This window comes from Lelliottia sp. SL45 (assembly GCF_026672535.1).
GTDB classification, from domain to species: Bacteria; Pseudomonadota; Gammaproteobacteria; order Enterobacterales; family Enterobacteriaceae; genus Enterobacter; species Enterobacter nimipressuralis.
On the sequence record NZ_JAPPRH010000003.1, the window covers coordinates 171,489 to 286,831 of the forward strand.

The window sequence follows — 115,343 nt, forward strand, 5'->3', positions numbered from 1 at the left end:
TTGTTCAGTTTGTTAACTTCAATGCTTTTGCCTTTACCGCGCAGGGATTTGATCACCATACCGTTAAAGCCTTCACGTGCGCCAAGGTAGTGGCCGAGGAAGGATTTGGTGATAGCGATAATCGCGATAATTGGCGCCATCCAGGCAATCAGCGGTGCGTTAAAGTGGTTAGCCAGGTAAGACAGAATCGAGATATTCTGTGCTTTCGCTGCTGCCAGATCCGCCGGGGAGAGGCTAAGTACGCAGCTGAATACGAAGAACATTACGGTAATAACCATCATGATGTGAGCGCGAGCCAGGATGCTGGAGCACTTCTTCTCTGCGCCCTGACCGTACTCTTCACGTTTCGCCACAGCGAAAGAGGAGATGATCGGGGAGTGGTTGAAGGAGAAGACCATCACCGGAATCGCCAGCCACAGAGTCATCAACAGGCCGTTACCGGTTGCCGATGCGCTGCTCAGGGAGAGGGTTTCCAGCGCTGCACCGTTCCACTGTGGAACCAGGTAGAAAGCCAGCACCATCAGGGCAATCACGAACGGGAACACCAGAACGCTCATCGCTTTAACGATCATCTGCTCGCCGAAACGAACGATGGTCATCATACCCACGATCAGGATCAGCGACAGAATAGCGCGCGGTGGCGGCGTCATGTGCAGCTGGTGCGTCATGAAGCTTTCAACGGTGTTGGTAATCGCCACGCTGTAAACCAGCAGAATCGGGTAAATCGCGAAGAAGTAAAGCAGGGTAATCAGTTTACCTGCGCCAACACCGAAGTGCTCTTCAACAACTTCAGTGATGTCTTCGCCTGGGTTTTTACCGGACAGCACAAAACGGGTCAGGCCGCGGTGTGCAAAGTAAGTCATCGGGAAGGCAATGATAGCCATGATGATCAGCGGAATCAGACCGCCAACGCCTGCGTTGATCGGCAGGAACAGGACACCTGCGCCGATTGCTGTACCGTACAGGCCCAGCATCCACATGGTGTCCGTTTTGCGCCATCCACTTCGGGATTCTGTCGAAGCAATGGTGCTGGTTTGAGTGGTTTCCATCTATTTCTCCTGGAGGAAGCAATTAGTCAGGCTTTTTAGTCAATTCCGATGAAAAAGGGCCCGACGGTAATATGAAATTCGTTCAATGACGGTTTTTTTATAATTTTTGCCCGTAACTATTGGCGGGCGGAAAGATACATTTAAGTAATGAATGTATCAGTGATCCTGATCCCAAATGCAATAATCCACTTTTGAAGTGGGCATATTTAGACCAAAAAACTGTTAATAAAACGTCAAAGCGGATTTACGGGCGCGAAGGCTACCATTAACGACATACGGCGTGAAAGATCGGACAGCGAGATACGTGGCTTCCGCTGTAAAGATGGCGATTTTTAGTTTTTTCTTGCAGGTAATTTGGATTAAGGCTGATAAATCACGGTTTGAAAATCAAGGTAATCGTTTGCGTTCGGGTCGGAAATGTAAATAAGATAAGTAATGCCTATGTTTTATCAGAAGAAATGAAAAAGCCGGGCAGTGCCCGGCTTAAATTGAGTGAAAGCAACTGACGGTCAGGCGCAAATCTCGTAACAGGGGATATAGGCCGAGCCGGGCAGCTTCATACGGTGCTGGGCGACAAAGCCCTGCAGCAGATCGTCCATGCGGCGCATCATCTGGCTGTCGCCGTGGATTTTGTACGGACCGAACTCTTCGATGGCGCGAATGCCTACCTCTTTCACGTTACCGGCCACGATGCCGGAGAACGCACGACGCAGATCCGCGGCCAGCACTTCAACGGGCTGATCCGGATACAGTTTCAGGTTTGCCATATTCTCGTGGGACGGTTCGAACGGCTTCTGAAGGTCTGGCGCGATACGAATCGACCAGTTAAAGCTGTACGCATCGCCCGTATCACGGCGGTTCTCTTTGACCAGCGGCATGGCCTTTTTCATCTGACGCGCCACTTCTGCCGCATCGTCAATGATAATGCGGTAGTGGCTGCGCGCCGCTTCGCCCAGGGTGTGCACGATAAACTCGTCCAGCACGCGGAAGTAATCGGCACTCTCTTTTGGCCCGGTCAGGATAAGCGGCAAGACCTGATTTTTATTCGCCGGGTTCATCAGAATACCCAGCAGATAAAGCAGCTCTTCCGCCGTTCCGACGCCGCCCGGGAAGATAATGATCCCGTGTGCGATACGCACGAAGGCTTCGAGACGTTTCTCGATATCCGGCATGATGATCAGCTCATTCACCAGCGGGTTCGGTGGCTCGGCCGCGATAATGGAAGGCTCCGTCATACCAATGAAACGGCCTTCTTTATAGCGCTGCTGCGCGTGGCCGACCGCTGCGCCTTTCATTGGCGCTTCCATCGCGCCAGGACCACAACCGGTGCAGATATTCAGTTCGCGCAGGCCGAGCTGGGTGCCTACGCGGCGTGCGTAGAGGTATTCAGTTTCGTTAATGGAGTGGCCGCCCCAGCAGACAACCATGTTAGGTGCCTCGCCAACGTGCAGGGCGCGAGCATTACGCAGAATGGAAAAGACCAGGTTGGTCATGTGTGCCGAGCTTTCCAGATTAAGGTGCTGGAAGCGCCCGGCATTGTGAATTTGTCCGTTAACAAACAGGATGTCGCGCAACACGGCGAACAGGTTGGCCTGCAGAGAGCGAATGATCCGCCCATCGACAAAGGCCTCTTCCGGCGGATTTATCACTTCAAGCTTCACGCCACGCTCGCGGCGCAACACGTTGATATCAAAGCTTTCAAAGCGAGACAGCAACTCTTTACTGTTATCTGTCAGACTTCCGGAGTTCAGAACGGCAAGTGAACAGTTGCGAAACAGTTGATACAGGTCACTGCTGGCCGTGCGTTTAAGCATGTCCACTTCCAGCTGCGACAACATATCCATTGAGCCAAGCGGGCTAATATGTGTAATCAAGTGAGCTCCTTACGGGATAAAGATCTTCTTTCCCTGTTGATTACAATAGCCCTGGCTTATGACGTTTCACAACCTTAGACGCGGAATACAGCCCGCATATTTCACAAATTTACTGACGAACCAGGCGTCCGGTGGCCGGAACAAAGTCGGTATTGGTGCGCCACGGGTTAATGTCCAGCCCGCCGCGACGGGTATAACGGGCGTACACGCTCAGTTTCTCCGGCTGGCAGAAGCGCTGGATATCATTGAAGATGCGCTCGACGCACTGCTCGTGAAACTCGTTGTGATGGCGGAACGACACCAGATAACGCAGCAGTTTTTCACGGTCAATTTTCGGGCCGCGATACTGAATTTGCACTGAGCCCCAGTCAGGCTGGTGGGTGATCAGACAGTTGGATTTCAGCAGATGGCTGACCAGCGTCTCTTCAACGACTTTTTCGCCCGCCGCGTCTTGCAGATAATCGGTGCTGAATTCGTAGCTCTCAATTTCGATTTCCTGATCGTCAATGCAGGTGCCGTGGAAATGCGCCACTGGCTGACCTTCAAGCTCACTCAGACGATACAGCGCCACGGTCACGTCACCCTGCGCGCAGGCACTCAGATCGCGCGCCAGCGTGCGCTGCACCTCTTCCCAGGAGTCAAAACGTGTCTGGTTAAAGCTGTTGAGATAGAGCTTAAAGCTTTTGGACTCCACCAGATTCACGCTGGCGTAATCCAGCTCAACGTGGCCCACGGCGACCTGCGGCAAACCGCGCGCGTTGAGCCAGGAGAGTTCGTAAAGCGTCCAGATATCACCGCCGACAAACGGCAGTGCATCCGCGGACAGGCCAAGCGGATCGCGGTTCAGGCTGCGTGGAACGCCCTGCAGCAGAGTGGCGTCGTAGGTATCGCGGTAATCAGTGGTTTTGCCCAGCGTTAAGCCTGATAACGCCTGATGATTTTCGTAAGACATGTTTCATTGTCACTTTGCAGGTAAACTATAGGCACAAGTTTATCCTGTCTTACGTGAAGAGAGAAATCGGTGGATATTGAGACTGCAAATGCCCTGACAGCGTTCACTGCGCGCTACTGCGATGCATGGCATCAACAGCATGACACATGGCCGCAAAGTGAAGAGTTATACGGCGTGCCGTCCCCGTGCATTATTACGACGCTCGACGATAAAATCATCTGGCAGCCACAGCCCTTCACAGAACAGCAGAATGTAAATGCGGTTGAGCGCGCCATGGACATTGTGGTACAACCAGCCGTTCATGCGTTTTACACCACACAGTTTGCCGGGGATATGCGCGCACGTTTCGGCAATCAAACGATGACGCTGCTACAGACCTGGAGCGAAGAGGATTTCCAGCGAGTTCAGGAGAACTTGATTGGACATCTGGTGACGCAAAAACGCCTGAAGCTTGCACCGACGCTGTTTATCGCGACGCTCGACAGCGAACTGGATGTGATCGCTGTTGCTAACCTGAACGGCGAAGTGATCAAAGAGACGCTCGGCACCCGCAAACGCGATGTTCTCGCCCCCTCACTTGCGGAATTCCTTAATCAGCTCGACCCCGTTTTGTAATCCGTTATGCTACAGACTTTGTGAGAGATCTCTTACAAGGCTTGTGAGAGATCGCCGTCATATAACCGCATGACGTAATCAGTTGTTCATTTAATAACGATTTATTTCATATGGTTAGATTGTAAATGCCGCGTTGTCATCGCAACAGTGATAATTGTAAGCCTGATTAGGTGGGTTGTAAGACGAAGCGTAATAGGGGATTCTATATCCCGTCGACAGGATGACGACACGAGAAACGAACATCAGGATGATGACGTTACTCACACAGGACACGTCAGGATGGCGCGGCAGGAAGGCTTCAGGACTGAAGCAAAAGGATCACGCAGGATGCGTAAGGGACACCTCCAGGACGGAGAATGAGAACCGGACATGATGCCCGGTGGGTCAGGAAGGCCAGGACGTTTCATGATGAAACATTCACATCAGGATGATGTGAGCAGGATGCGCGGTTACGGACGATCAGGCCTCACGGCCACTGGAAAAGTTGTCACGGACGAGCAGGGAGCACAAATTGTAGCTGGAATGCTGCGAAACGAACCGGGAGCACTGTTTATACAGTGCTCCCTTTTTTTATTTCTGCGCCCCGGAATGCTATGCTGCGCGCCGTTCAGTTTTTCAGTTGAGGTTTTTATGACGCATAACGACAGCGTTCGTGCGCAGTTGCACGCTATCGAAGCTCTGATGCGCCTCCATCAGCTGTGGCAGGAAACGGCGCCGCAGCAAGAGGCTTTCGCCAGCACCCAGCCATTCTGTCTGGACACCCTTGAGCCGTTTGAATGGCTGCAGTGGGTGCTCATCCCGCGCCTGCACGCCCTGCTGGATGGCGGTCATCCGCTGCCCCACGACTTTGCCATCTGCCCCTACTATGAAATGGCGCTTGATGCGCAGCACCCGGCGCGCGATATCGTGCTGATTGAACTACAACGCCTGGACACGCTGTTTTCCGGCGGCCAGGCATGACCATTGAGATCCTCTACCAGGACGAGTGGCTGGTCGCGGTCAATAAACCGTCTGGCTGGCTGGTTCACCGTAGCTGGCTGGATCGCGATGAGAAAGTGGTGGTGATGCAAACCGTGCGTGACCAGATTGGTCAGCACGTGTTTACCGTCCACCGTCTTGATAGGCCTACTTCAGGCGTCCTGTTGATGGGGCTTTCCAGCGAAGCCGGACGCCTTTTATCTCAGCAGTTCGAACAGCATCAGATTCAAAAACGTTATCACGCCATCGTGCGCGGCTGGCTGATGGACGAAGCGACGCTTGATTATCCGCTGGTCGAAGAGCTGGATAAAATCGCCGATAAATTTGCCCGTGACGATAAAGAGCCGCAGCCAGCAGTGACAGATTATCGCGGTCTGGCGACGGTCGAAATGCCCGTTGCCACGGGTAAATTCCCGACCACGCGCTACGGGCTGGTGGAGCTTGAGCCTCATACCGGGCGCAAGCACCAGCTGCGTCGCCATCTCTCCCATCTGCGTCATCCGATCATTGGCGACAGCAAGCACGGCGATTTGCGCCAGAACCGCAGCGCCGCCGAACATTTTGGCTGCAACCGCCTGATGCTGCACGCCAGCCAGCTCAGCCTGACCCACCCCTTTACCGGCGAGCCGCTGGTGATCCGTGCGGGGCTGGATGACGTCTGGATGCAGGCGCTGTCACAGTTTGGCTGGATGGGACAACTCCCCGAAAATGAAAGGGTTGAGTTTGTGACGAGCAACGTTCAGGATGAACAGCAATAGCGATAATGAAGGGAGTGAAGCATGGCTGAAGTAGGCATTTTTGTCGGCACAATGTACGGTAACTCGCTGCTGGTGGCCGAAGAGGCCGAGGCGATTCTGTTAAGTCAGGGTCACAAAGCGACGGTCTATGAAGATCCGACTCTTTCCGACTGGGAAAAATATAAAGATCAGTACGTGCTGGTAGTGACATCAACAACCGGGCAGGGCGATCTGCCAGACAGCATTGTGCCGCTCTTCCAGGCAATCAAAGACACGCTGGGCTATCAGCCCGATACGCGCTACGGCATTATCGCCCTCGGTGACAGCAGCTACACCCATTTCTGCGGTGGCGGTAAGCAGTTTGACGCTCTGCTGCAGGAGCAAAGTGCGCAGCGCGTGGGTGAGATGCTGCTGATCGACGCCGGTGAACACCCGGAGCCAGAAAGCGAATCTAATCCATGGGTTGAACAGTGGGGCGCGTTGCTCAAATAACCCTTCGCCGGGGGGCTGTTATGCCTTACCCGGCCTCAAACCTCGGCCTACAATGTAGGCTCGTGCAAGCGCAGCGCCGCCAGGTAATCTGGCTCACATTCTTCCCCATTTTCGTGAACCATCTTCCACTCCCCTGGGCTTTTGCCACAAACAACCTCCAACTCGTGCGCCAATGTTGTGTTGATGCACGGTGAGGCTGCTGCCTCCTCTTACATATACTTTTCCCGTCAGTTACCAAAAAAAGCAGTTAGAAACCATAAAACGGCTCTTATCCGTACCAGAAATGCCGTACCAAAACTGCAAAACACTAACCTCTCATTCTGATTACCCTACAGGTTATGTCGTACAGAATGAACCTGGCGCAAGCCAAGATTCAGGAGTGCAACAATGAGTACATTAAGCCAAGCGGCGAGCAGCGCTGAGAAGCGCACCAATGCTCGCTACTGGATAGTGGTGATGCTGTTTATCGTCACGTCCTTCAACTATGGCGACCGCGCCACGCTGTCGATTGCCGGCTCTGAAATGGCAAAAGACATCGGGCTTGACCCGGTCGGCATGGGGTATGTCTTCTCCGCATTTTCTTGGGCCTATGTGATTGGCCAAATCCCCGGCGGCTGGCTGCTTGACCGCTTCGGTTCCAAACGCGTTTACTTCTGGTCCATCTTTATCTGGTCGATGTTTACCCTGCTGCAGGGCTTTGTCGATATTTTCAGCGGCTTCGGCATTATCGTTGCCCTCTTTACCTTACGTTTCCTGGTCGGGCTGGCAGAAGCGCCCTCCTTCCCTGGCAACAGCCGCATCGTCGCGGCCTGGTTCCCGGCGCAGGAGAGGGGCACGGCGGTGGCGATTTTTAACTCCGCCCAGTATTTCGCGACGGTCATTTTCGCGCCGATTATGGGCTGGCTGACCCACGAAGTGGGCTGGTCACACGTCTTCTTCTTTATGGGCGGACTGGGGATCATCATCAGCTTTGTCTGGCTAAAAGTGATCCACGAACCGAATCAACATCCGGGCGTGAACAAGAAAGAGCTGGAGTACATCGCTGAAGGCGGTGCGCTGATCAACATGGATCAGAAAAACGACAAAGCCAAAGTGCCGTTCAGCCAGAAGTGGGGCCAGATCAAACAGCTGATTGGCTCACGGATGATGATTGGCATCTACCTTGGGCAATATTGCATCAACGCCTTAACCTACTTTTTCATCACCTGGTTCCCGGTCTATCTGGTGCAGGCGCGCGGAATGTCGATTCTGAAAGCGGGCTTTGTGGCCTCGGTTCCGGCGGTGTGCGGCTTTATCGGTGGCGTGCTGGGCGGGGTGATTTCCGACTGGCTGATGCGCCGCACCGGTTCGCTGAATATCGCGCGTAAAACCCCGATTGTACTGGGCATGCTGCTCTCCATGACGATGGTGTTCTGCAACTATGTGAGTGCCGAATGGATGATTATCGGCTTTATGGCGATGGCCTTCTTTGGCAAAGGAATTGGTGCGCTGGGCTGGGCGGTGATGGCAGATACCGCGCCGAAAGAGATCAGCGGCCTGAGTGGCGGTCTGTTCAATATGTTCGGTAACATTTCCGGCATCGTTACCCCTATCGCCATCGGCTATATCGTCGGGACCACCGGCTCCTTCAATGGCGCACTGATTTACGTAGGCGTTCATGCGCTGGTGGCGGTTCTCAGCTATCTGGTGCTGGTGGGCGATATCAAACGCGTTGAGCTGAAACCGGTCGCGGGGCGTGCATGATGAATACACAATCAAGTCCAGTCATTACCGACATGCAGGTCATTCCCGTGGCCGGTTACGACAGCATGCTGCTCAACATCGGGGGTGCCCATAACGCGTACTTTACGCGCAATATTGTGGTGCTCACGGACAACGCCGGGAATACCGGCGTCGGTGAAGCGCCTGGCGGTGAGGTGATTCTCCAGACGTTGCTGGACGCCGTTCCGATGGTTGTCGGCCAGCAAATCGCGCGTCTGAACAAGGTGGTGCAGCAGGTACACAAAGGCAATCAGGCCGCCGATTTTGATACCTTCGGCAAAGGGGCCTGGACGTTCGAGCTGCGGGTGAATGCGGTGGCTGCGCTCGAAGCGGCGCTACTCGATCTGCTCGGTAAAGCGCTGAACGTGCCGGTGTGCGAACTGCTGGGGCCGGGCAAACAGCGTGATGCCGTCACTGTGCTCGGGTATCTGTTCTACGTGGGCGATCGCAAGAAAACCGATCTGCCCTATCTCTCCAGCACGCCGGGCAATCATGACTGGTATCACCTGCGTCATCAGGAAGCGCTCACCAGCGAGGCGGTGGTTCGCTTAGCCGAGGCGGCACAGGATCGCTACGGCTTTAAGGATTTCAAACTCAAGGGCGGCGTCCTGCCTGGCGAGCAGGAGATCGACAGCGCCCGAGCCCTGAAAAAACGTTTCCCGGATGCGCGAATCACCGTTGATCCTAACGGCGCCTGGCGACTGGACGAGGCGATTTCGTTCTGCAAAGGGCTTAACGACGTGCTCACTTACGCGGAAGATCCGTGCGGGGCCGAGCAGGGTTTCTCCGGTCGCGAAGTGATGGCGGAATTTCGCCGCGCGACAGGGCTGCCGGTGGCAACCAATATGATCGCCACGAACTGGCGCGAAATGGGCCACGCGGTGATGCTCAATTCCGTGGACATTCCGCTGGCAGACCCGCACTTTTGGACGCTCTCCGGCGCGGTGCGTGTCGCGCAGCTGTGCGACGACTGGGGCCTGACCTGGGGCTGTCACTCGAATAACCATTTCGATATCTCACTGGCGATGTTTACGCATGTGGGGGCCGCGGCTCCCGGCACACCAACGGCTATCGATACGCACTGGATCTGGCAGGAGGGCGACGCGCGCCTGACCAAAAATCCGCTGGAGATAAAAGACGGCAAGATTGCCGTCCCGGATGCGCCGGGGCTGGGCGTGGAGCTGGACTGGGATCAGATCCACAAGGCCCACGCGCTGTACAAGACGCTGCCATGTGGCGCGCGCAACGACGCAGGCCCAATGCAGTATCTCGTTCCCGGCTGGACATTTGACCGCAAACGCCCGGCGTTTGGTCGTCACTAATTAAAAGGATTGCACCATGACCACTTTCTCTACACCTGTCGTCACTGCCATGCAGATTGTTCCCGTCGCGGGCCACGACAGCATGCTGATGAACCTGAGCGGCGCCCATGCTCCGTTCTTTACCCGCAACATTGTGATTATCAAAGATAACTCCGGCCACACGGGCGTGGGTGAAATTCCTGGCGGCGAGAAAATCCGCAAAACCCTGGAAGAGGCGATCCCGCTGGTGGTGGGCAAAACCCTGGGCGAGTACAAAAATGTTTTAAACGCCGTGCGCGCTACTTTTGCTGACCGCGATGCGGGAGGCCGTGGGCTGCAAACCTTCGATCTGCGTACTACCATTCACGTGGTGACGGGGATCGAAGCCGCGATGCTGGATCTGCTGGGGCAGCATTTAGGGGTTAACGTGGCGTCGCTGCTGGGGGAAGGCCAGCAGCGCAGTGAAGTCGAAATGCTAGGCTATCTGTTCTTCGTCGGCGATCGCAAACTCACGCCTTTGGCGTACCAGAGCCAGCCGGACGAAAAATGCGACTGGTATCGCCTTCGTCACGATGAAGCCATGACGCCGGATGCGGTGGTACGCCTGGCGGAAGCCGCTTACGAAAAATACGGCTTTAACGATTTCAAACTGAAAGGCGGCGTGCTGGCGGGCGAAGAAGAGGCCGAGTCGATTGTCGCGCTGGCGAAACGCTTCCCGCAGGCGCGCGTAACGCTGGATCCGAACGGGGCCTGGTCGCTTAATGAAGCGATCGGTATCGGCAAACAGCTGAAAGGCGTACTGGCGTATGCAGAAGATCCATGCGGTGCGGAGCAGGGCTTCTCCGGACGTGAGGTGATGGCCGAGTTCCGTCGCGCCACCGGACTGCCAACGGCGACCAATATGATCGCCACCGACTGGCGTCAGATGGGCCATACGCTGTCGCTGCAGTCCGTTGATATTCCACTGGCGGACCCGCACTTCTGGACAATGCAAGGCTCCGTGCGCGTGGCGCAGATGTGCCATGAGTTCGGGCTGACCTGGGGCTCGCACTCCAACAACCACTTTGATATTTCACTGGCAATGTTCACCCATGTGGCCGCCGCCGCGCCGGGCAACATTACGGCGATTGATACTCATTGGATCTGGCAGGAGGGCAATCAGCGCCTGACCAAACAGCCGTTCGAAATTAAAGGCGGAATGGTGCAAGTGCCGACCACGCCGGGTCTGGGCGTAGAGCTGGATATGGATCAACTGATGAAAGCGCACGAACTGTATCAGAAGCATGGCCTGGGCGCGCGCGACGACGCGATGGCGATGCAGTATCTCATCCCGGACTGGACGTTTAACAACAAGCGACCGTGCATGGTGCGCTAAGTGTGAATGCCGGTTCCTGCGGGAGTCGGCATTTTTGTTTTCAGCGCGGGTGTATGCTCAATCCAGTCAACAGGCGTAAGGATGGCTTATGAAAATAGTAATCGCACCGGACTCGTACAAGGAGAGTTTGAGTGCTCTTGAGGTGGCGACGGCAATCGAGCAGGGGTTTCGCGAGATTTTCCCCGACGCGCACTACGTCAAACTGCCCGTTGCCGACGGCGGCGAAGGGACGGTGGAGGCGATGGTCGCAGCCACACAGGGCGGTATTATCAAGGTGCGGGTCACGGGCCCCTTAGGCGAAAACGCGGAAGGGTTCTACGGCTTATCCGGCGACGAGCAGAGCGCATTCATTGAAATGGCGGCGGCGAGCGGCCTGGAGATGGTGGCGCCTTCCTTACGCAATCCGTTGAAAACCACCTCCTGGGGGACAGGCGAACTGATTCGCCACGCCCTTGATGCAGGCGTTAAACACATCATCATCGGCATCGGCGGCAGCGCCACCAACGACGGCGGAGCCGGGATGGTGCAGGCACTCGGTGCGAAGCTACTGGATGCCGAAGATAATCCTATTGGCATGGGCGGCGGCGAGCTTGAGAAGCTGGCGCGGATTGATATCAGCGAGCTGGATACCCGCCTGGCCAACTGTCGTATTGAAGTGGCCTGCGACGTAACCAATCCACTGACGGGCAAAGAAGGGGCATCGGCGGTGTTTGGCCCGCAAAAAGGGGCGACGCCGGAGATGATCGCCCGGCTCGATGATTCTCTGGCCCATTACGCGAAAATTATCGCCCGCGACCTGGATATCGACGTCCTCAATCTGGAAGGTGGCGGGGCGGCTGGCGGGATGGGCGCAGCGCTGTATGCGTTTTGCGGCGCAGAGTTGCGTCAGGGCATTGAGATTGTCACCGATGCGCTGCATCTGGATAACCACGTCGCCGATGCTGACCTGGTGATCACCGGCGAAGGACGCATCGACAGCCAGACGATCCATGGCAAAGTTCCCGTCGGCGTGGCGAAAGTCGCCAAACGTTACAACAAGCCGGTTATCGGAATTGCGGGCAGCCTGACGGCGGATGTCGGCGTGGTACATGAGCACGGTATCGACGCGGTATTCAGCGTGATTTACACCGTCTGTACGCTGGAAGAGGCGCTGAAAAATGCAGAAGAGAATGTGCGGATGGCAGCGCGGAATATTGCTGCAGTGTTGAAAATTGGCATGAGCGCGTAGTTTTTCCTGGCCCTCTCTCACACGGAGAGGGCCGGGCAGATGGGCTAAATAAGAAAACTACCCCCCTAATACTTTCCTCGCTTCCCGCGTCACATTATCCATCTCATCCAGCAACTCGAGAAACTCCGGCTCCAGCTCAGATTCCGTTGTGCCCGAGCGCAGCTGCTGTTCCAGCAAATGACAAAGGCTTTTCAGACGCGGAACCCCGCTGTAGCTACAGCTACCGTGCAGTTTATGGATCGCTTCGAGGAGATCGTCCGGGTGTTCCCCGACCAGCTGTTCTTCCACTTTGTTACGAATTTCCGGCAGGAACGCGACCAGCATTTGCAGCATTTCGCGAGCCAGATCGGGTTTCCCGGCCGCCTGACGCAGCGCCAGCTGCCAGTCGAGCGTGGCGTTCGGGTTTACGCTGAACTCTGCCGGTTCTGGCGTCGCTAAAGACACTCCGGTTGCGAAGCCCGGTTTATAGCGCAGCAGCAGGCTGTGCAGCTTCTCTTCATCGATCGGTTTAGCCAGATAATCATTCATCCCGGCACTGAGCAGTTTCTCTTTTTGCCCGGCCATGGCGTGAGCGGTTACCGCGATCACCGGCGTCTGCTGTTGATGCGGCAACTGGCGAATCAGCTCACAGGCGCGGATGCCGTCCATGCCCGGCATCTGAATATCCATCAGGATCAGATCGAACTGCATCTGTTTGGCCTGTTCAACCGCCTGCGGGCCGCTGGTGCACAGCTCAACGTGATGTACCTGATCCTCCAGCAATACGCCGATGAGTTTCAGGTTAGCCGGATTGTCATCCACCGCCATCACGCTCATGGGCAGCTTGTGATCGTCACTCGAGACAGGGATCGCCTGATGATTAATGCGGCAGTATTCCGTCAGCGCAGGCAGCAGGCGCGTGGCGGTAAGGGGCTTTAACAGACAGGCGGCGGCACCGTCATTTTTCAGCTCTTCCGCGTTAAGCTGCGCGTGGCACGGCAAAGCCAGGAGCAGGTAATCGGTCATCGATGCGGCCTTCGCCAGCCGCTCCTGCTGCATGGTCAGCTCACCGGTGAACGTCACGGGAATGCCCATTAGCAGAATATCGTAATGGTCGACTGCCAGCGCCGAGAACGTCGGGCTGTAAATCACCTCCAGCGGCGTGGTGCTGAGCACATCCAACGTGCTCTGCGCGGCTGCGGCGTTGGGTTCGATATAGGCCAGACGTTTACCGCGCAGGCAATCCGTCATTGGTCCGTCCGTCACCACGTTCGGGTTCAGATCGAGATTAATATGGAACCAGAAGGTCGAGCCGCGATTCGGCTGGCTGTGGAAGGAGATATCGCCTCCCATTTCTTTCACCAGTTTCTGGGTGATCACCAGCCCCAGACCTGTTCCGCCGTGGCGACGCGAGATGCTGGCATCAGCCTGCCGGAACGCCTGGAACAGCCGCGACTGATCGCGCTCGGGAATACCAATGCCCGTATCGCGTATCTGCACCTCGATCTGCACTTTGTTATTGCTTATCGCCCTGCGCTCAACCAGCACATCGATGTTGCCGCTCTCGGTAAATTTGATCGCGTTGCCCACCAGGTTAGTGATCACCTGCTGCAGGCGCAGGGGATCGCCGATGACGTTATCCGGCACATCGTTTTTGATGTTCAGCGTTAGCTCAAGGCCTTTGTCATGGGAGGAGTGGGCCAACAGAGTGACCACCTCATCCAGCGTACTGCGCAGCGGGAAGGGAATACTTTCGAGGATGAGCTTGCCCGCCTCCAGCTTGGAGAAGTCGAGAACATCGTTGATGATCGCCAGCAGGTTATTGGCGGAACGCTCAATGGTGTGCAGGTGATCGCGCTGGGTCGGATTAAGCTCCGATTTGAGCGTCAGGCGGGTAAAGCCAATCACCCCGTTCAGCGGCGTACGCAGCTCGTGGGACATATTCGCCAGGAACTCAGATTTAATACGCGCCGCTTCCTGGGCGCGTTTCTTCGCCAGATCCAGCTCGACGTTCTGGATCTCCATCTGCTCTAAGGTTTCGCGCAGATCGGAGGTCGCCTGGTCGACGTTGTGCTGCATCTCTTCGTGATAGGCCGCCAGCGACATTGCCATCGAGTTGATGCCGTTTTTGAGCATATCCAGCTCGCCGAGCATAAACCCTTCGACGCGGCTATCGAGCTGCCCGCGACGTATACGGTCGACGGTGTTCACCATATTGCGAATCGGGCTGGTGACGTCACGCATCAAACGCCAGCCGAAAATCAGCGCAATGCCGATACAGAACAGCATCATGACGCTGGAGATGAAAATTTCTTTGTACTGTTGCAGGCGCACTGACTTGAGATCCAACTCCAGCGCCACATATCCCAGTATATTATTACTGGCCTTGGCATCTGATATGGCCGATTCATCAGGTGAATAGCTTTCCGAGATAATGGGCGTGCGCAGGATCATAATGTCGCCGCGTCGCACCACGCTCAGATGGCGCGGGAAAGGCGTACCGTCGGGGATTTTAAGCTCGCCGGGATCGAGATGAAAATTCGACGTGACAAACAGCCGGTTATTCTCGTCATAGACCGAAATGGCGCGCACGATTTCTGAATGCCGACGATGCAAAACGCTGATTAACTGGCCGAGGGAATCACGGTTTTGCAGGTTCATGCCGTATTCGCTGGAGACGGCCAACGGTTCGATGATGCTGGCTCCCGCATCTTCCAGTTGACGCTGCAAGTCATTGTAACGGTGCACAACGAAGAAGATGCTCAGCAGCAAACCGATTAAAACGGTCGGGGCGAGGATCAAAATCATCATGCGCGCGCGCAGGCTGTAGTTGGTCATGGAGTTCCGTTATGGGACAATTAGAGTCATTATGTTAATTTGAGAAAATTCTCGGCAATGGCGCAATTCTACTCTGCAAAGCGACGCGTGACGACGCGTCAGATCATAACTGTTGATGTCACCGACCTTGACCCCTTCGGCCAGGGCGTTGCGCGTCATAATGGTAAGGCGGTGTTTATCCCCGGATTATTACCCACTGAGCGTGCCGAAGTCACCCTGACGGAAGACAAGAACAAGTTTGCTCGCGGTAAAGTGAAGCGTCGCCTTAATGATAGCGCGGAACGCACAGCGCCCCGCTGCCCGCATTTTGGCGTGTGCGGCGGCTGTCAGCAGCAGCATGCCAGCGTTGCCCTGCAACAGCGCAGCAAAAGCACCGCGCTGGCACGCCTTATCAAGCATGACGTGAACGACATCATCGCCGGCGAGCCGTGGGGCTACCGCCGTCGCGCTCGTCTGAGCCTGAATTACCAGCCAAAAACGCAAAAGCTGGAGATGGGTTTTCGCAAGAGCAGCGCCAGTGACATTGTCGACGTGAATCAATGCCCCGTTTTGGTGCCCCGTCTTGAAGCATTGCTCCCGGACCTGCGCAACTGCCTGTCTGATCTTCAGGGCGTGTGTTCGCTGGGGCATGTGGAACTGGTACTGGCCGATAACGGCCCGCTGATGGTGCTGCGTCACACTGCGCCACTTTCTGCCAAAGACCGCGAAAAACTGGAACGCTTTTCGCATTCTCACGAGCTGGCGCTTTTTCTTGCGCCACAAAGCGAGATACTTGAGCAGGTTACAGGTGAAGCTCCCTGGTATCTGTCGGACGGGCTACGCTTAACGTTCAGTCCGCGCGACTTCATTCAGGTAAACGACGGCGTAAATCAGCAGATGGTCACCACCGCAATCGCGTGGCTGGATGTTCAGCCCGGTGACCGGGTACTGGATCTGTTTTGCGGGATGGGGAATTTCACCCTACCGCTTGCAAAACGGGCGGCCAGCGTTGTCGGCGTAGAAGGCGTCGAGGCGCTGGTGGCAAAAGGGCAGGAAAATGCGCAGCGTAACGCGTTGCACAATGTGACATTTTTTCATGAAAATCTGGAAGAAGATGTCACCCGGCAGCCGTGGGCAAAGCACGGTTTCGATAAAATCCTGCTCGATCCGGCTCGCGCCGGTGCGCCTGGCGTAATGCAGCATATAATTAAACTCGCGCCAAAACGCGTGGTCTATGTTTCCTGTAACCCGGCCACGCTCGCCCGCGACAGCGAGGCTTTATTGGGCGCGGGTTACCAGATTCAGCGTCTGGCAATGCTGGACATGTTCCCGCACACTGGGCATCTGGAATCAATGGTGTTGTTCGAGCAGAACTAACGAATTTCGGCTTGTCGAATTCGACAGGCCCTTGTCCCTAAAGGAGAGGACGATGGTTGCGGTAAGAAGTGCACATCTCAATAAAGCTGGTGAGTTTGACCCACAAAAATGGATCGCAAGTCTGGGGATTTCCAGCCAGCAGTCGTGTGAACGCTTAACCGAAACCTGGGCCTATTGTCTGCGCACAACGCAGGGACATGCCGATGCCGAACTGCTGTTGTGGCGCGGCATTGAGATGGTTGAAATTCTCTCCATGCTGAACATGGATCTCGAAACGCTGCAGGCCGCGCTGCTCTTCCCGCTGGCAGATGCCGAAGTGGTGAGTGAAGACGTGCTGCGTGACAGCGTCGGTAAGCCGGTTGTGGCGCTTATTCACGGCGTGCGCGATATGGCCGCCATCCGCCAGCTGAAAGCCGCCCAGACAGATTCCGTCTCCTCGGAACAGGTAGATAACGTTCGTCGCATGCTGCTCGCGATGGTGGATGATTTCCGCTGCGTGGTGATTAAGCTTGCCGAGCGCATCGCGCACCTGCGTGAAGTAAAAGACGCGCCGGAAGATGAACGCGTGCTGGCAGCGAAAGAGTGTACCAATATCTATGCGCCCCTCGCGAACCGCTTAGGTATCGGCCAGCTGAAATGGGAGCTTGAGGATTACTGCTTCCGTTATCTGCACCCGGCAGAATACAAACGCATTGCCAAACTGCTGCACGAACGCCGTATCGATCGTGAACACTATATCGACGAGTTCGTGGGCGGATTGCGCCAGTCAATGAAAGAAGAGAACGTGCGGGCGGAGGTCTATGGTCGTCCGAAGCACATCTACAGCATCTGGCGCAAAATGCAGAAAAAACATCTCGCCTTTGACGAGTTGTTCGACGTGCGTGCAGTGCGCATCGTTGCCGATCGCCTGCAGGACTGCTACGCCGCGCTGGGGATAGTGCATACTCACTTCCGCCATCTGCCAGATGAGTTCGACGACTACGTGGCGAACCCGAAACCGAACGGTTACCAGTCGATTCATACGGTAGTGCTCGGGCCGGGCGGGAAAACGGTCGAGATTCAGATTCGTACCAAACAGATGCACGAAGACGCCGAGCTGGGCGTCGCGGCGCACTGGAAATACAAAGAAGGCCCATCCAGCGGAACGCGCACCGGCCATGAAGACCGCATTGCGTGGCTACGTAAGCTGATTGCGTGGCAGGAAGAGATGGCCGACTCCGGCGAAATGCTCGACGAAGTGCGCAGCCAGGTCTTCGACGATCGGGTCTACGTCTTTACGCCAAAAGGCGACGTTGTCGATCTGCCTGCCGGGTCTACTCCCCTCGATTTTGCCTACCACATCCACAGCGACGTGGGGCATCGCTGCATCGGCGCGAAGATCGGCGGTCGCATCGTGCCCTTTACCTATCAGCTGCAGATGGGCGATCAGATTGAAATCATCACCCAGAAACAGCCAAACCCGAGCCGCGACTGGCTGAACCCGAACCTGGGGTATGTCACCACCAGCCGTGGGCGCTCCAAAATTCACGCGTGGTTCCGTAAACAGGATCGCGACAAGAATATCCTGGCGGGTCGCCAGATCCTCGATGATGAGCTTGAGCATTTAGGCATTAGCATCAAAGAGGCGGAAAAACACCTGCTGCCGCGCTACAACTTCAATGAGCTTGATGAGCTGCTGGCAGCCATTGGCGGAGGCGATATTCGCCTCAACCAGATGGTGAACTTCCTGCAGTCTCAGTTTAACAAACCGAGCGCGGAGGAGCAGGATGCGGCGGCACTGAAACAGCTTCAGCAGAAAACCTATACTCCGCAGCATCGCAGCAAAGACAATGGCCGCGTGGTAGTGGAGGGCGTCGGCAATCTGATGCACCACATCGCTCGCTGCTGCCAGCCAATACCTGGCGATGATATCGTGGGCTTTATCACCCAGGGGCGTGGGATCTCCATTCACCGCTCTGACTGCGAACAGCTGGCAGAACTGCAATCTCACGCGCCAGAACGTATTGTGGATGCGGTGTGGGGCGAAAGCTATTCCGCTGGCTACTCGCTGGTGGTGCGTGTCACCGCCAACGATCGCAGCGGTTTGCTGCGCGATATCACCACCATCCTCGCCAACGAAAAGGTCAATGTCCTTGGCGTCGCCAGCCGCAGCGATACCCGCGAGCAGCTTGCGACTATCGATATGACTATCGAAATCTACAACCTGCAGGTGCTGGGCCGCGTGCTTGGCAAGCTGAATCAGGTGCCAGATGTGATTGACGCTCGACGTCTGCATGGCGGGTAAATTTACTCTTTGTTGGCCGGGTAACGCTTTGCTGTTACCCGGCTATCTTTACTTATCATGGATGTAAAAATGAACCAACTCGACCGCCTGCTCGGCATTATGAAACGTCTGCGTGACCCGGAAAACGGCTGTCCGTGGGATAAAGAGCAGACCTTCGCCACCATCGCCCCTTATACCCTCGAAGAAACCTACGAAGTGCTGGACGCTATCTCACGCGAAGATTTTGACGATCTGCGCGGTGAACTGGGTGATCTCCTTTTCCAGGTGGTGTTTTATGCGCAGATGGCGCAGGAAGAGGGGCGCTTTGATTTTAATGATATCTGTGCCGCCATCAGCGACAAACTCGAACGTCGCCACCCGCATATTTTTGGCGACGCGACCGCTGGCAACAGCGAAGAAGTGCTGGTCCGTTGGGAGCAGATCAAAAGCGCTGAACGCGCTGAAAAAGCACAACACTCCGCGCTGGACGATATCCCCTTAAGTCTGCCGTCCCTGATGCGAGCGCATAAAATTCAGAAGCGTTGCTCCGCCGTGGGCTTTGACTGGACCTCTCTTGGCCCGGTGCTCGACAAAGTGTACGAAGAGATCGACGAAGTGATGGATGAAGCTAAGCAGGCGGTGGTGGATGAAGCCCGCCTGGAAGAGGAGATGGGCGATCTGCTGTTTGCCACGGTCAACCTTTCGCGCCATTTGGGCGTCAAAGCCGAAACCGCGCTGCAAAAAGCCAACCTCAAATTCGAACGTCGCTTCCGCGAAGTCGAGCGGATTGTTGCGGCACGAGGCCTGGAAATGACCGGCGTGGACCTCGATTTGATGGAAGAGGTGTGGCAGGAAGTAAAACGCCAGGAACATGATCTCTAACGGATTTTTGCGATCAAGCGCAATTTGTGTGATTTTTTAAATGACAAGCGCTTGATTTGCGTCAAAAACATTTACCCAAAAGGGGCTATTTTCTCACTCCCTATGTTTGTCAAAGCCTGAGACAGGAGACGGAGAATGAAAGTTTGTGGCGCTCGCCGTGTTCGGGTATACTACTTTCCCGTCTTGGTTATTCCATCGTTCCAACCTAACTTCTCAGGTTCAGCATGACAACGAACTATATTTTTGTGACCGGCGGGGTTGTATCCTCTCTGGGTAAAGGCATTGCCGCAGCCTCTCTCGCGGCCATTCTTGAAGCCCGTGGCCTCAATGTGACTATGATGAAACTGGATCCGTACATCAACGTCGATCCAGGCACCATGAGCCCAATCCAGCACGGCGAAGTGTTCGTTACCGAAGACGGCGCTGAAACCGATTTGGACTTAGGTCACTACGAGCGCTTCATCCGTACTAAAATGAGTCGCCGCAACAACTTCACCACGGGTCGTATCTACTCTGACGTTCTGCGTAAAGAACGCCGTGGCGATTACTTAGGCGCAACCGTTCAGGTTATCCCGCATATCACCAACGCTATCAAAGAGCGCATCATCGCAGGTGGCGAAGGCCACGACGTTGTGCTGGTTGAAATTGGCGGTACCGTGGGTGATATCGAATCCCTGCCATTCCTGGAAGCGATTCGTCAGCTGGCGGTTGATATTGGCCGTGAACACGCGCTGTTCATGCACCTGACGCTGGTGCCATACATGGCGGCAGCCGGTGAAGTGAAAACCAAACCGACGCAGCACTCCGTGAAAGAACTGCTCTCTATCGGTATCCAGCCGGATATCCTGATCTGCCGCTCCGATCGTGCCGTTCCGGCCAACGAGCGTGCGAAAATTGCATTGTTCTGTAACGTTGCTGAAAAGGCTGTGATTTCTCTGAAAGACGTCGATTCCATTTATAAAATCCCGGGCCTGTTGAAATCACAGGGTCTGGACGATTATATTTGTAAACGATTCAGCTTGAACTGTCCGGAAGCTAATCTGTCAGAATGGGAACAGGTTATCTACGAAGAAGCTAATCCGGCAGGCGAAGTGACTATCGGTATGGTCGGCAAGTACATTGAACTGCCGGATGCCTATAAGTCAGTGATTGAAGCGCTGAAACACGGTGGTCTGAAGAATCGCGTAACCGTTAACATCAAGCTGATTGATTCGCAGGATGTTGAAACGCGCGGTGTCGAAATTCTGAAAGATCTGGATGCTATTCTGATCCCTGGCGGCTTCGGCTACCGCGGTGTTGAAGGCAAGATCGCTACCGCACGCTTTGCGCGTGAAAACAATATTCCTTACCTCGGCATTTGCCTGGGTATGCAGGTTGCGTTGATCGAGTTCGCTCGTAACGTAGTCGGGATGGAAAACGCGAACTCTACGGAATTTGTGCCAGACTGTAAGTACCCTGTTGTGGCGCTTATTACAGAATGGCGTGATGAAGACGGCAACGTCGAAGTCCGTACTGAGAAGAGCGATCTGGGTGGCACGATGCGTCTTGGCGCTCAGGCTTGCCAGGTGTCTGACGATAGTCTGGTTCGCAAAATGTATGGTGCGCCAACCATCACTGAACGCCATCGTCACCGCTACGAAGTCAACAATATGCTGTTGAAACAAATCGAAGCTGCGGGTCTGCGTATCGCGGGCCGCTCCGGGGATGATCAGTTAGTCGAGATCATTGAGGTGCCAAACCATCCGTGGTTCGTCGCCTGTCAATTCCACCCGGAATTTACTTCAACGCCGCGTGACGGACATCCGCTGTTTGCAGGCTTTGTGAAAGCCGCGAGCGAATACCAGAAGCGTCAGGCGAAGTAAAAAAGTTAGAACGGCAACGCGTACCATCGGTACGCGTTGTTTGTCTGGAGTTTTAGTTTAACTTGTACTGAGGAAAATCTAATGTCCAAAATCGTTAAAGTCATCGGTCGTGAAATCATCGACTCCCGTGGTAACCCGACCGTTGAAGCCGAAGTTCACCTGGAAGGTGGTTTCGTCGGTATGGCAGCTGCTCCGTCAGGTGCTTCTACTGGTTCCCGCGAAGCGCTGGAACTGCGCGATGGCGACAAATCCCGTTTCCTGGGTAAAGGCGTAACCAAAGCTGTTGGCGCGGTTAACGGTCCTATCGCTCAGGCAATCCTTGGCAAAGACGCCAAAGACCAGGCTGGCATCGATAAAATCATGATCGACCTGGACGGTACTGAAAACAAATCTAACTTCGGTGCGAACGCAATCCTGGCTGTGTCTCTGGCTAACGCCAAAGCGGCTGCAGCGTCTAAAGGTCAGCCGCTGTATGAGCACATCGCTGAACTGAACGGCACCCCAGGCAAATACTCCATGCCGGTTCCGATGATGAACATCATCAACGGTGGTGAGCACGCGGACAACAACGTTGATATTCAGGAATTCATGATTCAGCCAGTTGGCGCGAAATCCCTGAAAGAAGCGGTTCGTATGGGTTCTGAAGTGTTCCATAACCTGGCTAAAGTTCTGAAAGCTAAAGGCATGAACACTGCTGTTGGTGACGAAGGTGGCTACGCGCCTAACCTGGGTTCTAACGCAGAAGCTCTGGCTGTTATCGCTGAAGCAGTAAAAGCAGCGGGCTACGAGCTGGGCACCGACATCACTCTGGCGATGGACTGTGCAGCATCTGAATTCTACAAAGACGGTAAATACGTTCTGGCTGGCGAAGGCAACAAAGCATTCTCCTCCGAAGAGTTCACTCACTTCCTGGAAGACCTGACCAAACAGTACCCAATCGTCTCTATCGAAGACGGTCTGGACGAATCTGACTGGGACGGTTTCGCATACCAGACTAAAGTTCTGGGCGACAAAATCCAGCTGGTTGGTGACGATCTGTTCGTAACCAACACCAAGATCCTGAAAGAAGGTATCGACAAAGGCATCGTTAACTCCATCCTGATCAAATTCAACCAGATCGGTTCTCTGACCGAAACTCTGGCTGCGATCAAAATGGCGAAAGACGCTGGCTACACTGCCGTTATCTCTCACCGTTCAGGCGAAACTGAAGACGCTACCATCGCTGACCTGGCTGTTGGTACCGCTGCAGGCCAGATCAAAACAGGTTCTATGAGCCGTTCTGATCGCGTAGCGAAATACAACCAGCTGATTCGTATCGAAGAAGCACTGGGCGAAAAAGCTCCGTACAACGGTCGTAAAGAGATCAAAGGTCAGTAATCTACTGAGCTTTCACTCTTAAGAAAAACCCGCTTCGGCGGGTTTTTTTATGTCTGATTTACAGCAGCAAGGGGAGAGTGGCACTGGCCGTCTGCTGACTGACATCGCCATAGTGATCGTCGAGGGTAATCAGACTGGTTGCCAGCAGTTCCACCAGCAGCATCACACCCACTTTGGCATTTAACGCCCCGGCACTCAGCGGCCCTTCCGGTTTCGCTGCCACCAGCAGCATTTCGCTTATCGATGCCAGCGGGCTGCGCGGCGTGTTGCTCAGCGCCAGCACTTTAGCTCCACGTTTACGCGCTAGCTTCACCACATGCAGTAAGTCACGCGTCGAACCAGAACTTGAAATCGCCACCACCAGATCGTCCTGAGTGAGCGTCGTCGCGTTCATTGATGCCCGATGCATATCGCTGAACAGTTGCGCCGATTTCCCCAGCCGCAATAATTTGTAGTGCAGATAGTCCCCGATAATGGCGCTGGCCGCGACGCCATAAATGTAGACTGACCGCGACTGATGCAGCGCCTGCGCCGCCTTCAGCAGCACCTCTCTGTCGAGCAACTGGGCGGTATCGCGCAGCGCCTGCACCGACTCTTCCACCACCTCGTCGATCTCATCGCCTTTTCTGGCAGGTGCCTGGATCCGCTGTACATCCAGCGCCAGCGCCATTTTGAATTCCGTATATCCCTTACAGCCCAGCGCGCGGCATAAGCGCGTCACGCTCGCCTCACTGGTTTCACTTTCGCGCGCCAGTTCGGTGATCGTCAGATAAAGCACTTTCGCGGGATCGTTTAAGACGAACTCTCCCAGTTTTTGCTGAGTGGGGCTGTATCCCGAGACGCTCTGGCGCAGCCTCAGCAGCAGATTTTCATTTTCTGACATGCAAGATCCTTAATGCGTTTCTCTGCGGCTAGTGTGGCGGAAAGCGGGGGAGAGATGCCAGTCATTTTAAAAAAGTATGATCCGCTTCCCGATCTTTGGTGATAATTTTCAGTTTATATAATTTGTATGGTAAAAATTTTCATCATTACTCGGGGGAAGTGAAAATATGATGCAGATGTTTAGTGGTGCCTCTTCAGGGGCGTGGTTTGAAAAGGCGCAGCGGTTCGGTAAATCGTTCATGCTGCCGATAGCGGTATTGCCCGCGGCGGGCTTGCTGCTGGGAATTGGCGGGGCGTTGTCCAACCCCAATACGCTGACGGCATATCCGTTCCTGGATGTCGGCTGGCTTCAGGCCATCTTTACCATCATGAGTAGCGCCGGATCGATTGTCTTTGCCAACCTCTCGGTGCTGTTTGCGGTGGGTGTTGCGGTCGGGCTGGCGAAAACGGATAAAGGCACCGCCGGGCTTGCGGCGCTGCTCGCATTCCTGGTGATGAATGCCACCATCAATGCGCTGCTGATCCTCACCGGTACGTTGGCCCATGAAAATCCCGGCGCGGTGGGACAGGGAATGACGCTCGGGATCCAGACGCTGGAAACCGGCGTCTTTGGCGGCGTGGTGATTGGCCTGGTGACCTGCACGCTACACCATCGCTTTAATAAAATCGCTCTGCCGCAGTTCCTCGGCTTCTTCGGCGGCTCCCGCTTTGTGCCGATTATTAGTTCGCTGGCGGCGATTGTGGTCGGTGCGCTGATGACGGTTGTGTGGCCTCATTTCCAGAAAATGATATTTGGGCTGGGCGGGCTGGTGGACGCGACGGGTTATCTCGGCACGTTTTTGTACGGTTTTATCCTGCGCATGCTCGGCCCGTTTGGTCTACACCATATCTTCTATCTGCCGTTCTGGACAACCGCACTGGGCGGGAGTGAAATCGTCAATGGCCAGCTGGTGGAAGGCACGCAGCGTATCTTCTTTGCGCAGCTCGCCGATCCGAATACCCAGCAGTTTTATATCGGCACCTCGCGCTTCATGTCCGGGCGCTTTATCACCATGATGTTCGGCCTGCTGGGCGCCTGTCTGGCGATGTACCACACGGCTAAACCGGAGAACAAAAAGCGCGTGGCCGGGCTGCTGCTCTCGGCGGCGCTGACCTCCTTCCTGACCGGGATCACCGAGCCGATTGAGTTCTCATTCCTTTTTGTCGCGCCGGTGTTATACGTCATCCATGCGTTCTTTGATGGGCTGGCGTTCATGATCGCCCATATTCTGCACATCACCATCGGGCAGACTTTCTCGGGTGGTTTTATCGATTTCATCCTGTTTGGCGTCCTGCAGGGCGAAGCCAAAACCCACTGGATGTACGTCCCGCTGGTCGGCGTTCCGTGGTTCTTCCTCTACTACTTCACCTTCCGTTACCTGATTAACCGTTTCCGGTTCGCCACGCCGGGCCGTGAGAAAGAGGCCGTGGTTGAGAGTGCGCTTCCACAAAGCGAACGCGCAGCGGCGGTGATTGCAGGATTAGGCGGTCGGGAAAATCTGGAAGAGGTGGACTGCTGCGCCACGCGTCTGCGCGTCACCGTGAAGGATGGCGGCAAGGTCAACGAAGCGGCGCTAAAAGCGACCGGCGCGCGCGGGGTGATTGTGCGCGGGAACGGCGTTCAGGTGATTTACGGTCCACACGTCACCATCATTAAAAACGAAGTCGAAGAGAGTTTAGCGTAATGAAAACGATACTGGATGTATTGAAAGGCAAATTGATCGTCTCCTGTCAGGCACTGGAAAATGAACCGCTGCATAGCCCGTTTATCATGTCACGCATGGCGCTGGCGGCGGCGCAGGGAGGGGCGGTCGCTATTCGCGCCAACAGCGTGGTGGATATCGCGGCTATCCAGGCGAGCGTCTCTTTACCGGTGATAGGCATCATTAAGCGTGATTATCCGGACAGTGAGGTGTTTATCACCGCCACCATGAAAGAAATCGACGAACTGATGACGGTGACACCGGAAATTATCGCCCTCGACGCCACCGCGCGCCCGCGTCCGAACGGAGAGACGCTGGCCGATCTCGTCGCACAGATTCGTGCGCGTTATCCCTCCCTGCTGCTGATGGCGGATATCGCCACCGTTGCCGAGGCCAAAAAGGCGCAGGATTTGGGCTTCGACTGCGTGGGCACCACCCTCCACGGCTACACGGCGCAGACGGCAGGTCAGTCTCTGCCGGATAATGACTGCGCCTTTTTACGCGACGTCCTTGCGGCCGTGACGGTGCCGGTGGTGGCTGAAGGGAATGTCGACACGCCAGAACGGGCCGCACGATGCCTGGCCCTGGGCGCGCATACCGTGGTGGTGGGTGGTGCAATCACCCGTCCTCAGCAGATTACGGCGCGCTTTGTGGCGGCGATTGAGGCGTAAAGCACCGATCGGGCATGATACTTAGGCGGGGATCTGCGATACTTAACGTTTATCCCCTTAACTGAGATGACTATGCAGTACCCGATTAACGAGATGTTCCAGACCCTGCAAGGCGAGGGTTACTTCACCGGCGTTCCTGCTATTTTTATTCGTTTACAGGGATGCCCGGTCGGCTGTGCCTGGTGTGATACCAAACATACGTGGGATAAACTCGCAGATCGGGAAGTGTCGCTGTTTAGTATTCTGGCAAAAACCAAAGAGAGCGATAAATGGGGTGCCGGGAGTGCCGAAGATCTGCTGGCGATCATTGGCCGTCAGGGTTGGACCGCGCGCCACATCGTGATTACCGGTGGTGAACCCTGCATCCACGATTTAATGCCGCTCACGGAGCTGCTGGAGAAGAACGGCTACAGCTGCCAGATCGAAACCAGCGGTACCCATGAAGTCAGATGCTCGCACTCGACCTGGGTGACCGTATCACCAAAAGTGAATATGCGCGGCGGATATGACGTGCTCTCTCAGGCGCTGGAGCGCGCGGATGAGATTAAACACCCGGTAGGGCGCGTGCGTGACATTGAAGCGCTGGATGAACTGCTGGCGACGCTGACGGATGAAAAGCAGCGCATTATCGCCCTGCAGCCAATCAGTCAGAAAGAGGACGCCACCCGGCTATGCATCGAAACCTGTATCGCGCGTAACTGGCGTTTGTCGATGCAGACGCATAAGTATCTGAATATTGCCTGATATAAAAAAGCCCGGATATCCGGGCTTTTTTGTCTTACTCGCCGCGATAAACGCAGCCCGCTGTACAGGTCTCTTTGATCATCACCGAGCTCAGCAGGGGAACCAGTGGCTTCATCTGATCCCAGATCCATTTCGCCAGCACTTCGCTGGTGGGATTTTCAAGCCCCGGAATATCGTTCAGGTAGTAGTGATCCAGACGATCGTAGGTCGGCTTGAAGGCGGCTTTCAGCTCGGAAAAGTCCATGATCCAGCCAGTATGCGGATCGACTTCACCGGTAATTTCAAGACGCACCATGAACGAGTGTCCGTGCAGACGACCGCATTTATGTCCCTCAGGAACGTGCGGCAGGCGATGGGCGGCTTCGAAGATGAAATCTTTAAACAGTGTGGTGGACATCATGTGCTCTCAGTAATACGAATGCGGAAAAAACCGCCGCATAGTACCGGAAAGACCCTTTTTTAGCATTAACTAAAACGGCCCTTGTCCCGGATGAGAGATTTTCTCATCGCTTATACTCATTAAATTTAAGAAATTCAGTGGCTTGCTTTATCGGTTTTAATGTTAAGAACCATGACTAAAAGCGGTTAGTTCTTTTGGTTATTTATTATTTCCATCCCTTCTTTAATTGTTATTATCCCCGCCGTTAACCTTATCTCTAGTTTGGTCTTTTTGCATAAATTCCGCTTTGCTACTGGAACATAACAACGCATGACAACACAGGCCCCACCTTCGAATTTGCTTCCCCTGAACCCGGAGCAACTGGCGCGCCTCCAGGCGGCCACCACCGATTTTTCACCTGTTCAGCTTGCCTGGGTCTCCGGCTATTTCTGGGGGATGCTCAATCAACAACCTGGGGCTGTTGTCACCGCAGCGCCTGCCGCCGTTGAAATCCCGGCGATAACACTTATCTCTGCCTCGCAGACCGGCAACGCCCGGCGCGTGGCGGAAGCACTGCGCGACGATCTGCTGGCCGCCCAACTGAACGTGAACCTGGTCAACGCCGTGGATTATAAATTCAAACAAATCGCGTCAGAAAAACTGTTGGTTGTGGTTGCCTCCACGCAGGGCGAAGGCGAACCGGCCGAAGAAGCGGTCGCGCTGCATAAATTCCTGTTCTCGAAAAAAGCGCCAAAACTCGATGGCACCGCGTTTGCCGTCTTTGGCCTTGGCGATACCTCGTACGAATTCTTCTGCCAGTCCGGCAAAGATTTTGACAATAAGCTCGCGGAACTGGGCGCTGAGCGCCTGCTGGATCGCGTCGACGCTGACGTAGAATACCAGCCTGCCGCCGCTGAATGGCGCGCGCGCATGGTGGAAGTGCTGAAAGCTCGCGTGCCGAAAGACTCCCCCGCGCAGGCCGTTGCAACGGCATCGGGTGTGGTTAACCAGGTACTGACCAGCCCTTACACCAAAGAAGAACCGCTGACGGCGAGCCTGTCTGTGAACCAGAAAATCACCGGCCGCGACTCCGAAAAAGACGTGCGCCACATCGAAATCGATCTGGGTGATTCCGGTTTACGCTACCAGCCCGGCGATGCGCTCGGCGTCTGGTATCAGAACGATCCGCTGCTGGTCAAAGAGCTGGTGGAGCTGCTGTGGCTGAAAGGCACTGAACCTGTCACCGTGGACGGCAAATCCCTGCCGCTCTCCGAGGCGCTGCAGTGGCACTTTGAACTGACGGTCAATACCGCCAATATCGTTGAGAACTACGCCACGCTGACGCGCAGCGAAACCCTGCTGCCTTTGGTGGGTGATAAAGCCAAACTGCAGCAGTACGCCGCGACCACGCCGATTGTGGATATGGTGCGTTTCGCGCCCGCGCAGCTGGATGCAGAGGCGCTCATCGGCTTGCTGCGTCCGTTGACGCCGCGCCTCTACTCGATCGCCTCATCACAGGCCGAAGTGGAAAGCGAAGTGCACATCACCGTCGGCGCGGTGCGTTATGAAATCGAAGGCCGCGCCCGCGCGGGTGGGGCATCCAGCTTCCTCGCCGATCGTGTGGAAGAAGAGGGCGAAGTGCGGGTGTTCATCGAGCACAACGACAACTTCCGCCTCCCGGCCAACCCGGAAACGCCGGTGATCATGATTGGTCCTGGCACCGGCATCGCCCCGTTCCGCGCCTTCCTTCAGCAGCGCGCGGCAGATGAAGCGCCGGGCAAAAACTGGCTGTTCTTCGGCAACCCGCACTTTACCGAAGATTTCCTTTACCAGGTTGAGTGGCAACGTTACGTCAAAGAGGGCGTGCTGAACCGCATCGATCTGGCCTGGTCCCGTGACCAGCAACAAAAAATATACGTACAAGACAAACTGCGCGAACAGGGCGCAGAGCTGTGGCGCTGGATCAATGACGGTGCCCATCTTTATGTCTGTGGCGACGCAAATCGCATGGCGAAAGACGTCGAGCAGGCTTTGCTGGAAGTGATTGCCGAATTCGGTGGTATGGATGCCGAAACGGCGGACGAATTTTTAAGTGAGCTGCGCGTAGAGCGCCGTTATCAGCGAGATGTCTACTAATGAGCGAAAAACACCCTGGCCCACTGGTGGTCGAAGGCAAACTGACGGACGCCGAGCGCATGAAGGTAGAGAGCAACTACCTGCGCGGCACCATTGCCGAAGATTTAAATGACGGTCTGACCGGCGGTTTCAACGGAGACAACTTTCTGCTGATCCGCTTCCACGGCATGTACCAGCAGGACGACCGCGATATTCGCGCCGAGCGTGCCGAGCAAAAGCTGGAGCCGCGTCACGCGATGCTGCTGCGCTGTCGTCTGCCGGGTGGGGTGATCACCACCCAACAGTGGCAGGCGATTGATAAATTTGCTCATGACAACACGATCTACGGCAGCATTCGTCTGACCAACCGTCAGACCTTCCAGTTCCACGGCATTCTGAAGAAGAACGTGAAGCCGGTTCACCAGATGCTGCACTCCGTAGGCCTGGACGCGCTGGCGACGGCCAACGACATGAACCGTAACGTGCTCTGCACCTCGAACCCGTTCGAGTCTGAGCTGCATGCGGAAGCTTACGAATGGGCGAAAAAGATCTCTGAGCATCTGCTGCCGCGCACCCGCGCTTATGCAGAGATCTGGCTCGATCAGGAAAAGGTCGCGACCACCGACGAGGAGCCGATCCTCGGCCAGACCTATCTGCCACGTAAATTCAAAACGACCGTGGTGATCCCGCCGCAGAACGATATCGATCTTCACGCCAACGACATGAACTTCGTGGCGATTGCCGAGAACGGAAAGCTGGTGGGCTTTAACCTGCTGGTGGGCGGGGGTCTGTCGATTGAGCACGGCAACAAGAAAACCTACGCCCGCACGGCGAGCGAGTTTGGTTATCTGCCGCTGGAGCACACCCTGGCGGTGGCGGAAGCGGTAGTCACGACCCAGCGCGACTGGGGCAACCGTACGGATCGTAAAAACGCGAAGACCAAATACACCCTTGAGCGCGTCGGCGTTGAGACGTTTAAAGCGGAAGTGGAGCGTCGCGCAGGGATCAAATTTGAGCCAATCCGACCGTATGAGTTCACCGGTCGCGGCGATCGTATCGGCTGGGTAAAAGGCATCGACAATAAATGGCACCTGACGCTGTTTATCGAGAATGGCCGTATTCTGGATTATCCAGGCCGTCCGCTGAAAACCGGTTTGCTGGAAATTGCTAAGATCCATAAAGGCGAGTTCCGCATCACCGCGAACCAGAACCTGATCATTGCCGGCGTGCCGGAAAGTCAGAAAGCGAAGATCGAGAAGCTGGCGCGTGAGCATACGCTGATGGATGCGGTTAAACCGCAGCGTGAAAACTCTATGGCCTGCGTCTCCTTCCCGACCTGTCCGCTGGCGATGGCTGAGGCCGAACGCTTCCTGCCCTCTTTCACCGACAAAGTGGAAGCGGTGCTGGAGAAACACGGTATCGGCGACGAACACATTGTGATGCGAGTGACGGGCTGCCCGAACGGCTGTGGCCGCGCGATGCTGGCGGAGCTGGGGCTGGTGGGTAAAGCGCCGGGCCGCTACAACGTCCATCTTGGCGGGAATCGCAGCGGGACGCGCATTCCGCGTATGTATCGCGAAAACATTACCGAGCCAGAAATTCTCGATTCCATCGATGAACTGGTCGGACGCTGGGCGAAAGAGCGCGAAGCGGGTGAAGGCTTCGGCGACTTTACCGTACGCGCGGGCATTATTCGCCCGGTGCTCGATCCAGCGCGAGATTTCTGGGAGTAATCCTGATCGCCCGGTGGCGCGAGCCTGATAAGCGAAGCGCCATGAGGCAAGGCAAACAGTGAGGAACTTATGTCCAGACTCGATCTAAACGCCCTAAACGATCTGCCCAAAGTGGAACGTATCCTGGCGCTGGCGGAAACGAACGCCATGCTTGAAAAACGCGATGCGCAGGGCCGCGTCGCGTGGGCGCTGGAAAATTTGCCGGGCGACTATGTGCTCTCGTCGAGCTTTGGCATTCAGGCGGCGGTGAGTTTACATCTGGTGAATCAGATCCGCCCGGACATTCCGGTGATCCTCACCGATACCGGCTATCTGTTTCCGGAAACCTATCAGTTTATTGATGAGCTGACGGATAAGCTCCAGCTGAATCTTAAGGTCTATCGCGCTGAGCAGAGCGCAGCGTGGCAGGAAGCGCGCTACGGCAAACTGTGGGAGCAGGGTGTTGAGGGCATTGAGAAATACAATGAGATCAACAAAGTTGAGCCGATGAACCGGGCGCTCAGCGAGCTGAATGCGAAAACCTGGTTTGCCGGTCTGCGCCGCGAGCAGTCCGGCAGCCGGGCCAGTCTGCCGGTACTTGGGATCCAGCGCGGCGTATTTAAAGTCCTGCCGATTATCGACTGGGATAACCGCACCATTTATCAGTATCTGCAGCAGCACGGGCTGAAATACCATCCCCTGTGGGATCAGGGCTACCTGTCGGTGGGCGACACCCACACCACCCGCAAATGGGAGCCAGGAATGGCGGAAGAAGAGACGCGATTCTTTGGGCTTAAGCGTGAGTGCGGGTTGCACGAAGGCTGATTCACCGGTCCGCTGTCATATGCCTCTGCTTGTCACGAGCAGGGGCTTTTTTTATTGCGAGACGCATTCCGTAAAGGATGACTGCGTACAGAGGAGACGTAAGAATCCTTATAAATAGCTGCTGAGAGGGATTTTTACTGACTTATTTCTCCACGCAGGCGTCTGATATCACGTTGCGGCGACTCACCAAACTCCCTGCTGTACTCGCGGCTGAACTGGGACGCACTCTCATAGCCCACTTTTACCGCCGCGCTCACCGCGTCAAGGTGGCTGTTCAGCATATGCTGTCGTGCCTCCTGAAGTCTGAGCTTCTTGATAAACTGTAGCGGGCTCATCCCTGTCACTGACCTGAAATGGTGACGAAAAGATGACGTGCTCATTGACGAACGGGAAGCCAGTTCATCTATGCTGACAGGCTGTGTGAAATGTTGTTTAAGCCAGGCAACAGCAGCGGAAATTTGTTGCCCAAGTGAACCCGGTGATGCGATGTGACGAAGCGCACTACCATAGGGGCCCGTCAGCAGTCGAATGATGATCTCCTGCTGTATGAGCGGGGCAAGATGCTGAATTAAACGTGGTTCGTCATTCAGTGACAGCAGCCTTCTCAACGTATCAGCGAGGCCCGCATCAAGCTCGTTAACGGCCAGCGGATCAAAGCCCGGCGATTTTGCGGCTGGTCGAAACGGGATCATCGCCGCCGTCTGCATCACAGCAGCGGGTTCGATCGTGACCATCATCCCCAGGAACGGTGCGGATGCTGTCGCCGTCGCAACATGGGACACGACGGGAAGCTCAAGTGTGGTGAGCAGTGTTTGCCCGGCCTGGTAGCCAGTCACTTTTCCTCCCAGCACCAATTCCTTACTGCCCTGAATTACTACACCCAACCCAATGCCATAGATACAGTGAACGGGAGTAGTCGGCGCATTTCGTCGATGTACCGATAACGACGGAACAGCTGTTGTGAAATCGCCATCGTATTGTGCAATCTCGCTAATTTTCTCAGCAAGCATTTTAAGGTTTTGTTCTACCGAAAAGTCCTGCATTTATCAGCCCTGAAACATCAAATGACTCACTGGCAATGTAATAATCAAAATATCACCTATGGATGAAAATAACCTAAAAAAAGAAAAGTAAATCATTTCAGGCAAGGATTGTGGCGAAGTGAGTAAGCCATCTTCCCGCTTTGTAGTGAATAATAGCTCTAATATGTTCCTGCTTATGGAGTGCCTTATGACAGGTTTATTTTCTTCCTTTTCCCTAAAAGATATTACGTTACGTAATCGGATCGCCGTTTCTCCCATGTGTCAGTACCAGGCTGTCGATGGCTTTATCAATGACTGGCACAGTACCCATTATTCTATGCTCGCACGTGGAGGTGCGGGTCTCGTTGTCGTTGAAGCCACGGCGGTAGCACCAGAGGGCCGAATTACGCCGGGTGATGTCGGATTATGGAGTGATGAACACACTGCGGGGCTGTCGTCCATTACTGCAGCAATTAAGACAGGCGGGGCAGTCGCAGGGATTCAGCTCGCCCATGCGGGGCGTAAAGCGGGCTGTACGCCACCATGGCAGGGTGGCGCACCTTTAGATCGTGAAGATGCACAGGCGTGGGTACCCGTCGGACCTTCCGCTGTTCCCTTTGTACCCGGGGATGACTATATTCCCCGTGAAATGACAAAAAACGATATTCGACAAACTCAGCAGGACTTTGCCCGTGCGGCAGAGCGGGCCTGTCAGGCAGGTTTTCAGTGGCTGGAATTGCATTTTGCCCATGGTTTCCTGGCACAAAGTTTTCTTTCCCCACAGTCAAATACCCGTTCAGATGAATATGGCGGTTCTCTTGAGGGGCGTGCCCGCTTCTTACTGGAGACAGTGGCTGAAGTCCGCAAGTTCTGGCCTGATAATTTCCCCTTAACGGTACGCCTCGGAGTGGTGGAATTTGATGATTGTCCTGAACATTCTTTCAGCGAATCACTCACGGTAATCGGCTGGCTGAAGGATGCCGGTGTGGATTTTGTTGATGTGGGTCTTTCTCTGACAACGCCAGGTGAGAACATCCCGTGGGCGGCAAACTTTATGATCCCATGGGCCGCACGTGTTCGCCGGGAGAAAAATATTCCTGTCGGAACAAGCTGGATGATTACGCAGGCTAAAGAAGCGAATGAATTCATACAGGACGGTAAAGTTGATGTGATCTTTTTCGCCCGTACATTGCTGGCTAATCCGCACTGGCCATATCACGCGGCGCGGGAGCTTGAAATAACCGCCCCGCACGCTGTGTTACCTACACCCTATGCGTACTGGTTACAAAACTGGTCCGAATGACCATAGCAGGTGCGTCGTTCCGGCCAGTAGCCTTTCCTCACTAGGGGATTCGCGCTGATATTGAAACCGTAATTAAGCGCAGAATGATATGAGTCAGCCAAACCCCCGTCCTGCATAACGTATTGAAAGCATAAGCACTTTCAGTCGATGAGGGACACGAAATATCAACCGTCTCCGTGAAAACTATGCTGCTTTAGAGATCCAGTTTACCGTTATTGTGGCTACGGCTAATCGGGTTGAAAAAACGTCAGGTGGTATTGAATTCCCGGGTTCCATTTTTCAGGTGGACCCGCTATGCCTGAAACATAAAAAAACCCGCTCAAGGCGGGTTTTTTTATCACGTTAACTTATCTGCTCAGGCTGATGCCGTCATCGCTGTCGTAAGTATTCGTGTCATTATCAGCTATTACAGCGTGATAACGTTGGCAGCTGCAGGGCCTTTGGCACCATTCTCAATTGAGAACTCAACCTTCTGCCCTTCATCTAGTGTTTTGTAATCGTTGCTCTGGATAGCAGAAAAATGTACGAATACATCTTTGCTACCGTCTTCTGGCGAAATGAAGCCGAAGCCTTTTTCAGAGTTAAACCATTTTACTAAACCAGTCATTTTATTAGACATATTTACTTCCTTAAATTTTCTTGAGCCACACGCGGTGGCAAACATGGCCTGCTTGCAGATGAGGACTTATTGGGCACTTAGGAGGAGGCTCATGCAGAAGAGTATCTAAGGAACACGCTTGAAATGAGGACTGCTTTACTAAAACTGCTTTCATAAGGTCTGTATGCCAAACCGATGACGCATAGTGGGCGCATATGACTTGATAAGCAAGATTATTTTTGTCAGTAATCTGTTGGGGAAATTTACAATTCAAAAGGGCAGTCATCTTAAAAGCCCTGACCATTACAGACAGGGCTTTTAAGATACTACAGACTTCTGATTTAACATTAATGGGCTTAATAAAGTGATACTGCTATTTATACTGCTTTTAAATGTACCCGTTCACTTCAGATAATATTTGGCATTATTACTAAAAAGCCTCCCACTATTTATTGTACCAATCTTCTGGAAACGTCCGCTGCACGTCCTGAAACATTCGACACGTTTTATGGCCTAAGTAGGGGCGGTTTTCGCGCTTCGAGCGCCAGCAACTCTTTCTCCTCATCGTAACGGCTTGTGTTCGTCCAGCAGCGGTAAATGACTTTTTTCAGACATAACATCCTCGGGAGAGTGTAGGAAGGGTGTTAATTCATCAAAGTTATTGCTGAGGCAGAAAAGTCAGCAACCATCGGAATGGAAGATACGGTTGCAGAATTGATTATTTAGACAGGCAGGAAACAAAAAAGAGCCCGTATATCACATGGGCTCTTTCTTTAATGCCTCGGCTATTCTGTCCAACTTTTTGGGGGGCGGCACATGACCTCATGCCCCCATTCTTTCGCTTTCCGTTTACGCTTTACCCGCTTTCGTCAACTCTTTCACCAGCGGCAGCATCACTTTCACCACGTCACGGCTGCGGTGCTCAATGCGCTGAGGCAGCACTTTATCAATGTGCTGCTGGTTATCCAGTCTCACATCGTGCCAGCTGGTGCCATCCGGGAAGGCTTTCGATTTAGCGCGCTGCTGATAGCCGTTTTTGTCCCCTAAGTTCCAGTTCGTCGCCTCGACGTACAACACGGGAATACCCGCTTTATCAAACACTTCGCCGTCGCTACAGCAGCCGGTGCCTTTTGGGTAAGCCGGATTACGCCCAGGATTGACTGCCGCCAGAATACCGTGGCTGCGGGCAATGGCCAGCGCGCGGTCGCGCGTCAGTTTGCGAACAGAGTTGGGGGTGCTTTTGCCGCTGTTGAAATAGAGCTTATCGCCGACGATCAGGTTATCGAGATTGATCACCAGCAGGGTATTTTTCTTTTCCGCCGCGCTCATGCGGTTGAGCAGGTTCTCCGCCCCGAGTTTGCCTTCCTCTTCGCCGCTGGTGGCGACAAAGCGGATCCCGTACTGGGTCGGAACATCTTTCATGCGTTCGGCCAGCTCCAGCATCACGCCAAGGCCTGCCGCATTATCGTCGATACCCTGAAGGGTCAGGCCGCCGAGATTATTATCAATGTCCGCATCGCTCTGGGGGGCGAAGGTATCGAGATGCGCCATAATAATAATTTGCTGCGCCGATTTGCCTTCGTGGGCCGCGATAACCGTACTGCCGGTCACGTTATGCCAGTTTTTGCTGTTATTGCGCGACGTAAAAATGTAGCGGCTGTGGAAAGCCCGAATGTCGTTCTGGTAGCCCATCTGTGCAAACTGCTGGCGCAGATAGTCCGCCGACAGCATCTCTGCAGGCGTGCCCGTCATTCGTCCCGGAAATACCGTGGCAATATGGCGCGCCTGAGTGGATGCGATTTCACCCAAAGGTTGAGTGGTGGCCTGAGCCGGGAGGATACAGCAAACGCCGATCGCCAGGGCAGCGATACGGTGGCGCATTGCGCAAAACATAGTGAGTCCTTAAAAAATCGAACAAAATTTTAACCTGCCTAGTATGAAACTGTGACGGCGCTTACACAATTTCATTTGCTCTTAAATGCCCGTTATTTCGCAGGTTAAGCACTTTTTGATATTAGCTTTCTCAACTCGTTATTCCATTGAGTAACTACTCATTCCAATTCGTAATTTCATTCACTCTAAGCCGCCCCCTATAGTCCCACTATTCCTGTTGTTGAGACGAGTTACCGCATCGTGGACTATCTGCCGCTGTTTGCTTTATTGAAAGACCGTCCGGTGCTGGTTGTCGGGACGGGCGAAATCGCCGATCGCAAAATCGCTTTTTTACAGCGGGCCGGCGCGCAGGTGCAGAGTGTTACGGCGTCAGAATTCGATGAGTCACAGCTTGATCAGGTGGTGCTGGCCATCGCGGCGACGGACGATCCGGCGCTGAACCGTCGGGTGTTCGAGGCGGCCAATGCCCGTCATCGGCTGGTGAACGTGGTGGACGATCAGCCCTTGTGCTCGTTTATCTTCCCGTCGATTGTCGACCGTTCCCCGCTGCTGATTGCAATCTCATCCGGCGGCAACGCGCCCGTGCTGGCGCGCATGCTGCGAGAAAAGCTGGAAGCATTATTACCTGTAAGCCTCGGGCGTATGGCTGAAGTGGCGGGGGGCTTTCGGGAACGACTGAAAGCGTACCGTACCACCACCGCCCATCGCCGTCGTTTTTGGGAGAAAGCCTTTCGCGGGCGTTTTGCCAGCCTAATGGCGGCGGGAAACGAACAGGCTGCCAAACGCGAGCTGGAGGACTCCCTTCACGCTTCACATCAGCAACAGGGCGAAATTATTTTAGTCGGTGCCGGGCCGGGTGACGCCGGGCTGCTGACGCTGCGTGGTCTGCAGGTTATCCAGCAGGCCGACGTGGTCTTTTACGATCATCTGGTAAGCGACGAGGTGCGTGAGCTTATCCGTCGCGATGCCGAGCAAATCTGCGTCGGCAAACGCGCGGGCGAACACTCAGTGGCGCAGCATGAGACCAATCAGATGCTGATTGATGCCGCGAAAGCCGGGAAATCCGTGGTACGCCTAAAAGGCGGCGACCCGTTTATTTTCGGGCGCGGCGGTGAAGAGTTGCAGGCAGCCGCGCAGGCGGGCGTGCCGTTTCAGGTGGTCCCTGGGATAACGGCGGCATCGGCGGTCACCGCCTACGCCGGTATCCCGCTCACTCACCGTGATTATGCCCAGAGCGTCACCTTCGTTACCGGACACTACAAAGCAGACAGCGCGCCGTTTGACTGGGCCCAGCTGGCGCAAAGTCGTCAGACGCTGGCGATCTACATGGGCACTCTGAAAGCCGCTGACATCAGCGAACAGTTGATTCGTCATGGGCGCGATAAAGCGACGCCGGTGGCGGTGATTTCACGCGGGACACGCGTCGACCAGCACGTCGCGACCGGAACCTTACAACAACTTGCAAACCTGGCGAAAAATGCCCCCATGCCCGCCCTGATTGTGGTGGGAGAGGTGGTGGAGCTACATCAGACGCTCGCCTGGTTTCAACACAACCAACAGCAGGAGGGATTCAACTCTTCTGTGGTGAATCTGGCTTAAGGAATGGTTATGGACCAAAAACGACTTACCCACCTGCGGCAACTTGAAGCGGAAAGCATCCATATTATCCGCGAGGTGGCTGCCGAATTTTCGAACCCGGTGATGATGTACTCGATCGGGAAAGATTCCAGCGTCATGCTGCATCTGGCGCGTAAAGCGTTTTATCCGGGCACTTTGCCGTTCCCGCTGCTTCACGTGGATACTGGCTGGAAATTCCGCGAAATGTACGAGTTCCGCGACCGCACCGCCAAAGCCTACGGCTGCGAGCTGCTGGTGCACAAAAACCCGGAAGGGGTGGCGATGGGCATCAACCCGTTCGTGCACGGCAGCGCGAAACACACGGATATCATGAAAACCGAAGGGCTGAAGCAGGCTCTGAACAAATACGGTTTTGATGCGGCCTTCGGTGGCGCGCGCCGTGACGAAGAGAAATCCCGCGCCAAAGAGCGTATCTATTCTTTCCGCGACCGCTTCCATCGCTGGGACCCGAAAAACCAGCGCCCGGAGCTGTGGCACAACTACAACGGCCAGATTAATAAAGGCGAAAGCATCCGCGTCTTCCCGCTCTCCAACTGGACCGAGCTGGATATCTGGCAGTATATCTATCTGGAAAATATCGAAATCGTTCCGCTGTATCTGGCGGCAGAGCGTCCGGTGCTGGAACGCGACGGAATGCTGATGATGATCGACGACGATCGTATCGATTTGCAGCCGGGCGAAGTGATCAAAAAACAGATGGTCCGCTTCCGTACGCTGGGCTGCTGGCCGTTGACGGGCGCTGTGGAATCAAACGCACAGACGCTGCCGGAGATCATCGAAGAGATGCTGGTTTCCACCACCAGTGAGCGACAGGGGCGCATGATTGACCGCGACCAGGCAGGCTCAATGGAGCTGAAGAAACGTCAGGGTTATTTCTAAGGAGCCGCCATGAACACCACTATTGCACAACAAATTGCTGATGAAGGCGGCGTGGAAGCTTACCTGCACGCCCAGCAGCACAAAAGCCTGCTGCGCTTTCTGACCTGCGGCAGCGTCGATGACGGGAAAAGCACCCTGATTGGCCGACTGCTGCATGACACGCGACAGATTTACGAAGACCAGCTCTCCTCCCTGCACAATGACAGCAAACGTCACGGCACCCAGGGCGAAAAACTCGATCTGGCGCTGCTGGTGGATGGCCTGCAGGCTGAACGCGAGCAGGGGATTACCATCGACGTGGCGTACCGCTATTTCTCAACCGAGAAGCGCAAATTCATCATCGCCGACACCCCAGGGCATGAGCAGTACACCCGTAACATGGCCACGGGCGCATCGACCTGTGAGCTGGCGATCCTGCTGATGGACGCGCGCAAAGGCGTGCTCGATCAGACCCGCCGCCACAGCTTTATCTCCACGCTGCTCGGCATCAAACACCTGGTGGTGGCAGTCAACAAAATGGATCTGGTGAATTTCAGCGAAGAGAAATTCGAGGAGATCCGCCAGAGCTATCTGACTTTCGCCGCGCAGCTGCCGGGCAATCTGGATATTCGCTTTGTGCCGCTCTCCGCACTGGAGGGCGATAACGTGGCCTCCCAGAGCGTGAACATGCCGTGGTACAGCGGCCCGACGCTGCTGGAAGTGCTGGAAACCGTCGAAATTCAACGCCCCGTGGAAAGCCAGCCGATGCGCTTCCCGGTGCAATATGTCAACCGCCCAAACCTCGATTTCCGCGGCTTCTCCGGGACGATTGCCTCCGGCGTGGTGAAAGTTGGCCAGCGCGTGAAAGCGCTGCCGTCCGGTGTGGAATCGACCATTGCCCGTATTGTCACCTTCGACGGCGATTTGCCGGAAGCGGGCGCGGGCGAAGCGGTGACTCTGGTACTGAAGGACGAGATTGATATTAGCCGCGGTGATTTGCTGCTGGATGCGCAGGAGAGCGTGCCGGCCGTGCAAAGCGCCTCCCTGGACGTGGTGTGGATGGCGGAGCAACCGCTGACGGCGGGCCAAAGCTATGACATCAAAATCGCGGGCAAGAAAACCCGTGCGCGCGTCGATAGCATTCATTATCAGGTGGACATCAACAATCTGGCGCAGCACCAGGTTTCAGAATTGCCGCTGAACGGTATTGGACTGGTGGATCTCACTTTTGATGAGCCACTGGTGCTCGACAAATATCAGCAAAACCCGGTAACGGGCGGTCTGATCTTTATCGACAGGCTGACTAACGTCACCGTGGGTGCCGGGATGGTGCGCGAGCCGCACGAGCAGGCAACCGCAGCGCCTTCTGAATTTAGCGCCTTTGAGCTGGAGCTGAACGCGCTGGTCCGCAAACACTTCCCGCACTGGGGCGCACGCGATTTGCTGGGAGGAAAATAATGGCGCAGCACGATGAGAACGTCGTCTGGCATCCTCATCCGGTAACCGTTGCCGCGCGCGAACAACTCCACGGTCATCGTGGGGTTGTGCTGTGGTTTACCGGGCTGTCTGGCTCCGGTAAATCCACCGTGGCCGGAGCGCTGGAAGAGGCGCTGCATCAGCAGGGGGTCAGTACCTATCTGCTCGATGGCGACAACGTGCGCCACGGCCTGTGCAGCGATTTGGGATTTAGCGATGACGATCGTAAAGAGAACATTCGCCGCGTAGGGGAAGTGGCGAGCCTGATGGCTGATGCAGGGCTGGTCGTATTAACCGCCTTTATCTCGCCGCATCGCGCCGAGCGACAGATGGTGCGCGAGCGCGTGGGTCACGAGCGGTTTATCGAAGTGTTTGTCGATACGCCGCTTGCGGTGTGCGAAGCGCGCGATCCGAAAGGGCTTTACAAAAAGGCCCGTGCGGGCGAGCTGCGTAATTTCACCGGCATTGACTCGGTTTACGAAGCCCCTGAATCACCAGAGATTCACCTGGAAGGTCAACAATTGGTAACAAATTTAGTAGGCCAATTATTAGACCTGCTCAGACAGGGCGATATTATCAGATCCTGAGACGGTATCGAACGGATAGCTCGCTGCCCGTAAGATGTGTCATGGTCACAGGATCTGCTATGCGTAACAGTGAGAATTACATTATCACCACGTCGGACACCGTATCGACTGATGACGACACGACCTGGTCACTTCCTGGGGCCGTGGTCGGCTTCGTCTCGTGGTTGCTGGCGCTCGGCATCCCGTTTCTGATCTATGGCCGCAATACGCTGTTTTTCTTCCTCTACACCTGGCCGTTCTTTCTCGCGCTGATGCCCGTCGCGGTTGTGGTTGGCATTGCGCTGCACTCGCTGCTGAATGGCCGCCTGTTCTACAGCACCATTATCACCATTGCCACCGTGGTCATCATTTTCGGCCTGCTGTTTTTATGGCTGATGGGCTAACTTGCGACATAATTAAAACCCCAGAGTAGAGTCGAACGGAAAGTTATGGGATGATGATGCCGTTTTTCAGGGGGCTGGATGGGTAAATTAACACTGCTGTTGCTGGCTTTGCTGGTCTGGCTACAGTATTCGCTGTGGTTCGGTAAGAACGGTCTTCACGACTACAGTCGCGTCAATGATGACGTCACGGCACAGCAGGCAACAAACGCAAAACTCAAAGCGCGAAACGATCAACTCTTTGCCGAAATTGACGACCTCAATGGCGGGCAAGAAGCGATTGAGGAACGCGCACGCAACGAACTCAGTATGACTAAGCCGGGCGAAACTTTTTATCGTCTGGTGCCGGATGCGTCTAAACGCAGTCAGGGCTCAGCACAAAACAATCGATAATCAGGCCCAGGATTACGACATGGCAGTGACTTTTTCGGATGTATGCGCTGTGGTACCGGCAGCAGGTTTCGGTCGGCGCATGCAAACAGAGTGTCCTAAGCAGTACCTTTCCATTGGCGATAAAACGATCCTTGAACACTCCGTCGCGGCGCTGCTGGCGCACCCACGGGTGACGCGCGTCGTGATCGCCATCAGTCCGGGCGATGCCCGTTTTGCCGATCTACCGCTGGCAAATCACCCACAGATTACCGTCGTTGATGGTGGCACAGAGCGCGCCGACTCCGTTCTTGCAGGCCTTCGCGCGGCGGGTGATGCCGAGTGGGTGCTGGTACACGACGCTGCACGCCCCTGCCTGCATCAGGACGATCTGGCCCGTCTGCTTAAGCTCAGCGAAACCAGCGCCACGGGTGGCATTCTGGCCTCGCCCGTGCGCGACACCATGAAGCGCGCAGAGCCGGGCGTGCAAGCTATCGCTCATACCGTTGAGCGCGTCGATTTATGGCACGCGCTGACCCCCCAGTTTTTCCCCCGCGAACTGCTCAAAAGCTGTTTAACCCGCGCCCTCAATGAAGGCGCCACCATCACCGACGAAGCGTCGGCGCTGGAGTATTGCGGTTTTCACCCTGAGCTGATTGAGGGGCGCGCTGATAATATAAAAGTGACGCGCCCGGAAGACTTACAGCTCGCGGAATTTTATCTTACCCGTACGATCCCTCAGGAGAAGGCATAATGCGAATTGGACACGGTTTTGACGTACACGCCTTTGGCGGCGTTGGCCCGATTATCATTGGCGGCGTACGCATTCCCTTCGAGAAGGGCTTACTCGCACACTCTGATGGCGATGTTGCGCTGCATGCCTTAACCGATGCTTTGCTCGGCGCGGCGGCGCTGGGCGATATCGGTAAACTGTTCCCGGACACCGATCCGGCGTTTAAAGGCGCGGACAGCCGCGAGCTGCTGCGTGAAGCCTGGCGCCGGATTCAGGCGAAGGGCTATACCCTCGGTAATGTCGATGTGACGATCATCGCTCAGGCGCCAAAAATGCTGCCGCACATTCCGCAGATGCGCGTTTTTATCGCGGAAGATCTCGGTTGCCATATGGATGACGTTAACGTCAAAGCGACCACCACCGAGAAGCTCGGCTTTACCGGTCGCGGCGAAGGTATCGCCTGTGAGGCTGTGGCGCTGCTGGTGAAGGCGGCCAAATGATCGACTTTGCTAACCTGACGTATCTGCACGGCAAACCACAGGGAAATGGCCTGCTGAAAGCCAGCCCAGAAGATTTCGTGGTCGTGGAAGATCTCGGCTTTGAGCCGGACGGCGAAGGCGAGCATATTCTGGTGCGTATTCTGAAAAACGGCTGCAACACCCGTTTTGTGGCCGATGCGCTGGCAAAATTCCTCAAGATTCATGCCCGTGAAGTGAGCTTTGCGGGGCAAAAAGACAAACATGCGGTCACAGAACAGTGGCTGTGCGCGCGCGTGCCGGGCAATGCGATGCCTGATTTAAGCAAATTTGAGCTTGAAGGCTGTAAAGTGCTGGAGTACGCCCGCCACAAGCGCAAGCTGCGCCTGGGGGCGCTTCAGGGCAATACGTTTACTCTTGTGCTGCGTGAAGTCACAGACCGTGATGACGTCGAAAAACGTCTGACGGCCATTAACGAGCAGGGCGTGCCGAACTATTTCGGTACCCAGCGTTTCGGGATTGGCGGCAGCAATTTGCAGGGTGCGCTGCGCTGGGCGCAGAGCAATGCCCCGGTTCGCGACAGGAATAAACGCAGTTTTTGGTTGTCGGCAGCCCGCAGTGCGTTGTTTAATCAGATTGTGAGCGAACGACTGAAAAAAACGGACGCGAATCAAGTTGTTGTCGGCGATGCGCTACAATTAGCGGGACGCGGCAGTTGGTTTGTCGCCACAAGCGATGAAATGGCCGATCTGCAGGCACGCGTCGACAATAAAACGCTGCTGATTACCGCCGCGCTGCCCGGCTCGGGAGAGTGGGGAACGCAGGGCGACGCGCTGGTCGCGGAGCAGGCGGCGGTTGCAGAGGCGACAGAATTACAATCATTGCTGGTGCGGGAGAAAGTTGAAGCGGCACGCCGCGCGATGCTGCTCTATCCGCAGCAGCTAAGCTGGAACTGGTGGGATGACGTAACCGTAGAGTTACGTTTCTGGCTGCCGGCAGGGAGCTTTGCCACCAGTGTTGTCAGGGAACTAATCAATACGTCGGGTGACTATGCGAATATTGCTGAGTAACGATGATGGGATCCATGCGCCTGGAATTCAGACGCTGGCTAAACACCTTCGCGAGTTTGCCGAGGTGCAGGTTGTTGCTCCCGATCGTAACCGCAGCGGTGCCTCCAACTCATTAACGCTGGAGTCGTCCCTTCGCACTTTTACCTATGAAAACGGCGATATCGCGGTGCAAATGGGGACGCCAACGGACTGCGTTTTCCTCGGCGTGAACGCACTGATGCGCCCGCGCCCGGACGTGGTGGTCTCAGGCATCAACGCTGGCCCAAACTTGGGCGACGACGTGATCTACTCCGGAACGGTTGCAGCAGCGATGGAGGGGCGTCATCTCGGGTTCCCGGCGCTTGCGGTCTCGCTCAATGGTTACACCCATTACGATACGGCCGCTGCCGTCACCTGTTCGATCCTGCGCGCCCTCAGCCGTGAGCCGCTGCGCACCGGTCGCATTCTGAATATCAACGTGCCGGATCTGCCTCTTGCCGAGATCAAAGGTATTCGCGTGACGCGCTGTGGCAGTCGCCATCCAGCCGATCAGGTGATCCCTCAGCAAGATCCGCGCGGAAATACGCTTTACTGGATTGGTCCTCCTGGCGAGCAGTGCGACGCCGGGCCAGATACGGACTTTGCGGCCGTGGATGCAGGCTATGTGTCCGTTACGCCGCTGCACGTAGATTTAACCGCCTATAACGCGCAAGATGTGGTCTCAGGCTGGCTGGAACGTGCCGGGGTGAACACACAATGGTAAGTAAACGTGTACAAGCTCTTCTGACTCAATTACGCACTCAGGGCATCACCGACGAGCGTGTGCTTGAGGCAATCTCACAGGTTCCGCGTGAGAAATTTGTGGATGAGGCGTTTGAACACAAAGCGTGGGAAAACGTCGCTTTGCCGATCGGGCAAGGGCAGACGATTTCACAGCCGTATATGGTTGCGCGCATGACGGAGCTGCTGGAGCTGACGCCGGAATCCCGGGTGCTGGAAATCGGCACCGGTTCAGGGTATCAGACGGCAATTCTGGCCCATCTCGTCCATCACGTCTGCTCCGTCGAGCGGATTAAAGGCTTGCAGTGGCACGCCCGTCGTCGCCTTAAACAGCTTGATTTACATAACGTTTCCACTCGTCACGGCGATGGCTGGCAGGGCTGGCAGGCCCGCGCGCCGTTTGATGCCATTATCGTGACGGCAGCACCGCTTGAGATCCCGGCCGCGCTTCTGGCGCAGCTGGACGATGGCGGTATTCTCGTTTTGCCGGTGGGCGATGAACAACAGCTTCTGAAGCGTGTTTGTCGACGGGGCGGCGAGTTCATTATCGATACCGTTGAAGCCGTGCGTTTTGTGCCTCTTGTTAAGGGAGAGCTTGCCTGATACTCGGAATTTTCCAGGGTTATTCGGAAAAATTCAGCGTATGGTGTGGCGCAAAAGGTTCAAGCCATCACGGTTAATTTTAAGTCACTGGTAGTTAACACATTCCTGGGGGATAAATGAGCGCGGGAAGCCCGAAATTCACCATCAGCCGTGTCGCGGCATTGTCATTGGTTTCGCTTTGGCTGGCAGGTTGCACGAGTTCTAATAACCCCCCTGCGCCAGTGAGCTCAGTCGGCGGGAGCAGCAATTCGGGGAATACTTCCGGTGGAATGCTGATTACGCCTCCGCCTAAAATGGGTACTGCGGCACCGCAGCAAACTCCGCAGATCCAGCCTGTTCAAACGCCGATCACGCAGCCAACTCAGATTCAGCCAGTGCAACAACCTGTGCAGACTGAGAATGGCCGCATAGTCTATAACCGCAAGTATGGGAACATTCCGAAAGGAAGTTATACGGGCGGCAGCACCTACACCGTAAAACGTGGCGACACGCTGTTCTATATCGCGTGGATCACCGGGAACGATTTCCGTGACCTCGCCCAGCGAAACAACGTACAAGCCCCGTATGGCCTGGAAGTCGGCCAGACGCTGCAGGTCGGTAATGCGACCGGTACGCCGCTGACCCCAGGCAACTCTGTTTCAGCCGCGGATGTCACCGCGCAAAACAATAGTGTGAAACCTGCGCAAAATACCAGCGCGGTGGTTGCTTCACAACCAACAATTACGTATTCTGAAGACTCAGGTGAACAGAGTGCTAACAAAATGTTGCCGAATAATAAGCCGTCTGCGACTGTCGTCACAGCACCGGTTACGGCACCTGTGGTTAGCTCTTCCGTACCGACTGCCAGCAGTCAAACCGCCAGTGCGCCAATTTCAACCTGGCGTTGGCCGACTGATGGCAAGGTTATCGAGAACTTCTCTTCCTCCGAGGGGGGAAACAAAGGGATCGATATCGCAGGAAGTAAGGGACAGGCAATCATCGCGACCGCAGATGGACGCGTTGTATATGCCGGTAACGCTCTGCGCGGTTACGGTAATCTTATTATCATCAAACATAACGATGATTACCTGAGTGCCTACGCCCATAACGATACAATGCTGGTCCGGGAACAACAAGAAATCAAGGCGGGGCAAAAAATCGCTACCATGGGTAGCACCGGCACCAGTTCTACACGCTTGCATTTTGAAATTCGTTACAAGGGGAAATCCGTAAACCCGCTGCAATATTTACCGCAGCGATAATTTGACGGGACATACCACTTCAGGGTGTCTCGTTCAGGGATCACGGGTAGGAGCCACCTTATGAGTCAGAATACGCTGAAAGTTCATGATTTAAATGAAGATGCGGAATTTGATGAGAACGGAGCCGAGTCTTTTGATGAGAAAGCCTTGGTTGAAGAGGAACCCAGTGATAACGATTTAGCTGAAGAAGAGCTGTTATCGCAGGGCGCCACACAGCGTGTGCTTGACGCGACTCAGCTTTACCTTGGGGAGATTGGTTATTCCCCACTGTTAACGGCCGAAGAAGAAGTCTATTTCGCGCGTCGCGCATTGCGTGGAGATGTAGCCTCACGCCGCCGCATGATCGAAAGTAACTTGCGTCTGGTGGTGAAAATTGCTCGTCGTTACAGCAATCGTGGTCTGGCACTGCTGGATCTGATTGAAGAGGGCAACCTGGGCCTGATCCGCGCCGTTGAGAAGTTTGACCCAGAACGTGGGTTCCGTTTCTCTACGTACGCGACCTGGTGGATTCGTCAGACTATCGAACGGGCGATTATGAACCAAACCCGTACGATCCGCCTGCCGATTCACATCGTCAAAGAGTTGAACGTCTATCTGCGTACTGCACGTGAGTTGTCCCATAAACTGGACCACGAGCCAAGTGCGGAAGAGATTGCCGAGCAGCTCGATAAACCGGTTGATGACGTAAGCCGTATGCTGCGTCTTAACGAGCGCATTACCTCCGTCGACACCCCGCTGGGTGGCGATTCCGAAAAAGCGCTGCTGGACATCCTGGCCGATGAAAAAGACAACGGCCCGGAAGACACCACGCAAGACGATGATATGAAACAGAGCATCGTCAAATGGCTGTTCGAACTGAACGCCAAACAGCGTGAAGTGCTGGCACGTCGTTTCGGTCTGCTGGGGTATGAAGCTGCGACACTGGAAGATGTTGGCCGTGAGATTGGCCTGACTCGTGAACGTGTTCGTCAGATTCAGGTAGAAGGTTTGCGTCGCCTGCGTGAAATCCTGCAGGGACAAGGGCTGAATATCGAAGCGCTGTTCCGCGAATAAGCACCTTTTCATCAAAAAAGGCCCGTCGAGAGACGGGCCTTTTTCTTTTCTAACGTTCGACTGTTTCGTGAAGATGGCGCCAGAGCACGCTATCCCCTTGTTGACGTAATACCACGGTTGACCATCGCAGGGTCGTTGGCGCTGAAGGCTGATGTTGCACTTCGCGATAACGTAGCACTGCGCCATTCGGCCACGCCTCCAGCACGTCCACATTGTCGACTAAAATGGAAAGCCCCGGACGGCTGCCGCGCTGTGCCAGAAAGAACGCGCTCAGGGCAGGATAATCCAGGCATGCCCCGGTCGGTGTCACCATGGTAAATCCCTCGCAGAAATGCGCCATTAGCGCGTCGTGATCGCCTTCGCCTTTGCCGAGCCAGTTTTCAATGGCAATGTGCGCGTCGATGATTTCATCTTTAAACAGATTCATGATGGTTCCTTATGAAGGTGGATAAGTACCTGCTGGTTGTTCAGTCGGATCGCGCTAAACAGCGGTACAAGCGTGATGAGGCCTGCAAGAATGAATGTCCCGTGCCAGGCCTGAAGGGGGGTGAAAATCTGTTGCAGAGTGCTCAACATCACGGCCAGCAGCGTAGCCCCCAGAAGGAAACTCAGCTGGCGATTGATATTCCACAGCGCGCTGGCGTCCGGCATTTCGTCAAAGGCCACGTTAAGAAAAGCGGTGGTTTGTGCGGTGCTGCTGCACAGACTGCCACCAGCTCCCATCAGTACGAAGAGGGCGATGATGATGTATTCAGGGGTTGTCGCTGATACTACTGCTAAACCCGCGATTCCCGCCGCCTGCAGCAGACAGCCGGTGATTATCAACGGGCGTGGGCCAAGACGGTTGAAATATTTGCCGGTAGCGGAAATGGCGATAAACGAGGCGAGCGACCAGGGGAGCATCAGCGCACCCGTTGCCGCCGGGGTCATCTTTACCACACTCTGCAGATAAAACAGGCCGACCACGTTCACGCCAATGAAAATCCCCGGTACGCATAAATAGATCAGCATCGCGAAGCGCAGCAGCGGGTCGGACAGCAGCGGCAAATGCAGTAAACGAGCAGGCCCTGATGCCGTGGTGTCGTTTTTGAGCCACAGGCAGGCGAGCAGCAGCGTGACGACCGCAAGCGGCAGCGGTGCAAAAAAGATCCATCGCCAGATAAAGAACTGAATAAGCACTCCCCCCAGCGCCGGCGCACTCGCGGGAGCGAGCAGGGCGACCAGCATCACCGCTGTCGATAATCCGGCCCGCTCGTGGGGTTTAAACTGTTGCCACGCCAGGGCCTGCCCAACCGGGATCAGCAGACCCCCGCCCGCTCCCTGAAGCACCCGCCAGAAGATAAGATGGCTCAGTGACTCCGCCAGCCCGGCGGCGGACGCCGCAGCACAGAACAGGGTCAGGGAGAGAATAAAAAGGCGCTTTGCGCCAATCCTGCGGGTGATAAGGGCGCTAAAAGGGATGACCAGCGTCATGCCAGCGATGTAGCCATTACTGATCCATGCCAGCGCAGGGGCGGATGCGTTTAGCACCACCGCCATCGCCGGGAAGGCGACGCTGGCGATAAACATATTGATGAGGTCGAGAAAAAAGCCCAGCAGAAACACGATGGCGACTTTATGGCGATACGTCATGATTTACCCTCTGTTAAGGAGCGGTAATGTATCTGCCAGAAAGCGTGGGATAAACGGCATCGCTGGCGATATACTGTCAAAATAATTTTGACAGTAATGGCACTCAGCAATGCTCAATCTACAACGAATGACGATTTTCGTGGCGGTGGTGGATACCGGCAGTTTTACCGCGGCGGCCACTACGCTTGGGCAAACCAAAGCCGTTGTTAGTTTTAATATTCGCCAGCTGGAGAATGAGCTGGGCGTAACGTTACTCCTGCGCTCTACGCGCAGAATCACCCTCACGGAAGCGGGCGCGCTCTTTTATCAGCGCGGTGTCGAGCTGTTAAAAGCGGCGGAGAATTTGCAGGATGAAGTCAGGGCCAGCCACGTTGGGCTGAGCGGTGAGCTGCGAATCACCTCGACGCCGGAGTACGGTGCGCAGGTGATTATCCCGGTTCTGGCGGAGTTCAGTCGTCTTCATCCGGATTTACGGATACGCCACGTTGCGTCGTCGCATCATGCCGATTTGATCGCAGAGCGTTTTGACGTCGCCATTCGGCTGGGAACGCTGGCCGACTCTCGCTATCACGCCGCGCAGATTTCCCGTTTCGCGATTTTGCCCGTGGCCGCTCCGGAATGGCTCTCTGCACACCCGGTTGATTCGCTGGACGTACTGGCGCAGGCCGAGTGGCTGATTCATGACCGCCTTCCTGCGCCGCTACGCTGGCAGGTGACCGATGCCTGTGGAAAAAAAGCGCTGTTAGAGATCACGCGTCCTGCACGATTATTTGCCGACAGCGCTCAGGCGCTGATGGCGTTTGCGCTCGCGGGAGCGGGCGTGGCATTGCTGCCAGAATGGCTGGTAAAAAATGCACTGGAAAAGGGGCGGCTGATACACGTCTTACCCGACTACACCTTTGCGCAGCAGGGCATTTATGCGGTCTATCCCGATGCGCAGCATGTCTCGGCTAAGGTGCGCGTGTTTATCGACTATCTGCGCACCCGAGCCGGTTAATGTTGCCTGAGGTAATTTACGCCAGATTTTTCAGGCGATAGATCCACTCCAGCGCCTGACGCGGCGTCAGAGAATCTGGATCGAGATTCTCCAGCGCTTCGAGCGCCGGGGAGGTCTCTTCTGCCAGCGTCAGCAACGACATCTGTGAGCCGTCAATCTGCGTCGCAGCAGCGTTCGGCGACAGGCTTTCCAGCTCGCGGAGTTTCTGGCGCGCGCGTTTAATCACCTCTTTTGGCACGCCCGCCAGCGCGGCAACGGCCAGGCCGTAGCTCTTGCTGGCCGCTCCGTCCTGCACCGTATGCATGAAAGCGATGGTATCGCCGTGCTCAAGCGCATCCAGATGAACGTTGGCGACACCCTCCATTTTCTCTGGCAGTTGCGTCAGTTCAAAATAGTGCGTCGCAAACAGGGTCAGCGCTTTGATCTTATTCGCAAGACTTTCAGCGCAGGCCCATGCGAGGGAAAGACCATCGTAGGTAGAGGTACCACGACCGATCTCATCCATCAGCACCAGGCTGTTTTCCGTCGCGTTGTGCAGAATGTTGGCGGTTTCGGTCATCTCGACCATGAAGGTCGAGCGGCCACTGGCCAGATCGTCCGCCGCCCCCACGCGGGTGAAAATGCGATCAATAGGACCGATCTCCACACTCTGCGCCGGAACATAGCTGCCGATATAAGCCAGCAGGGCGATAAGCGCAGTCTGACGCATATAGGTACTTTTACCGCCCATGTTCGGGCCGGTGATGATCAGCATGCGACGCTGGGCAGAGAGATTCAGCGGGTTGGCGATAAACGGCTCGTTGAGCACCTGCTCAACCACCGGATGACGCCCTTCGGCAATGCGAATACCCGGTTTGTCGCTGAACGTCGGACAGGTGTAATTGAGCGTATCAGCGCGTTCTGCCAGGTTTACCAGCACATCCAGCTCGGCAAGCGCGCTTGCGCTCAACTGCATATCAGCCAGGTGCGGCAGGAGCGTGTCGAACAGCTCTTCATAAAGCTGCTTTTCCAATGCCAGGGCTTTGCCTTTGGAGGTAAGAACTTTGTCTTCGTACTCTTTCAGCTCTGGAATGATGTAGCGTTCGGCGTTCTTCAGCGTCTGGCGACGAACGTAGTGAATCGGCGCCATGTGACTCTGTCCACGACTGATTTGGATGTAATAGCCGTGAATCGCATTGTAGCCGACTTTCAGGGTATCCAGGCCCAGACGCTCGCGCTCGCGGATTTCAAGCTTATCCAGATAATCAGTGGCCCCGTCTGCCAGGGCGCGCCATTCGTCCAGCTCTTCGTTGTAACCCGGGGCAATCACACCACCGTCGCGAACCAGCACCGGCGGTGCTTCCACAACCGCGCGCTCCAGCAGCTCGCGCAGCTCGGTAAATTCACCCATGCTTTCGCGCAGCTTTTGCACCGGCGCGCTGTCGACTTCCGCCAGCTGCGCGCGCAGTTCAGGCAACTGCTGGAAGGCGTGGCGCATACGGGCCAGATCTCGCGGACGCGCAGTGCGCAGTGCGAGACGGGCCAGAATACGCTCCAGATCGCCCACCTGACGCAGCACGGGCTGTAATTCTGTAAAGCGATCCTGCAGCGCGCCAATGGTCTGCTGGCGGCTTTTCAGCACTGCCGTATCGCGCACCGGCATATGCAGCCAGCGTTTAAGCATACGGCTGCCCATCGGCGTGACGGTACTGTCGAGCACCGAAGCGAGCGTGTTTTCAACCCCACCGGCCAGATTCTGAGTGATCTCCAGATTACGGCGCGTAGCGGCATCCATGATGATGCTGTCCTGCTGACGCTCCATGGTAATTGAGCGAATGTGCGGCAGGGTGGTGCGCTGCGTGTCTTTCACGTACTGCAGCAGGCAGCCTGCAGCGCAGAGACCGCGCGGGGCGTTCTCTACACCAAAACCAATCAGGTCGCGGGTGCCAAACTGCAGGTTTAACTGCTGGCGAGCCGTGTCAATTTCGAACTCCCACAGCGGGCGACGGCGCAGACCACGACGCCCTTCAATCAGGGCCATCTCGGCGAAATCTTCGGCGTAAAGCAGTTCCGCCGGATTGGTGCGTTGCAGCTCTGCCGCCATGGTTTCACGGTCGGCGGGTTCGCTCAGGCGAAAACGCCCGGAGCTAATATCCAGCGTGGCGTAACCGTAGCCTTTGCTGTCCTGCCAGATGGCGGCGAGCAGGTTATCCTGACGCTCCTGCAACAGCGCTTCGTCGCTGATGGTACCCGGCGTAACGATGCGCACCACCTTGCGCTCGACGGGGCCTTTGGAGGTCGCCGGATCGCCTATCTGTTCGCAGATGGCAACGGATTCACCCTGATTCACCAGTTTCGCCAGATAGTTTTCCACTGCATGATGCGGGATCCCGGCCATCGGGATCGGTTCACCTGCTGACGCGCCACGTTTGGTCAGAGAGATGTCGAGCAGCTGCGACGCCCGTTTGGCATCGTCATAGAAAAGCTCGTAAAAGTCGCCCATACGATAAAACAGCAGAATTTCCGGATGCTGAGCTTTCAGTTTCAGGTACTGCTGCATCATCGGCGTGTGGCTAGAGAAGTCCTTGTCTATGTCTTCATTCATTTTGATTTTACTCATTTTTTTAATCTTTCAGGTACTCATGTGGCCCCATTTAAATCTATGTTAAACTCACATGGACCCGCAAATTTGTAGCTCACCTGTAGCTCAGAACGTGATAGATTGGTTTTACTCCTTTTCTGGGCTACAAACAGTGGTGGTACTTTGAAAACAACTCTCACTCAGTCTTTTATTATCAACAAGTTAAGTGTCCATGTTAAGCCAGAACTTAGTAGCTCTGGAAAAGTTGTTTTCGAAGCTAACCCTGATCAAAAACCTTACATAGTCTTTGATGATCACAGGGACGCCCCTGTGGGATTCGGGGTAAAGGTAAGTTTGACGAAAAAAACCTATGTAATCCAGCGAAGAGTATCTTCTGGTGATCGTAGTGTGAGTGAAGGTAAGAAACCAAGTTCTGTGCTTAAAGTAAAAGTTTGAAATGTTTCTGATTTTCCGAGTATCGATCAAGCTCGTGAAGCTGCCCGACAGTTGGTTCAGACAATGATCGCAACGAAGAGGAATCCCAATAGAATCAAGCGAGAAACAGAGGCTTCTGAACTCACTATCAGCGAAGTGTTCGCCCAATACCGCCAACACCTTCTTGGAAGGTCTAAACCAGCAAAGCCGAATACACTTAATGTGCTGAACAAAGCAGAAAATCGCCTGAAAGAGTGGGAAGCTTTACGAGTAAAGGATCTCACTGGTAATGAAATCCTTCGTAAGTTCGATGAAATTGCCAGCAGAGCCAGGACAGCAGCAGAACAGACGTTTCGATGGATAAATGTGGCAGTGAAACATGCAATCGAAATCGAAGCTGGGAATGCTCAAACCCAACAAAGGCCACCTACGCTGTCTTACAATCCATTTAACATCCTAAAGGTGCAAAAAAAGTTCAGGACTCGATCAGAGCTTGAGGATAGTTATCGTGCAAAAGGTGTTAGAAATCCACTTTCTCCAAAAGATACTCTTGGCCGATTTTTAACAGCATTACATAAGAAGAGAAGCTTCAACCGTCTTGGCTGTGATTACCTTCTGCTGACTATCCTTCTTGGTGCTCGTAAGGAAGAAACGGCTTCATTATGTTGGAGAGAGCATCTCTCAGTAGAAGAGGCTAAAACTTCAAGTTATGTCGATCTGGAAAAAAGAATTATTCGCTTTTATGACACTAAAAACAGGAACGATCACGAATTGCCAATCTGCGATGCTGTCAAAAGAATTCTGGAAGACAGAAGGGACATTGTTCAGGAAGCAGAAACTCGTCAAGAAAGACTGAAATGGGTTTTCCCTGCCCGTTCCAAAAGAAGCAAAGTAGGGCACTATTCGGACAGTAAAAGTTTACGTGAATACCTTTGCGTAGAAGCAGATATCGTCAAGCTTGGTATGCATGATCTGCGTCGAACGTTTGGTCGCGTTGCAGAAGAACTTACTTCCTATGCTGTTGTTAAGCGATTACTAAATCACCGAAACACAACTGATCCAACAGAAAGATATGCGGAACCAGATCAGGAACGAGTGTTTGAAGCTCTTCAACGGATTGAGTTGCATATGCTGATGACAGCACCTAAGTTGTATAATGCATTATTGGCATCAAAAAATTATCCACCATTGTCTGAATAGTGAATAGAAGGGATTGAGAGATGAGTGTTGTTGAAACATTGAGAGAGCTATCAGAAGTATGGAAACTTTTTGGTGATATGCCTGATGACACAACGTTAAGTGTAGATTTAGCTGCTCTCTACCTTGGTATCAGTGCTAAATCATTAGCCAGATACAGGCAGAACGGTGGTGGACCTCAATACATTCAATATCAGACTGAAGATAGCAAAGCAAGAAATCAGCGCGTTAATTATCTTTTGAAAGACCTCCGTTCCTGGAGAGATAGCCATAGAGTAAGTAGCACAATGCATGCAGCCCAGGTTCGAGGGTTAACTTTTACCTCTCTTTCGGATTTTTGTGAACCTCAACCTTTTTGGTGCATCATTAATGGTAGTGGATCTGCAAGCAAAATCATATCCCATGTACTGACCCTTCCTGATGATGATTTCAAGCAGATACTGTTAGAGTCTAATGCAGAAGTTATTTGGATCTCTGTTGAGGAAGCTCTATTTATATCATGGATAAATAAAGATGAACGTTCTATTTGGCACGGAGTTTTCATCTCAACACTAAATAATATTGTTTTTGCATCGGGTGCTGAACAGGAAAGGTATATTTTGAATGATATTTTGGATAATAAATAATTGAAGTTGTATGAGGCGGGAATATTTAAGTATCTCAAATTTACCAATAATTTCTCTATCTGCCTCAGCAGTATTGGTTTCTCTTTTTGTAAGATGAAAACTATATTTTTCCATGAGGCAATTAATGAATGTAGACAACGAAAGGGTATTGTATGAATTTTTTATAGATTGACATGAGGTTTAATTTTCGCCCTCTAAAAATGTTATATCTTTTATGGCTAAGATGAAAAGTTCTATTCGCATCGAATTTTATACCTTGCATTGTAGGGGGAAAACAAATGTTAAAATGGATACGGACAATATTTTTTTCGGACTATCTACCATCAATTTTATGTCTGCTCTTGCTTGTGAAAATGGATTATGAAATTTTCTATAATTGGCCGATGAATGAATCCGTGGATAGCAGAATAAAATTAATGTTGTTATTCATACATTTTATAATGCTTTTCGCTATCCTTTCTCCATTCATAGGACGGTTTTTAGCAAAAATTAGCAATGAAAATTTTAAGGCTTTTATTGGCTTGCCGGACAAAGATAAAAATATTACCTACATTGACTTATATGATTTTTTAAGTGGACTTGCATTATCTGCTTTTTATTTGTCAGTTTTATTATTCACTTTAAAAGATGTTTATGATATAACAGGCTGGTTTATTTCAGGAGTGTATGCATTTTTAATGTTTGCCTCATCTATATCAATAGCATCGATCTCACTTATGAGATATATCTGGTTGTTTGCTAAATTTAGTAAATATACATATGCATTTGCTGCGTTATTAGCAGGAAGCATGTGTATGGCAATTATTGGTGTTGCTATTAGAATGGCTTCATAGATAATTAAATATAATCTCATCTTATTTTATTTGCTATCTCCTAAAATAAGATGAGGATATTTTAGTGAATCAGATGAAAATAATAACCCCCTTAGAAAGATTGCTGGTATGTAAATCGCGCCATTCAATTAAAAAATATATAACTATCAATCCCAGCCCTATTTCTCTCTTGTTATAATTATGTCAAAGTTGTTCCCAAACGGATTTACTACCTCCAGTAGCTTTTGATTATGACTGTCATTTTTGATGATGTAGGACTGGCTTGTTCCTGGAGCCATTCTTTCCTCGATAGTTGGGAATTTTTTGCGCATGATATTTTCTAATATTTCAAGATCCTGAATATCGAAGTCTTTTCCATCAGAGACAATCCGGTCTGGAATTGATTTCAGGCTGCTAAGTGTGGCTATCAGTTCTTTATCGTGAAGTACCCACTCTCCAGCACCACTAATATAATAGTCAACAAGGGTTGTTTTTGCATTTGCATTATCTATCTTAAAAGACATTCGACCATTCACATTATATTTCCCATTAGAAAAATATGAAGTTCTCACATTCACTCCAGCAAGAACACCCTGTGTGCCATATGAATAATCAGATGTCCATACACCAACTATATCATCTGTCTTTTGAGTATCAGGGTTTCTGGGAAAAATGTAGGAACAAATTCCAACAAGAGCTGCCACAATAAATATAGTATTTTTTGTTGGCTTAGTTATTTTTTTCATAAAAATTCAATTTGGAATGAGTGATAGAGGTTGGTGCATTTTATCATTTTCAATCTATTTCTGAAAATAAATTTGAAATTACTGATTAGGATGTGATTAGATATTTAGAGAAAATTTAGCAAATTTAATTTTGTTCGACAGTGTAATCTTTGCTTTATCTTTTACATTTAAAATGAGCAATGGTTAAAACAGTGGGTTTGACAATGTATTTTTAACTCTCAGGTATATAGAAGAGATTCTCTATCCCCCTATAGGGGGAATGCAAAATTTTTAAAGACAGATTATCCGATATTATCTCTAATCTAAGTCTGGGCTGTATTCAATAATGAAAAAATGATGAAAATGCAAAGTGTAATGTTGTTAAAAATAAATGATTTGCTACACCTAATAAAAATGCAAAAAAAAGGAAATATTATGACAAGTATAGGTATTAATAAGTTTGTTCTAACATCAGGAGAACGATATTGCATCATTATGGATAACGAAAATAAAGCCCCTCTTTTTTACCCTAATTTATACTTAACAATTAAGTTAAGGAATAGGGGGTGTTCTGTGCTAACAATGGAAGCGGCAGCCTTAACATTGTCTCTATTTTATAGATTTTTACGAGAAAATAATATATCGATTGATGAACGTATTTTACATAATAGATTCATATCGAATTCTGAAATTGATCGCTTGTTCATTTTCTTAACAAAAAAACGTTCAAGGCGTATACGTTCACCAAGTATATCAAAATTAACCTTATATCACAGGTTAAATACCATCGCTGGTTATTTATTGTGGTTATCAGAAACGCTGTATAGATATGATACACCAGAAATTAATATATTAAATGCTGAAAAAATGGTTCGTTCTATCAAAGAAAGGAAACCAAGAATACCTAAGAGGCAAGATAGAACTTATGAGAATGATGGTATTCCTGAAAATGTCATAAAAATTATTATGGATGTAATTGATCCTCATTCAAATAGTAACCCATTTGAAATTTACGTAAGACAGAGGAACGAAATATTAGTTCTTATGTTATATGAGCTTGGAGTACGTTGTGGTGAACTTTTAAATATAAAAATTGAAGATATAGATTTCCAAAAAAATAGAATTCGAATTAAAAGGAGAGCAGATGAAGTAAATGATTCAAGGATTAACCAGCCTTTAGTGAAGACATTAAGTAGAACGGTTTCATTAGATAAAACGGTAGCTTTAAAAATCTATAATTATATTGTTTTTGATAGAAGTAAACTTTCCAAAGGAAACGATGGGTTTTTATTCTTATCTTATAAACCTGGTCCAACTCAAGGAAATCCACTTTCTATGTCTGCTTATCACAAAATAATTTCAAAAATATCTTTGTGCGATCCTTTACTTAACAATTTAAGAGGACATCAATTCCGTCATACATGGAATTACAACTTTTCTAAATTAATGGATTCGATGCCAACGAAAGTCAGCGAGAATCAACAGGAAAAAATGAGAGAGAGGCTAATGGGCTGGAAAGAAAACTCTGGTACTGCCAGTATATATAATAAACGCTTTATTAATGAAAAAGCGAATGAAGCCTCATTGAGATTACAGGAACGATTAAATAAAACAATAAGGAGGAAGGATGAAAATAAATAGAGAAAGTAAAGGCCTTTTAAATCCATTTATTACTTCAAACAGTCATTACGAATTCTTTAAAAACGAAGATATATGGATTTTAGATAAGAATATCAAGCTTAATATGTTGAATGTTTTAAATATATTAGATGAACGACATCATGAGTATTTCTTGGATGTTTTAGCCAATTTTGCAATTACAAGATCATCATCCTATACAAAGAAAATGTTTTGGGCATTTTATGACTATATTAAGACAACAGATAAAGGAATAATCACTGATGAGTCTGTTAGAGAGTACCATAGTAAAAATTTATTAAAAAAGCCGGACTATATTAATAGTATAAGAGTTTTTTTCCGTAAGTGGTTTAATTTAGAACTTCCAGGTGTCTCGGAAAATCAAGTGAACTGTCTATATAAAGGCAAACCTAAAAGAATGGAACTTGGTAAAGCGATAAAAATTAAAGATATGAAAAAAGGACCATTTAGTGATAATGAGGTAATTGCCTTTAATGAAGGGGCCATGTGGCTTTATGAAGATGGGGATATAACATTTGAAGAATTAGCTATGGCGTTAATAACCTCATATACAGGTAGGCGACCTATTCAGACATCGCATCTGAAATTAAAAGATGTGGTGGGCATGTTGCATGATACAGGTAATGAGTTTTTCATCAATTATCCAAGAGCAAAACATAGTGGAGTATTTCGTTCTGAATTTACAAAGTTGAAAATAACTGAAGACTTGCACGATATTATCGTGATACTGGGTGAGAGAAGTATTAAAATTGTTGAAAACTATCTTGGCAGGTGTGTGGATAATTATGAATTAAAGGAGGTGCCCTTATTTATTGATGTTGTCGCGCTTGAGAAAAATAAAAATAAAGCTAATCTTTTAGCACTTTTAGAAAAAGATATATTTCATATTAAATCTAATTTAATTACCACTGCCATACAAAAAATATCGAAAAAAACTGGTTTTATAAAGGATGATTCTTCTATTAACGCAAGACGCTTTCGCTATTCACTTGGCACAAGAGCTGCCCAAGAAGGTTATAGTGAGTATATTATAGCGAAGCTTTTAGATCATAGATCAACGAGGCTTGTTAGCTGTTATGTAAAAAATGTTCCAGAGTATGCAGAAAGGATTGATGAGGTTATGACAACGGAAGTTATAAAGTATGTGAATGCATTTAAAGGGCATGTTATATATAAAAATGATGCTCAAAAGAAAATAAAAAATCACGAGGGTATAGATTCAGGAAACTGTTCCAACTGTAAGAGTTGTGCTGCTATGGTGCCTATCCCATGCTATACATGTATTTATTTTAAGCCTTGGGTAGATGCACCGCATCAAGATGTGTATGACTTTCTAATAAGAGAAAGAAAAAGAATGGCTGCGATTACAAAAGATATAAAAATAGCTACATCTCTTGATAGAACGATTTCTGCTGTAAGAGAGGTGGTTATTAAATGCAACGAGATTAGAACAATAGGAGGAATAATATGACAAATGTAGTGAATATGAAGTCAGTATTGAGGAGTGTAGTTTATGAAAATTTAAACGCATTAATCTGTAGAATGAAAAATACTTTAACAAAGAATACGAATGTCAATTGGGATTGCAATTTTTGGATGCTACATAACAAGGAGGTTAGATTTACTAAATTATCTTATAAAAAGGGAACAAGAAGTAAAATCATAATGGATGATAAATTTCTCGGGTTTGCTAAGTCATATATGGTTCATGAGTGTATATATAATGAAAGAAAAATCAAACAGTCCATTTCGGCGCTTAGAATTCTTGAATCTACGCTGATCAAAATTAATGGCGACTGTGATATTTCCAAAATAAATATTAATGTTCTAAATGAATCAATATATGCTTTAAAAAATAGACTCGACCACAATAAAGCTTATGCTATTGGGAATTCTTTAATGCAAGTTGTATCGTTTATTGTAGATAATAATCTTACTACAAAAAATATCTTTTCGTGGCGAAACCCATTAAGGGATGAACGAGATTATTTCGTCTATGACGGTAAAGGTATCCATAAAGGCAAACTTCCAGATGAAATTGCTTTGAATGCATTTGCTGAGGTCTTTAGCAGAGCATTAACTGATAAAAGAGACATTTTCACTACATCTGTTATCGTGCTTTTAATGTCTGCGCCATCAAGAATTTCTGAGGTTTTTTCATTACCAGTAGATTGTGAAATACAGCAGATTACAAGAAACGGAGATGTTAAACATGGCTTAAGGTTCTGGGCAGGGAAAGGTTATGGTGGGGATATTAAATGGATTCCTACAGTGATGGCTCCTATAACTAAAATTGCAATTGAAAGAATATTATCTATTACACATGATGCGCGAGATTTCTCCAAAATGATGGAGTTGGATTTTAACAGTTTCTGTAAATCTAAGGGGCATACCGAAAATCAATTGCTAACGGCAGTTCAAGTTATTAAAATTATTAGTAATCAAAATCACTCAAAAGAAAACTGTGTAAAAATTTTAAATAGATTATCATTAAAATCAGAGGATTATTCATATTCATTACAATCTTTATGGACAAAATTAAGGAAAAGGCTTCCACCTAATTTTCCTTGGTATGACAAACTTAAGAATATAAAGTACAGTAACTTACTTTTCTTATTTTTTAAGGATGCATTTCATCCGAGAAAGTCTGATAATATAATACAGTTATGTTCAGTTAATAGTACGGCATTTTACTCTGGTTTTAGTAATGATGAGAAAAAGTCTAATTTTTTCAAAAGGCATGGGTACAAAAAAACAGATGGAAGTACCATTAGATTTAATTCTCATCAAATAAGGCATCTACTCAATACTCTTGCACAGAGGCAGGGACTAAGTGATGAAGAAATAGCTAAATGGTCTGGAAAAGTGAATGTAAAACAGAACCGAGTTTACAACCATATTAGCGAGGAAGAAATCTTAGAAAAATATGAATCTCTGAAAGAACAGTCAGAAAGCTTCATTATAACTGAAAAGGGTGATTATAAAGATAAGACCTATATTCATGGCGCAATACCAAGCAGTGGAAATTCACTTCATATCACTGAATTCGGTTATTTTACACATGATTATGTAATATCCTCATGCGAAAAATTTAGAGACTGTGTTAATTGCTCTGAGCAGCTTTGTATAAAAGGTAATAGTGAAAATTTAACGAGGCTAAAAAGCAGGCTTGTAGAAATAAGCAAATTTATCGATAAGGTTTCAGATAAAATGAATGGAGATATTCAGCAGATGAAAAATGATCAATGGTTAATGATTCACGCAAGGACCAAAGAAAGATTAGTTGAATTGATTGGTATATTGGAAAATGAAAGGATTCCTGATGGTTCATATATCAGATTAGACAGCACAAACTTCACGCATCTTTCAAGGATAACAGGAAAACAAAGAACTTTAAACCGAAATATGGAGAATCTAAATTCAAAAAAAACTAACTAAAAGTGAAAAGAATCTGATACTTAATACGATATGGGGATGGAGTGATTCATCAATTACATGGGATCAACTTTGTGAAGAATGTTCTTCATTTCTTAAATCCCGACCGAGTAGGCAAACTCTGTCCTATCACAAAGATATTGCAAATGCCTACCTAAGCAAGAAAAAGGGGATTGTCGACAATGCCAATAAGTTTAAAAAACCATCCAGTCTAATTAATGCATCAAAAATAATATTCAATTTGGAATCAAGAATCAAACATCTCGAAGATGAAAATAGGAAATTAAAAGAAAAATTTGTCCTGTGGCAATTTAATGCATATATATATGATATAAAAGAGCATCAATTAGAAGAACCTTTGCCCAAGATAGATCGCGGGAGAGATGATAAGCAGAGAAGGTGATATGATTGAATTGAATCTTGACTGTAAATAATTCTCTTAGATAGGGTAGTTCTAAGATTATACTAAAAAATAAATGTACAAAACATAGTCGTTAAGACCTCTTTTTCTGCGTGTGGGAATTTTCCTTTCAATGTTGAACGCTTGGACTGTAGAGTAATGTAATTTTCATATAAATTTAGCAAGAGAATTGATATTATACTGTAAAGTTTGTGCGGAGGGGTTATGGATATAAGGGAATTGCTTTGTGAGAGCAAAGAGGATAGAGACTCGGTTTCTGCGATCTTTGGCGAAATAAAAAAAGAGTTTTCAGGAAGTAGTGATAGAGGAATAACTGTAATTGCAGCCTCTATGATTGATCTCTTAATGGAGGATTTACTTGAGACATTTTTTGTCCCTTTTGAAAGTAAAACTGATCGTAAGAATATATTCTCCAGTAATGGACCACTTTCGAATATCTCTAACAAGATAGAAATGGCATTCAGTTTAGGTCTATTGTCAACCTTTGATAAAAAATTATTAAAGACATTAATTTCAGTCAGAAATAAATTTGCACACCAGATCGGTGGTATTAGTTTCCAAAGTGATGAAGTTATACAAAAATGCAAACAACTTATTATTCCTGATGACCTTCTTGTCGCAATGGATATAGGACATAAAATAGGAAATCGAACTGTTATATATAAACCAAGAAAAGAAGACTATAGAGGGTGGTTCCAAACTGCAACATATGTAGCAATAACAATATTAGCCCATCGGAAAATGATTTTTTTAAGTGAAAAACGTCATTCACCTGATGATATTAAGCATCGCTCTGAATTTTCAAAAGAAAATATTATTAGCACAAAGGCTCTGATAGAACTGGCTAAGGATACAATCTCTAATAAGGATAAGTATAATTTAGCAAGTCAGAAATTAGAAAGGCTTACATACTTGTTAAATCGATTAAAGCTAACCCTGGCATTTCATGAAACACAAGAAAAAGAGTCTTATGATGTTGTGATAATTGAAAAATAGTAGAGTGGTAGATAATGGATCGAATATGTTTTTGCACTTTTGTAGATATTAACGCCATACCCACAGATACTATACATTATACATACCCTATTGCTGTTAAAAATGCTGTAGGGTATGATATTTATATCGTTCAATCTTTCTTTATAGATATTCAATAAACGATATGGCTTATCTCATAGATATTCTTATACGAGTTTCCTGAAACAATATAACATTAGTATGATTACAATCTACTTAAAAAATTAAAGACGGTAAAATAGTTTGAACATGTTTAATGAGTGTCGTAGGAAAATTCTTGCACTCATATTGATTTTTTCTGGATTTGTGATATTTAAATACAAGAGGGAATATTATTAATTGCAAGGATGCAAGTTATGGAAAAGCTAAATAGCATGGAGCGTTTTCTAATACTCTTTGAACGCTTCATTAAAAAGCTCGAAGAGTCTGGGCTGTCAGAATCTGACATAATAGATAAATCTTACCTATTTTGTGTTGGGTTTTATATAAAGTATAAAAATGACATTGATAATATAGAGTTAGCTAACAGAGATGTCGTTTTATCTTTTATGCTTACCTCTTATTACTGCTTCATAAACAATATAGAAAATAGAGTAGTCGATTCTGATAAAATAAGAAGAATGTGCAGTCTTCTTATTCACTTTATTTTGAATAACAAAACAAATAGTGAAAATTTTTTCATTAACGAAAAAAGAAAATATGATAGGATGGTTTTGGCAAGGTCATTAAAAGAAAAAAATCTCAGCTATGCAGCTAACTATAATAAAAACACTTAAAACAGAATCTGTCCCCATATAGATTCTGTTTTAAGCATAAGATGCTTAATTTCATGCTGCATTTAAGTTTTGATCAAAGATCTCAATCCATTGATTAAGTTGTGCTTTGAGATCATTAAGACCCTTACGAGAGTTATAAGAATCATTGCGGGGATAGAACTGGATGTGCCATTCAGGGTTTTTAATGTCTTTCACTCGGATAAACAAACCTGACTCAGCAATATTTTGACCTAATATTTTGCCGTTTTCACTGATACCCTTTAAACCACCACCTGAAATTTCACCACCATGTGTGATGTTGTAGCTCCATTCTTTAATATCATCAAAAGAATAAGTATTTGCTCCTTCACTATTTTTAAGAAAGACCTCTTGTTTATTTGTGTCTAACCGGATTTCACAATCATTGAATTTATGAATATAGATCCCATCATTATTTTCATTCAGATAATTGAATGTAGCATCATTGTTTTTCCTGACAACATATTTACCAAAAGCTGTTGCACAGAGCATTGCACTGATAAAAAACAGGGGCACCCAATAAACTGACATGACCTTACTTCCACCAAAATAAGCGACAAGTACAGGGAGTGCAATCGCCAGCAATACACGCTTCATCATGAAGAATTTCATACGGTTTTTCCTGTATGATAGAACGATATTAAAAATAGGCTAGTAAAATCAGTCTATTAGCCGATAGTTCCTTCAACGTACATTTTGTACAAAGCTGTAAAGTTATCAAATCATTTGTACCGATCGATATTTTGCAATTTGATAGGTGTTAGCTATCATGAATGGTTAATCGATCGATTATAACGATCAATAATTTTGTCATAAAATCAACATCATAGGGGGTTATGGGTTGTTTTAAGCTAAATTTTCAGTCTAAAAATGTTTGTTTTCACAGGTTTTTCAACAGACGGAAGAGATGGTAGGCCTATAGAAAGTGGTGAAGCAGAAAAAATCTTGGGAGGGTGTTTAAACTCCCTTAACAATGGATTACGTAGTTTTTTGACGGTGTTAACTATTTTGTCTACCCAGGGAATGGTTTCTATCCATCGCATCGCTACGTCCACATAGCTTTTACCACAGATTTTATCATCAACTACAAATGAGACAGCCTCAGGTGAGACAAGCTGTATGTCTTCCACATCCATTCCAACGCAAAAACTAGATGTCTCGGTTTTCCTGTTAACTATGGTCGGGGAATCAATGATGATGAACGGCTCTAAGTTTTTCCATGAATACTTTTTACCAAGCTGAGAAGCCTTGAATGAGATGTTGGCGTACTCAAACGAAAAACCGTTCATTTTTCCGGTTGAAGCCCTATTGGGGATTGCTTTTATCTTCTGAGCTGCAAGCTGCTGCACAAACTCGTCTTCGGAAATCTTGCTGGTTATTAGTGTATCTATAGCTTCCTGTATGATCGTCTTTGGGCATTTCTCGCCAGTTCTGTCTTCCAGCATGGTCTCATTACGTGATTTTTTACGTTTGGCAGGTGAGGAAGAAGGTTTCAGGGCATCAGTTCCTTTAGTTCTTGTTAGCTGGTAGTCTTTTTCAAGTTCCTGGATGATACGAGTGCTGATAAGGTTCTCGTTTTTTCCCAGATACAGCTTCCCCGATGTAGCATCTATGCGACTTGCTACTATATGGATATGTTGGCCATCTTCATCATCATGAAGCACGTATGCACGTAGATGCGTTTCAGAGAAGCCCATACGCTTCATGTATTCATCAGCTATCTTTTTCCATTTCTGTATTGGTAAACTCTCACCAACAGGCTGACGTAAAGAGTTATGCCATACAGGTTTGCTGACATCTGAACGTAGAAGCTTTGTCGCATTGAACTCTGCACTTAGTGCTTCTGCGAAGCTTTCTATGACATTGCCTCCGATCACATATGGAGCTGATTTGTGGTGCGAAGCAGGTTTTAATAAATAAGAAATTAGCCCGTTAAAGGTTTTTCCTCTTTTGATCTTTTGCATCCCTTTCATGCAACCTACCTGACAGATGCGGTCGAAGATGTAAGACAGAAGCGAAGCTCTGATATCTGACGCTTAACTGCAAAGATCTCCGTTTTTGTTAATGTGCTTCCATCACTTTTACTTTCAAGATGACTTACCAGGATGTTCAGCTTCTGAGAGATTTCAGACAAAGATTTCCATGCTTCTATATTTATTGGGGGAACTATTGGTGGAAACTTGTCAAGTGAAGCTAATCGAAGCCATTCTCCCTTGCTTGTTTCGCCACGCTTGGTGTTGAGAAGCTGCAATTCATCATTATTTAGCCTGACGCTAACACAATGTGTTCTTAGCAAATTCTCTGATAACTTACTTTTATTTATATAATTTAATGTTTTATCCATACGAACTCCTTTCATATGTTAGTTATCTGCATAATCCTTATGCTATATATAGATATATTCTATTTGTGATAAATGTCAATAAAACAGCGAAGCCATGAGGTTGATAGCAAATAAACATTTTGATGGGGCAGTTTTTCTTTTTCAACCGAAGGGCGAAAAAGCAAGGTCAACTTTAGAAGCGTAGCTTCGATAAGTTAGCCCTTGCTAACAACCCTATAGAAAATTTAGAATTTCAGGCCATATTTTATTTCTCTTTCTTTAAATGCATCTTGACCTCCTTCCAGAATTTCACATACATGCTGCCTTATACCCATGCTCTTAAGAAGGCAAGTATCCTGTATCTTTTCAAAAGTATTTTCAAGTGCATTATTGATATATTCAAACTGATACTCTTCATTCTCACCATCTTTGATTTGACCAGATTGGTTTGCAACAATAACACATTCTGAATCAGCGGAAACAACAAGGTTTGCGTTATGAGTAACCAATATTATTTGTCTCGTTTTTTTGCGTTGCTTAATGAACCTGTTCAACTGTTCATAGATAGTTCTGTTATCTAAGTTATCTTCTGGTTGATCTATGAGTATTGGATGCGATGCATTGCTCAGGTGCAGCAATAAATTCAAAAGAACTAACCCTCTTTTACCCGGAGACATTTTTATTATTTCATCATTATTATAGATAATTTCATAATCAATGAAGAAATAGTCATCGTAGAGTGTATAAAGGATATCCTTTTTAGTAATTCCTTTTTTCAATTTTGGACAAGTTTCTTTCTTTGTATTTGCAAAAATGGTATTTATTTTTTCTATATGGTTTTCTACATCAAAAGCAAAAATTTCTTTAGGATCATATGCATCACCCATTAAAAGTTGTAAATTTCCTCTCATGTCATAATTATCTATGAATTTATCAAATCCATCTTTATTGAAACTGAGTTTAGGGATTATTTTCATATCATCAGAAATACTATATTGCTCTGATGATAACTCAATAATGTAGTCTTGATATAAAGACATTAATTCTGCATAATTTGTTTGTAAATTAGAAAGGTTATCTTTTGCATCTACTAATAATTTATCTATTACTTGTTGCAGTCCATTTATTTTACTTAGTTTTTCTCTTTCAATACTTATTTTTTTGGTAAATAAGTCGAGGCTTTCTTTTTCCTTAACTTTTAATAATAAAGGAGTGATCTCTAACTCTGATTTTTCTTTTATTTGTGTGATTTTATCGATAAGTTCTGGTATTTTATTTGTTTTCAACTCAAAATGCTTTTGAGTTTCTAAGCGAATGCTTTCCATACCTTTTTCAATAATGGCATAGTATTTTTTGGAAAAAATAGCAGTATCAGCAACACTTAATGAGGATGCTAAATCAGATTTTAAAGCATCAGTGTAATCTAGAAATCTTTCGTGTAAGCCAGTTATTAGCTTTGTGGAGTTTAAATGATAGTTATCAACTACTCTTAGTCTATTTTCAGAGTTTTTTATAATGGCATTTAGCTTATTGTATTTTATTATTTCCTGCTGATTGAATCCTGATTTTTCTCTTAGTTTTTTACATTGTTCTTCTAATGAACTGATCTCCTTTTCAATCGAGGATTTATCACCAATCTTATTTCTTTCTTCACATAATGTTGTGTAATTATCTGAGAATGACTGATGAAGTTCAATTTTTTCTTTTATCTCTTTGTTTTTTAACTTAATTTCAGATTCTTTTACTTCACTAAACTCATAAAAATCTCTATTCTGCTTCAGAATCGACTCGATAAGTTTTTTGAGCTGATTTTTTCCTTCAACTTCCGCAAGTTTATTAATGTACAATTGAGGTATGTAAGTTATAGGTTTTGTATCCTCTAAGTTAGAGAGCAAACTAATACTTCCATCATCCCACTCTACCTCAAAGTCAATACCTTTTGTATCATAGTTGTCGGTGTCAGCTAAGTTTATATTTTCTAAAACAGCACTTTTATTTATAGCCGCTGCAATGAAGTAAAGTAGAAGTGATTTTCCAGAAGACTTTCCACCTATTATTGTATTCAAATCTTTATTTAAATATATCCAATCTTTGGGGAATTTTTTATCTTCACATATGAACCTTACTCTTAATATCGTTTGATATCCGGCTTTTGTCTGCGGGTGAGATTCTTGGATTTTAACTCTCGACTCAGGCTCATATATTATTTGTTTTAGCCCATTGAAGCTGAGATTAGCTTTTATCCAAGTATGTCTATTATCGTCAGGTTTAAACATTTTATCTGAGGAGTGTGCATCTGAACCCCAAACGCAAGGTTTTAGGTTTCCAAACTCTTTCAGATAGTCTCTTATCGTCTCGTGTTTTTCACCTTTGCAAAAATCAATTGTGCCACTATTTGAAGTGAAGAGCATGTGTGATTGCATTATGAGATGCTTCCGAACGCCATGGCCTTGACTCTTCCAACTGACTTTACTTAGATCTTCATCTGCTGGTAAAGCTAATATATATTTTCCTTTAAATTTTCCGTTCGTGTTTAATATGTCTTTGAGTTCATCAAGATTGAAGCATGAATTTATCATCCCTACAAATAGGGGATTCTGTCCAGCAAAATTATCTTGATGTTGGCATAGTTTTTCGCCAAATTCGATTATATTCTCTTTTGTGAAGTTTCTTCTGTCTGTCCTGGCACCTGGTTCTGAATAAAAATCAAATTTCAGACAGTTTATAATTTCTTTTTCTATGATTTCTGGAGGGACAGAATCACATAATAAGAGATGATAATTTACTTTTCTATTCCACTTTAAATCTGATTCTTTTCCGATAACTAATTTATCAATTCTAAACTCGATGTTTGGTAATACCTTTATTTCTTTAACTAACTCATATTTTTCAGTACCTAATAATTGCTCCATTCTTTCAGGGTTAGCTAAGTAGTCATTTTTTATCTTTTTATATCCATCTATGAAAAAATAATCAGTAATCCCTATTACTTTTACATTTTCTTCGATAGCTTTAGTGAATAAATCAATAATATATTTATCCCAGTCGTCTCCATATTCGCTTCTCAAAACTGATGCAGGAGTATGGACATGAAGATCCCATTTATTCCATTCTGAGCCTCTACTGATCATTTCTTTCTCCATCTGAATTAAATTTATTTTTTATTTAATAGGATGCTGACCTATACTTATTCAGAATATAACTCAAATATGAGTAAACAAGAAGTATCGTTCCATTATTTTTGATGACTTGGAATATACTCCCCTAAGCTATCTACTATTGCTTTTTTCTAAATATGTAGCCCATATGTATACCAAATTTAGTTAACGACATGATTGTTAAATAATATCAATGAGTTAACTATTGAACAAAGGTACTGCTGCATCATCGGGGTATGCGCGGTTAAATTGTCGATTGTGCTCATGGAGTTATGATATCCATTTCTTTGAAATTGTTGCGTTTTGAGCGACCCACAGCTCGTTAATTCCCTCTATTGTCGCATGAAAAAATGGCGTGGCGCAGTAAAAAGTCGCGAGTTTACGCCGCCGCTTCATCCATCAGCTCAATGAGCAATTTCCCGTGTTCGACCCTCACCCGCACCTGTGAATTTGTTTTAAATCCTGCCTGTTCCAGCCAGTCGCCTTTCAGGCTGAGGGCGGGGTGTACGCTGTAGCGCTTCGGAATTTTGGTCTTCCGATCTTCGTGACGCTTTCTGAAATAGCCCACTTTAAGATGGCGATGGGGTTGAGCAATGATCATGTCAGACATAAAAACTCCCTTAACAGCGGTCAGGATGGCTTTAGATTTACCTGTATAAAATACCAGTAAAATGCGCCGGGAGTCGGTTTAAAACTGGAAGCGGCCTTCAGAAAATGAAATGCAAATGATGAAATCGGGCTGAAACAGGGGATATAAAAATGTATTATAAATGCACTTTATTAACCGGTAACGTGACATGTCAGGAAAACGCCTCTCCCGCGAAAAAGAGACTATCGGGAAAATGATTGCGCTGTATGAACAGCAATGCCCGGCGGCCACACATGAGGCAGGGCATTATCAGGCGCTGAAGGCCTATGCGGAAAAACGTCTGGATAAATGCGTGTTTGGTGAAGAGAAGCCCGCTTGCAAGCAGTGCCCGGTGCACTGTTACCAGCCCGCAAAACGCGAAGAGATGAAGCAGATTATGCGCTGGGCAGGGCCGAGAATGCTGTGGCGTCACCCGATTTTGACGATTCGTCATCTGATTGACGATCGCCGTCCGGTGCCAGAGCTGCCGGAAAAATATCGTCCGAAGACGTGATGCCGTGCCGGGCACGGCATATCGCGTCTAGACCAGCATATCCTTTTCAATACCCAGCCGTTTCATGCGTGAAAGCAGCGTGGTGCGCTTCAGCCCCAGGCGCTGCGCGGCACCTTTCGGCCCGGCGACCACGCCGTTGGTCTCTTTAAGAATGCGGACAATCAGCTGGTATTCGTCCTCACCCTCCTGCGGAAGTTCTGCCGCAGGCAGCGGTTTTTCTGCAACCATCAGCTCCGGCAGAGAGAGCTGAAGCACGTTGCCGCGCGTTAACAGCACTGCCCGCTCAATAACGTTTTCCAGCTCACGGACGTTGCCCGGCCACTCCATCGCGGAGAGCGTGCGCAGGGTTTCCGCCGGAATACTGTCGATATTGCGCCCCATCCGGCGGGCGATTTTGGCGGTAAAGGCTTTGACCAGCAGCGGAATGTCGTCCGGGCGTTCGCGCAGGGGAGGCAGGCAAATCGGGAACACGTTCAGGCGATAGTAGAGATCGTTACGGAACTCGCGATCGGCAACCATCTTTTTCAGATCGCGGTTAGTGGCGGCGATCAGGCGCACGTCGGTCTGGATCAGTTTGTTACTGCCGAGGCGTTCGAACTCCTGTTCCTGCAGCACGCGCAGCAGTTTTGGCTGCAACTCCAGCGGCATATCGCCCACTTCATCGAGGAACAGCGAGCTTTTATCGGCCAGTTCAAAACGACCGATGCGCTGGGTACTTGCGCCCGTAAACGCCCCGCGTTCGTGACCAAACAGATCGCTCTCGAGCAGTCCTGCCGGCATCGCCGCGCAGTTCATTTTCACCATCCGGCGGCTGTTGCGGTTGCTCAGATTGTGGATCGCGCGGGCGATCAGCTCCTTACCGGTGCCGGTTTCGCCGAGGATTAGCACCGTGCTGTCGCTCTGGGCCACCATCTCCACCTGCTTGAGCACGCTGAACATCGCGTCGCTGCGGCCAATGATCTCGCCGAATTCGCTGTCGACATTGTTCAGCTGTTCCGTCAGGGCCAGGTTCTCATCCACCAGCCGCTCTTTCAGGCGGTGAATCTCCTGATACGCCAGCGCATTATCGAGGGCGATGGCGATGCGCTCGGCAATCTGGCGCAGCAGCTTTAAGTTGGTGGTGGTAAAGATGTGCTCTTCACACTGGGCTAGTTTCAGTACGCCGAGCATGGTGTTGCCGGACATCAGCGGCAGCAGGCACAGGGTCTGGATCTGGTTGCCCCAGGAGTTAAACAGCATTCGCTCGTAGGGGGCCAGTTCGTCGCGCTCGCTCAGATTGAGCAGCAGCATCTCTTTGTTTTTGAAAACCTGTTCGGACAAGGTTCCGGCTTCGTCAACTTCGCTCTGCTCATGGGCCGGATTCGTTTCATCCAGATAGTGCGTGGAATGAATGGTCAGTTTGCCCTTGCGATGACCCCGCAGCACGATGCTGATGGCGTCTATTTTGAAGTAGTGATGGATCTCTTTGGCGACTTCGCTCACCAGCTCATCCATGTCCAGCCGGGAGAGCACCGCGTTGGTAATGGCGACCAGAATGCGGAAGTTATCACGCTCGCGGCTCAGCAGATCGTAGTCGACATTATCCGTGACCCGGCTGTGGATCTGCTCCGCCACCACGCTGACAATTTGCGTAAAGGTATGCAGGCGCTCGTACTCCGCCTCGCTCCACGGCTGATCGGCGTTACGGATAAACTCACAGCCGCCAAAGATACGCCCATCCACCGCCAGTGGCAGCAGACAGTAATGACCGAAGGGCGCATACAGCGGGCTTTCGGCAAGCCGTGGCCAGGCCTGGCGAAACTCGTCGAAATTGCAGTGCAGGGCGTCCGGGCGCGACAGAATACGACGCACAGGGCCGTGCGCCAGCACCGTTTCATCTTCATATTCGACAGGCTTGCCGTTATCGCGCGTAGCATAGTAGCTGGCGCGATGACTGGTGCTGTTCCAGAGCACAATCGCGGCGCTGTCTGCGAGGGCAGACTGCCTGACCAGCCGTGTGAGGGCATCGCTCAGTGAACCCAGGTCGGGCTGCTGTAAAAGTGTACGCGTAATATCAAACAGCCCTTGCTGTCCAAGATCGCTCATCGGTGTATACGACATATCGCTTCCAAAGAAACTGGCAAAAAAAGAGAAACAGTGCTGACCGCTTTTCGCGCGGTTCTAGCAAATTCGGGGTAACGGTTCTGAGTGTGGTAAATCCAGTGTGCGCTTGATGCCATACAGGCCGGTCAGTCGCACCCCTTTGCGCTCCACCACCTCCCCAACGATCGCGGCGTTCTGCCCCAGCGGATTGCTGCGCAGCTGTGCCAGTATGTTTTCGGCTGCGCTGCGTTCAACGCCAATCACCAGTTTGCCTTCGTTGGCAAAGTTTAGCGGATCCAAACCAAGCAGTTCGCACAGGCCGCGCACCGCCGGTTTGACGGGCAGTTGGCTTTCTACCAGCTCAATGCCGCAGCCGCTGGCGGCGGCGAACTCGTGGGCTACCGCATTTACGCCGCCGCGCGTGGCATCGCGCAGGGCTTTAACGCCTGCGCAGTTGCGCAAAGTCTGGATAAGCGGTGTCAGCACCGCGCAGTCGCTGCGCAGTTCGCCGTCCAGCCCCAGCCCTTCGCGCAGATTCAGGATCGTCGCGCCGTGACAGCCCAGCGTGCCGCTCACCAGCAGCACATCACCGACGGTAAGCTGCTGCGCGCCCCAGTGGATCTCCGCCGGGATCGCGCCCATACCTGCAGTATTGATAAACAGTTTGTCTGCCGCACCGCGCTGCACCACTTTGGTATCGCCAGTGACAATGGCGATGCCTGCGTCGCGCGCGGTCTGCGCCATGCTGTTGACGACGGTAGTTAACGTTGCCATCGGCAGGCCCTCTTCGAGGATAAAGCCGCAGGAGAGATAGCGGGGGATCGCCCCGCTTACCGCCACATCATTCGCCGTGCCGCACACCGCCAGCTTGCCGATATCACCGCCGGGGAAAAACAGCGGGTCGATGACGTAGCTGTCAGTGGAAAATGCCAGCCGATCGCCCTGCGCGGTGAGGGACGAGAGCGCGATACGCGCCTGATCTTCCTGCTCGGCCAGCCAGGGGTTATCGAAGGCTGCCATAAACAGCTGGCCAATCAGCTGCTGCATCGCCTGGCCGCCGCTGCCGTGGGCCATTTCCACCGTCTTCATGCTTCACACTCCTGATTGCGGTACTGATACCACGCGGCGCAGGCCCCTTCGGACGAGACCATCAGCGCGCCAAACGCTGTTTGCGGATTACAGGTGTTGCCAAATAACGGGCATTGATGCGGTTTGCATTTGCCGGTTAACACCGCCCCACAGCGGGCTCGGGGATCGTCGCACACCTGCTGCGGCTGCGGGCGAAAATGCGCTTCGGCGTCGAATGCCTGATACGCGGCGGTCAGATGCACGCCGGACTGCGCGATCAAACCCAGTCCGCGCCATTCGCTGTCGCCTTCGACGCTAAACACTTCGGCGATGGCCTGCTGCGCCAGCCGGTTGCCCGCATCGGGGACCACGCGGCGGTACTGATTTTCTACCGAACTCAGGGCTGCTATTTTCTGCTCAACCAGCATGTTCACGCCTTGTAGTAGATCAAGTGGTTCGAATCCAGCCACCACTAATGGGCGATGATACTCTGCGGCGATAAACCCATAGGCCTCGGTGCCTATCACCATGCTGACGTGGCCCGGCGCCAGAAACGCATCGATCCCGTTGTCGGGTTCGTCCAGCAGGCTGCGCAGGGTCGGGATAAGCGTAATGTGCTGACAGAAAAAGAAAAAGTTGGTCAGATTCTGCTTTTTTGCCTGCTGTAGGGTGATGGCCGTGGCGGGCATGGTGGTTTCAAACCCCAGGCCGAAAAAGACCACTTTGCGAGCAGGATTCTCTGCCGCCAGCTTCAGGGCATCCATCGGCGAGTAGACGATACGCACATCCGCGCCGTGTGCGCGGGCCTGCATCAGCGAACCGTTTTTCCCCGGCACGCGCATCGCGTCGCCAAAGGTGCAAAAAATAACGTCCGGCTGGCGGGCAATCTCAATGCAGCTGTCGATGCGGCCCATCGGCAGCACGCACACCGGACAGCCAGGGCCGTGGATAAATTCGATGTTATCGGGCAGGAGTTGATCGAGACCGAATTTAAAGATCGCATGGGTGTGGCCGCCGCACACTTCCATGATGCGCAGCGGGCGCTCTGCCGTGTAATCCAGCCGGGCAGCGCGCGTTTTCAGGTGTGCGATAAGCTGCATCACCTGTTCCGGCGCGCGATATTCATCAACGTAGCGCATGATTTATCGCTCCTCGCCAAACAGCAGGGCGCCGACGTCTGGCTCCACTTCAAACATATTTTGCAGCGCCGCCAGGGTGTCACAGGCCTCGGCTTCGTTAATCACGCTCATGGCAAAACCGACGTGCACCAGAACCCACTGGCCGAGGCGCGAGGCACCGTTTTCGTCAACCGCGCCCACCAGCGTTAAATCGACATCGCGCAGTATGCCGCAGACGTCCACTTTGGCCTGATTACCGTCGATATCGCGGATTTGTCCCGGAACGCCTATGCACATCGTTCGTTCTCCAGCCAGGCCAGCCAGCTCTCCATGCCGTCGCCCTTGGTGGCGGAAACCAGCAAAATTTCAATATCCGGGTTTACTTCCCGGGCAAAGGCCAGGCACTTCTCAACGTCAAAATTGAGATACGGCAGCAGATCGACTTTGTTAAGCAACATTAGCGAGGCGGCGGCAAACATATGCGGATATTTCAGCGGCTTGTCCTCGCCCTCCGTCACCGACAGTACCGCCACTTTATGTCGTTCGCCGAGATCAAAACTGGCCGGGCAGACCAGGTTACCGACGTTTTCGATAAACAGAATGCCGTTATCGGCAAGAGGCAGACGCGGCGCGGCGTCGGCAATCATCTGCGCATCCAGATGACAGCCTTTGCCCGTATTCACCTGAATGGCCGGGGTGCCGGTTTCACGAATGCGCGCCGCGTCATTAACGGTCTGCTGATCGCCTTCGATTACCGCGCAGGAGACGCGGTGATTCAGACGCTTCAGGGTTTCCGTCAGCAGCGTGGTTTTACCGGAACCGGGGCTGGACACCAGGTTCAGCACTAATTGCTGGCGAGCGGCGAAACGCGCGCGGTTGCGGGCGGCGAGCTGGTTGTTCTTATCCAGCACGTTAATTTCGACCTCCAGCATTTTGCGCTGGCTCATGCCCGGCGCATGCGTGCCCGCTTCACCGTGGCCGTAGTGCAGATCGCCCGCGTCAGACTGCTTCGGGGCAAAGGTGATGCCGGTCAGCGCCGCCACTTTACGCGGGGCGGGAGAGAAGGGCGCGGAGCGAAACGCGGAGTGGGGGCGATGCTCGTCCCCTTCGATATACAGGTTGCCTTCGGCGCAACCGCAGGTACTACACATGATTTACTCCTGGTCTATTTCGAGGCGCTGGATCTGCAAACCGTCGTCCGCGACGATGCGAAGCCCGGTGTTCTGACACTGCGGGCAGCTTCGCACTTTCGATGACAGCAACGTGACGTACTGCTGGCAGGTCTCGCACCAGCATTCGGCCTGCTGCTCTTCGAGATGCAGCTCGCAGCCTTCTGCCAGCGTGTCGCGACACACCAGCTCAAAGCAAAAGGTAAGGGCGCCTGGCTCGACGCAGGAAAATGCCCCGACTTTTAGCCATACGCCGGTGACGCGTTTTGCGTGATGCTGCTTCGCCTGCTGTTCGATAAGTTCCAGCGCTCGCTGGCAGAGGGTGATTTCGTGCATGACGCCTCCTCGGTGATTTGGGGCGGTTATGCAATAACGATGCCAGCCTGATTTAGGAAAGGGAGTGTCGATGACGGCGCTGACGAAATGACACGTCGACACACGCATTTTGACAGTCTGTTTTATTTTTAAATCGTTAATTATCAGTGATATAAAAACTGGCACAAAATCTGCTTAACAGCCGCTATCTCCAATAACCGGATACCTGAGATGACTATTTGGGAACTTAGCGAAAAAGCGGATTACATCGCGCAACGCCATCAACAATTACAGGAGCAGTGGCACCTCTACTGCAACTCACTGGTTCAGGGCATCACCCTGTCAAAAGCCCATCTGCACCACGCGATGAGCTGTGCGGCGCAAGAGGATTTGTGCTTCATCCTGTTCGGCCACTTTACGATTTACGTCACCCTGGCCGATGCCTTTAACAGCCACGTCATTGAGTATCACGTCGAGACCAAAGACGGCGACAGACAGCGGATTGCACAGGCGCAGCTGATGATCGACGGCATGGTTGACGGCCACGTCAGCACCCGCGATCGCCACCAGGTGCTTGAACACTATCTGGAAAAAATCGCGCCGGTTTACAACGGCCTCTATTCCGCGGTCGAGCACAATTTGCCGGTGAATTTGCAGTCGCTTACCAGCGAACCGCACACGGCCTGATGCTTGCGTGTCGAGATGTGTCGATATGGCACGTCCGTCGTCAAAAATGACACTGTCCTGAGGACTACCCGGTGAACCGTTTTGTAATTGCTGACTCGACGGTCTGTATTGGCTGCCACACCTGTGAAGCGGCGTGTTCCGAAACACACCGCCTGCACGGGCTGCAGTCCATGCCGCGCCTGCGCGTTATGCGTAATGAAAAAGAGTCTGCCCCGCAGCTCTGCCATCAATGTGAGGATGCCCCCTGCGCGGGCGTCTGTCCTGTGAATGCCATCAACCGTATCGATGGCGCTGTTCAGCTGAACGAAAGCCTGTGCGTAAGCTGCAAACTGTGCGGCATCGCCTGCCCGTTTGGTGCGATTGAATTTTCTGGCAGCCGCCCGCTGCATATTCCGGCCAATGCCAATTCGCCAAAAGCGCCACCTGCGCCTCCCGCACCGGCTCGCGTCAGTACCCTGCTGGACTGGGTGCCGGGCGTGCGCGCCGTGGCGGTGAAGTGCGATCTGTGCAGCTTTGACGAACAAGGCCCCGCCTGCGTACGCACCTGCCCAACTAAAGCGCTGATTCTGGTCAATATCCACGATATCGCTCGCACCAGTAAGCGCAAACGCGAACTGACCATTAATACCGACTTTGGCGATCTGTCGCTGTTTCAGGCGCAAAACGAGGGGGCGAAATGAACGCTGTCTATCTGATCAATAGCGCCGTAGCCTGCTTTGCTGCGACGGCGGTGCTGGCGCTGGTCTTCTCTTTTCACAAAACCCTCAGCGGATGGATTGCCGGAATCGGCGGCGCGGCGGGGAGTGTCATCACGGCGATAGCCGGATTCATGGTGTTGACGCAGGGTGTCCATGCAGAAGGCGTCATGCCGCTGATTCGCCACACTCTTCAGATCACGCCGCTGAATGCGATCTGGCTGGTGACCTTTGGCCTGTGCGGGCTGTTTGTCAGTCTGTTTAATATTGACTGGCACCGTCACCCGCAGACCAAACCGAACGGCCTGCTGGTCAATCTGCTGCTCGCCGCGGCCGTCTGTACCGTGGTGGCCAGCAACCTGGCCGCGCTGGTCGTAATGGCGGAGATCATGGCGCTGTGCGGCGTGTTCCTCACGGGATGCAGCCCATCCGGCAAACTGTGGTTTTTCCTGGGGCGTCTCGGCACCCTTTTGCTGGCGCTCACCTGCTGGCTGGTGTGGCAGCGCTACGGCACGCTTGACCTGGATCTGCTGAGCGCCCGCGCGCAGTTGCTGCCGTTTGGGGCCGATATCTGGCTTTCTGGCGTGGTCGGCTTTGGTCTGCTGGCGGGGATTATTCCGCTGCATGGCTGGGTGCCGCAGGCGCATGCCACTGCGTCAGCGCCCGCCGCGACGCTGTTCTCGACGGTGGTGATGAAAGTCGGTCTGTTTGGCATCCTCACGCTTTCGCTTATCGGTGGCCAACCGCCGCTGTGGTGGGGCGTGGTGCTGTTGATTGCCGGGATGATCACCGCCTTTGTCGGCGGGCTGTACGCCCTGATGGAGCACAACATCCAGCGCCTGCTGGCGTATCACACACTGGAAAACATCGGCATCATCCTGCTCGGCTTAGGCGCGGGTGTGACGGGGCTGGCGCTGAACCATCCGGCGCTGGTCGCCGCCGGGTTTATCGGCGGGCTGTACCATCTGGTTAACCATAGCCTGTTTAAAAGCACTCTGTTCCTGGGGGCGGGCAGCGTCTGGTTCCGCACCGGGCATCGCGATATCGAAAAGCTGGGCGGTATCGGTAAAAAAATGCCGCTGATTTCGCTCGCGATGCTGGTGGGGTTGATGGCGATGGCCGCACTTCCGCCGCTCAACGGTTTTGCCGGTGAGTGGGTGATCTATCAGTCCTTCTTTGCGCTGGGTCAGAGCGACCTCTTTATTGCTCGTCTGCTCGGGCCAATGCTGGCGGTCGGCCTCGCGATCACCGGCGCGCTGGCGGTGATGTGTATGGCGAAAGTCTATGGCGTCACCTTCCTTGGCGCACCGCGCACTCCGGAGGCAGAAAATGCCCGCAGTGCACCGGCGCTGATGACCGCAAGCGTGGTTCTGCTGGCCCTGTGCTGCATCGCGGGTGGGGTTGCCGCGCCGTGGCTGCTGCCGCTGCTGGGGAGTGCGGTTCCACTACCGCTCACGACCGCGCACACCGCCGTTTCCCAGCCGATGATTGCCCTGCTGCTGATCGCCGCGCCGCTGTTACCGCTGGTGCTGATGATGTTCTTCAAACGCGACCGTCTGCCTGCGCGTTCACGCGGTACGGCATGGGCGTGCGGGTACGAGCACGAACAATCGATGGTTATCACCGCCCACGGTTTTGCGATGCCGGTAAAAGAGAACTTCGCCTTTGTCCTGAAACTGCGCCACGCGCTGAACCCGGTGAAGGTGATTCCCGGCTGGCAAAGCGCGGCTGCACCGACGCTGTTCCGTCGTCTCGCCGTGATCGAGCTGGCGGTGCTGGTGGTGATTGTGATTTCACGAGGAGCCTGACATGAGTCTGTTACTGGCATTACTTCAGGCGCTGGTGTTATTCGCCGTTGCGCCACTGCTTTCGGGCATTACCCGCGTGGCCCGCGCCCGGATGCACAACCGTCGCGGTCCGGGCGTGCTTCAGGAGTACCGCGATCTCATCAAACTGATAGGTCGTCAGAGCATCGCCCCGGATGCGTCCGGCTGGGTGTTCCGCCTGACGCCGTTCGTGATGGTCGGCGTGATGCTGACCATCGCCACCGCGCTGCCGGTGGTGACCGTCGCGTCGCCTCTGCCGGTGCTCGGCGATCTGATCACCCTGATCTACCTCTTCGCTATCGCGCGCTTTTTCTTTGCGATTGCAGGGCTGGATACGGGCAGTCCGTTTACTGGTATCGGCGCCAGCCGCGAGGCGATGCTCGGCGTGCTGGTGGAACCGATCCTGCTGCTGGGCCTGTGGGTAGCCGCGCAGGTCGCGGGTTCCACCCATATCAGCTTTATCACTGACACGGTTTATCACTGGCCGGTTACGCGCACCGTTCCGCTGCTGCTGGCGCTCTGCGCCTGTGCTTTCGCCACCTTTATTGAGATGGGAAAGCTGCCCTTTGACCTCGCGGAAGCGGAGCAGGAGCTGCAGGAAGGACCGCTCACGGAGTACAGCGGCTACGGCTTTGCGGTGCTGAAGTGGGGCATCAGCCTCAAACAGCTGGTGGTTCTGCAAATGTTTGTCGGCGTCTTCTTCCCGTGGGGGCAGATGACACACTTCTCGGCGGCGGGTTTGCTGCTGGCAGTGGTTATCGCCGTGCTCAAGCTGGTGGCGGGGGTGCTGATTATCGCGCTGTTTGAAAACAGCATGGCGCGACTGCGTTTCAACGCCACGTCGCGCGTCACCTGGGCCGGTTTTGGGTTCGCATTTTTAGCCTTCGTCTCCTTGCTGGTGGCGTGATTACAGAGAGTCTTAGCATGTCTGAAGAAAAAGTAGGTCAACAGTATCTTGCCGCACTGCATCAGGCGTTTCCCGGCGTGGTGCTGGAGGAGAGCTGGCAGACCAAAGACCAGATCACCGTCACCATCAAGGTGAACTACCTGCCGGAAGTGGTGGAGTTTCTCTATTACCAGCAGGGCGGCTGGCTGTCGGTACTGTTCGGCAACGATGAGCGTCAGCTGTGCGGCAACTACGCGGTTTACTACGTGCTGTCGATGGAGCAGGGCGTGAAGTGCTGGCTCACGGTACGCGTCGAAGTTGATCCGAATAAACCGGAATACCCGTCCGTCACGCCGCGCGTGCCTGCCGCCGTCTGGGGCGAGCGCGAAGTGCGCGACATGTACGGCCTGGTGGCGGTTGGCCTGCCGGATGAGCGCCGTCTGGTGCTGCCCGACGACTGGCCGGATGAACTCTATCCGCTGCGCAAAGACAGCATGGATTATCGCCAGCGTCCGGCGCCGACGACCGACAGCGAAACCTACGAGTTCATCAACGAACTCGGCAGCAAAAAGAACAACGTGGTGCCGATTGGCCCGCTGCACGTCACCTCCGATGAACCGGGCCACTTCCGCCTGTTTGTCGACGGCGAAAACATTATCGACGCCGATTACCGCCTGTTCTACGTCCATCGCGGCATGGAAAAACTGGCGGAAACCCGTATGGGTTACAACGAAGTCACCTTCCTGTCAGATCGTGTTTGCGGGATCTGCGGCTTTGCCCACAGCACCGCTTATACCACCTCGGTGGAAAACGGCATGGGGATTGTGGTGCCTGAGCGGGCGCAGATGATCCGCGCCATTCTGCTGGAGGTCGAACGCTTGCACTCACACCTGCTGAACCTCGGCCTCGCCTGTCACTTCGTCGGCTTTGATTCCGGGTTTATGCAGTTCTTCCGCGTGCGTGAAGCGTCGATGAAGATGGCGGAAATCCTCACTGGGGCGCGTAAAACTTACGGTCTGAACCTGATAGGCGGGATTCGCCGCGATCTGCTGAAAGACGACATGATCCAGACCCGCCTGCTGGCACAGCAGATGCGCCGCGATGTGCAGGATCTGGTGGATATGCTTCTGAGCACGCCAAATATCGAGCAGCGTACCGTCGGTGTGGGCCGTCTCGATCCGCAGATCGCCCGCGACTTCAGCAACGTCGGCCCAATGGTGCGCGCCAGCGGTCACGCCCGCGATACCCGCGCCGATCACCCGTTTGTCGGTTACGGTCTGTTGCCGATGACCGTACACAGCGAGCAGGGCTGCGACGTTATCTCGCGTCTGAAAGTGCGTATCAACGAAGTCTTTACCGCCCTGAATATGATCGATTTTGGACTGGATAATCTGCCCGGCGGTCCGCTGGCGGTGGAAGGCTTTACCTATATCCCGAACCGTTTTGCGCTCGGGTTCGCCGAGGCGCCACGCGGAGATGATATCCACTGGAGCATGACCGGCGACAACCAGAAGCTCTACCGCTGGCGCTGCCGTGCGGCGACCTACGCCAACTGGCCGACCCTGCGCTACATGCTGCGCGGCAATACGGTCTCTGATGCGCCGCTGATCATCGGCAGCCTCGATCCTTGCTACTCCTGTACCGACCGCATGACGGTGGTGGATGTACGCAAGAAGAAAAGCCAGGTGGTGCCGTACAAAGAGCTTGAACGCTACAGCATCGAGCGCAAGAACTCGCCGCTGAAATAAGGAACCGTCATGTTTACCTTTATCAAAAAAGTGATCAAAACCGGTACGGTCACCAGCCGTTATCCGCTTGAGCCGATGCCGGTCGATAAAAACTTTCGCGGCAAACCAGAGCACAACCCGCAGCAGTGCATCGGCTGTGCGGCGTGCGTTAACGCCTGCCCGTCGAACGCCCTGACGGTGGAGACGGATCTGGCGACGAATCAGCTGGCCTGGCAGTTCAACCTCGGACGCTGCATTTTTTGTGGCCGCTGTGAAGAGGTCTGCCCGACGGCGGCGATAAAGCTGTCGCAGGAGTACGAGCTGGCGGTGTGGAAAAAAGAGGATTTCCTCCAGCAGTCGCGTTTTGACCTGTGCCACTGCCGCGTTTGCCACCATCCGTTTGCCGTGCAAAAAGAGATCGACTACGCCATTGCGTTGCTGAAACACAACGGTGATGCTCGCGCCGAAATGCACCGGGAAGGGTTTGAAACCTGCCCGGAATGCAAGCGTCAGAAATGCCTGCTGCCGTCCGACCGCATTGATATCACCCGCCACATGAGAGAAGCCAGCTGATGAATAATTTACTCGGCCCGCGCGACGATAACGGCATTCCTGTGCCGATGACGGTGGACGAATCCATCGCGAGCATGAAAACCTCCCTGCTGAAAAACATCAAACGTTCCGCCTACGTCTACCGCGTGGACTGCGGCGGCTGCAACGGCTGCGAAATCGAAATCTTCGCCACCCTGTCGCCGCTGTTTGATGCCGAACGTTTTGGTATCAAAGTGGTGCCATCCCCGCGCCACGCGGACATTCTGCTGTTTACCGGCGCGGTGACGCGTGCGATGCGCTCTCCGGCGCTGCGCGCCTGGCAATCGGCGCCGGATCCAAAAATTTGTATCTCCTATGGCGCCTGCGGCAACAGCGGCGGGATCTTCCACGATCTCTACTGCGTGTGGGGCGGCACCGACAAAATCGTGCCGGTGGATGTGTATATCCCTGGCTGCCCGCCGACGCCTGCGGCGACGCTGTACGGTTTTGCGATGGCGCTGGGTCTGCTGGAGCAGAAAATTCACGCTCGCGCCCCGGGTGAGCTGGACAATCAGCCCGCGCAGATTTTGCACCCGGATATGGTGCAGCCTCTGCGCGTGAAGGTCGATCGGACGGCGCGACGCCTCGCCGGGTATCGCTATGGCCGTCAGATTGCTGATGACTATCTGCGTCTGTTGAGCCAGGGCGAGCATCAGGTGGCGCGCTGGCTGGAGGCGGAGAAAGATCCGCGTCTGAACGAGATCGTGGCAAACCTGGATCAGGTGGTGGATGAGGCGCGTATCCGATGAGTGAAAAGGTGGTGTTCAGTCAGCTGAGCCGTAAATTTATCGATGAGAACGACGCGACGCCGGATGCGGCCCAGCAGGTGGTCTATTACAGCCTGGCGATTGGCCACCATCTCGGGGTGATCGACTGTTTAGAGGCGGCGCTGAGCTGTCCGTGGCAGGACTATCTGGCGTGGATCGGCACGCTGGAGGCGGGTAGCACGGCGCGACGCAAAATGGAAGGTGTACCGAAGTATGGCGAGATTGTCATCGACAGCAATCACATCGCCATGCTGGCGAATGCCTTCGATGCGGCGCTCGCAGTGCAAACCCCTGAGCAGCAGGCGTGGAGCAAAACGGTGCTCAGTATGCTGCATGATATTCATCAGGAGAGCGCCATCTACCTGATGGTGAGGAGATTACGTGACTGACGTTTTACTGTGTGTGGGTAACAGCATGATGGGCGACGACGGCGCAGGCCCGCTGCTGGCGGAAATGTGCTTCGCACATCCGCAGGGTAACTGGCAGGTGATCGACGGCGGCAGCGCGCCGGAAAATGACGTGGTTGCCCTTCGGGAGCTGCGCCCGGACCGGCTGCTGATTGTCGATGCCACCGACATGGGGCTAAACCCCGGCGAAATCCGCCTCATCGATCCGGACGATATTGCTGAGATGTTCATGATGACCACTCACAATATGCCGCTCAACTATCTGGTCGATCAGATTAAAGACGACGTGGGCGAGGTGCTGTTTTTGGGCATTCAGCCGGATATTGTCGGCTTTTATTATCCGATGACTCCCGCGATAAAAGCGGCGGTGGAAACAGTCTATTCCCGGCTTGCAGGATGGGCAGGGGACGGGGGTTTTGCACGACTCTGAGAAGTCAATGCCCGGTGCGCGACGTACCACCGGGCAGAACTCCGTTACGCCAAATCCGCCCCGTTGCTCGCAATCACCTTCTTATACCACCAGAACGATTTCTTGCGTTTACGATCCAGCGTGCCGTTGCCTGCGTCGTCACGATCGACATACACAAACCCGTAGCGCTTGCTCATCTCGCCCGTGGAGGCTGCCACCAGATCGATACAGCCCCAGGTGGTGTAGCCCATTAGCGGCACGCCGTCTTCAATCGCATCGCCCATCGCGCGGATATGCTCACGCAGATAGCTGATGCGGTAGTCGTCATTAATCTCGCCGCTGGCGTCGATCTCGTCTTTCGCCCCGAGGCCGTTTTCCACCAGGAACAGCGGTTTCTGGTAGCGGTCATACATCATGTTCATGGTGATGCGCAGGCCCAGCGGGTCAATGCCCCAGCCCCATTCGCTCACCTCAATGTGCGGGTTGCGCAGGGATTTGACGATGTTTGCCGCGCTGGTGTTATTGGCGTTCATCTCCGCTGAGGCGCAGCGTGACGCGTAATAACTGAACGAGACAAAATCGACGGTATGTTTCAGGATCTGGTCGTCGGCCGGGTCTTTGACAATCGTCACCCCTTTATCGCGGAACACGCGCGCCGAGTAAGCCGGATAGGTGCCACGCGCCTGAACGTCAATAAAGAACAGGTTTTCGCGATCTTTTTCCAGCGCCGTCCACACGTCTTCTGGCTTGCAGGAGTACGGGTAGAAACTGCCGCCTGCCAGCATACAGCCGACCTGGTTTTCCGGGTTCACTTCATGGGCGATTTTGGTCGCCAGTGCGCTTGCCACCAGCTCGTGGTGTGCGGCCTGGTATTTCACCTGATCTGCGTTTTCACCCTCTTCAAACACCAGCCCCGCGCCCGAGAACGGGCTGTGCAGCATGATGTTGATCTCGTTGAAGGTCAGCCAGTATTTCACCAGACCATTGAACTCTTCAAAGCAGGTGCGCGCGTAGCGGGCGAAGAAATCGACCATTTTGCGGTTGCGCCAGGAGCCGTATTCGGTGACCAGATGCATTGGCACATCGAAGTGACACAGGGTCACCAGCGGCTCGATATTGTACTTTTTGCACTCTTCAAATACCGCGCGGTAAAAGGCGATACCGGCCTGATTCGGCAGCGGCTCGTCGCCGTTCGGGTAGAGGCGGCTCCAGGCAATCGAGGTGCGGAACACCGTAAAGCCCATCTCCGCCATCAGAGCGATGTCTTCTTTGTAGCTATGGTAGAAATCTATCGCCTCGTGGCTCGGGTAAAACTCGTCGTCGCGCAGCGAGAAACGTTTTTCCTTACCGACTTTCACCGCCATGCGGTTTGCGCCGTGGGGGATCATATCGACGGTGGTCAGCCCTTTACCGCCTTCACGGTAAGCACCTTCACTCTGGTTGGCGGCCAGTGCGCCGCCCCATAAAAATCCTTCTGGAAAAACAGACATTTGTACCTCGTTATTCATTTATGCTCGTGCTTCTTGTGCCGGAACCGGTGCGGTTTGCAGGGCGCGTGCTTTCTCGGCCTCGTCTTCCACCGGAATATCCTCAAAGCCGAGGATCAGCGTCAGAACAAACGAAAGCACCACGGCCAGGGCCATCACGCCAAACACCCAGACGATGGTCATCGGATTGGCTGGATCGAAGAACTGTACGCTGGTGAACAGGCCCGGTGCCGCCATCGAGTGGCTGGCAAGCCCCGCCATACCGGCGATCGCGCCGCAGATAAAGCCGCTGATCAGGCTCGCAATTAACGGGCGTTTCAGGCGAATCGCCACGCCGTAAAGTGCCGGTTCAGAAATTCCCGCCATGATGGCGGACGCCGCCGCGGCGAGCGCCGTCTGGCGCAGTTCCGGGTTTTTGGTTTTCCACGCCACCGCCAGGGAAGAACCGCCAAGAGAGAGGTTCGCGCCGATTTCCGACGGCATCACCATCCCTTCTTTGCCGGTTTCGGCAATGGTCTGAATAATCGTTGGCGTAAAGACGCGGTGCATACCGGTCATTACCAGCAGCGGCCAGAGTGCGCCCATAATGGCCACGGACAGCCAGCCCAGATAGCCGTGAATGGTGTAGACCAGCGACGAAATCGCGCTACCAATCCAGATACCCAGCGGCCCAATTAGCACAATCGCCAGCGGGGCGGCAATCAGCACGATCAGCATCGGTTTCAGGAAGTTTTTGGTGACCGCTGGCGTGATCTTGTCCACCCAGCGTTCGATGTACGACAGGCACCAGGTCATGACCAGCGCCGGGATCACCGTGTAGGTGTATTTCACCGCCGTCACCGGGATAAACGCGAACTCGACGTGCTCGCCCTGGGCGGCTTTCGCCATCAGTTCAATAAAGCTCGGATGCACCAGCACGCCTGCGATGGCAATCGCCAGCGACATGTTGGTTTTGAATTTCACGGCGGCAGACGCGGCCACCATCAGCGGCAGGAAGAAGAAGGCTCCGTCACCGATTACCGTCAGAATCGTGAGCGTCGGGGCACCTTTCGGCAGCGCGCCGGTCATCTCCAGGATCATTGCCAGCAGTTTCACCATCGAGCCGCCGATGATCGCCGGGATCAGCGGGGACATAGTGCCGATCAGCGCGTCGAGCACGCCAGCGCCGATGCGGCGAAGCGTCAGTTTTTGCGGGCCTTGCGGCTCTGCAGGGCGCATCCCGGCAGGTAGCAGGTTCACCACCTCGCGGTAGGCTTGAGACACGGTGTTGCCGATGATCACCTGACACTGGTTATCGTTACGCACCACGCCGAGCACGCCGGAGAGGCTTTTGAGCGTGGCGCTGTCGATGGCGCTTTCGTCCTGCAACACAAAGCGCAGGCGCGTCATACAGTGGGTGACGGCGACGATGTTATCTTTCCCGCCGAGCGCGCTGACAATGTCTTTCGCCAGCGCGGCATAATTTTTGGCCATCGGAAGTGATCCTGTTGTAGTTGTGAGAACATGTAGGAAACCGGTTCCACAAAATCATGATGACTTTCTTCGTATGAAACAAGATGGTGATCCGTGCATTTTTTACATTCGTGATAACGATCACTTTGAGTGTTTAAAAGCGTGAGATTCGCGCTGCGACAATTTTCGTGCAGTGCAGTACACTTCGGCGCATCAGGTTTAAAGGGAATAATCAGATGACCACGATGCTTGAAGTGGCGAAGCGGGCAGGGGTGTCGAAGGCAACGGTTTCTCGGGTGCTTTCGGGCAATGGCTACGTGAGCCAGGAGACAAAAGACCGGGTTTTTCAGGCGATTGAAGAGAGCGGCTACCGCCCCAATCTGCTGGCGCGAAACCTGGCGACCAAACGCACCCAAACCCTGGGTCTGGTAGTAACGAACACCCTTTACCACGGCGTGTATTTCAGCGAGCTGCTGTTCCACGCGGCACGCATGACGGAAGAAAAAGGGCGTCAGCTGATCCTCGCGGACGGCAAGCACAGCGCCGATGAAGAGCGCGAGGCGATCCAGTATCTGCTCGATATGCGCTGCGACGCGATCATCATCTATCCGCGCTTTTTAAGCGTCGATGAGATGGATGAGATCATCGAAAAACAGGAGCAGCCGATCATGGTGTTAAACCGTCGTCTGCGTAAAAACAGCAGCCAGTGCGTCTGGTCGGATCATAAAGCCTCCTGTCAGGATGCGGTCTCGCAGCTGATTGAAATGGGCCATCGGGATATCGCCTTTATCACCGGCTCGCTCGACTCTCCCACCGGTATCGAACGTCTTTCAGGGTACAGAGCGGCGCTGGCGCAGCATCAGATCCCGCTGCGCGACGAATTGCTGGTGGAGGGGAAATGGACTCCGGAAAGCGGGGCGGCGGGAGTCACCACGCTGCTGGCGCGCAAAGCGCAATTCACCGCGCTGGTCGCCAGCAATGACGATATGGCCATTGGTGCGCTGAAGCAGCTGCACGACAGCGGGATCGGCACGCCGGGCGAAGTGTCGGTGGTGGGATTTGATGATGTCGCGATCGCGCCCTACATCGTGCCGTCGCTCTCCAGCGTGCGCATTCCGGTGACGGAGATGATCAAAGAGACCATCAGCCGCCTGATTTTTATGCTCGATGGCGGCGAGTTCAGCTACCAGCAAGCCTTCCCCGGTGAGCTGATCCTGCGCGATTCCGTCATCGCCAACGTTCGCGTCTGACGTCGACAGGTGTCATCGTCATTCGTGTCGATGACACCGAAGGATACTGATTAAATTCAGTGAAATCAGTTAATTAAAATGTGGCACGTTTTATGTATGTTTCGCCGCATAACTTAATGCTGGAGAAGCAGATGAACCGTTTTATTATGGCCGATGCCAGTAAATGTATTGGCTGTCGCACCTGTGAGGTGGCGTGTGTTGTGTCCCATCAGGCGGAGCAGGATTGCGCCTCCCTGACCCCAGAATCTTTCCTGCCACGTATTCATGTCATTAAGGGCGTGAATATCTCAACGGCGGCCATCTGCCGCCAGTGTGAAGACGCCCCCTGCGCCAATGTCTGCCCTAACGGTGCTATCAGCCGCGAAAACGGCTTTGTGCAGGTGATGCAGCAGCGTTGCATCGGCTGTAAAACCTGCGTGGTGGCCTGTCCGTATGGTGCGATGGAAGTGGTTGTGCGCCCGGTGGTACGAAACAGCGGTGCGGGCCTGAGTGTGCGTGCCGAAAAAGCCGAAGCGAACAAATGCGACCTGTGCAACCATCGCGAAAGCGGCCCGGCGTGCATTGAAGCCTGTCCGACCCACGCTCTGGTCTGCGTCGATCGTAACAAGCTTGAACAGATGAGTGCCGAGAAGCGCCGTCGCGCGGCGTTTGATACATCGTCATCAATGCTGTTTTAAGCCGCGATGAGCTGTAACGGCGCGCAGCTGCGGGTGCGCGGAAAAGTGCAGGGGGTGGGTTTCCGCCCCTTTGTCTGGCAGCTGGCGACTCAGCTTGGCCTTTGCGGTGACGTCTGTAACGACGGCGAAGGCGTGCTGGTGCGTCTGGCTGATGATCCGACGGCGTTTCAGACATGTTTGTTAGCGCAGTGCCCGCCGCTGGCGCGCATTGATACCATTGAAACTCAGCCGTTCAGCTGGCCGAAAATGCCGACGGAATTCACCATCCGCCACAGCGCGGGCGGGGCGATGGCGACGCAAATCGTACCGGACGCGGCGACCTGCCCGGCCTGCCTGGCCGAGATGCGCGATCCGCGCGAGCGCCGTTACCGCTATCCGTTTATCAACTGCACCCACTGCGGCCCGCGTTTCACCATTATTCGCGCCATGCCTTATGACCGGCCAGACACGGCGATGGCCGCTTTCCCGCTCTGCGCCCCGTGTGAGAGCGAATACCGCAATCCGGCGGATCGGCGCTTTCACGCCCAGCCGGTGGCATGTCCGGACTGTGGGCCGCAGCTGGAATGGCGTGCAGCGGGCGTCCATCTGACACGAGATGCCGCGTTATCCGCAGCCGTTGAGATGCTGAAAAACGGTGGGATCGTGGCAATCAAAGGGCTGGGCGGTTTTCATCTGGCTTGCGACGCGCAAAACCCGCAGGCGGTGGCGCGGCTGCGCGAGCGAAAACGTCGTCCGACCAAACCATTAGCGGTGATGCTGCCCTGTATTGACGAGTTGCCTGCGCCCCTTCGGGAGCGTCTTCAATCGCCCGCCGCACCCATCGTGTTGACCGCAAAGCGCCTGCTACCGGAACTGCCGCAGAACATTGCGCCGGGCCTGGATTGCATCGGCGTGATGCTGGCCTCCAGCCCGCTGCAACATCTGCTGATGGACGACTGCGCGCGCCCGCTGGTAATGACTTCCGGGAATCTCAGCGGTAAACCCCCCGCGCTGAGCAATGATCAGGCGCTGGATGACCTGCGCGATATCGCCGACGGTTTTCTGCTGCATAACCGCGACATTCTGCAACGCATGGATGATTCGGTCCTGGACGAGCAGGGCGCAATGCTTCGCCGCGCGCGGGGTTATGTGCCTGACGCCATTCCGCTGCCTGAAGGATTTAAGGATATCCCGCCAATGCTGTGCCTCGGTGCGGAGATGAAAAATACCTTCTGTCTGGTGCGCGGCGGGCAGGCGGTTGTGAGCCAGCATTTTGGCGATCTGAGTGACGACGGCATGGAGCATCAGTGGCGTGGCGCGCTGGCGGTCATTCAACAAATGTATGATTTCCACCCGAAACTTGTGGTGTACGATGCCCATCCGGGCTACCGCTCTGCCCGGTGGGCCGAAGCGCTGGCGCTGCCGAAACAGACGGTGCTCCACCACCACGCCCACGCGGCGGCATGCCTGGCGGAAAATGGCTGGCCGCTGAACGCAGGCGATGTGATTGCGCTGACGCTTGACGGCATCGGGATGGGCGAAAACGGCGCGCTGTGGGGCGGCGAGTGCCTGCGGGTGAACTATCTGGCATGCGAGCACCTCGGTGGGTTGCCCGCCGTGGCGTTGCCCGGCGGCGATCTGGCCGCGGTCGAACCGTGGCGGAATTTACTTGCACAGGGGCTGGCGTTTATTCCTGACTGGCAAAAGCGCGCGGAAATGCGCGCCGTTCTGGCGCACAACTGGACACTGCTGGCGACGGCGGTGGCGCGTGGAATCAACGCGCCGCTGGCCTCATCCTGTGGGCGACTGTTTGACGCCGTGGCCTGTGCGCTGGATATCGTGTCCGACAGGCAGCATTACGAAGGCGAAGCGGCCTGTCAGCTTGAAGCACTGGCCGCGACCTGTTCAGGTGTGCAGCATCCGGTCACGCTGGATGTGGGAGATCTGTCCACCTTCTGGCAGCAGTGGCTCGACTGGCAGGCGGCGCCCGCCGAACGGGCGTGGGCATTCCATGACGCGCTGGCGAAAGGGCTGGCGGCACTGATGGCTCATCACGCCCGACGTCTGGCGATATCGACGCTCTGCTTCAGCGGCGGCGTGCTGCACAATCGGCTGCTGCGGGCGCGCCTGCAGTTTTATCTTTCTGAATTCACGCTTCTGTTCCCTGAACAATTGCCTGCAGGCGACGGGGCGATTTCATTCGGACAGGCGGTCGTCGCTGCCGCCCGCACCCTTTCACACAGGAACTGACATGCAACGACGGATTCGCAACGAACCGCTTCTGATGATCCTGCTGGCCGCGAATAGTCTGGCCTGGGGCTGGGCCTGGCACACGTTTAGCGGCAGTACCACGCTGATGGCGGCCAGCCTGCTGGCGTGGTGCTACGGCCTGCGGCATGCGGTCGATGCGGATCATATCGCCGCGATCGATACGGTCACCCGCAAGCTGATGCAGCAGGGCAAACGCCCGTCTGGCGTGGGGGCGTGGTTTTCGCTGGGCCATTCGACCATTGTGGTGCTGGCCTCCGTCGCTATTGCTGCCACGGCGACGGCGTTTCAAAAGAACATGGTGTGGTTTCATGAGACCGGTAGCCTCATTGGCACCGCCGTTTCCGCGGCCTTTTTACTGGCGATGGCGCTGATCAACACGGTGATTTTGCTCGGCGTCTGGCGCAGCTTTCAGGCGCTGAAGAAAGGTCATACGACGAGCAGCGAGGGGGACGCGCCGCTGTCGGGCGGGATCATGAGCTGGCTGTTTGGCGCCACGTTCCGTCTGGTGAGCAAAAGCTGGCAGATGTACCTGGTCGGTTTTCTGTTTGGCCTGGGATTTGATACCGCCACTGAAATTGGTGTGCTGGGCATTTCTGCCGCCAGCGCCTCGAACGGAATGTCGGTGTGGTCGATCATGATTTTCCCGGCGCTGTTTGCCAGCGGTATGGCGTTAGTGGATACGCTGGATAATTTATTGATGATCGGTGCGTACGGCTGGGCATTCAATAAACCGCAGCGCAAACTTTATTACAATATGACCATTACCGGCACGTCGGTTGTCGTCGCGCTCTTTATTGGCGGGCTGGAAGCGCTTGGGCTAATAAAAGATAAATTTGAATTAAGTGGGGGCGTCTGGAACCTGGTGGGGAGTGTTAATAATAATCTCGGTAACGCCGGTTTTATTGTTATTGGTTTGTTTATTGTCTGTTGGTGTCTGTCAATGCTGAACTACCGCTGGCGCGGCTATGACGCGCTGGGGGTCTCTGACGGTTCCGAGCATTATTTAAAAAAATAATCTAAGCAAAAATTGCTTTTTTATCGCTGTTTAAATTAAATTATCCCTGATGATTTATTTATCAATTATAAAATAATTATATATCTCAGGGTGAATGGATATTTATCGCAAATATATCCATCTGCTCGGATTTATATATTCATATAAATAATGAAATAGGGATTGATGGCGATGATTTATCTATTATGTATTTACCTTGTGAATAGAATGCGCAAAAAAAAGCCCCGGGACATCGGGGCTGCGGATAATAAAATCCTAAGGTTAAGTCAGCGTGGCAGAGGTTTGCGGGTTAAACGGGTAACGACTTCAGCAGGGAGAAAGCCTCCTTCATCCGATCTTCGCTGACCACAAAGGCACGCAGTTCACCGTCGCCATCAACGCCTTTTGCGACCATTCCCTGTGGCTCAATAGCCATGTGCCAGTGTAAATCCTGTCGCTGCGTTTCGCCCGCGAGGTGCAGCGGCAGTTCAGGTGTTTTGACCTTCACCAGCATCGCCGGCAGTTTCAGTGGCGTGTTATTCCCCAGCAGGTTTTTTGCCAGATACATTGCGCTGATCTGAATCGGCTGCAGGAACGGCAGGACCTGGCCGTTGATTTCCGCACAGTCACCCAGGGCGAAAATATCGGGCTGGCTGGTTTGCAAATAGCTGTCCACCTTCACTCCGCGCCCCGTTTCTGCCCCGGCGTGCTGGGCCAGTGCCGTTTCCGGACGCAGGCCCGTCGCGGCGATCACGGCATCGACCTCAACGCTGCGCTTACGATCGAGAGTCGCGCGAATGCCGCTGTCGGTTGTCGTCAGGCTCTGGAGCTGAGAATTCAGCAGCAGATGGACGCCCATCTCCGTCAGACGATGCTGTAAGCGACTGCTCACTTCCGCTGGCATCAGCGCAGACAGAATGCTCGCTGCGTGATCGACCAGAGTGACGGCTTTCCCGGCGCGGCAAAAATCCATCGCCAGTTCGGTGCCAATCAGACCGCCACCGACAATCATCACCCGCTTTGCGTCACGAAGCCGGGTTTCACAGGCGCGGTACTCCTGCTGACTGTTAAGGGTCAGCATCAGCTCGCGTCCCTCAACGGGCGGTACAAAGGCGGATGCCCCCGTCGCCAGAACCAGTTTGTCGTAGTGCCACTGATAATCTTTGCCCTTCACCACATGGGCGCTGGCGTCGATCTCCATGACCCAGGTATGCGGAAACAGTCGCAAAGTAAACTGTTCGGCGAACTCCCCCGCCGTCTGACGGGTGAGGTCGTCGGCACGCTGATGCTGGCTGATAACATGGCTCAAATCGGGTTTGTTGTACTCGTCCATGCTGTCGGCGGCGATAAGCGTCAGCGGCACGTTCGCATCCTGTTTGCGTATATTTTTCACCAGCTGCCGGGCGGCAAAGCCCGAGCCAATGATGACAATGCCGTGATTCATTTTGCCTCCGTCGCCAGTTCGTCGAACACGTCTTTCCCGAGGGAACATTCCGGGCACAGGAAGTTATCCGGCACGTCGCGCCACGGGGTGCCTGGGGCGACATCCTGCAAAGGTTCGCCGAGGGAAGGATCGTAAATCCACTGGCAGACGCTGCACTGCATGCTCGGGCCAAGATCGGCGGCTTGTGCGGCGGCACAGGCGCAGGCTTCTTGTTGCTCTGGGGCTTTCGCTGTTGCTTCCGGCAGTGGAGCGAGCGCCCACTGACGTGCGATATCGCGGCCATGCTGGCGGCAGATTTCAAGTGCGTCGATATCCGGGCGCCATTTGGCTTTCAGGCTCATCGACATTTCAAAACCGGCATCCTGCAGACGCGTGGAGAGACGATCTACCGCACCGCCGCTCCAGCCGTGGGAGCCAAACGCGCTGGCGCGTTTGTTACGAAAACGCAGACCGGTCATCTCTTCAACCAGACCGGCGATTTTCGGCATCATCACGTTATTCATGGTGGAGGTGCCGACCAGCACGCCCTTGGAGCGGAAGACGTTGGTCAGGATTTCGTTTTTATCGCTGCGCGCCACGTTGAAGATTTTCACCGCCACGTTCGGGTCGACTTCGTTAATGCCCTGGGCAATGGCGTCCGCCATCATGCGGGTGTTGTTGGACATGGTGTCGTAGAACAGCGTGATGCGATCTTCCTGATAATCCGCCGCCCATTTCAGATACAGCTCCACGATTTGGGTTGGATTTTCGCGCCAGACCACGCCGTGCGAGGTGGCAATCATATCGACCGGCAGATTGAAGCCGAGGATTTCGGTGATTTTTGGCGTTACCAGACGGCTGAACGGCGTCAGGATGTTGGCGTAGTAGCGCTGGCACTGTTCGAACAGCTCAGTCTGATCCACTTCGTCGTTAAACAGACGTTCATCACAGTAGTGCTGACCAAAGGCGTCATTGCTGAACAGCACCGCATCGCCGGTCATGTACGTCATCATGCTGTCGGGCCAGTGCAGCATCGGGGTTTCGACGAAGATCATCTGTTTGCCGTTACCGATATCCAGCGAGTCACCGGTTTTCACCGTATGAAAATTCCATTCAGGGTGGTGATGGTGGCCGTTAATGGAGTCGATGGCGTTGGTGGTGCAGTAGATTGGCGTGTTGGGAATATAAGACATCAGCTCGGTCAGGGCGCCCGCGTGGTCTTCTTCCGCATGGTTAATAATAATGTAATCGATGTCAGCCAGATCGATTTCGCTGCGCAGGTTCTGCACGAACTCGCGGCTGAATTTATGATCAACGGTATCGATCAGGACGTTTTTGCCTTCGCGAATGAGATAGCTGTTATAGCTGCTGCCGCGCAGGGTTTTGTATTCGGTGCCGTGAAAATCGCGCACTTCCCAGTCACGTTGACCCACCCAATGAATATTATTTTTAACCAGAATAGACATAGCAACCTCAATAAATACAGTGTGTTTCGATAAGTTGATGTGCATATATCAAGTTGCGTGCCAGTTCTTAAAATTGTTGATATTTAACGCTTTTTAAGAATATCACTCGCAAGGGGTAGTCAGAATGACTATCTGTTTTATGGTCAATATGACAGTATGCATTGTCAAAATGACAGCGAGGCGCAAATGAGCTTTTCCGTAGATGTGCTGGCGAAGATCGCCATTGAATTACAGACCGGTATCGGCCATCAGGATCGTTTCCAGCGGTTAATTTCAACCCTGCGTCATGTGCTGGAGTGCGATGCCTCGGCGCTGCTGCGCTACGAAGGGCGACAGTTTATTCCGCTGGCGATCGACGGGCTGGCGCAGGACGTGCTGGGGCGGCGCTTCACCCTGGAGGGCCATCCGCGTCTGGAGACCATCGCCCGCGCGGGTGACGTGGTGCGTTTCCCGGCGGACAGCGATCTGCCCGATCCCTACGACGGCCTGATTCCTGGCCAGGAGAGCCTGAAGGTCCACGCCTGTATCGGTTTGCCGCTGTTTGCCGGACAAAATCTGATTGGCGCGCTGACCCTCGATGGCCTGCAGCCGGATCAGTTCGATACCTTCAGCGACGAAGAGCTGCGGCTGATTGCCGCGCTGGCCGCCGGGGCGCTTAATAACGCGCTGCTGATTGAGCAACTGGAGAGCCAGAACATATTGCCGGGCAGTCCGGCGGTGTTTGAGCAGGTCGCGCACACGGAAATGATTGGCCTGTCGCCGGGTATGGCGCAGCTGAAAAAAGAGATCGAGATTGTCGCGGCGTCGGATCTGAACGTCTTAATCAGCGGGGAGACCGGCACCGGGAAAGAGCTGGTGGCGAAGGCGATCCACGAAGGCTCGCCGCGCGCGGTCAATCCGCTGGTGTATCTGAACTGCGCCGCGCTGCCGGAAAGCGTGGCGGAGAGCGAGCTGTTCGGCCATGTGAAAGGGGCGTTTACCGGGGCCATCAGCAACCGCAGCGGTAAGTTTGAAATGGCCGACAACGGCACGCTGTTTCTCGATGAAATTGGTGAGCTGTCGCTGGCGTTGCAGGCCAAACTGCTGCGCGTGTTGCAGTACGGCGATATTCAGCGCGTGGGTGACGACCGCAGCCTGCGGGTGGATGTGCGCGTGCTGGCGGCGACCAACCGCGATCTGCGCGAAGAGGTGCTGGCGGGCAATTTCCGCGCCGATCTGTTCCATCGCTTAAGCGTGTTCCCGCTCTTCGTGCCGCCGCTGCGCGAGCGTGGCGAGGATGTGGTTCTGCTGGCGGGCTATTTCTGTGAGCAGTGCCGGTTGAAAATGGGGCTGTCGCGCGTGGTGTTAAGCCCCGGTGCGCGCAGGCATCTGCTGAATTATGGCTGGCCGGGCAATGTGCGCGAGCTGGAGCATGCGATCCATCGCGCGGTGGTGCTGGCGCGCGCGACGCGCATCGGCGATGAGGTGGTGATCCACGCGGCGCATTTTGCGTTGCACGACGAGGCGGTGCCTGTCTCACAGCCGGACGTGCCAGCGATGAGCAATGCCAACCTGCGTGAGGCCACGGAAGCGTTTCAACGTCAGATGATTACCCGCGCGCTGGAGCAGAATAACCGTAGCTGGGCGGCCTGTGCGCGGGCGTTAGAGATGGACGTCGCCAACCTGCATAGGCTGGCGAAACGTCTTGGGCTGAAGGGTTAGATAATCCCGGCCTGATAGAAGTCCTGCAGGTTGATGGCGCCGCACAGTTTGCCGCTGTCATCGACCACCGGGGCGGCGGTGATTTTGCGCTTCATCAGCACTTCTTTGGCTTCGATAGCGCGGCTTTCGGCGTTGAGCGTCAGGCCGCCGGTGGTCATAGCATCGCTGACGACCGCTTCCAGCTTGCCGCCGCCCACCAGCCAGCGACGCAGGTCGCCGTCGGTAAAGACCCCTTTGACCAGCCCGTTGTCATCACACACGGCAACCAGCCCCAGCCCGGTGCGGCTCAGTTCGAGCATTGCGTCCATCACGCTGGTGGTGAGTTTAACCTGCGGGATGGCGTCGTCCGTACGCATCAGATGATGCACTTTATTCAGCAAACGTGCGCCCAGCGCGCCGGCCGGGTGTGAGCGGGCAAAATCTTCTTCGTTAAAACCGCGCGCCTGCATGACTGCCATCGCCAGCGCATCGCCCATCATCAGGGTGTTGACGGTGCTGGACGTTGGCGCGAGATGCATCGGGCAGGCTTCGCGCTCCACGGAGATATCCAGCGTGGCTTTGGCGGCCAGCGCCAGCGGCGAGCGCGATTTTCCGGTCATAGCCAGCAGAGCGACCGATTTTTCCTGCAGACGCGGAATGATCAAATCCAGCTCTTTCGCTGAGCCGGAGTAGGAGATAAACAGCATGACGTCACGGCTTTCAATCATCCCCAGATCGCCATGCAGCGCTTCGGCGGGATGAACAAAAAACGCGGGCGTGCCGGTGCTGGCGAGGGTGGCGGCTATTTTCTTCCCGATATGACCGGATTTCCCGATACCCGCGACAATCACTTTGCCTTCGCAGTGGATGATGGTATTGGCCGCGCGCACAAAATCGTCGCCCAGCCTTTCCGGCAGGCGGCTGGCTTCCTGAAGCTCCAGCATTAACGTCTGACGGCCTGTGTTTAGCAGAAAATCACTCATTTCTCTCTCCGGTTACGATCACGTCGATTCCTTTCTCTTCCAGCGCTTTTTTGAACACCGGGTCGATGCCTGCGTCGGTAATCAGCGTATCGACGCTTTCAAGGCTACAGACAATATTGGGGCTTTTGCGGCCAAACTTGGACGAGTCCGCCATCAGGATCACTTCCCGTGCGGCGTTGCACATGGCCTTGCTGACGCTGAACACCTCGTTGAAGGTGGTCACACCCGCGTTCAGATCAATCCCGTCGGTGCCCATAAAGAGTTTATCAAAGCTGAAATGGTCGAAGGCGTTCTCCGCCAGTTGGCCGTGAAAAGATGCCGATTTTTTACGGAAGGTGCCGCCGGGCATCAGGATGGTCTGCTCGCTGTCAAACTCGGACAGGGCATTGACGATGTGCAGGCTGTTGGTCATCACCGTGATGTTATTAAAGCGGCTGAGCATCGGGATCATCTGCAGGACAGTGCTGCCCGCATCGAGAATGATAGAGTCGCCATCGTGAATAAACTGGACGGCGGCTTCGGCAATCAGCGCTTTCTGGTGGGTATTGATCAGGGTTTTATGGTCAATCGGCGGATCGGCTTCGTCTTTGTTGAGTACCACTCCGCCATAGGTTCGAATGACTGCGCCAGAGTTTTCGAGCAATACCAGGTCCTTGCGTATTGTCGTGCCGGTGGTGTCAAAGTAGTGGGCCAAATCCTCTACCGAGCATTTTCCCTGCTTTTGCAGATGCTCCAGAATGGCCGCCTGCCGCTGACGTGGTTTCATAGGCGCTTCGTTCCTTAGGTTGCGAAATGATAATTTCGCAAGCCTATAGCTTTCAAAACGAAATTATCCATGTTTCAGATTAAGCGCTAATGATAGTGCATTCTGACAGAGTGAATCATGGGGAAAGATCACATCAGGCTGTAATTCCTGCAATGAAATGCCGTTGATTGCCTGGATTTTCGCCGGTCGGGCAAATACGGTCATCCCGCGCATGATCAGTGAATCGCAGACGTTGTTGTCTTCGTCCAGCGCAATCGCCACCACCACACGGGGTTTAAAGCGTCCGCCTGAGCGCCCAACGCCCACGCGGCCTTTCTGACACAGGGCATCGAACGCCCGGTTAAACTGGTGAATTTGCCAGCCGCCAAACGCCATCTGGCAGATCCAGGCGATGGCGGCGACGGTGATGAGTGCGGTAACCATTTTCGCTCCTTTGGTATTCCCTCTCCCTTACGAGGAGAGGGGAGACGTTAGCCTGTTTAATCAGAACATCACCTGCCCGCCGGTGACGTTAATTGACTGCCCGGTGCAATAAGAGGCTTTCGGGCTGGCATAAAACAGCAGCATATTTAATACGTCCTGATAGTCGCAGCCGCGCTTCAAAGGCACTTTATCGATGTAATACTGCTCCACCTCATCAGCGTTAATGCCAAGCTTGGTAGCGTATTGCGGCAGCAGAGACTGGAACATTGGCGATTTCAGCAGGTTGCCAAGCATCAGTGAATGCACGGTAATCCCGTATTCGGCCAGATCCAGCGCCAGAGACTGGGTCAGCCCGACGCCGCCAAATTTCGCTGCGCTGTAGCCGGAGTTATGCTTGCTGCCCACTTTGCCGGATTTTGAGTTGATCTGAATGATGCGCCCCTGAATGCCGTCGCGGATCATCAGGCGGGAAAACTCGCGTGCGCAGAGGAAATAGCCGACCAGGTTCACCTGCAGCGAACGGTCAAAATCCCCCAGCGCGAAGTCGCTGATGAAGGCCGCTTTCGCTATTCCCGCGCTGTAAACCAGCAGGTCGGCGCGGCCAAAAATCTCGTCCACGCCCTGAGCGAGCGCCATCACGCTCTGCTCGCTGGTGGCATCGGCACCAAAACCATATGCCATCCCTTCACCAAACTCAGTGTTAATGGTGTCCGCCACGCGGGCGGCTTTTTCACTCTGAATGTCCACAACCGCCACGCGGTAACCTTCTGCAGCAAGCCCACGGCAGAGGAACTCGCCTAAGGTTTGGCCTCCACCAATGACAACGGCAACCTGACTCATATGATTCTCCTTAAATTACGCAACAAATTTTAATGTGCAGCCGGTGGTAACAGCCTGCGGCACCGGGCCATCCACGTGAACCGTACCGGGGTATTCCGCCTGCGGCTGGCCGTCGAAACGCAACGTGATGTGCCCCAGCTCGCGCAGGTTTTGTTCAGCTACGTCGCCGACGGCGGTGACGGCATAGCGCGCGTCACCCAGCTCCAGCTGGCTGCCGACCTTCAGCTCGCCCTTTAGCTCGCCGTGGCAGTGGATAAAGCAAAACTCTTCGATATCCGCTGGCGCCCCTTCGCGGAAGGTAATCAGCATCTGGTCGCTCAACGCATCGGCTGCGCTCTGGCCGATGCGGGTAATGGTGGTTTGGTAAATCACGGTCATCGCAGGAACCTCTTATTGATAAATAAAGCCGGAGACAAACCAGGCAATCAGCACCGTCGGGGCGCCCGTCAGGAAACGGCTGACCAGCACGGACGGCACGCCCACGCGCACGGTGTCCTGACGCGCTTCGGCAAGGGACAGCCCAACGGGAATGAAGTCGCACGCCGCCTGGGCGTTAATCGCAAACAGAGCCGGAAGGGCGAGGTGAGGAGGGATATTGCCCAGCCCAATTTGCACGCCAATTAGCACGCCGATAACCTGTGCAATCACCGCACCCGGCCCGAGGAACGGCGACAGGAGCGGGAAGGAGCAGATCAGCGCCAGCGTCACCAGCCCAAGCGGATGACTGGCGAGCGGGGCGAGGCCATGGGCAATCCAGTCGCCCAGACCGGACGCCATGATGATGCCAATAAGCGCCGAAACGAACGCCATAAACGGCAGAATGGTTTTCAGAACGGTATCGATGGTGTCGCGCCCTGACTGGAACAGCACCGCGACGGCCGACCCCATTCCCATACCCACTTTCGCCAGCAGGCCGTCGCTCTGCTCGGTGATTTTTTTACTGGTGTCGTAATCCCGCGGCGCGGCTTTTGGCTGAGCAGGGGAGCCATCAACCAGGCGAATGTTTTCTTCTCTGACGCCGGACACGTAAATATCTTCGAGGATGTACTGCGCCAGCGGGCCTGACTTACCGGTTGCGTGAATATTCACTGTCGGAATACGGCGCTTCGGATAGATGCCGCAGCGCAACGTGCCGCCGCAGTCGATCACCGCTACCCCAATTTCCGCTTCAGGCGGCTCGCCCTCTTTGAAACCATCGACCGCTTCCCAGCCGGTTAGGTCGCGCAGCTTGTCAACAATCGCCGGACGCGTGCCTGCGGTGATGTAGACGATTTTCTTGCCTGCAACGGTGTCGAACTCCAGTGGGCCGCCCCAGCCGCCTTCACCTTTTTCAATACGAATACGGCTCATGCTGTGGCTCCTGAAAGATGGACTTTTTGTTCAAGCTGGATGCCCATTTTTTTCTCAAAAATGGCGGTGGTGAGATCCGTCACCCATCCACGGAAGAAGTTGGTGACCAGGCCAACCAGCAGATAGCTCACCGCCAGCGGGCCGAGCGGCAGGCCAAGTGTGGTCAGGCCGCTGGCAATGCCGAGGTAAACAAACAGTTCGCCGGGGTTGATGTGTGGGAACAGGCCGTTCATGGAGTGGCAGCTATAGGATGCGGCGGCGTAATAACTCGGCTTGTACTTTTCTGGCATAAAGCGGCCGAGGCTTAAGGTCATCGGGTTGCAGAAAACAAAGGTTCCGATGAAGGGCAGAACAAGATAGCGGGACAGCGGGTTGCCGGCGCAGCGCTGAGCGAAGCGTTCGATACGCTGCTGGCCGATAAAGTTAATCAACGCATTCATGATCACTAAGAGGCTAATCAGCAGGGGCAGGATGCCGGTCACCATACCGGTGAACACCTCTCCGCCTTTCTGAAACAGCCCGATAAACCACTCGGCGCCGTGGGTGATGGTTTCTATCATTCTTCTCTCCTGTGGGGCTTTTTTGTTTTTGTCTGACTGCGGCTAATAATAATCACTTTGAAAGGTTTTAAAGTGTTAATTAGATCTCACAATGAAAGAAAAATGGATTATTTTGAAAGTTAATTGATGGGGAGAGGGCTTTTTGGATGAAAAAAGCACCAATTTGCGTGGGGGAGCGTAAAGATTTTGCGGGGGAGGTGAGTACCGCTTCCTTGAGGCATTGCGGATGCTTTACCATACTTGCCACTTATCGAATTCGTTAAATGGATGTCTCATGGTCAAGCGTCGTTACGCAGCGCTCTTACCCGCGCTGATTATGCTTGCTGCCTGTAGCAGTAAGCCGAAAACAGAGGAAGTTCAACAGACGGCGGGCGCCCCATCGGGTGGTTTTCTCCTTGAGCCGCAGCACAACATGATGCAGATGGGCGGGGATTTCGCCAACAACGCGGCCGCCGAGCAGTTCATCGATAAAATGGTGAACAAACATGGTTTCAATAAACAGCAACTCCACGAGATCCTGTCTCAGGCGAAGCGTCTGGACTATGTGCTGCGTCTGATGGACCGCCAGGCACCGACGGCGCAGGTGCCGACCGGGCCAAACGGCGCGTGGCTGCGCTATCGCAAACAGTTTATTACCCCGGATAACGTGCAAAACGGCGTGGCGTTCTGGAATCAATACGAAGATGCGCTGACGCGCGCGTGGCAGGTGTACGGCGTGCCGCCGGAAATTATCGTCGGGATTATCGGCGTGGAAACCCGCTGGGGCCGCGTGATGGGCAAAACCCGTATTCTCGATGCGCTGGCGACGCTCTCCTTTAACTATCCGCGTCGCGCGGAATACTTCCAGTCTGAACTGGAAACCTTCCTGCTGATGGCGCGTGACGAGCAGGACGATCCGCTCGATCTGAAAGGTTCCTTTGCGGGTGCGATGGGCTACGGCCAGTTTATGCCGTCCTCCTATAAAGAGTACGCCGTCGACTTTAACGGCGACGGGCATATCAACCTGTGGGATCCGGTGGACGCCATTGGCAGCGTGGCGAACTACTTCAAAGCGCATGGCTGGGTGAAGGGCGATCCGGTGGCGGTGCAGGCGAACGGCCAGGCGCCTGGGCTTGAGAATGGTTTCAAAACGAAATACAGCGTGTCGCAACTGGCAGCGGCGGGTTTAACGCCAATGCAGTCGTTGGGTGATCATCAGACGGCCAGCCTGCTGCGTCTGGATATCGGCACTGGCTACCAATACTGGTACGGTTTGCCGAACTTCTACACCATCACGCGCTACAACCACAGCACGCACTACGCGATGGCGGTGTGGCAGCTGGGCCAGGCGGTTTCCCTGGCGCGCGTACCGGCGGCATCACCGTTTAGTCAGTAATCTTGCGTTTTGCCGGGGGGCGGTTTCGTCTTACCCGGCCCGCACCCTCCACGAGTATTGCCCGGTAAGCGATTCGTCACCGGGCAACACTCGCTTTCGACAGAAACATTTCGCCACACTCCCACTCTTTTATTCGCGTTTACATCTGCATCGCATTTTATTATTGTTATGTTATAACGTTTAATGGTGGTGCAACGATGTCTCTCTTCTCTCTTTCTGCGCTCAATCGCCTGTTACTCGCGGTGATTCTGATTGCGCTGATTGGCCTGGTGGTGCGCTGGGCGGTGGTTCTCCCATGATTGAACTGCAAAATCTGGTGGCAGGGTATGACCGCCAGCCCGTCACGCAAACGCTGAATGGCGTGATCGAACGCGGCAGTATGACGGCGATTGTCGGCGCGAACGGCTGCGGCAAATCGACACTCCTCAAAACCCTGGCGGGATTTATTCCGCCGGTTAGTGGGGGATTTCGCTGGCGCGAGAAACGCCCGACGATCGGCTGGCTGGCGCAGCGTCATATGCTGGAGGCGCAGTTCCCCCTGACGGTTCAGGACGTAGTGAGTATGGGCTGCTGGCCGCAGATTTCGCTGCTGGCGGCTTTTCGACGCGAAACCCGTCTGGAAATCGCCCATGCCCTGGAGCGCGTCGGCCTGCAGGATCTTGCAGCCGCCACCATCGACGAGCTATCGGGTGGCCAGTTTCAGCGCATGTTGTTCGCCAGAGTGCTGGTGCAGCAGGCACCGCTGGTGATGCTGGATGAGCCGTTCACGGGGGTCGATGAAGCCACCTGTAATGTGCTGATGGAATTGATGCTGGAGATGTATCTGAGCGGGCAAACGGTGCTGGCGGTGCTGCATGACAGCGAGCGTGTATCGCGCCATTTCCCGCAGACGTTGCGGCTGGATACGGCGATACCCCACTGGGGCGCGGAGCGGGTGAGAGTCGCATGATCTGGCATATTTTCTTCCAGCCGTTTATCGAATACGGCTTTATGCGCCGCGCACTGGTGGTGTGCCTGGCGTTGTCCGTCAGCACCACAATGCTCGGTGTTTTTCTGTTGCTGCGGCGTATGAGTCTGATGGGCGATGCGCTGTCGCACGCCATTTTACCGGGCGTGGCGGTGGGGTATCTGGTCAGTGGAATGTCTCTGCTGGCGATGAGTATCGGCGGGTTTATCGCCGGGATCGTCGTGGCACTGGTGGCAGGTTTAGTCAGCCGACGCACGCCCCTGAAAGAGGATGCCAGTTTCGCCGGGCTGTACCTGGGCTCGCTGGCGCTGGGTGTGACCCTGGTTTCGCTGCGCGGTTCGAATGTCGATCTGTTGCATCTGCTTTTTGGCTCGATTCTGGCGGTGGATAACAGCGCGGCCCTGTTTGTCGCCGGTGTCTGCGCCCTGACCTTAATGCTGCTGGCCCTGTTTTACCGCGGGCTGGTGACCGAGGCGTTTGACACCGCGTGGCTGCAGGCCAACAAACGCTGGCTGCCCGCGCTGCTGCACGGTTTATTCCTGGCGCTGCTGGTGCTGAATCTGGTCGCCGGATTCCAGGTCCTCGGCACGCTGATGGCGGTAGGGCTGATGATGCTGCCTGCTGTTGCCGCTCGCTGCTGGATGCGCACGTTACCGGGGCTTCTGCTGATGGCAGGCGTCAGCGGCGTGTTCTGCGCCTGGCTCGGATTGAGCCTGTCGTGGGCGGTGAGTCTGCCCGCCGGGCCTTCCATTGTGCTGACGGCCAGCGGCTGGTTCTTTATTTCGGTTTTATGTGGCTCGCGCAGCAGGCTGCGTGCGCATTTTTAACGCAAGGGGAAATGATGAAGAAGACAGGGGTAATGATGGCGCTTGCGCTGGGGCTGTTGTCGCAAGGCGCGCTGGCAAAAACGCTGAACGTGGTAACCAGTTTTTCTATTTTGGGTGACATCACGCAAGAAGTGGGCGGCGACCATGTAAAAGTGACGACGCTGGTGGGGCCGGACGGCGATCCGCACACCTTCGAGCCGTCGCCAAAAGACAGCGCGGCGCTCAGCAAAGCGGACGTGGTGGTTGTGAATGGGCTTGGGCTGGAAGGGTGGCTGGATCGCCTGGTTAAAGCGTCAGGTTTTAAAGGCACGCTGGTCGTGGCATCAAAAGGGGTGAAAACCCATACGCTGGAGGAGGACGGCAAAACCGTGACCGATCCGCATGCCTGGAATAGCGCTGCGAATGGCGCGCTGTATGCACAAAATATTCTGGCAGGGCTGGTCAGTGCCGATCCGGATGAGAAATCGGCGCTGGAGGCCACGGGCAAACCCTATATTACGCAGCTGACACAGCTCGACGGATGGGCGAAATCGCGCTTCAGCCAGATCCCGCAGGAGAAGCGCAAAGTCCTCACCAGCCATGACGCCTTCGGCTATTTCAGCCGCGCCTACGGCGTGACATTTATGGCCCCGCAAGGCCTTTCCTCTGAGAGCGAGGCCAGCGCCGCGCAGGTGGCGGAGATCATCAACCAGATTAAAGCCGATGGCGTCAAAACCTGGTTTATGGAGAACCAGCTCGATCCGCGTCTGGTGAAGCAGATTGCCAGCGCGACGGGCGCGCAGCCGGGTGGAGAGCTTTATCCTGAAGCGCTTTCCGCCAAAGGTGGCGTGGCGGATACTTACGTGAATGCGTTTCGCCACAACGTCAATACCCTCGCCGACAGCATGAAATAATCAGCCTTTCCACGCCGATGCGACCGCATCGGCTTTTTTCTGAAGCCTCCTCGTAAAACCGGAACCTCATCCCCATATCCCATGAGAAAGTGCTATCTTGTGCTGCATGTTTTTCAGGAGCCTAAAGCGATGATGACTGACCATGAATTGATGCAGCTGAGCGAAGTTGTGGGCCAGGCGTTGAAGCAGCGCGGCGCGACGCTGACGACGGCTGAATCCTGCACCGGCGGCTGGGTGGCAAAAGTGATTACGGATATTGCGGGAAGCTCCGCCTGGTTCGAACGCAGTTTTGTGACCTACAGTAACGAAGCCAAAGCGCAGATGATTGGCGTGCGCGAATCGACGCTGGAACAGCATGGCGCTGTCAGCGAACCGGTGGTGGTGGAAATGGCGATTGGTGCGCTCAAAGCGGCGCGTGCGGACTACGCGATCGCCATCAGCGGTATTGCCGGGCCGGACGGTGGCAGTGATGTCAAACCTGTGGGCACCGTCTGGTTTGGTTTTGCCACTTCCCAGGGGCAGGGCCTTACCTTCCGCGAATGCTTCAGCGGTGACCGTGAAAGCGTGCGCCGACAGGCGACGGAATATGCGTTAAAAATGCTCTGGCAACAATTTCTACAAAACACTTGATACTGTATGACCATACAGTATAATTGCACCAACAGAACAGAATTCACTATCCGGCGCACATCCCCGGCATGACAGGAGTAATAATGGCTATCGACGAAAACAAACAGAAAGCGTTGGCGGCAGCACTCGGCCAGATTGAAAAACAATTTGGTAAAGGCTCCATCATGCGCCTGGGTGAAGACCGTTCCATGGACGTGGAAACCATCTCCACCGGTTCGCTTTCTCTGGATATCGCACTGGGTGCGGGCGGCCTGCCAATGGGCCGTATCGTAGAAATCTACGGGCCGGAATCTTCAGGTAAAACGACCCTGACGCTGCAGGTCATTGCAGCCGCACAGCGCGAAGGTAAAACCTGTGCGTTCATCGACGCCGAACACGCGCTGGACCCAGTCTATGCACGTAAACTGGGCGTTGATATCGACAACCTGCTCTGCTCTCAGCCAGATACGGGTGAGCAGGCACTGGAAATCTGTGACGCCCTGGCGCGTTCAGGTGCTGTAGATGTACTGGTTGTCGACTCCGTTGCCGCGCTGACGCCAAAAGCGGAAATCGAAGGCGAAATCGGCGACTCTCACATGGGCCTCGCGGCACGTATGATGAGCCAGGCGATGCGTAAACTGGCTGGTAACCTGAAGCAATCCAATACGCTTCTGATTTTCATCAACCAGATCCGTATGAAGATTGGCGTCATGTTCGGTAACCCGGAAACCACTACCGGTGGTAACGCGCTGAAGTTCTACGCCTCTGTCCGTCTGGATATCCGCCGTATCGGTGCGGTGAAAGAGGGCGATAACGTCGTTGGTAGCGAAACCCGCGTGAAGGTCGTGAAGAACAAAATCGCTGCGCCGTTCAAGCAGGCTGAGTTCCAGATCCTCTACGGCGAAGGCATTAACTTCTTCGGCGAGCTGGTGGATCTGGGCGTGAAAGAGAAGCTGATTGAAAAAGCGGGCGCCTGGTACAGCTACAACGGCGACAAAATTGGTCAGGGCAAAGCAAACGCAATCTCCTGGCTGAAAGAAAACCCGGCGGCAGCGAAAGAAATTGAGAAGAAAGTGCGCGAACTGCTTCTCAACAACCAGGACTCTAAGCCTGACTTCGTTGTCGATAGCGCTGATGCTGAAGAAACCAAAGAAGATTTCTAATCTCTTCGTCTAAAAACAAGGGCTGCGATTGCGGCCCTTTTTGCATTTATAAAACAGCGGGTTTGTTATGAGTGAAAACACCTCGCGCCGCCCTGCCTACGCCCGTTTACTGGATAGAGCTGTGCGCATTCTTGCCGTACGCGATCACAGCGAGCAAGAGCTGCGCCGTAAACTCTCCGCGCCCGTGATGGGAAAAAACGGCCCGGAAGCAATCGACGCTACGGCAGAAGATTATGATCGCGTCATTGCCTGGTGCTACGAGTACCGTTATCTCGATGACAGTCGTTTTGTGACGCGCTTTATCGCCAGCCGGAGCCGCAAGGGCTATGGCCCGGCCAGGATCCGTCAGGAGCTAAACCAAAAAGGTATCGCGCGTGCGGCCATCGATGAGGCCATGCGTGAGTGCGACATTGACTGGTGTGAGCTGGCCCGCGAGCAGGCGATTCGTAAATACGGTGAACCCCTGCCGCGTGAATTTTCAGAAAAAGTTAAAATCCAGCGATTTTTGTTGTACCGCGGCTTCCTGATGGAAGATATTCAGGATATATGGCGTAATTTTGCCGATTGAGCGCATGCGGGATTTTACTTCCCTTGCAAGAAAACTTATCTTATTCCCACTTTTTCCAGTAGTCAGTCCGTCCAGGCATCAACAGAGACAGGCTGGCTGCGACATTTCGTTAGCTTGATTTCAGGATAATTATGAGCAAGAGCACCGCTGAGATCCGTCAGGCGTTTCTCGACTTTTTCCATAGTAAGGGACACCAGGTTGTTGCCAGCAGCTCCCTGGTACCGAACAATGACCCGACTCTTCTGTTTACCAACGCCGGGATGAACCAGTTCAAGGATGTTTTCCTTGGTCTCGACAAGCGTAATTATTCCCGCGCCACAACGTCACAGCGTTGCGTGCGTGCGGGCGGTAAACACAACGATCTGGAAAACGTCGGTTACACCGCACGTCACCATACTTTCTTCGAGATGCTGGGTAACTTCAGCTTCGGCGACTACTTTAAACATGACGCCATTCAATACGCGTGGGAACTGCTGACCGGTGAAAACTGGTTCAACCTGCCGAAAGAGCGTCTGTGGGTGACCGTCTACGAAACCGATGATGAAGCTTACGAAATCTGGGAAAAAGAAGTCGGTATCCCGCGTGAGCGCATTATTCGCATCGGCGATAACAAGGGCGCGCCATATGCGTCTGACAACTTCTGGCAGATGGGTGACACCGGTCCATGCGGTCCTTGCACCGAGATCTTCTACGATCACGGCGACCACATCTGGGGCGGACCTCCGGGCACCGCAGAAGAAGACGGCGATCGCTACATTGAGATCTGGAATATCGTCTTCATGCAGTTCAACCGTCAGGTTGACGGCACCATGGAGCCGCTGCCGAAGCCATCCGTAGATACCGGTATGGGTCTGGAGCGTATCGCCGCGGTTCTGCAGCACGTGAACTCCAACTACGACATCGATCTGTTCAGCACCCTGATTAAATCCGTGGCTGAAGTGACCGGTGCGACCGATCTGAGCAACAAATCTCTGCGCGTCATTGCAGACCACATTCGTTCCTGTGCCTTCCTGATTGCTGACGGCGTTATCCCGTCGAATGAAAACCGTGGCTACGTGCTGCGTCGTATCATTCGTCGTGCGATCCGTCACGGCAATATGCTGGGCGCGAAGGACACCTTCTTCTATAAACTGGTGGGGCCACTGATTGGCGTCATGGGTGCAGCGGGCGACGAACTTAAACGCCAGCAGGCGCAGGTTGAGCAGGTGCTGAAAACCGAAGAAGAGCAGTTTGCGCGCACCCTTGAGCGCGGTCTGGCGCTGCTGGACGAAGAACTCTCTAAACTGTCCGGCGATACGCTGGATGGTGACACCGCATTCCGTCTGTACGACACCTACGGCTTCCCGGTCGATTTGACTGCTGACGTCTGCCGTGAACGTAATATTAAAGTCGACGAAGCGGGCTTTGAAGCCGCAATGGAAGAGCAGCGCCGCCGTGCGCGTGAATCCAGTGGTTTCGGCGCAGACTACAACGCGATGATTCGCGTCGATAGCGCTTCTGAATTCCAGGGTTACGACCATCTGGAACTGACCGGTAAAGTGACCGCACTGTTTGTTGACGGCAAAGCCGTGGATAGCATCAGCGCAGGCCAGGATGCGGTTGTCGTTCTGGATAAAACGCCGTTCTACGCGGAGTCTGGCGGCCAGGTGGGCGATAAAGGCGAGCTAAAAGGTAGCGATTTTGCCTTCACCGTCACTGACACCCAGAAATACGGCCAGGCAATTGGTCACGTCGGCAAACTGGCTTCAGGTTCCCTGAAAGTCGGCACAGGCGTGAAAGCCGAAGTGGATGAAGCTCGCCGCGCGCGCATTCGTCTGAACCACTCTGCAACGCATCTGATGCATGCCGCCCTGCGCGATGTGCTCGGTACGCACGTTGCTCAGAAAGGTTCTCTGGTGAACGACAAAGTGCTGCGCTTTGACTTCTCGCATTTCGAAGCGATGAAACCGTCTGAAATCCGCGCGGTGGAAGATATGGTCAACGCCCAGATTCGTCGTAACCTGCCAATCGAGACCCACATCATGGATCTCGAAGCAGCGAAAGCGAAAGGGGCGATGGCGCTGTTCGGCGAGAAATACGACGAGCGCGTTCGCGTCCTGAGCATGGGGGATTTCTCCACCGAACTGTGCGGCGGTACTCACGCCTCACGTACGGGTGATATCGGCCTGTTCCGTATCCTCTCTGAATCAGGCACTGCCGCTGGCGTACGTCGTATCGAAGCCGTGACCGGTGAAGGCGCGATCGCCAGCCTGCACGCTGAAAGCGACCAACTGCACGACATTGCCCAGCTGCTTAAAGGCGACAGCCACAATCTGGGTGAGAAAGTACGTAGCGCGCTGGAACGTACTCGTCAGCTGGAAAAAGAGCTGCAGCAGCTGAAAGAGCAGGCTGCGGTGCAGGAGAGCGCAAATCTCTCCAGCAAAGCGGTTGAAATTAAAGGTGTTAAACTGCTAGTCAGCGAACTGGCAGGCGTTGAACCTAAGATGCTTCGTACCATGGTTGATGATCTCAAGAACCAGCTCGGTTCAACGGTTATCGTTCTGGCGACAGCGGCTGAAGGTAAGGTTTCTCTGATTGCGGGCGTCTCTAAGGATGTGACTGACCGCGTGAAAGCAGGGGAACTGATTGGCATGGTCGCTCAGCAAGTGGGTGGCAAAGGTGGTGGTCGTCCCGACATGGCACAAGCCGGTGGTACGGATGTGGCAGCACTTCCAGCAGCATTGGCCAGCGTTGAAAGCTGGGTAAGCGCTAAACTGTAATAATTACAAAGCGTAAAAAGACGCCATAACTTCACCGTTATGGCGTTTTTATCACTACGCTATCGCTAACGATAAAGTCAGGTTGAGTTTGTGTATATCGGCTAAACTTACGTTTAACAGAATGTGATGCCGTGACTGCTTACACATTACGTGTTTGTCATCGCTTACTTTTTGGCGTTATATGATGGATAATGCCGGGATACAAGAGACCCGACTCTTTTAATCTTTCAAGGAGCAAAGAATGCTGATTCTGACTCGTCGAGTTGGTGAGACCCTCATGATTGGGGATGAGGTCACCGTGACAGTTTTAGGGGTGAAGGGTAACCAGGTACGTATTGGTGTGAACGCCCCTAAAGAAGTCTCTGTCCATCGTGAAGAGATCTACCAGCGTATCCAGGCTGAAAAATCCCAGCAGTCCAGTTACTGATATTATCGCGTCTCGCCGCCCGGCGAGACGCAACGCTCTCGATATTCTTCCTGCATAAAGTTACCGTTCGATTTCATTCCTTCCATTTTTTGTCTCTCTCAAACCCTTATCTCGCTCAAAGACCGCAATTTTGCCCGAGGATTTCTGTACTGATGTCCGCAAAATCCGTTTATAAAACACCCTCTTTGCGGCTTTTACATGCGAATTGAGTGTGATTTGTGCAAACGATAAAAGCTTGTGGAAAATTGTTTGACTTATAAGTCCCAGAAAGTAATATATGCGCCACGCAGCGACGAGAAGCTCTTAACGAGTTACTCGAAGCACTCGAAAGAGGCGTTGTGTGGTGAGGTGGCCGAGAGGCTGAAGGCGCTCCCCTGCTAAGGGAGTATGCGGTCAAAAGCTGCATCCGGGGTTCGAATCCCCGCCTCACCGCCATTTTGCATCCGTAGCTCAGCTGGATAGAGTACTCGGCTACGAACCGAGCGGTCGGAGGTTCGAATCCTCCCGGATGCACCATCATTCTCAGTGTTGCGGCTTGTTGAGTGACATTGAATCAGCAGTAAAAGCAGTACCCCCTGATGCATCCGTAGCTCAGCTGGATAGAGTACTCGGCTACGAACCGAGCGGTCGGAGGTTCGAATCCTCCCGGATGCACCATCTATTACTTCATATTGCTTTAGAAGTGATATGACGTATCAAGCAGTAAAATAGTAAATCCCGATGCATCCGTAGCTCAGCTGGATAGAGTACTCGGCTACGAACCGAGCGGTCGGAGGTTCGAATCCTCCCGGATGCACCATGTTCTCCGAGATAACAGCCACGCTGTTGTTTCAAGGTCTGCGAGATGCTCGCGAGTACCAGGGAGGATAACGTTGCTTTAGCAACGGCCCATCGGGTGAGGCGCAGCCGAGTAATCCTCCCGGATGCACCATTTACTATGTCATTAGCAGTACCCCCAGATGCATCCGTAGCTCAGCTGGATAGAGTACTCGGCTACGAACCGAGCGGTCGGAGGTTCGAATCCTCCCGGATGCACCATATTCTCCGAGATAGCAGCCACGCTGTTGTTTCAAGGTCTGCGAGATGCTCGCGAGTACCAGGGAGGATAACGTTGCTTTAGCAACGGCCCGTCGGGTGAGGCGCAGCCGAGTAATCCTCCCGGATGCACCATTTCTCCTCAGTATCTCCACCACAGTTCAATTACTCACCATCCCCTTTGTATTACAACCAGAATCAGCGACAAAAATCCTCGTTTACGATAAAGTAATGTCTTGTTAATCGTTTGGCGAGAGCACGATGTACGCACAGTATGACGGTCTGATCTTCGACATGGATGGCACCATCCTGGATACCGAACCCACACACCGTAAAGCCTGGAATGACGTTCTGGGTCGTTATGGCATGACGTTCGACTTACAGGCGATGGTTGCGCTGAATGGCTCACCCACCTGGCGAATCGCTCAGGCCGTGATTGAGCTAAACCACGCCGATCTCGACCCCCATCTGCTGGCCCGTGAAAAAACCGATGCCGTCAAAGCCATGCTTTTAGACACCGTTCGTCCGCTTCCGCTGATTGACGTTGTCAAAGAGTGGCACGGTCGTCGTCCGATGTCCGTTGGCACGGGAAGTGAAAGTGCTGTTGCGGAAGCGCTACTCAATCATCTGGGCTTGCGTCACTATTTCTCTGCGGTTGTCGCCGCCGATCATGTTCAAAACCACAAACCCGCTCCGGACACCTTTCTGCTTTGCGCGGAACTGATGGGCGTTCCGGCGTATAAGTGCGTGGTGTTTGAGGATGCAGACTTTGGCATTCAGGCCGCGCGTGACGCCGGAATGGACGCTGTGGATGTTCGCCTGCTGTGAGTGACCTGCTGTCACTCGCCTCTTTATTTGCCAGCAGTTTTTTAAGTGCCACACTCTTACCGGGTAATTCGGAAGTTGTGCTGGTCGCGATGCTGTTATCTGGTGTGAGTCAGCCCTGGCTGTTGGTAGTAATAGCAACAATGGGTAATAGCCTTGGAGGGCTGACTAACGTTATTCTTGGGCGTTTCTTTCCGCTGCGTAAAACATCACGCTGGCAGGAAAAGGCAGCAGGCTGGCTTAAACGCTATGGTGCTGCCACGCTTTTACTAAGCTGGATGCCTGTTATAGGCGATTTACTGTGTCTGCTGGCGGGATGGATGCGCATCTCCTGGGGACCAGTGCTCTTTTTTTTATGCCTTGGCAAGGCGTTGCGCTATGTCCTCGTGGCACTGGCAACCCTGCAGGGCATGACGTGGTGGCACTAATTGGTGGAATGAAAAAGCGACCTTCAATCGTCAACCATTACAATTTATGCTGGATAACTCTTATTTTGACAGGCGGGAGGTCAATTTGATCCCGGACGTATCACAGGCGCTGGCCTGGCTGGAAAAACACCCTCAGGCCCTGAAGGGGATTCAGCGTGGGCTTGAGCGCGAAACACTGCGCGTGAATGAAGATGGCAGTCTGGCAACAACCGGCCATCCGAAAGAGCTAGGCTCTGCGCTGACACATAAATGGATCACCACCGACTTCGCCGAAGCGCTGCTTGAGTTCATTACGCCCGTCGATGGCGACATTGACCACATGCTGACTCTGATGCGTGACGTTCACCGCTTTACCGCCCGTCAATTGGGCGATGAGCGCATGTGGCCGCTGAGCATGCCGTGTTATATCGAGCAGGGGCAGGATATTGAGCTGGCGCAATACGGCACCTCGAACATTGGCCGTCTGAAAACGCTCTATCGCGAAGGCCTGAAAAACCGCTACGGCGCGTTAATGCAGACCATCTCCGGCGTGCATTACAACTTCTCGCTGCCGATGGCGTTCTGGCAGGCGAAGTGCGGCGAAACGGATAAAGAGGCGATCTCGGCGGGGTATTTCCGTCTGATCCGCAACTACTACCGCTTTGGCTGGGTGATTCCGTACCTGTTCGGTGCCTCACCGGCGATTTGCTCCTCGTTCTTGCAGGGCAAACCGACCACACTGCCGTTTGAGAAGACCGATTGCGGCATGTATTACCTGCCGTACGCCACCTCTCTGCGCCTGAGTGACCTTGGTTATACCAATAAGTCGCAAAGCAATCTCGGAATTACGTTTAACGAATTGCACGAATATGTGGCAGGCTTGAAGCGAGCGATCAAAACACCGTCGGAAGAGTACGAGAAAATCGGCCTTGAGAAAGACGGTAAGCGCCTGCAGATCAACAGCAATGTGCTGCAGATTGAAAACGAGCTGTACGCGCCGATCCGCCCGAAACGCGTTACGCGTAGCGGCGAAGCGCCGTCAGATGCGCTGGAGCGCGGCGGCATTGAGTACATTGAAGTGCGCTCGCTGGACATCAACCCGTTCTCGCCAATTGGCGTCGACGAGCAGCAGGTGCGTTTCCTGGATCTGTTTATGGTCTGG

The 115,343-nt window shown here is 52.9% G+C and carries 104 protein-coding genes, 5 tRNA genes and 1 pseudogene (2 of these 110 cut by a window edge); 75 read left to right on the top strand and 35 right to left on the bottom strand.

Annotated elements, in window-relative coordinates; all coding sequences use genetic code 11:
* The 3 genes from OVA10_RS06815 to queF form a co-directional block, all read right to left on the bottom strand.
* Positions 1 to 1,049, bottom strand: the 5' portion of a protein-coding gene (locus OVA10_RS06815; protein WP_100779106.1) for an HAAAP family serine/threonine permease. It extends 241 nt beyond the left edge of the window; the window shows 1,049 of its 1,290 coding nt (coding positions 1-1,049); it begins with the start codon at positions 1,047 to 1,049; the stop codon falls past the left edge of the window.
* 509 nt (positions 1,050 to 1,558) lie between these two features.
* Complete coding sequence (gene ppnN / locus OVA10_RS06820; RefSeq protein ID WP_102104660.1) at positions 1,559 to 2,923, bottom strand: nucleotide 5'-monophosphate nucleosidase PpnN; 1,365 nt, start codon at positions 2,921 to 2,923, stop codon at positions 1,559 to 1,561.
* A 109-nt stretch (positions 2,924 to 3,032) separates the two neighbouring features.
* Positions 3,033 to 3,875 (bottom strand): NADPH-dependent 7-cyano-7-deazaguanine reductase QueF, encoded by an 843-nt coding sequence (queF, locus tag OVA10_RS06825; protein ID WP_129035067.1) that lies wholly within the window; start codon positions 3,873 to 3,875, stop codon positions 3,033 to 3,035.
* Positions 3,876 to 3,944: 69 nt separating this feature from the next.
* On the opposite strand from queF, the gene syd reads away from it, so the two are divergent.
* The 8 genes from syd to OVA10_RS06865 all read left to right on the top strand — a co-directional run bounded on the left by syd (position 3,945) and on the right by OVA10_RS06865 (position 12,362).
* The gene (syd, locus tag OVA10_RS06830; protein WP_123428656.1) at positions 3,945 to 4,490 is read left to right on the top strand and encodes a SecY-interacting protein; all 546 of its coding nucleotides are present in this window, start codon (positions 3,945 to 3,947) and stop codon (positions 4,488 to 4,490) included.
* 630 nt (positions 4,491 to 5,120) lie between these two features.
* The gene (locus tag OVA10_RS06835) at positions 5,121 to 5,450 is read left to right on the top strand and encodes a YqcC family protein (RefSeq protein ID WP_100780825.1); all 330 of its coding nucleotides are present in this window, start codon (positions 5,121 to 5,123) and stop codon (positions 5,448 to 5,450) included.
* On the top strand, positions 5,447 to 6,226 hold the full coding sequence (truC, locus tag OVA10_RS06840) for a tRNA pseudouridine(65) synthase TruC (RefSeq protein ID WP_129035065.1): 780 nt from the start codon (positions 5,447 to 5,449) through the stop codon (positions 6,224 to 6,226). Before OVA10_RS06835 ends, truC begins: the two co-directional genes overlap by 4 nt.
* Before the next feature lie 21 nt (positions 6,227 to 6,247).
* Positions 6,248 to 6,697, top strand: a complete 450-nt coding sequence (locus OVA10_RS06845) for a flavodoxin (protein ID WP_100779111.1) — start codon at positions 6,248 to 6,250, stop codon at positions 6,695 to 6,697.
* 387 nt (positions 6,698 to 7,084) lie between these two features.
* Entirely contained in the window at positions 7,085 to 8,440 is a 1,356-nt protein-coding gene (gudP, locus tag OVA10_RS06850; RefSeq protein ID WP_102104656.1) for a galactarate/glucarate/glycerate transporter GudP, read from the top strand.
* Positions 8,440 to 9,780, top strand: a complete 1,341-nt coding sequence (locus OVA10_RS06855; RefSeq protein ID WP_268196871.1) for an enolase C-terminal domain-like protein — start codon at positions 8,440 to 8,442, stop codon at positions 9,778 to 9,780. Before gudP ends, OVA10_RS06855 begins: the two co-directional genes overlap by 1 nt.
* Before the next feature lie 16 nt (positions 9,781 to 9,796).
* Positions 9,797 to 11,134 carry a glucarate dehydratase gene (gudD, locus tag OVA10_RS06860; RefSeq protein ID WP_100779113.1) on the top strand — a complete coding sequence of 446 codons (1,338 nt, stop codon included), beginning with the start codon at positions 9,797 to 9,799 and terminating at the stop codon, positions 11,132 to 11,134.
* A gap of 88 nt (positions 11,135 to 11,222) precedes the next feature.
* Positions 11,223 to 12,362: a glycerate kinase gene (locus OVA10_RS06865; protein ID WP_268195664.1), complete on the top strand. Its 1,140-nt coding sequence runs from the start codon at positions 11,223 to 11,225 to the stop codon at positions 12,360 to 12,362.
* Positions 12,363 to 12,419: 57 nt separating this feature from the next.
* Here OVA10_RS06865 and barA read toward each other — a convergent pair whose 3' ends face one another.
* Positions 12,420 to 15,179 (bottom strand): two-component sensor histidine kinase BarA, encoded by a 2,760-nt coding sequence (gene barA, locus OVA10_RS06870; RefSeq protein WP_248859083.1) that lies wholly within the window; start codon positions 15,177 to 15,179, stop codon positions 12,420 to 12,422.
* A 57-nt stretch (positions 15,180 to 15,236) separates the two neighbouring features.
* Between barA and rlmD the strand changes: the two genes are divergently transcribed.
* The 5 genes from rlmD to eno all read left to right on the top strand — a co-directional run bounded on the left by rlmD (position 15,237) and on the right by eno (position 22,919).
* Complete coding sequence (gene rlmD / locus OVA10_RS06875; protein WP_123428664.1) at positions 15,237 to 16,535, top strand: 23S rRNA (uracil(1939)-C(5))-methyltransferase RlmD; 1,299 nt, start codon at positions 15,237 to 15,239, stop codon at positions 16,533 to 16,535.
* Positions 16,536 to 16,587: 52 nt separating this feature from the next.
* Positions 16,588 to 18,819, top strand: a complete 2,232-nt coding sequence (gene relA, locus OVA10_RS06880) for a GTP diphosphokinase (RefSeq protein WP_102104651.1) — start codon at positions 16,588 to 16,590, stop codon at positions 18,817 to 18,819.
* Between the two features lie 69 nt (positions 18,820 to 18,888).
* The gene (mazG, locus tag OVA10_RS06885) at positions 18,889 to 19,680 is read left to right on the top strand and encodes a nucleoside triphosphate pyrophosphohydrolase (protein WP_123428666.1); all 792 of its coding nucleotides are present in this window, start codon (positions 18,889 to 18,891) and stop codon (positions 19,678 to 19,680) included.
* A gap of 224 nt (positions 19,681 to 19,904) precedes the next feature.
* On the top strand, positions 19,905 to 21,542 hold the full coding sequence (gene pyrG / locus OVA10_RS06890; protein WP_095283160.1) for a glutamine hydrolyzing CTP synthase: 1,638 nt from the start codon (positions 19,905 to 19,907) through the stop codon (positions 21,540 to 21,542).
* 81 nt (positions 21,543 to 21,623) lie between these two features.
* The gene (eno, locus tag OVA10_RS06895; protein WP_100779120.1) at positions 21,624 to 22,919 is read left to right on the top strand and encodes a phosphopyruvate hydratase; all 1,296 of its coding nucleotides are present in this window, start codon (positions 21,624 to 21,626) and stop codon (positions 22,917 to 22,919) included.
* Between the two features lie 58 nt (positions 22,920 to 22,977).
* On the opposite strand, the gene OVA10_RS06900 is transcribed toward eno, so the two are convergent.
* Positions 22,978 to 23,802 carry a MurR/RpiR family transcriptional regulator gene (locus OVA10_RS06900; protein WP_102105454.1) on the bottom strand — a complete coding sequence of 275 codons (825 nt, stop codon included), beginning with the start codon at positions 23,800 to 23,802 and terminating at the stop codon, positions 22,978 to 22,980.
* A 166-nt stretch (positions 23,803 to 23,968) separates the two neighbouring features.
* On the opposite strand from OVA10_RS06900, the gene OVA10_RS06905 reads away from it, so the two are divergent.
* The 3 genes from OVA10_RS06905 to queE all read left to right on the top strand — a co-directional run bounded on the left by OVA10_RS06905 (position 23,969) and on the right by queE (position 26,958).
* Positions 23,969 to 25,525: a PTS transporter subunit EIIC gene (locus OVA10_RS06905; RefSeq protein WP_102105453.1), complete on the top strand. Its 1,557-nt coding sequence runs from the start codon at positions 23,969 to 23,971 to the stop codon at positions 25,523 to 25,525.
* Positions 25,525 to 26,214, top strand: a complete 690-nt coding sequence (locus tag OVA10_RS06910) for an N-acetylmannosamine-6-phosphate 2-epimerase (protein WP_248859081.1) — start codon at positions 25,525 to 25,527, stop codon at positions 26,212 to 26,214. Before OVA10_RS06905 ends, OVA10_RS06910 begins: the two co-directional genes overlap by 1 nt.
* Before the next feature lie 72 nt (positions 26,215 to 26,286).
* Positions 26,287 to 26,958, top strand: coding sequence for a 7-carboxy-7-deazaguanine synthase QueE (gene queE, locus OVA10_RS06915; RefSeq protein WP_102105451.1), 672 nt, complete (start codon positions 26,287 to 26,289; stop codon positions 26,956 to 26,958).
* Between the two features lie 34 nt (positions 26,959 to 26,992).
* Here queE and queD read toward each other — a convergent pair whose 3' ends face one another.
* Positions 26,993 to 27,358 carry a 6-carboxytetrahydropterin synthase QueD gene (gene queD, locus OVA10_RS06920; RefSeq protein WP_181826777.1) on the bottom strand — a complete coding sequence of 122 codons (366 nt, stop codon included), beginning with the start codon at positions 27,356 to 27,358 and terminating at the stop codon, positions 26,993 to 26,995.
* A 309-nt stretch (positions 27,359 to 27,667) separates the two neighbouring features.
* On the opposite strand from queD, the gene cysJ reads away from it, so the two are divergent.
* The 3 genes from cysJ to cysH all read left to right on the top strand — a co-directional run bounded on the left by cysJ (position 27,668) and on the right by cysH (position 31,989).
* Positions 27,668 to 29,473, top strand: coding sequence for an NADPH-dependent assimilatory sulfite reductase flavoprotein subunit (cysJ, locus tag OVA10_RS06925; RefSeq protein WP_268195665.1), 1,806 nt, complete (start codon positions 27,668 to 27,670; stop codon positions 29,471 to 29,473).
* Positions 29,473 to 31,185, top strand: a complete 1,713-nt coding sequence (gene cysI, locus OVA10_RS06930; protein ID WP_123428672.1) for an assimilatory sulfite reductase (NADPH) hemoprotein subunit — start codon at positions 29,473 to 29,475, stop codon at positions 31,183 to 31,185. Before cysJ ends, cysI begins: the two co-directional genes overlap by 1 nt.
* A 69-nt stretch (positions 31,186 to 31,254) precedes the next feature.
* Positions 31,255 to 31,989 (top strand): phosphoadenosine phosphosulfate reductase, encoded by a 735-nt coding sequence (gene cysH, locus OVA10_RS06935; protein WP_268195666.1) that lies wholly within the window; start codon positions 31,255 to 31,257, stop codon positions 31,987 to 31,989.
* A gap of 134 nt (positions 31,990 to 32,123) precedes the next feature.
* Here cysH and OVA10_RS06940 read toward each other — a convergent pair whose 3' ends face one another.
* Positions 32,124 to 33,032 carry an AraC family transcriptional regulator gene (locus OVA10_RS06940; protein WP_268195667.1) on the bottom strand — a complete coding sequence of 303 codons (909 nt, stop codon included), beginning with the start codon at positions 33,030 to 33,032 and terminating at the stop codon, positions 32,124 to 32,126.
* A 187-nt stretch (positions 33,033 to 33,219) separates the two neighbouring features.
* On the opposite strand from OVA10_RS06940, the gene OVA10_RS06945 reads away from it, so the two are divergent.
* Positions 33,220 to 34,314 (top strand): NADH:flavin oxidoreductase/NADH oxidase, encoded by a 1,095-nt coding sequence (locus OVA10_RS06945; RefSeq protein WP_268195668.1) that lies wholly within the window; start codon positions 33,220 to 33,222, stop codon positions 34,312 to 34,314.
* A 406-nt stretch (positions 34,315 to 34,720) separates the two neighbouring features.
* Here OVA10_RS06945 and cspG read toward each other — a convergent pair whose 3' ends face one another.
* Together cspG and OVA10_RS06955 are read right to left on the bottom strand one after the other, a co-directional pair.
* Positions 34,721 to 34,933, bottom strand: coding sequence for a cold shock protein CspG (gene cspG / locus OVA10_RS06950; RefSeq protein ID WP_100779129.1), 213 nt, complete (start codon positions 34,931 to 34,933; stop codon positions 34,721 to 34,723).
* Positions 34,934 to 35,761: 828 nt separating this feature from the next.
* Positions 35,762 to 36,805, bottom strand: coding sequence for an aminopeptidase (locus OVA10_RS06955; RefSeq protein WP_100779130.1), 1,044 nt, complete (start codon positions 36,803 to 36,805; stop codon positions 35,762 to 35,764).
* 240 nt (positions 36,806 to 37,045) lie between these two features.
* Here OVA10_RS06955 and cysG point away from each other — a divergent pair, with 240 nt between their 5' ends.
* The 13 genes from cysG (at position 37,046) to rpoS (ending at position 48,048) form a co-directional block, all read left to right on the top strand.
* Positions 37,046 to 38,404, top strand: a complete 1,359-nt coding sequence (gene cysG / locus OVA10_RS06960; RefSeq protein WP_268195669.1) for a siroheme synthase CysG — start codon at positions 37,046 to 37,048, stop codon at positions 38,402 to 38,404.
* Between the two features lie 9 nt (positions 38,405 to 38,413).
* Positions 38,414 to 39,322 (top strand): sulfate adenylyltransferase subunit CysD, encoded by a 909-nt coding sequence (gene cysD, locus OVA10_RS06965; RefSeq protein ID WP_095283121.1) that lies wholly within the window; start codon positions 38,414 to 38,416, stop codon positions 39,320 to 39,322.
* Between the two features lie 9 nt (positions 39,323 to 39,331).
* Positions 39,332 to 40,759, top strand: a complete 1,428-nt coding sequence (cysN, locus tag OVA10_RS06970; protein ID WP_100779132.1) for a sulfate adenylyltransferase subunit CysN — start codon at positions 39,332 to 39,334, stop codon at positions 40,757 to 40,759.
* A complete protein-coding gene (cysC, locus tag OVA10_RS06975) occupies positions 40,759 to 41,364 on the top strand; it encodes an adenylyl-sulfate kinase (RefSeq protein WP_100779133.1) in 606 nt (201 codons plus the stop codon). The genes cysN and cysC overlap by 1 nt, the downstream gene beginning before the upstream one ends.
* Positions 41,365 to 41,423: 59 nt before the next feature.
* Positions 41,424 to 41,747: a DUF3561 family protein gene (locus tag OVA10_RS06980; protein ID WP_100779134.1), complete on the top strand. Its 324-nt coding sequence runs from the start codon at positions 41,424 to 41,426 to the stop codon at positions 41,745 to 41,747.
* A gap of 78 nt (positions 41,748 to 41,825) precedes the next feature.
* Positions 41,826 to 42,137 carry a cell division protein FtsB gene (ftsB, locus tag OVA10_RS06985; protein ID WP_100779135.1) on the top strand — a complete coding sequence of 104 codons (312 nt, stop codon included), beginning with the start codon at positions 41,826 to 41,828 and terminating at the stop codon, positions 42,135 to 42,137.
* Positions 42,138 to 42,156: 19 nt separating this feature from the next.
* Positions 42,157 to 42,867: a 2-C-methyl-D-erythritol 4-phosphate cytidylyltransferase gene (ispD, locus tag OVA10_RS06990; RefSeq protein WP_107702939.1), complete on the top strand. Its 711-nt coding sequence runs from the start codon at positions 42,157 to 42,159 to the stop codon at positions 42,865 to 42,867.
* The gene (ispF, locus tag OVA10_RS06995) at positions 42,867 to 43,346 is read left to right on the top strand and encodes a 2-C-methyl-D-erythritol 2,4-cyclodiphosphate synthase (protein ID WP_017457714.1); all 480 of its coding nucleotides are present in this window, start codon (positions 42,867 to 42,869) and stop codon (positions 43,344 to 43,346) included. The genes ispD and ispF overlap by 1 nt, the downstream gene beginning before the upstream one ends.
* Positions 43,343 to 44,392, top strand: coding sequence for a tRNA pseudouridine(13) synthase TruD (gene truD, locus OVA10_RS07000; protein WP_123428685.1), 1,050 nt, complete (start codon positions 43,343 to 43,345; stop codon positions 44,390 to 44,392). The genes ispF and truD overlap by 4 nt, the downstream gene beginning before the upstream one ends.
* On the top strand, positions 44,373 to 45,134 hold the full coding sequence (gene surE, locus OVA10_RS07005) for a 5'/3'-nucleotidase SurE (RefSeq protein WP_100779138.1): 762 nt from the start codon (positions 44,373 to 44,375) through the stop codon (positions 45,132 to 45,134). The genes truD and surE overlap by 20 nt, the downstream gene beginning before the upstream one ends.
* Positions 45,128 to 45,754, top strand: a complete 627-nt coding sequence (locus OVA10_RS07010; protein WP_100779139.1) for a protein-L-isoaspartate(D-aspartate) O-methyltransferase — start codon at positions 45,128 to 45,130, stop codon at positions 45,752 to 45,754. Before surE ends, OVA10_RS07010 begins: the two co-directional genes overlap by 7 nt.
* 116 nt (positions 45,755 to 45,870) lie before the next feature.
* On the top strand, positions 45,871 to 46,995 hold the full coding sequence (nlpD, locus tag OVA10_RS07015) for a murein hydrolase activator NlpD (protein WP_100779140.1): 1,125 nt from the start codon (positions 45,871 to 45,873) through the stop codon (positions 46,993 to 46,995).
* Positions 46,996 to 47,055: 60 nt separating this feature from the next.
* Positions 47,056 to 48,048, top strand: coding sequence for an RNA polymerase sigma factor RpoS (gene rpoS, locus OVA10_RS07020; RefSeq protein WP_095283101.1), 993 nt, complete (start codon positions 47,056 to 47,058; stop codon positions 48,046 to 48,048).
* A 49-nt stretch (positions 48,049 to 48,097) separates the two neighbouring features.
* Here the strand turns inward: rpoS and OVA10_RS07025 are convergent, their stop codons facing one another.
* Together OVA10_RS07025 and OVA10_RS07030 are read right to left on the bottom strand one after the other, a co-directional pair.
* Positions 48,098 to 48,475, bottom strand: a complete 378-nt coding sequence (locus tag OVA10_RS07025; protein ID WP_181826771.1) for a DUF4440 domain-containing protein — start codon at positions 48,473 to 48,475, stop codon at positions 48,098 to 48,100.
* Entirely contained in the window at positions 48,472 to 49,680 is a 1,209-nt protein-coding gene (locus OVA10_RS07030) for an MFS transporter (protein WP_268195670.1), read from the bottom strand. Before OVA10_RS07030 ends, OVA10_RS07025 begins: the two co-directional genes overlap by 4 nt.
* A 109-nt stretch (positions 49,681 to 49,789) precedes the next feature.
* On the opposite strand from OVA10_RS07030, the gene OVA10_RS07035 reads away from it, so the two are divergent.
* Positions 49,790 to 50,677 carry a LysR family transcriptional regulator gene (locus OVA10_RS07035; RefSeq protein WP_123428691.1) on the top strand — a complete coding sequence of 296 codons (888 nt, stop codon included), beginning with the start codon at positions 49,790 to 49,792 and terminating at the stop codon, positions 50,675 to 50,677.
* 16 nt (positions 50,678 to 50,693) lie between these two features.
* On the opposite strand, the gene mutS is transcribed toward OVA10_RS07035, so the two are convergent.
* Positions 50,694 to 53,261, bottom strand: a complete 2,568-nt coding sequence (gene mutS, locus OVA10_RS07040; RefSeq protein WP_268196872.1) for a DNA mismatch repair protein MutS — start codon at positions 53,259 to 53,261, stop codon at positions 50,694 to 50,696.
* 159 nt (positions 53,262 to 53,420) lie between these two features.
* Here mutS and OVA10_RS07045 point away from each other — a divergent pair.
* The 4 genes and pseudogenes from OVA10_RS07045 to OVA10_RS07055 form a co-directional block, all read left to right on the top strand.
* Positions 53,421 to 53,816: pseudogene (locus OVA10_RS07045) on the top strand (integrase); the annotation flags it as partial.
* Positions 53,817 to 54,134: 318 nt separating this feature from the next.
* Positions 54,135 to 54,872, top strand: a complete 738-nt coding sequence (locus OVA10_RS26055; RefSeq protein ID WP_326493401.1) for a tyrosine-type recombinase/integrase — start codon at positions 54,135 to 54,137, stop codon at positions 54,870 to 54,872.
* 20 nt (positions 54,873 to 54,892) lie between these two features.
* Positions 54,893 to 55,495 (top strand): hypothetical protein, encoded by a 603-nt coding sequence (locus OVA10_RS07050; RefSeq protein ID WP_268195671.1) that lies wholly within the window; start codon positions 54,893 to 54,895, stop codon positions 55,493 to 55,495.
* A 278-nt stretch (positions 55,496 to 55,773) separates the two neighbouring features.
* Entirely contained in the window at positions 55,774 to 56,328 is a 555-nt protein-coding gene (locus OVA10_RS07055) for a hypothetical protein (RefSeq protein WP_268195672.1), read from the top strand.
* 158 nt (positions 56,329 to 56,486) lie between these two features.
* Here OVA10_RS07055 and OVA10_RS07060 read toward each other — a convergent pair whose 3' ends face one another.
* A complete protein-coding gene (locus OVA10_RS07060; RefSeq protein WP_268195673.1) occupies positions 56,487 to 57,053 on the bottom strand; it encodes a hypothetical protein in 567 nt (188 codons plus the stop codon).
* 333 nt (positions 57,054 to 57,386) lie between these two features.
* Between OVA10_RS07060 and OVA10_RS07065 the strand changes: the two genes are divergently transcribed.
* The 5 genes from OVA10_RS07065 (at position 57,387) to OVA10_RS07085 (ending at position 64,337) form a co-directional block, all read left to right on the top strand.
* Positions 57,387 to 58,673 (top strand): tyrosine-type recombinase/integrase, encoded by a 1,287-nt coding sequence (locus tag OVA10_RS07065; RefSeq protein ID WP_268195674.1) that lies wholly within the window; start codon positions 57,387 to 57,389, stop codon positions 58,671 to 58,673.
* Positions 58,660 to 60,162, top strand: coding sequence for a site-specific integrase (locus tag OVA10_RS07070; RefSeq protein WP_268195675.1), 1,503 nt, complete (start codon positions 58,660 to 58,662; stop codon positions 60,160 to 60,162). The genes OVA10_RS07065 and OVA10_RS07070 overlap by 14 nt, the downstream gene beginning before the upstream one ends.
* Complete coding sequence (locus tag OVA10_RS07075) at positions 60,159 to 62,129, top strand: hypothetical protein (protein ID WP_268195676.1); 1,971 nt, start codon at positions 60,159 to 60,161, stop codon at positions 62,127 to 62,129. Before OVA10_RS07070 ends, OVA10_RS07075 begins: the two co-directional genes overlap by 4 nt.
* A gap of 622 nt (positions 62,130 to 62,751) precedes the next feature.
* Positions 62,752 to 63,543 (top strand): hypothetical protein, encoded by a 792-nt coding sequence (locus OVA10_RS07080; RefSeq protein ID WP_268195677.1) that lies wholly within the window; start codon positions 62,752 to 62,754, stop codon positions 63,541 to 63,543.
* 374 nt (positions 63,544 to 63,917) lie between these two features.
* Entirely contained in the window at positions 63,918 to 64,337 is a 420-nt protein-coding gene (locus OVA10_RS07085) for a hypothetical protein (RefSeq protein WP_268195678.1), read from the top strand.
* A 51-nt stretch (positions 64,338 to 64,388) separates the two neighbouring features.
* Here OVA10_RS07085 and OVA10_RS07090 read toward each other — a convergent pair whose 3' ends face one another.
* From OVA10_RS07090 to OVA10_RS07110, 5 genes are all read right to left on the bottom strand, one after another.
* On the bottom strand, positions 64,389 to 64,967 hold the full coding sequence (locus OVA10_RS07090) for a DUF4755 domain-containing protein (protein WP_268195679.1): 579 nt from the start codon (positions 64,965 to 64,967) through the stop codon (positions 64,389 to 64,391).
* 239 nt (positions 64,968 to 65,206) lie between these two features.
* Positions 65,207 to 66,328, bottom strand: a complete 1,122-nt coding sequence (locus OVA10_RS07095) for a relaxase/mobilization nuclease domain-containing protein (protein WP_268195680.1) — start codon at positions 66,326 to 66,328, stop codon at positions 65,207 to 65,209.
* A 5-nt stretch (positions 66,329 to 66,333) separates the two neighbouring features.
* Complete coding sequence (locus tag OVA10_RS07100; RefSeq protein WP_268195681.1) at positions 66,334 to 66,699, bottom strand: hypothetical protein; 366 nt, start codon at positions 66,697 to 66,699, stop codon at positions 66,334 to 66,336.
* 224 nt (positions 66,700 to 66,923) lie between these two features.
* On the bottom strand, positions 66,924 to 69,809 hold the full coding sequence (locus tag OVA10_RS07105) for a TrlF family AAA-like ATPase (protein ID WP_268195682.1): 2,886 nt from the start codon (positions 69,807 to 69,809) through the stop codon (positions 66,924 to 66,926).
* 406 nt (positions 69,810 to 70,215) lie between these two features.
* A complete protein-coding gene (locus OVA10_RS07110) occupies positions 70,216 to 70,446 on the bottom strand; it encodes a SymE family type I addiction module toxin (protein ID WP_102105440.1) in 231 nt (76 codons plus the stop codon).
* Positions 70,447 to 70,633: 187 nt separating this feature from the next.
* Between OVA10_RS07110 and OVA10_RS07115 the strand changes: the two genes are divergently transcribed.
* The gene (locus tag OVA10_RS07115) at positions 70,634 to 70,978 is read left to right on the top strand and encodes a nitrous oxide-stimulated promoter family protein (protein WP_100779146.1); all 345 of its coding nucleotides are present in this window, start codon (positions 70,634 to 70,636) and stop codon (positions 70,976 to 70,978) included.
* Between the two features lie 27 nt (positions 70,979 to 71,005).
* Here OVA10_RS07115 and flhA read toward each other — a convergent pair whose 3' ends face one another.
* Genes flhA through hypA form a run of 6 tightly spaced genes read right to left on the bottom strand, consistent with a single transcriptional unit; the run spans position 71,006 to position 76,751 of the window.
* A complete protein-coding gene (gene flhA / locus OVA10_RS07120) occupies positions 71,006 to 73,078 on the bottom strand; it encodes a formate hydrogenlyase transcriptional activator FlhA (RefSeq protein ID WP_194512069.1) in 2,073 nt (690 codons plus the stop codon).
* Between the two features lie 60 nt (positions 73,079 to 73,138).
* The gene (gene hypE, locus OVA10_RS07125; protein WP_268195683.1) at positions 73,139 to 74,149 is read right to left on the bottom strand and encodes a hydrogenase expression/formation protein HypE; all 1,011 of its coding nucleotides are present in this window, start codon (positions 74,147 to 74,149) and stop codon (positions 73,139 to 73,141) included.
* Positions 74,146 to 75,267 carry a hydrogenase formation protein HypD gene (gene hypD / locus OVA10_RS07130; RefSeq protein ID WP_102105436.1) on the bottom strand — a complete coding sequence of 374 codons (1,122 nt, stop codon included), beginning with the start codon at positions 75,265 to 75,267 and terminating at the stop codon, positions 74,146 to 74,148. Before hypD ends, hypE begins: the two co-directional genes overlap by 4 nt.
* 3 nt (positions 75,268 to 75,270) lie before the next feature.
* On the bottom strand, positions 75,271 to 75,543 hold the full coding sequence (locus OVA10_RS07135; protein WP_268195684.1) for a HypC/HybG/HupF family hydrogenase formation chaperone: 273 nt from the start codon (positions 75,541 to 75,543) through the stop codon (positions 75,271 to 75,273).
* Positions 75,534 to 76,397, bottom strand: coding sequence for a hydrogenase nickel incorporation protein HypB (gene hypB / locus OVA10_RS07140; protein ID WP_268195685.1), 864 nt, complete (start codon positions 76,395 to 76,397; stop codon positions 75,534 to 75,536). Before hypB ends, OVA10_RS07135 begins: the two co-directional genes overlap by 10 nt.
* A 3-nt stretch (positions 76,398 to 76,400) precedes the next feature.
* Positions 76,401 to 76,751: a hydrogenase maturation nickel metallochaperone HypA gene (gene hypA / locus OVA10_RS07145; RefSeq protein ID WP_107702949.1), complete on the bottom strand. Its 351-nt coding sequence runs from the start codon at positions 76,749 to 76,751 to the stop codon at positions 76,401 to 76,403.
* A gap of 210 nt (positions 76,752 to 76,961) precedes the next feature.
* On the opposite strand from hypA, the gene hycA reads away from it, so the two are divergent.
* The 9 genes from hycA to hycI all read left to right on the top strand — a co-directional run bounded on the left by hycA (position 76,962) and on the right by hycI (position 84,746).
* Positions 76,962 to 77,417, top strand: a complete 456-nt coding sequence (gene hycA, locus OVA10_RS07150; RefSeq protein ID WP_100779153.1) for a formate hydrogenlyase regulator HycA — start codon at positions 76,962 to 76,964, stop codon at positions 77,415 to 77,417.
* Between the two features lie 71 nt (positions 77,418 to 77,488).
* Positions 77,489 to 78,097 carry a 4Fe-4S dicluster domain-containing protein gene (locus OVA10_RS07155; RefSeq protein ID WP_100779154.1) on the top strand — a complete coding sequence of 203 codons (609 nt, stop codon included), beginning with the start codon at positions 77,489 to 77,491 and terminating at the stop codon, positions 78,095 to 78,097.
* Positions 78,094 to 79,920 (top strand): formate hydrogenlyase subunit 3, encoded by a 1,827-nt coding sequence (gene hycC, locus OVA10_RS07160; protein ID WP_248859070.1) that lies wholly within the window; start codon positions 78,094 to 78,096, stop codon positions 79,918 to 79,920. The genes OVA10_RS07155 and hycC overlap by 4 nt, the downstream gene beginning before the upstream one ends.
* Position 79,921: 1 nt before the next feature.
* The gene (locus tag OVA10_RS07165; protein ID WP_123428704.1) at positions 79,922 to 80,845 is read left to right on the top strand and encodes a respiratory chain complex I subunit 1 family protein; all 924 of its coding nucleotides are present in this window, start codon (positions 79,922 to 79,924) and stop codon (positions 80,843 to 80,845) included.
* Between the two features lie 17 nt (positions 80,846 to 80,862).
* Positions 80,863 to 82,572 (top strand): hydrogenase large subunit, encoded by a 1,710-nt coding sequence (locus OVA10_RS07170; protein WP_102105431.1) that lies wholly within the window; start codon positions 80,863 to 80,865, stop codon positions 82,570 to 82,572.
* 9 nt (positions 82,573 to 82,581) lie between these two features.
* Entirely contained in the window at positions 82,582 to 83,124 is a 543-nt protein-coding gene (locus OVA10_RS07175; protein WP_181826764.1) for a formate hydrogenlyase complex iron-sulfur subunit, read from the top strand.
* The gene (locus OVA10_RS07180; RefSeq protein ID WP_268195686.1) at positions 83,124 to 83,891 is read left to right on the top strand and encodes an NADH-quinone oxidoreductase subunit B family protein; all 768 of its coding nucleotides are present in this window, start codon (positions 83,124 to 83,126) and stop codon (positions 83,889 to 83,891) included. Before OVA10_RS07175 ends, OVA10_RS07180 begins: the two co-directional genes overlap by 1 nt.
* Entirely contained in the window at positions 83,888 to 84,298 is a 411-nt protein-coding gene (locus OVA10_RS07185; RefSeq protein ID WP_100779160.1) for a formate hydrogenlyase maturation HycH family protein, read from the top strand. The genes OVA10_RS07180 and OVA10_RS07185 overlap by 4 nt, the downstream gene beginning before the upstream one ends.
* Entirely contained in the window at positions 84,291 to 84,746 is a 456-nt protein-coding gene (gene hycI, locus OVA10_RS07190; protein WP_129035041.1) for a hydrogenase maturation peptidase HycI, read from the top strand. The genes OVA10_RS07185 and hycI overlap by 8 nt, the downstream gene beginning before the upstream one ends.
* 44 nt (positions 84,747 to 84,790) lie before the next feature.
* Here the strand turns inward: hycI and OVA10_RS07195 are convergent, their stop codons facing one another.
* Complete coding sequence (locus OVA10_RS07195) at positions 84,791 to 86,215, bottom strand: 6-phospho-beta-glucosidase (protein ID WP_268195687.1); 1,425 nt, start codon at positions 86,213 to 86,215, stop codon at positions 84,791 to 84,793.
* An 18-nt stretch (positions 86,216 to 86,233) separates the two neighbouring features.
* On the bottom strand, positions 86,234 to 87,685 hold the full coding sequence (ascF, locus tag OVA10_RS07200; RefSeq protein ID WP_102105428.1) for a PTS cellobiose/arbutin/salicin transporter subunit IIBC: 1,452 nt from the start codon (positions 87,683 to 87,685) through the stop codon (positions 86,234 to 86,236).
* Between the two features lie 215 nt (positions 87,686 to 87,900).
* Between ascF and OVA10_RS07205 the strand changes: the two genes are divergently transcribed.
* From OVA10_RS07205 to OVA10_RS07220, 4 genes are all read left to right on the top strand, one after another.
* Positions 87,901 to 88,914 (top strand): LacI family DNA-binding transcriptional regulator, encoded by a 1,014-nt coding sequence (locus OVA10_RS07205; RefSeq protein ID WP_268195688.1) that lies wholly within the window; start codon positions 87,901 to 87,903, stop codon positions 88,912 to 88,914.
* A 131-nt stretch (positions 88,915 to 89,045) separates the two neighbouring features.
* Entirely contained in the window at positions 89,046 to 89,591 is a 546-nt protein-coding gene (gene hydN / locus OVA10_RS07210; protein WP_123428889.1) for an electron transport protein HydN, read from the top strand.
* 6 nt (positions 89,592 to 89,597) lie between these two features.
* A complete protein-coding gene (hypF, locus tag OVA10_RS07215; RefSeq protein ID WP_268195689.1) occupies positions 89,598 to 91,820 on the top strand; it encodes a carbamoyltransferase HypF in 2,223 nt (740 codons plus the stop codon).
* A gap of 1 nt (position 91,821) precedes the next feature.
* Positions 91,822 to 92,856 (top strand): HoxN/HupN/NixA family nickel/cobalt transporter, encoded by a 1,035-nt coding sequence (locus OVA10_RS07220; protein WP_268195690.1) that lies wholly within the window; start codon positions 91,822 to 91,824, stop codon positions 92,854 to 92,856.
* A 289-nt stretch (positions 92,857 to 93,145) separates the two neighbouring features.
* Here the strand turns inward: OVA10_RS07220 and norW are convergent, their stop codons facing one another.
* Together norW and norV are read right to left on the bottom strand one after the other, a co-directional pair.
* On the bottom strand, positions 93,146 to 94,279 hold the full coding sequence (norW, locus tag OVA10_RS07225) for an NADH:flavorubredoxin reductase NorW (RefSeq protein WP_123428722.1): 1,134 nt from the start codon (positions 94,277 to 94,279) through the stop codon (positions 93,146 to 93,148).
* Entirely contained in the window at positions 94,276 to 95,724 is a 1,449-nt protein-coding gene (norV, locus tag OVA10_RS07230) for an anaerobic nitric oxide reductase flavorubredoxin (RefSeq protein WP_268195691.1), read from the bottom strand. The genes norW and norV overlap by 4 nt, the downstream gene beginning before the upstream one ends.
* 186 nt (positions 95,725 to 95,910) lie before the next feature.
* Between norV and norR the strand changes: the two genes are divergently transcribed.
* Positions 95,911 to 97,425, top strand: a complete 1,515-nt coding sequence (gene norR / locus OVA10_RS07235) for a nitric oxide reductase transcriptional regulator NorR (protein ID WP_129035033.1) — start codon at positions 95,911 to 95,913, stop codon at positions 97,423 to 97,425.
* Here the strand turns inward: norR and gutQ are convergent.
* The 7 genes from gutQ to srlA form a co-directional block, all read right to left on the bottom strand.
* Positions 97,422 to 98,387 carry an arabinose-5-phosphate isomerase GutQ gene (gene gutQ, locus OVA10_RS07240; RefSeq protein ID WP_107702960.1) on the bottom strand — a complete coding sequence of 322 codons (966 nt, stop codon included), beginning with the start codon at positions 98,385 to 98,387 and terminating at the stop codon, positions 97,422 to 97,424. The genes norR and gutQ overlap by 4 nt on opposite strands.
* On the bottom strand, positions 98,380 to 99,153 hold the full coding sequence (gene srlR / locus OVA10_RS07245) for a glucitol operon DNA-binding transcriptional repressor SrlR (protein ID WP_100779170.1): 774 nt from the start codon (positions 99,151 to 99,153) through the stop codon (positions 98,380 to 98,382). The genes gutQ and srlR overlap by 8 nt, the downstream gene beginning before the upstream one ends.
* Positions 99,154 to 99,216: 63 nt before the next feature.
* The gene (gutM, locus tag OVA10_RS07250; protein ID WP_100779171.1) at positions 99,217 to 99,576 is read right to left on the bottom strand and encodes a transcriptional regulator GutM; all 360 of its coding nucleotides are present in this window, start codon (positions 99,574 to 99,576) and stop codon (positions 99,217 to 99,219) included.
* 60 nt (positions 99,577 to 99,636) lie between these two features.
* Positions 99,637 to 100,416, bottom strand: coding sequence for a sorbitol-6-phosphate dehydrogenase (srlD, locus tag OVA10_RS07255; RefSeq protein WP_100779172.1), 780 nt, complete (start codon positions 100,414 to 100,416; stop codon positions 99,637 to 99,639).
* Positions 100,417 to 100,431: 15 nt separating this feature from the next.
* Positions 100,432 to 100,794 (bottom strand): PTS glucitol/sorbitol transporter subunit IIA, encoded by a 363-nt coding sequence (gene srlB / locus OVA10_RS07260; protein WP_268195692.1) that lies wholly within the window; start codon positions 100,792 to 100,794, stop codon positions 100,432 to 100,434.
* 12 nt (positions 100,795 to 100,806) lie between these two features.
* A complete protein-coding gene (srlE, locus tag OVA10_RS07265; protein ID WP_123428731.1) occupies positions 100,807 to 101,766 on the bottom strand; it encodes a PTS glucitol/sorbitol transporter subunit IIB in 960 nt (319 codons plus the stop codon).
* The gene (gene srlA / locus OVA10_RS07270) at positions 101,763 to 102,326 is read right to left on the bottom strand and encodes a PTS glucitol/sorbitol transporter subunit IIC (protein WP_023333189.1); all 564 of its coding nucleotides are present in this window, start codon (positions 102,324 to 102,326) and stop codon (positions 101,763 to 101,765) included. The genes srlE and srlA overlap by 4 nt, the downstream gene beginning before the upstream one ends.
* A 274-nt stretch (positions 102,327 to 102,600) precedes the next feature.
* Here srlA and mltB point away from each other — a divergent pair, with 274 nt between their 5' ends.
* The 17 genes from mltB to gshA all read left to right on the top strand — a co-directional run.
* On the top strand, positions 102,601 to 103,701 hold the full coding sequence (mltB, locus tag OVA10_RS07275; protein WP_187469886.1) for a lytic murein transglycosylase B: 1,101 nt from the start codon (positions 102,601 to 102,603) through the stop codon (positions 103,699 to 103,701).
* Between the two features lie 295 nt (positions 103,702 to 103,996).
* Positions 103,997 to 104,650 carry a metal ABC transporter ATP-binding protein gene (locus OVA10_RS07280; protein ID WP_181826753.1) on the top strand — a complete coding sequence of 218 codons (654 nt, stop codon included), beginning with the start codon at positions 103,997 to 103,999 and terminating at the stop codon, positions 104,648 to 104,650.
* A complete protein-coding gene (locus OVA10_RS07285; RefSeq protein WP_123428733.1) occupies positions 104,647 to 105,495 on the top strand; it encodes a metal ABC transporter permease in 849 nt (282 codons plus the stop codon). Before OVA10_RS07280 ends, OVA10_RS07285 begins: the two co-directional genes overlap by 4 nt.
* Positions 105,496 to 105,509: 14 nt before the next feature.
* Positions 105,510 to 106,388, top strand: coding sequence for a metal ABC transporter substrate-binding protein (locus OVA10_RS07290; protein ID WP_231275172.1), 879 nt, complete (start codon positions 105,510 to 105,512; stop codon positions 106,386 to 106,388).
* 132 nt (positions 106,389 to 106,520) lie between these two features.
* Entirely contained in the window at positions 106,521 to 107,018 is a 498-nt protein-coding gene (pncC, locus tag OVA10_RS07295) for a nicotinamide-nucleotide amidase (protein WP_268196873.1), read from the top strand.
* Positions 107,019 to 107,101: 83 nt separating this feature from the next.
* Positions 107,102 to 108,160: a recombinase RecA gene (recA, locus tag OVA10_RS07300; RefSeq protein ID WP_100779179.1), complete on the top strand. Its 1,059-nt coding sequence runs from the start codon at positions 107,102 to 107,104 to the stop codon at positions 108,158 to 108,160.
* A gap of 67 nt (positions 108,161 to 108,227) precedes the next feature.
* Positions 108,228 to 108,728, top strand: a complete 501-nt coding sequence (gene recX / locus OVA10_RS07305; RefSeq protein ID WP_129035028.1) for a recombination regulator RecX — start codon at positions 108,228 to 108,230, stop codon at positions 108,726 to 108,728.
* Between the two features lie 131 nt (positions 108,729 to 108,859).
* Entirely contained in the window at positions 108,860 to 111,487 is a 2,628-nt protein-coding gene (alaS, locus tag OVA10_RS07310; protein ID WP_268195693.1) for an alanine--tRNA ligase, read from the top strand.
* A gap of 241 nt (positions 111,488 to 111,728) precedes the next feature.
* Entirely contained in the window at positions 111,729 to 111,914 is a 186-nt protein-coding gene (csrA, locus tag OVA10_RS07315; RefSeq protein ID WP_000906486.1) for a carbon storage regulator CsrA, read from the top strand.
* 342 nt (positions 111,915 to 112,256) lie between these two features.
* Positions 112,257 to 112,349, top strand: a tRNA-Ser gene (locus OVA10_RS07320).
* A 4-nt stretch (positions 112,350 to 112,353) separates the two neighbouring features.
* Positions 112,354 to 112,430: transfer RNA gene (locus OVA10_RS07325), tRNA-Arg, on the top strand.
* 64 nt (positions 112,431 to 112,494) lie between these two features.
* Positions 112,495 to 112,571: transfer RNA gene (locus OVA10_RS07330), tRNA-Arg, on the top strand.
* Between the two features lie 65 nt (positions 112,572 to 112,636).
* Positions 112,637 to 112,713, top strand: a tRNA-Arg gene (locus tag OVA10_RS07335).
* A gap of 162 nt (positions 112,714 to 112,875) precedes the next feature.
* Positions 112,876 to 112,952, top strand: a tRNA-Arg gene (locus OVA10_RS07340).
* A gap of 258 nt (positions 112,953 to 113,210) precedes the next feature.
* Complete coding sequence (gene yqaB / locus OVA10_RS07345; protein WP_142503613.1) at positions 113,211 to 113,777, top strand: fructose-1-phosphate/6-phosphogluconate phosphatase; 567 nt, start codon at positions 113,211 to 113,213, stop codon at positions 113,775 to 113,777.
* Positions 113,774 to 114,202 (top strand): YqaA family protein, encoded by a 429-nt coding sequence (locus OVA10_RS07350; protein ID WP_095283032.1) that lies wholly within the window; start codon positions 113,774 to 113,776, stop codon positions 114,200 to 114,202. Before yqaB ends, OVA10_RS07350 begins: the two co-directional genes overlap by 4 nt.
* A gap of 85 nt (positions 114,203 to 114,287) precedes the next feature.
* Positions 114,288 to 115,343 carry the 5' portion of a glutamate--cysteine ligase gene (gshA, locus tag OVA10_RS07355; protein WP_100780830.1) on the top strand. Its footprint extends 489 nt past the window's final position, so only the first 1,056 of its 1,545 coding nucleotides appear in the window; it begins with the start codon at positions 114,288 to 114,290; its stop codon lies beyond the right edge, outside the window.

Bases quoted from the DNA above. Each gene is read 5' to 3' on its own strand.
- OVA10_RS06940 (WP_268195667.1), bottom strand. From the start codon at position 33,032: ATGCAGGACTTTTCGGTAGAACAAAACCTTAAAATGCTTGCTGAGAAA.
- OVA10_RS07060 (WP_268195673.1), bottom strand. From the start codon at position 57,053: ATGAAAAAAATAACTAAGCCAACAAAAAATACTATATTTATTGTGGCA.
- barA (WP_248859083.1), bottom strand. From the start codon at position 15,179: ATGACCAACTACAGCCTGCGCGCGCGCATGATGATTTTGATCCTCGCC.
- gudD (WP_100779113.1), top strand. From the start codon at position 9,797: ATGACCACTTTCTCTACACCTGTCGTCACTGCCATGCAGATTGTTCCC.
- OVA10_RS07080 (WP_268195677.1), top strand. From the start codon at position 62,752: ATGGATATAAGGGAATTGCTTTGTGAGAGCAAAGAGGATAGAGACTCG.
- OVA10_RS07100 (WP_268195681.1), bottom strand. From the start codon at position 66,699: ATGGATAAAACATTAAATTATATAAATAAAAGTAAGTTATCAGAGAAT.
- cysI (WP_123428672.1), top strand. From the start codon at position 29,473: ATGAGCGAAAAACACCCTGGCCCACTGGTGGTCGAAGGCAAACTGACG.
- OVA10_RS07165 (WP_123428704.1), top strand. From the start codon at position 79,922: ATGAGTCTGTTACTGGCATTACTTCAGGCGCTGGTGTTATTCGCCGTT.
- OVA10_RS06905 (WP_102105453.1), top strand. From the start codon at position 23,969: ATGATGCAGATGTTTAGTGGTGCCTCTTCAGGGGCGTGGTTTGAAAAG.
- OVA10_RS07035 (WP_123428691.1), top strand. From the start codon at position 49,790: ATGCTCAATCTACAACGAATGACGATTTTCGTGGCGGTGGTGGATACC.
- OVA10_RS07110 (WP_102105440.1), bottom strand. From the start codon at position 70,446: ATGTCTGACATGATCATTGCTCAACCCCATCGCCATCTTAAAGTGGGC.
- OVA10_RS07205 (WP_268195688.1), top strand. From the start codon at position 87,901: ATGACCACGATGCTTGAAGTGGCGAAGCGGGCAGGGGTGTCGAAGGCA.
- hypE (WP_268195683.1), bottom strand. From the start codon at position 74,149: ATGAAGACGGTGGAAATGGCCCACGGCAGCGGCGGCCAGGCGATGCAG.
- truD (WP_123428685.1), top strand. From the start codon at position 43,343: ATGATCGACTTTGCTAACCTGACGTATCTGCACGGCAAACCACAGGGA.
- nlpD (WP_100779140.1), top strand. From the start codon at position 45,871: ATGAGCGCGGGAAGCCCGAAATTCACCATCAGCCGTGTCGCGGCATTG.
- ispF (WP_017457714.1), top strand. From the start codon at position 42,867: ATGCGAATTGGACACGGTTTTGACGTACACGCCTTTGGCGGCGTTGGC.
- OVA10_RS06835 (WP_100780825.1), top strand. From the start codon at position 5,121: ATGACGCATAACGACAGCGTTCGTGCGCAGTTGCACGCTATCGAAGCT.
- hycA (WP_100779153.1), top strand. From the start codon at position 76,962: ATGACTATTTGGGAACTTAGCGAAAAAGCGGATTACATCGCGCAACGC.
- ascF (WP_102105428.1), bottom strand. From the start codon at position 87,685: ATGGCCAAAAATTATGCCGCGCTGGCGAAAGACATTGTCAGCGCGCTC.
- gutQ (WP_107702960.1), bottom strand. From the start codon at position 98,387: ATGAGTGATTTTCTGCTAAACACAGGCCGTCAGACGTTAATGCTGGAG.
- OVA10_RS07220 (WP_268195690.1), top strand. From the start codon at position 91,822: ATGCAACGACGGATTCGCAACGAACCGCTTCTGATGATCCTGCTGGCC.
- rpoS (WP_095283101.1), top strand. From the start codon at position 47,056: ATGAGTCAGAATACGCTGAAAGTTCATGATTTAAATGAAGATGCGGAA.
- ftsB (WP_100779135.1), top strand. From the start codon at position 41,826: ATGGGTAAATTAACACTGCTGTTGCTGGCTTTGCTGGTCTGGCTACAG.
- OVA10_RS07175 (WP_181826764.1), top strand. From the start codon at position 82,582: ATGTTTACCTTTATCAAAAAAGTGATCAAAACCGGTACGGTCACCAGC.
- srlB (WP_268195692.1), bottom strand. From the start codon at position 100,794: ATGACCGTGATTTACCAAACCACCATTACCCGCATCGGCCAGAGCGCA.
- hycC (WP_248859070.1), top strand. From the start codon at position 78,094: ATGAACGCTGTCTATCTGATCAATAGCGCCGTAGCCTGCTTTGCTGCG.
- queF (WP_129035067.1), bottom strand. From the start codon at position 3,875: ATGTCTTACGAAAATCATCAGGCGTTATCAGGCTTAACGCTGGGCAAA.
- hypF (WP_268195689.1), top strand. From the start codon at position 89,598: ATGAGCTGTAACGGCGCGCAGCTGCGGGTGCGCGGAAAAGTGCAGGGG.
- OVA10_RS07170 (WP_102105431.1), top strand. From the start codon at position 80,863: ATGTCTGAAGAAAAAGTAGGTCAACAGTATCTTGCCGCACTGCATCAG.
- OVA10_RS07055 (WP_268195672.1), top strand. From the start codon at position 55,774: ATGTTAAAATGGATACGGACAATATTTTTTTCGGACTATCTACCATCA.
- srlE (WP_123428731.1), bottom strand. From the start codon at position 101,766: ATGAGCCGTATTCGTATTGAAAAAGGTGAAGGCGGCTGGGGCGGCCCA.
- recA (WP_100779179.1), top strand. From the start codon at position 107,102: ATGGCTATCGACGAAAACAAACAGAAAGCGTTGGCGGCAGCACTCGGC.
- srlA (WP_023333189.1), bottom strand. From the start codon at position 102,326: ATGATAGAAACCATCACCCACGGCGCCGAGTGGTTTATCGGGCTGTTT.
- gutM (WP_100779171.1), bottom strand. From the start codon at position 99,576: ATGGTTACCGCACTCATCACCGTCGCCGCCATCGCCTGGATCTGCCAG.
- OVA10_RS07195 (WP_268195687.1), bottom strand. From the start codon at position 86,215: ATGTCTGTTTTTCCAGAAGGATTTTTATGGGGCGGCGCACTGGCCGCC.
- OVA10_RS07085 (WP_268195678.1), top strand. From the start codon at position 63,918: ATGGAAAAGCTAAATAGCATGGAGCGTTTTCTAATACTCTTTGAACGC.
- relA (WP_102104651.1), top strand. From the start codon at position 16,588: ATGGTTGCGGTAAGAAGTGCACATCTCAATAAAGCTGGTGAGTTTGAC.
- ispD (WP_107702939.1), top strand. From the start codon at position 42,157: ATGGCAGTGACTTTTTCGGATGTATGCGCTGTGGTACCGGCAGCAGGT.
- norW (WP_123428722.1), bottom strand. From the start codon at position 94,279: ATGAATCACGGCATTGTCATCATTGGCTCGGGCTTTGCCGCCCGGCAG.
- rlmD (WP_123428664.1), top strand. From the start codon at position 15,237: ATGGCGCAATTCTACTCTGCAAAGCGACGCGTGACGACGCGTCAGATC.
- cysH (WP_268195666.1), top strand. From the start codon at position 31,255: ATGTCCAGACTCGATCTAAACGCCCTAAACGATCTGCCCAAAGTGGAA.
- pncC (WP_268196873.1), top strand. From the start codon at position 106,521: ATGACTGACCATGAATTGATGCAGCTGAGCGAAGTTGTGGGCCAGGCG.
- OVA10_RS07135 (WP_268195684.1), bottom strand. From the start codon at position 75,543: ATGTGCATAGGCGTTCCGGGACAAATCCGCGATATCGACGGTAATCAG.
- OVA10_RS07030 (WP_268195670.1), bottom strand. From the start codon at position 49,680: ATGACGTATCGCCATAAAGTCGCCATCGTGTTTCTGCTGGGCTTTTTT.
- cspG (WP_100779129.1), bottom strand. From the start codon at position 34,933: ATGTCTAATAAAATGACTGGTTTAGTAAAATGGTTTAACTCTGAAAAA.
- OVA10_RS07095 (WP_268195680.1), bottom strand. From the start codon at position 66,328: ATGAAAGGGATGCAAAAGATCAAAAGAGGAAAAACCTTTAACGGGCTA.
- hypB (WP_268195685.1), bottom strand. From the start codon at position 76,397: ATGTGTAGTACCTGCGGTTGCGCCGAAGGCAACCTGTATATCGAAGGG.
- OVA10_RS06900 (WP_102105454.1), bottom strand. From the start codon at position 23,802: ATGTCAGAAAATGAAAATCTGCTGCTGAGGCTGCGCCAGAGCGTCTCG.
- norV (WP_268195691.1), bottom strand. From the start codon at position 95,724: ATGTCTATTCTGGTTAAAAATAATATTCATTGGGTGGGTCAACGTGAC.
- OVA10_RS07070 (WP_268195675.1), top strand. From the start codon at position 58,660: ATGAAAATAAATAGAGAAAGTAAAGGCCTTTTAAATCCATTTATTACT.
- cysJ (WP_268195665.1), top strand. From the start codon at position 27,668: ATGACAACACAGGCCCCACCTTCGAATTTGCTTCCCCTGAACCCGGAG.
- OVA10_RS07285 (WP_123428733.1), top strand. From the start codon at position 104,647: ATGATCTGGCATATTTTCTTCCAGCCGTTTATCGAATACGGCTTTATG.
- cysC (WP_100779133.1), top strand. From the start codon at position 40,759: ATGGCGCAGCACGATGAGAACGTCGTCTGGCATCCTCATCCGGTAACC.
- queE (WP_102105451.1), top strand. From the start codon at position 26,287: ATGCAGTACCCGATTAACGAGATGTTCCAGACCCTGCAAGGCGAGGGT.
- OVA10_RS07185 (WP_100779160.1), top strand. From the start codon at position 83,888: ATGAGTGAAAAGGTGGTGTTCAGTCAGCTGAGCCGTAAATTTATCGAT.
- queD (WP_181826777.1), bottom strand. From the start codon at position 27,358: ATGATGTCCACCACACTGTTTAAAGATTTCATCTTCGAAGCCGCCCAT.
- OVA10_RS07105 (WP_268195682.1), bottom strand. From the start codon at position 69,809: ATGATCAGTAGAGGCTCAGAATGGAATAAATGGGATCTTCATGTCCAT.
- recX (WP_129035028.1), top strand. From the start codon at position 108,228: ATGAGTGAAAACACCTCGCGCCGCCCTGCCTACGCCCGTTTACTGGAT.
- OVA10_RS07280 (WP_181826753.1), top strand. From the start codon at position 103,997: ATGATTGAACTGCAAAATCTGGTGGCAGGGTATGACCGCCAGCCCGTC.
- OVA10_RS06910 (WP_248859081.1), top strand. From the start codon at position 25,525: ATGAAAACGATACTGGATGTATTGAAAGGCAAATTGATCGTCTCCTGT.
- OVA10_RS07065 (WP_268195674.1), top strand. From the start codon at position 57,387: ATGATGAAAATGCAAAGTGTAATGTTGTTAAAAATAAATGATTTGCTA.
- alaS (WP_268195693.1), top strand. From the start codon at position 108,860: ATGAGCAAGAGCACCGCTGAGATCCGTCAGGCGTTTCTCGACTTTTTC.
- mutS (WP_268196872.1), bottom strand. From the start codon at position 53,261: ATGAATGAAGACATAGACAAGGACTTCTCTAGCCACACGCCGATGATG.
- hypA (WP_107702949.1), bottom strand. From the start codon at position 76,751: ATGCACGAAATCACCCTCTGCCAGCGAGCGCTGGAACTTATCGAACAG.
- OVA10_RS07025 (WP_181826771.1), bottom strand. From the start codon at position 48,475: ATGAATCTGTTTAAAGATGAAATCATCGACGCGCACATTGCCATTGAA.
- OVA10_RS07075 (WP_268195676.1), top strand. From the start codon at position 60,159: ATGACAAATGTAGTGAATATGAAGTCAGTATTGAGGAGTGTAGTTTAT.
- OVA10_RS07090 (WP_268195679.1), bottom strand. From the start codon at position 64,967: ATGAAATTCTTCATGATGAAGCGTGTATTGCTGGCGATTGCACTCCCT.
- OVA10_RS07180 (WP_268195686.1), top strand. From the start codon at position 83,124: ATGAATAATTTACTCGGCCCGCGCGACGATAACGGCATTCCTGTGCCG.
- OVA10_RS07050 (WP_268195671.1), top strand. From the start codon at position 54,893: ATGAGTGTTGTTGAAACATTGAGAGAGCTATCAGAAGTATGGAAACTT.
- cysD (WP_095283121.1), top strand. From the start codon at position 38,414: ATGGACCAAAAACGACTTACCCACCTGCGGCAACTTGAAGCGGAAAGC.
- cysN (WP_100779132.1), top strand. From the start codon at position 39,332: ATGAACACCACTATTGCACAACAAATTGCTGATGAAGGCGGCGTGGAA.
- norR (WP_129035033.1), top strand. From the start codon at position 95,911: ATGAGCTTTTCCGTAGATGTGCTGGCGAAGATCGCCATTGAATTACAG.
- OVA10_RS06980 (WP_100779134.1), top strand. From the start codon at position 41,424: ATGCGTAACAGTGAGAATTACATTATCACCACGTCGGACACCGTATCG.
- hydN (WP_123428889.1), top strand. From the start codon at position 89,046: ATGAACCGTTTTATTATGGCCGATGCCAGTAAATGTATTGGCTGTCGC.
- truC (WP_129035065.1), top strand. From the start codon at position 5,447: ATGACCATTGAGATCCTCTACCAGGACGAGTGGCTGGTCGCGGTCAAT.
- srlD (WP_100779172.1), bottom strand. From the start codon at position 100,416: ATGAGTCAGGTTGCCGTTGTCATTGGTGGAGGCCAAACCTTAGGCGAG.
- OVA10_RS06865 (WP_268195664.1), top strand. From the start codon at position 11,223: ATGAAAATAGTAATCGCACCGGACTCGTACAAGGAGAGTTTGAGTGCT.
- OVA10_RS06845 (WP_100779111.1), top strand. From the start codon at position 6,248: ATGGCTGAAGTAGGCATTTTTGTCGGCACAATGTACGGTAACTCGCTG.
- OVA10_RS06855 (WP_268196871.1), top strand. From the start codon at position 8,440: ATGAATACACAATCAAGTCCAGTCATTACCGACATGCAGGTCATTCCC.
- flhA (WP_194512069.1), bottom strand. From the start codon at position 73,078: ATGTCGTATACACCGATGAGCGATCTTGGACAGCAAGGGCTGTTTGAT.
- gudP (WP_102104656.1), top strand. From the start codon at position 7,085: ATGAGTACATTAAGCCAAGCGGCGAGCAGCGCTGAGAAGCGCACCAAT.
- surE (WP_100779138.1), top strand. From the start codon at position 44,373: ATGCGAATATTGCTGAGTAACGATGATGGGATCCATGCGCCTGGAATT.
- srlR (WP_100779170.1), bottom strand. From the start codon at position 99,153: ATGAAACCACGTCAGCGGCAGGCGGCCATTCTGGAGCATCTGCAAAAG.
- mazG (WP_123428666.1), top strand. From the start codon at position 18,889: ATGAACCAACTCGACCGCCTGCTCGGCATTATGAAACGTCTGCGTGAC.
- mltB (WP_187469886.1), top strand. From the start codon at position 102,601: ATGGTCAAGCGTCGTTACGCAGCGCTCTTACCCGCGCTGATTATGCTT.
- hypD (WP_102105436.1), bottom strand. From the start codon at position 75,267: ATGCGCTACGTTGATGAATATCGCGCGCCGGAACAGGTGATGCAGCTT.
- OVA10_RS07290 (WP_231275172.1), top strand. From the start codon at position 105,510: ATGAAGAAGACAGGGGTAATGATGGCGCTTGCGCTGGGGCTGTTGTCG.
- eno (WP_100779120.1), top strand. From the start codon at position 21,624: ATGTCCAAAATCGTTAAAGTCATCGGTCGTGAAATCATCGACTCCCGT.
- OVA10_RS07115 (WP_100779146.1), top strand. From the start codon at position 70,634: ATGTCAGGAAAACGCCTCTCCCGCGAAAAAGAGACTATCGGGAAAATG.
- csrA (WP_000906486.1), top strand. From the start codon at position 111,729: ATGCTGATTCTGACTCGTCGAGTTGGTGAGACCCTCATGATTGGGGAT.
- yqaB (WP_142503613.1), top strand. From the start codon at position 113,211: ATGTACGCACAGTATGACGGTCTGATCTTCGACATGGATGGCACCATC.
- pyrG (WP_095283160.1), top strand. From the start codon at position 19,905: ATGACAACGAACTATATTTTTGTGACCGGCGGGGTTGTATCCTCTCTG.
- OVA10_RS06945 (WP_268195668.1), top strand. From the start codon at position 33,220: ATGACAGGTTTATTTTCTTCCTTTTCCCTAAAAGATATTACGTTACGT.
- OVA10_RS06955 (WP_100779130.1), bottom strand. From the start codon at position 36,805: ATGTTTTGCGCAATGCGCCACCGTATCGCTGCCCTGGCGATCGGCGTT.
- OVA10_RS07010 (WP_100779139.1), top strand. From the start codon at position 45,128: ATGGTAAGTAAACGTGTACAAGCTCTTCTGACTCAATTACGCACTCAG.